Origin of the sequence: Sporosarcina sp. NCCP-2716 (assembly GCF_023707985.1) — a bacterium.
Taxonomy (GTDB): Bacteria; Bacillota; Bacilli; order Bacillales_A; family Planococcaceae; genus Sporosarcina.
Genome location: NZ_BRCF01000003.1, coordinates 1 through 114,574, shown reverse-complemented (window position 1 = coordinate 114,574; position 114,574 = coordinate 1). Strand labels below are relative to the sequence as shown.

Sequence of the window (114,574 nt, the reverse complement as noted above, 5' to 3'; positions counted from 1 at the left end):
CCGCTCAAGCAAAGCCAGAAAGCGCTCAAGTGGAGGAGGGAAACGCTCAAGCAAAGCATGGAACCGCTCAAGCGAATGCCGTGACGCTCAAGCAAAGCACGGAAGCGCTCAAGGGTGGACGGGAACCGCTCAAGCAATACTTAAAACCGCTCAAACCACGAAGAAAACTAGTCATTTATTTCAGCTGGAATCCTTTCGGAAACCGGCAAACCCCTGTATACTTATGTCAGAGGAAGTGAATACATTGATTAAATCCACCAAACAATGGAACATACATAGACCTGATGAAACAGCCGTCAGCTTGCTCATGGACGAGCTCGGTCTCCCGTCCATGCACGCGAAGATCCTCGCCGCCCGGGGGCTCACCGACCCGGCTGAAGCTCGGGCCTTCCTGCAGACCGACGCCCACACGCTGCACGACCCGTTCACTATGCATGACATGGACAAAGCGGTCTCCCGCATCCGGCAGGCGATCGAAACAGGTGAGCACATCGTCGTCTACGGCGACTACGACGCAGATGGCGTGACGAGCGTCTCTGTCCTGACAACAGCACTCGAACGGCTCGGTGCAGACGTGTCGTTCGCCATACCGAACCGCTTCGAACACGGATACGGCCCGAACAGCACGCTGTTCCAGGAAATCGCCGATCTCGGTGCGTCGCTGATCATCACGGTCGACAACGGCGTCTCGGGCATCGAGCAGGCGGCTTTCGCCCAATCCATCGGTCTTGACCTCATCATCACCGATCACCACGAAATCGGAGACGAACTGCCGAAGGCGACTGCAGTCATCCACCCGCGTCATCCGGAAGGGAAGTATCCGTTCGGCGAACTTGCGGGTGTCGGCGTCGCGTTCAAACTGGCGACCGCCCTCCTCGGCGAGGCGCCGCTCGACCTGCTGGAATACGTCGCGATCGGCACTGTCGCCGATTTAGTGCCTCTGCTGGATGAAAACCGTTTCTTCGTTAAAGAGGGCATCCGCCGGCTCCGCATGTCGAGCCGGCCTGGAATCCAGGCCCTGGCGAAAGCGGGCGGCACGGAACTGCGCCAATTCACGGAAGAGACACTCGGCTTCATGGTCGGTCCGCGGCTGAACGCACCCGGCAGGCTCGGCGACGCCGATACGGCCGTCGACCTGCTGAAAGCGGACGATCCGTCGACCGCCGCAGGCATCGCAGCGGAACTCGACCGGCTCAACAAAGAACGCCAGGCGCTCGTCAACACGATCACCGAGGAAGCACTCACCATGATCGAAACCGACTATGGAAATGACGTTCCGTACGTGTTCGTCCTGGCGAAAGAAGGATGGAACCCCGGCGTCATCGGAATCGTTTCATCGCGGATCACCGAAAAATTCCACCGGCCGTCGATCATCCTGTCGATTGATCCCGCAGCCGGTACAGCGAAAGGGTCCGCCCGCAGTATCGACGGCTTCGACCTGTATAAAGAACTCGCCGAGAACCGGAAACTCCTTCCGCACTTCGGCGGCCACCAGATGGCCGCAGGCATGACGCTCGCTCTGTCCGACGTCGATGAGCTGCGGGACCGGCTGAACCGTCAGGCCGCTGCTGTACTGTCCGATGAGCAGCTCATCGCCTCAGTCGATATCGATGTGCCGCTGTCGATCGGGGAGATCGACGTGGACGTGCTGGAATCCCTCGAACAGCTCCGTCCGTTCGGCATGGCGTTCCCGAAACCGGTCTACCTGATCGAAAATACGACAGTCGGCTCAATCCGTAAAATCGGCGCCGCGAAGAACCATCTGAAACTGGATCTCGAGGACGGCGGTCATAAGCTCGATGCGATCGGCTTCAGCCAGGGATTCCTCGCGGATGAAATGACGCACGGCATGTCGCTTTCCGTCACCGGCGATCTTCAGGTCAACGAGTGGAACAACTTCAAGAAACCGCAGATCTTACTGGATGACATAAAGTCCGATGAGCGCCAGGTGTTCGACTTGCGCGGAATACGGGATCCGAAACGCTGGATCGGGACGATACCGAAGGAGAGGGTCCTGTTTGTCGCGTTTCAACCGGCTTCAAGGACGTATTTCAATCCATTCCTTCCAGGAGTGGACATCCGCATGGCGGACAGTTGTTCAGCGGATCCGGACATAGAGCACCTCGTCCTGCTCGATATCCCGGAACAGGAGAAACAGCTGCAGGAGCTCATTACGCTGTACCAGCCAGGCCGCATCTATGCACATTTCCATGCAACGGAATCCCGTTATTTCGACGGAATCCCGAGCCGTCAGGAATTCGGCTGGTATTTCACATTCCTGAAAAAACGAGGAACCTTCCAACTGGAACAGCAGGCTGAGCAGCTCGCAAAACACAAAGGTTGGAAAATAGACACGATTTATTTCATGTCAAAAGTGTTTTTTGAATTGGGATTTGTTAAGATAGAGAATGGTGCTGTGATCGCTGAACCGGCAGCAGGCAAACGCGACCTTACAGAAGCGCCCAGCTATCAGGAACGGCAGCAGCAGATCGAAATGGAAGAACGGCTTCTCTACGCTCCCTATCAGGAGCTGAAACAGTGGTTTCAACAGGTGCCGCGTGCGCAGGCCGTCGAGGAGGAAACAGTATGGACTTGAAACAGTATGTAACCGTAGTTCCCGATTATCCGAAAAAAGGGATCAGCTTCAAAGACATCACAACAATCATGGATAACGGGGAAGCTTATAAATATGCGACCGATCAGATTGTCGAATACGCAAAAGAAGTAGGCGCAGAGCTGATTGTCGGACCGGAAGCCCGGGGGTTCATCATCGGATGCCCGGTCGCCTATGCGCTCGAAATCGGCTTTGCCCCTGTCCGGAAACCCGGCAAACTGCCGCGTGAAACGATCGCCGTCGATTATGATCTCGAATACGGGGTCGACCAGCTGACGATCCACAAGGACGCCATCAAGCCCGGACAGCGTGTACTCATCGTCGACGACCTGCTTGCGACAGGCGGTACGGTCGGGGCGACTGTCGAACTCGTCGAAAAACTCGGCGGAGTCGTTGCAGGCTGTGCGTTCCTGATCGAGCTGTCGTATTTGGACGGACGCCGGAAACTGGATAATTATAAAATCCGTGCTCTCATGACATACTGAGCGCCTTCCTCCGCATGGACTGTGCGGAGGGTTTTTTCATATGGACGTGCAGTCAGCTGTCTTCAGCAGTGTGAAGAAGGCTGGATGAATTCATTTCTTTACAAAAGTTCCGTATTCGCCATACAATAGAGATATGATTCTTTTTTCAAGAATGCTCGAAAGGGGTGGGAGAATGGCCACTAGTCAAGATTTGACCGAACAGGATATATTCAGGCTTGTCGGGTTGTATATGAATGAAGAGCACGTCGCTTTTGTCATAAGAGCCTACGAAGCTGCGAAACGGGCCCATGAAGGCCAGTTCCGGAGTTCCGGGGAACCATATATTCTCCATCCCGTGCAAGTTGCCGGGATCCTCGCCGAGCTGCAGATGGATCCATCGACCGTAGCGGCAGGGTTCCTGCATGATGTCGTGGAAGACACCGAGATCGGCCGGCAGGATATCGTCCGGGATTTCGGCGAGGAAGTCGCGATGCTGGTCGACGGTGTCACGAAACTGGAGAAACTGAAGTTCAAGACGAACGAAGAGAAACAGGCGGAGAACCACCGGAAGATGTTCATCGCGATGGCGCAGGATATCCGTGTCATCCTCATCAAACTGGCGGACCGTCTGCACAATATGAGGACACTGAAGTATGTACGGGAAGAGAAACAGCGGCGTATTTCCGCTGAGACGCTTGAGATCTTCGCCCCGCTTGCACACCGGCTCGGCATTTCAGCGATCAAGTGGGAGCTGGAAGACATTGCCCTCCGCTACTTAAATCCTCAGCAATATTACCGCATTGTGAACCTCATGAAGCAGAAGCGCATCGAACGGGAAAACTATTTGGCGAACGTCATGGAACAGATCCACACGGAGATCGGCAAGATGGATATCCACGCTGAACTGTCCGGCCGGCCGAAGCATCTCTATTCCATTTACCGGAAGATGATCTTGCAGAAGAAGGAATTCAATGAGATCTACGACTTACTCGCAGTCCGGATCGTCGTCAGCAGTATCAAGGACTGTTACGCAGTGCTCGGCATCATCCACACGCTGTGGAAACCGATGCCCGGCCGCTTCAAGGACTACATCGCGATGCCGAAGCAGAACTTGTACCAGTCGCTGCATACGACGGTCGTCGGTCCTGCCGGTGATCCGCTCGAAGTGCAGATCCGTACGGAGGAAATGCACAAGATCGCGGAATTCGGCGTTGCGGCCCACTGGGCGTATAAAGAGGGGACAACCGCCGAACATCCCGACACGATCGATTCGAAACTGACATGGTTCCGCGAAATCCTCGAGATGCAGAACGAGTCGTCAAATGCCGAGGAATTCATGGAATCGCTGAAATTCGACCTGTTTTCCGACATGGTCTATGTCTTTACTCCTGAAGGGGACGTCATCGAGCTGCCGAAAGGCTCGGTGCCGATCGACTTCGCCTATCGTGTCCACTCCGAGGTCGGCAACCGGACGATCGGGGCGAAAGTGAACGGTAAGATGGTGCCGCTCGATACGGAACTGTTCACCGGGGACATCGTCGAAGTTCTGACGTCCAAACAGTCATTCGGCCCAAGCCGGGACTGGCTGAAGATCGCAAACACGTCTCAGGCACGGAACAAGATCCGCCAGTACTTCAAGAAACAGCTGCGCGAAGAGAACATCTTCAAAGGCAAAGAGCTCCTGGAAAAAGAAGTGAAGCATCAGGAGTACATCATGCGCGACGTCGTGACGCCTGAAAGCCTGAAGCGGGTCATCGAGAAATTCAGCTTCACGTCGGAAGAGGATATGCTGGCAGCGATCGGCTCCGGCGGCATCACGGCCCAGCAGGTCGTCAACCGGATGACCGACAAGATCCGCAAAGAACGTGAGAAACAGGAAGCGATCGAAAAAATCGTCGCTGACCTGAAGACGCAGCCGGCACCTGTGATGACCGAATCGGGCGTTATCGTGAAAGGACTCGACAATCTGCTCATCCGGCTGTCGAAATGCTGCAACCCGGTCCCGGGCGATGAAATCGTCGGGTTCATCACAAAAGGGCGTGGCGTCTCCGTCCACCGGGTCGACTGTCCGAATATCCATACAGGCGAAGAGGACGATGACCGGCTGATCGATGTCAACTGGGCGGTGGCTCCGACTGACAGCCAGAAGAAGGAGTTCCAGGTCGACATCGAAATCACCGGCTACGATCGTGCCGGCCTGCTGAACGAAGTGATGATGGCAGTTGTTGACACGAAAACGCCGATCATCGCCGTGTCCGGCAAGGCGGACCGTGTCAAGATCGCACACATCAGCATGTCCATCAAAATCACCGATCTGCAGCATCTGCAGCGCATCGTCGATAAAATCAAGCAAGTGCGTGACATCTACTCGGTCCAGCGGGTGATCAACTGACGAAACGGGGGAATCAGCATGAGAGTCGTCCTGCAGCGGTCGAAAGAGGCCTCTGTCACAATCGGGGGTTCCGTGTGCGGAGCGATCGAGCACGGCTTCGTCCTGCTCGTCGGTCTGACGCATGATGATACGGACGCGGATGCGGAATATGCCGCAAAGAAAATCGCGGGTCTCCGCCTGTTCGAAGATGAAGAGGGGAAGATGAACCGGTCTATCGGTGAAACCGGCGGCCAGGTGCTGTCCATTTCCCAATTCACCTTGTATGGTGACAGCCGGAAAGGGAGACGTCCGAGTTTCATCGAGGCGGCACGCCCTGAGCACGCCGAACCGCTCTACGATCATTTCAATGAGCAGCTGCGCAGCCACGGGCTGACGGTCGAGACCGGCCGTTTCGGCGCCATGATGGACGTCGCGCTCGTCAACGACGGGCCGGTCACCCTGATCATCGAATCCAAATGAAAAAGTCCGCTAAGCTGGATCATCGCTTAGCGGACTTTTTTCATTGGCCGTCAAAGTACTGCAGAAGTCCTTTGTAGATACCCTGTGCCGCCTGTTCGCGGAAATACGGGCTCGTCAGGACGCGCTCCTCTGACGAATTGGAGAGGAAGCCGAGTTCGATCAGCACAGCAGGAAGACGGTTCTCCCGGAGCACCAAATAATTGGCGGACTGTGTGCCGCGGTTGTTCAGATCGAGCGTCCCGGCGAGACCGTCATTGAGCGCCGCAGCGAATGGCTGCTGGCCGGGTTGGGTATAATAGGTTGTAAATCCCGAGATGGAACGGTCCGGGTTGGCATCATAATGGAGGCTGACGAACACATCCGCCCCTTCATGCAGCCCGATTTCCGTCCGTTTCTGCAGCGATACATACGTATCGGAGTCCCGTGTCAGAACGACCTGCGCGCCGGCATCTTTCAGTTTGCCGGACAGCAGTTCAGCGGTCAGCAGGGTGAGATCCTTTTCGTCTGTGCCTCGCGTTCCGGTTGTGCCGCGGTCATTGCCGCCGTGCCCCGGATCGATGGCTACTGTGATACCTTTCAGCGTGCCTTTTTCCCGTTTCTTCTTCTTTTTCGCTGCGGACGGTTTCGATGCAGGTTCATCTGCCTGGCTCACGACCCATTCGGCGATGAAAGCCGTCCGACCGTCCGCCAGTCCGATCTCATACCAGCCGTCCTGCTTGCTGCGTACGCTGAAGGTTTCTCCGGCATCCGCCCTCATGGCGACATCAGCCGTTGTCGAAGGGGACGTCCGGATGTTCGTCCCATTGGTTACGACGGAGACGGCTGTTCCGGAACCGGACGGGGACTGTTTCGGGCTCGCAGACAGCTCGCCGTGGAACGCGTAAACCCAACCGGATTTCTTGCCTGGCAGACTCAGTTTCACCCAGTTTCCGTCAATCCGTTCGACCGGATAGGATTCACCCTTCCGGATGGTGCCGATCCGTTTCGACGTCTGTGTCGCTTTTTTGCGGACGTTCAGCTTGTCGACGATGACCGTATATGTATCCATGGCAGCCGCCGCTTCAGACTTCTCTGATGTCCCGCCTGAGGGCGCTGACGTACTGATTTCGCTTATGTATGTCGTGTGGACCCATCCTTCAGTCCCGTTCGTGATGATCGATGCCCATTCGCCTTCATAATCGAGAAGTTTTGCGGGCTCACCCGTCCGGAGTTTTCCGATCACCGCGGAGCTTGTCGACGGAGCGGAACGGATATTGAGCGAATCGACACGCGACACGACTGTTTTCCCATTACTTTCAGTGTCCTGTGGGCCGGATGTGAGCCAGGACGCAATCCATCCTGTTTTGCCCTCATGCGAAATTTCAAGCCATTCGCCGGAACGGTCGATCACTTGGACTTCCGTCTTGTCCGTTAAAGTTCCCGTCACAGAATAGGTGAGACCGGGGCCAGACCGGATATTCAAGGTCGGGGAATGGACGATGACTTTTTTTCCCGCACCGTCCGAAGCGGCCATGCTGAGGCCGCCTGACATGCCCACGGCAAGCAGGGCAAAGCATGCAGTGAGCATCCATCTTACAAGTTTCGGCATTTCACCACACTCCTTTGTCCATATTGTAAAAGATATTGCGATAAAAAACTAGGACAAACGAAAAAGGTTGACACCTTCACAGCAGATGGTACTATTATTGATAACTGTATGATGAACACAGTGTCGACGACTTGGAAAGTATTCAAGCAACTGGCTGAACAGAGAAGGGCGGACCCAGGCTGAAATCCCCCTCAGACAACCTTGAAGAAAAACACCAGCGAGACGCCGTGCTGAACCGCGCACACGCGCGCAGTAGGCAAGGACGGAACCGGCCGTTATCCGGATACGAGTGGGTGTCGAATGACGCCAATTTGGGTGGAACCGCGGAAGCTGATGTTACAGGCTCTCGTCCCTTGCATACGCAGGGGATGGGGGCTTTTTTTGTATTCATCCGGCTTATCCTGTTTACCCGCACGCTTAGAGAGAGGGGAATACCGATGAAATTCAAAGTGCCAAGAGGAACACAGGACATCCTGCCGTCCGAGTCATGGAAATGGCAAAGAATCGAGCAGATGATCCACGACGTGTGCGATCTGTACCGTTACGAAGAGATCCGCACGCCGATGTTCGAACAGACGGAACTGTTCCAGCGGACGGTCGGAGACACGACAGATATCGTCACGAAAGAGATGTACACATTCACCGACCGCGGCGACCGCTCGATGACGCTGCGCCCGGAAGGAACCGCACCTGTCGTCCGGTCATTCGTCGAAAACAAGATGTTCGGCTGGGCGGATCAGCCCGTCAAACTGTACTATATCGAGCCGATGTTCCGCTATGAGCGCCAGCAGGCCGGCCGCTACCGCCAGTTCGTCCAGTTCGGCACCGAAGCGATCGGCAGTGCCGACCCGGCCATCGACGCTGAAGTGATCGCACTCGCACTGGATGTGTACAAGCGGGCGGGACTGAAGGATATCAAACTCGTCCTGAATTCACTTGGAGATAAAGAATCACGTATGGCCCACCGGAATGCGCTCGTCGCGCACTTCAAACCGGCTATCGATGAATTCTGCGCCGACTGCCAGAACCGTCTGGAGAAAAACCCGCTCCGCATCCTCGACTGCAAAGTGGACCGCGACCACCCGCTCATGAAGACGGCTCCGTCGCTGACCGACTATCTGAACGAAGAGTCGAGCGCCTATTTCGAGAAGTTGAAAAGCCTGTTGACAGCTGCGGGCATCGCCTACGAACTGGATCCGAATCTCGTGCGCGGCCTTGATTACTACAACCATACCGCGTTCGAAATCATGAGCACGGCGGAAGGGTTCGGCGCAATCACGACATTGTGCGGCGGCGGCCGCTACAACGGTCTGGCTGAAGAGATCGGCGGACCGCCAGCACCCGGTATCGGATTCGGCATGAGCATCGAACGTCTGCTGCTTGCGCTGGAAGCGGAATCGGCATCGCTCGACAACAGCGATGCACTCGATGTGTACGTCGTTTCACTCGGGGATGCAGCGAAGGACCGGGCATTCGAAGTACTCCAGCAGCTCCGGTCAGCCGGTGTGAAATCCGACATGGACTACATGGACCGTAAGATGAAGGCGCAGATGAAGTCAGCAGACCGCCTGCACGCAAAATGGGTGGCGGTGATCGGCGAGGACGAAGTCGAGAAAAATGTCGTCCAGCTGAAGAACATGGCGGAAGGCTCCCAGCAGTCGGCATCCGTCGAAGAGATGATCGGTTTCATCCAAAACGAACGTATCTGAAGAGAGGCAGTGGTGAATGATGCAGCGAACACAATATTGTGGTGAATTGAACGAACAGCATATCGGGGAAGAGGTGACATTGAAGGGCTGGGTGCAGAAACGACGTGACCTCGGCGGCCTGATCTTCGTCGACATGCGCGACCGTACCGGCATTGTGCAGGCGGTCTTCAACCCGGCGATTTCCGAAGAATCTCTCGCGACAGCGGAAAAGCTGCGCAGCGAATTCGTCATCTCGATCACCGGCAAAGTCGTCGAACGCGAAGAACGGACGAAAAACCCGAACTTGAAGACCGGCGGTATCGAAGTGCACGTCGGACAGATCGAGATCATCAACGAAGCGAAAAACCCGCCGTTCCTCATCGAGGACGACACGGACGTGAGCGAGGAACTGCGCCTTAAATACCGCTACCTCGACTTGCGCCGTCCGCAGCTCGCCAAGACGTTCAAAATGCGATCGGACATCACGAAGACGATCCGCAACTTCCTCGACAGCGAAGGTTTCCTCGAAGTCGAGACACCGATCCTGACGAAGTCGACACCGGAAGGAGCGCGTGACTACCTCGTGCCGAGCCGTGTGCATGAAGGCGAATTCTACGCGCTTCCGCAGTCGCCTCAGCTGTTCAAGCAGATGCTCATGGTGTCCGGTTTCGACCGGTACTTCCAGATCGCCCGCTGCTTCCGCGACGAAGACTTGCGTGCCGACCGCCAGCCGGAGTTCACACAAGTCGACATGGAAATGAGCTTCATGTCGATCGAGGAGATCATCGAGCTGAACGAACGTATGATGCAGAAAGTGATGAAAGATGTCAAAGGTGTCGAGATCGGCACGCCGTTCCCGCGGATAACTTATGCGGACGCGATGGCACGCTATGGTTCCGATAAACCGGACACACGCTTCGGACTCAAGCTCACCGACGTGTCTGATATCGTAAAGGACACGGCGTTCAAAGTTTTCACAGGAGCACTTGAAGCGGGCGGTCAGGTGAAACTGATCAACGTCAAAGGGGCGGCTGCCGATTATTCACGCAAAGACATCGACGTTTTCGGTGAATTCGCGGCTGTCTACGGCGCGAAAGGCCTTGCCTGGCTGAAGGTGGAGGAAGACGGCTTGAAAGGCCCGATTGCGAAATTCTTCGAAGGCAGCACTGCGGAAGCACTGCAGGCAGCTGCGGATGCGGAAGCCGGCGACTTGCTGCTGTTCGCGGCTGATAAAAAATCGGTCGTCGCAGATACACTCGGTGCGCTGCGCATGAAGTTCGGAAAAGAACGCGGGCTGATCGACGAATCGCTCTATAATTTCCTATGGGTGACCGACTGGCCGCTCTTCGAATACGACGAGGAAGACGGGCGCTTCTATGCGGCCCATCATCCGTTCACAATGCCTGCTGACGTGAAGGAACTTGTGGAAAGCCCTGAAACAGTGAAGGCGTTGGCTTACGATATCGTGCTGAACGGCTACGAACTCGGCGGCGGTTCGCTGCGGATCTACGAACGGGACATCCAGGAAAAAATGTTCAAAGCACTCGGCTTCTCGGACGAACAGGCGCGCGAACAGTTCGGCTTCCTGCTTGACGCTTTCGAATACGGCACACCTCCGCACGGCGGAATCGCGTTCGGACTCGACAGGCTCGTCATGCTGCTCTCAGGCTCGACCAACCTGCGGGATACGATCGCCTTCCCGAAAACAGCAAGTGCAACAGACCTGCTGACCGAAGCACCGGACACAGTTGACACAAAACAGCTGACGGAACTGCATATTCAATTAGCCCCAGAACAAAAATAGGAAATTAGCACTTTTCTGACTTTAAGGGCTGAAATTGCGAGCAAATGATTGAAACGCTTACATGCGTGTGCTATGATACATGTAATAACAAATCCTGAAGTGTTCGTTATTTGCCAGACAGTTTTGACCGAACACTAAAATCGTCGGGAGCCTTGGTTCTTGTCATGATGACACGCCTGTCATGGGACCTCAGAAGTGAGAAGACCGGGCACCCACCTGCAATGTGCGGGTTCAAAACGATATACCAAAGACGGCACATTCGGGATTTGTTTCAACGTTTGACGATCCACCCCTTGGCATCCGTGCTGAGGGGTTTTTACTTTTGACAAGGAAAGGTTGTTGCATGATGCTGAATCAATTCTCACGAAACGAATTATCGATCGGTAAAGAAGGGATCGGCCGTATGGCGGACACGACCGTCGCCATCCTCGGCGTCGGTGGCGTCGGCTCATTCGCGGCGGAAGCATGCGCGCGCAGCGGCGTCGGCAGGATTATCCTTGTCGACAAGGACGATGTCGATATTACGAACGTCAACCGTCAGCTGGTCGCCTATCTGTCGACCGTCGGACGCCTGAAAGTCGATGTCATGGCGGAACGGATCCGCGACATCAACGAAAACTGCGAAATCATCCCGCTCCACATGTTCTACACTGAAGAGACGGCGGAACAGTTTTTCGATCAGAAGCCCGATTACGTCATCGATGCATCCGATACGATCAGTTACAAAATCGACCTGATCGAACAGTGCCTGGAACGCGGCATCAAGATCATTTCCAGCATGGGGGCCGCCAACAAAATCGATCCGACCCGTTTCCAAATCGCCGACATTTCAAAGACGCACACCGACCCGATCGCAAAAGTAATCCGCACTCGGCTGCGCAAGGCGGGTATTTATAAAGGAGTGCCTGTCGTCTTTTCGGATGAAAGCCCGATCATCGTCCGCGAAGATGTCGTCGAAACAGTCGGCAAGCCGGACGCCGCCATCCGCAAAGCGAAGATGCCGCCCGCCTCAAATGCCTACTGCCCATCCGTCGCCGGCCTCATCGCCGCGAGCTGGGTGCTCAACGATATCACGGCCGATATCCCGCTCCAGCGGGTGAATGATAAGAAATGATTGGTGGGTTGGTGGGGGAGTGTGCTCATAAAATGCTGGAAGCGCTCATAAATCTGGGAAAACGCTCATAAAATGCTGGAAACGCTCATAAATCTTGAATAGCGCTCATAAATCTCAAAAAGCGCTCATAAACCCGGGAAAACGCTCATAAATCCCAAAAAGCGCTCATAAACCCAGCACCCAACCCATCCCGCCAAACAAAAAAAGCATGACCGGAGATCACACCCCGGCCATGCTTTTTCATTTCCGTTTCCGATACTCCGCAGTCCACGCGAGCACTTTCTCAAATGCTTCGTCAACCGTCGCAGCGTCGATCACAGTCTTCAGCTCGTCCTCCACTTTACCCGTCGAATAGCGGTACCGCGGATCGTAGTAATGCTCGAGCAGCAGAAGTGTTGCGGTCTCGTAATCTCGATCTTCAAGCGCGGTCCCGATCTCTTTTGCAATCGGCACGTGTATGCGCCGCCGGATCTGTTCGAATGCATGCGTGAACTGCCCCGGCTGCTCCCACGGTTTGTAGTCGTCGAGCGTCAGCCGCACCCGTTCTTCGATCGGCAGTCGGATGATCAGCTGGCGGCTCGACTCCTTCTTGTCATACAGGAAGCCGGGCATCGTCACTTTGCCGATCCGTTTGCTCTCGCCTTCGATGAACACATACGGCTCTGCAGCCGTCCGTTTCAGCTCATGCAGAAGCAAAGACTCGAAGTTCTTCTGGTTGTTCGCTTTCAGGCCGATCTGGCCGAATATCGAACCCCGGTGTCCGGCGAGCCGTTCCAGGTCGACAGTCGGCTGTCCGGCCGCCGCCAGCTTATGCAGGATGACCGTCTTGCCCGAACCGGTATAGCCGTTCAGCACGATCAGTTCCGGTTTGTAATCCATCTGCTCGAGCTGTTCGACGACCCACTGCCGGTACGTCCGGATGCCGCCTGTCAGCCGGTTCGCATGGATGCCCATCAGGTCGAGCACAGTGGCCGCCGTCTTGCTGCGCATGCCGCCGCGCCAGCAGAAGACCGTCATAGGTGTCTCGATCGCCTGGAACTGGCCGATGAAATCAGGAAGCTTGGCCGAAAAGATTTCGAGCCCCCGTTTCTTCGCTTCCGCCTGACCTACCTTTTTATAGATCGTACCGACCTCCGCCCGTTCGTCATCGTCGAACACGGGAATGTTCAGGCTGCCGGGGATGCTCGCTTCCGAAAACTCCTTCGGTGAACGGACATCGATCAGCGTATGGGCGCCGGCGCTGTGTACTTCCATCAGATCGCGTAAACTAATATCTCGAAACATGCTTGCACCTTCTTATCGGACTGTAATATGTCCAGGATGGTCGGACGTCACGCCGCCGATACGTTTTGCATCGACGCCGTTGTTCTGCAGGGCTATGAGCAGGGCGTTCGCGTCTTCTGCGGACACCGAGATCAGCAGACCGCCTGACGTCACGGCGTCACAGAGAACCCATTGGTCGATCTGGCCAAGCCGGGGATCGAACGTCACATCGCCTTCCAAGTGGGCGAAGTTATTTTTCGTGCCGCCTGGGACATGGCCTTCTTGCGCCAATTCTTTCGCGCGCGGCAGGACCGGTACTTCATCGGCTTCGATGACGATACCGGCATCGCTGCCTTTCGCCATTTCGGATGTGTGGCCGAGCAGACCGAACCCTGTCACGTCAGTCACAGCATGTACATCGAAGTCAGCCATCGTTTCAGCTGCCGTTTTGTTCAGCGTCGTCATGACTGCCGTCACATCGCGGATCTCGTCATCGGACAATTTGCCGTGTTTCAATGAAGTGGTATAGATGCCCACTCCGATCGGCTTCGTTAGTAGCAGGACATCGCCAGGTTTCGCGCCTGCGTTGGCCCGGACCTTATCAGGATGCACCGTACCGGTCACCGCCAGTCCGAATTTCGGCTCCTGGTCGTCGATCGAGTGGCCGCCGACGAGCGCAACTCCCGCTTCTTTCAGCTTATCACCGGCTCCGCGGAGGATCTCCGTCAAAATGGTTTTGTCGAGTGCCGCAATAGGGAATGCTACGATATTAAGGGCAGTGATCGGTGTGCCGCCCATCGCATATACGTCGCTGATCGCATTGGTGGCTGCGATCTGACCGAAATCATACGGGTCATCGACGATCGGAGTGAAGAAATCGAGCGTCTGGACGATGGCCAGGTCGTCGGTCAGCTTGTATACGCCAGCGTCATCGCTCGTATCGAGCCCGACGAGCAAGTTCGGATTCGGCGCAGCAGGGGGCAGTGTGCGGAGCACGTCAGCCAGATCGGCAGGGCCGATCTTACAGCCGCAGCCGCCTTTTTTCGTCAGGGTCGTCAGTCTTACAGAAGGTTTCATTGATACTCGCCTCACAGTTCATATAGTTTGTTCAGTAAGCCGAATGCCATTTCGGACAGCTTGCTACTCTTCAGTTTATCATAAAAGGGAAGGTCTTCTCCTGTCTGACCTACTGAGGGGCAGGAGCAACAGGGAAGTGGAGCTGTGAAATACTGGTTCAAGTAACCTTACAGGAGGGAATCAACATGGAAAAATATGAAATGATCATCGGACAGGCCGACTTCGGTGAGGGACTGGCGACGATACCGGTCGTCAATCCGTTCACGCTGGAGCCGATATTCGAAGTGCCGAACGGCGGTGCTGATGAAGCGGTGCGCGCAGTGGACGCGGCGCAAGGAGCGTTCCCTGCATGGGCGGCGCTGTCAGCGTATGAGCGGAGTGCCCTGATCATGAAGTGGCACGCACTGATCGAGCGCGACTGTGAGGAGCTCGGCAGGACGATGACGGAGGAACAGGGCAAACCGCTCGCTGAAGCGATCGGTGAAATCGACTATGCAAATGGCTTCAACGCTTGGTATGCCGAAGAAGGCAAGCGGCTGTACGGCGAAACGATCCCGGCAACCCAGCAGAATAAGCGGCTGTTCGTCCACAGACAGCCCGTCGGTGTCGTTGCTGCGATCACGCCGTGGAACTTCCCGGCAGCGATGATCACCCGCAAAGTGGCACCGGCGCTTGCTGTCGGCTGCACAGTGGTGATCAAACCATCACGCCAGACACCTGTCACTGCCATCAAACTCGTCCGGCTGGCGCTGGAAGCGGGGATCCCGGAAGGCGTCGTCAACGTCGTCACCGGCGACTCGGGCGCCATCTCGGATGCATGGCTGGAAGACGACCGGGTAAAGAAGATCACATTCACAGGATCCACGGAAGTCGGCCGGGAGCTCATGGCGAAAGCCGCGGCCACCGTCAAGAAACTATCGCTAGAGCTCGGCGGCCTGGCGCCTGCGATCGTCATGGAAGACAGCGACCTCGACAAGGCGGCGGACGGCGTGATCGCGACGAAATTCAGGAATGCCGGCCAGACGTGCGTCTGCGCGAACAGGGTCTACGTCCAGGAGTCGGTTGCCAAGGAGTTCACTGAGAAGCTGAATGAGCGGGTTAGAAGTTTGAAAACCGGCAGCGGACTTGCGGAAGGGACGAAGATCGGTCCGCTCATCGACGAACGGGCGGTCGCCAAAGTGGAGCGGCATGTCGCCGATGCCGTCGGAAAAGGAGCGATCGCTGTCATGGGAGGACGGCGTGAGGGAGGGCTGATCTTTGAACCTACCGTTCTGACAGGTGTGACGGACGACATGATCTCTATGCATGAGGAGACATTCGGCCCCGTCGTCCCGCTTGCGACGTTCAAGACGGAAGAAGAGGCGATCCGCCGGGCGAACGACACGATTTACGGACTTGCCGCCTATGTCTTCACAGAAAACTTGAGCCGCGGCATCCGGATGAGCGAGCAGCTCGAATATGGGATCGTCGGGTTGAACGACGGCGCTCCGTCCACGCCGCAGGCTCCGTTCGGCGGCTTCAAACAGAGTGGTCTCGGGCGGGAAGGCGGCCGCCAGGGCATCGAGGAGTTCGTCGAAGTGAAATACATCTCCGTCGGACTATAACGAAAAAAGCAAGCGCAGCAGAATAGGCTGCGCTTGCTTTTTCAATTCATCAGATGAGCAGATCGAACAGCATACTGTCATGCTTCACTTCCGTGAACGGGAAACCGTTCTCGTGCATCCTCTCAACGAGTCCGCCGAAATCCTCGGGGCTCTTCAACTCAATGCCGACGAGCGCCGGACCGTTCTCCTTGTTATTCTTCTTCGTATATTCGAACGTCGTGATATCATCATCCGGACCGAGCACGTTATCAAGGAACTGACGCAGAGCGCCTGCACGCTGCGGGAAGTTGACGATGAAATAATAGAGCAGCCCCTGATGAATGAGTGATTTTTCCTTGATCTCCTGCATGCGGCCGATGTCATTGTTGCCGCCGCTTATTACGACAACGACTGTTTTCCCGCGGATCTCTTCCCGGTACAGATCGAGTGCAGCAACAGGAAGGGCGCCAGCAGGTTCAGCGATGATCGCATGCTTGTTATATAGGTCGAGGATGGCCGTACACACTTTGCCTTCAGGGACAGGGACGACTTCATCGACCAGCTCAAAGCAGATATCGAATGTCTTCTGACCCGGACATTTGACTGCCGCGCCATCCACGAACTTATCGATCTCCGGCAGGGCGGTGCGTGTACAGTTATCGAACGACGCCCGCATGCTCGCAGCTCCTGCCGGCTCCACGCCGATCATCCGCGTCATCGGGGACAGATTTTTCACGTATGTACTCATGCCCGCCATGAGACCGCCGCCGCCGATACTCGCGAAGACGTAGTCGACTGTCTCTTCGATGTCGTTCATAATTTCAACCGCAACGGTCGCCTGACCCGCAATAATATCGAAATCGTCGAATGGATGTATGAAGATACGGCCTTCTTCCTCTGTGCAGCGGGTCGCTTCTTCGAACGAATCGTCGAACGTATCACCGGTCAGTACGATCTCGACGGACCCTTTCCCAAACATCTCCACTTGGTCCACTTTCTGTTTTGGTGTGGGGAGCGGCATGAAGATCTTGGCGTCGATGCCGAGCTCGGCGCAGGCATAGGCAACTCCTTGCGCATGGTTGCCGGCGCTCGCACAGACGACGCCTTTCTGACGAGCCTGTTCCTCGATGCTTTTCACCTTGTAATAGGCGCCGCGCAGCTTGAACGAACGGATGACCTGCAGATCCTCCCGCTTGATGTAGACCGTGCACCCATACTCATTCGACAGGCGGTCGTTTTTCTGGAGCGGCGTATGGACGACCACTTCCTTCAGCACTTGATTGGCAATCAGGATATCCTCGATCCCCAAATGCTTTTTCGCTTTTTCCTGAACGTTTGTCACGCTGTTCGTCCTCCTCGGCTACTGGCATTTTTAAATGGTACCACGTCAATAGCCGGGAAACAACCGTTAAATCTAAATTATTAGAACATTTAAACGGGGACGAATATGTAAGCGTTTTCTTAATGAAAACCGACGGACGGAAAAAGCGGCCACCTGTAGAAGGGTGCCGCTTTCCGGTTCAGTCATCCTGATTTGACAATGCCGCATCCAGCTTCTTGTAAATCCGGAGCAATGCCTCCTGTTCATCAGCCGAAATGTGTGAAAACACTTCACGGCGGACTTCGATTCCGTCGTTATACGCTTTGCCGACGACAGACCGTCCTTTGTCGGTGATGGACAGATATTTCGTCCGTTTGTCGTTTTCTGCTTGTCGGCGTTCGATGAGCTGCTGTTTCGTCAGTTTGGTCGACAGGTGTGTCAGCGAAGCAGGCGTATAGTTCAACTTTTTTGCAATATCGGAAGGCCGGCTTTCTCCTTCGTTGATCAATTCCTGCAGGACGAGGATATGGGAAATGCCTAAGTCGTTATCTGATCGCTGCTGCCATCGCACCACCAATTGATAGGATACTTTCTCGATTGTGTGCAGTAACTCGAATATGTTCTTTTCATTCATAAGGAAACCTCCAGTTTTTACGATGAACATACACTATTTAAATCTTAAAACTAATTTAGATGACCAGTGTACCATATTTCATCCATTTACAGAAATAACATGCGGACTCTTCGAAAGTCGTCGCGTCTGCCGATACAAAAGGGGGCAATCTTGAAGGTTGTGTGACATCTATATAGGGATATAGTATTCACCCACTAAGTGTAGTACAGTAACAAGTAGGAAAGTCACATTATAGGTTTCATTGAAAGAGGTATTATGGATCATGAAAATGACACGGTCACTAACATTCCAGCTCGGCAGTCTGATCATCGGCATTCTGGTCGTCATGCTTGCGATCACGTCAGTCGCAACGTACAAAACAGCCTATGACAAACTGTTCGACGCAGCAGGCATCGAAGCATATGGCTGTGCCAATATCACGACGGGGCTCATCCTGCCGGAAGATATGGACAAAGTCCTCGCGGATGATGCGGACGCACAAGAGAAAGTCGGAAAGCAGCTCAACTGGACGACAGAACATAAGAAAATCTTTGAGACTCAGTACATCGTCAAGCTCGACGGCACGATTGCTGCGCTCGATGACAACTTGAAAGCGAGAGGATTCAAACCTGGAGACGAGTTCCATATCGACAAAGAAGCGATCGCCATGCTTCAGGAGATGAAGCACCCGACGTATTCGAAAGCGTACACATTCGCTGGCATGAAACGGCTGTCGGGCTACGCACCGATCTTCAAGGATCAGGATCCGAACAAGGAAGTCATCGCCGTCAGCGTCATCGACTTCGATGCCTCCATCGTTTCAGGCCGGACGTGGGATGTCGTCAGGAACGGCATCCTCGTCAGCATCATTCCGCTGCTGATCGCCGCGCTGCTAACACTGTTCCTTGTACGGAAGAAAACGAAACCGATCTCTTCTCTGATCGAGCATTCGAAACAGCTTGCGTCCGGGAACTTGGCGATTCCTGACGTACAGGTCACGAGCCGTGACGAAGTCGGGGATCTCGGCCTGACACTGAACACACTTGCCGGTAACTTACGCAAAGTGATCGGCACGGTCAAATCGACCTCCTCGAAACTGTCGCTCAGCACCGCACAGACGTCCGATTCACTGAACGAGATGCAGGGTGCCGCCCACATGGTGTCCGAAAACATCAACGAAACGGCCAGTTCAGTAGCGGACGGGACGGAAAGCGCAGAGCAAGTGGCGAAACTGATCCAGAACCTGGCGGCCGATCTCCGCGTGGCTGACCAACGGGCGGAAAAAGCGACGGAGATCTCGAATAATACGATGATCCTCTCAGAAGAAGGCAGGGAGCGCGCAGTCCTGCTTGACGAAGACATGAAAAAGATCCAGCAGTCCGCCCACTCGACCCAAACAGCGATCGAAGGGCTCGTCGGCTCGGCGAAGAAGATCCAGCTCATCACCGAGTCGATCTCCGATATCGCAGCGCAGACGAACCTGCTTGCGCTCAACGCATCCATCGAAGCGGCGCGAGCAGGTGAGCACGGCAAAGGGTTCGCTGTCGTAGCGGACGAAGTGAGACGCCTCGCAGAGCAGTCGAACGAGGACGTCCAGCAAGTCGGACAGCTCATCAAGGACATTTCAGCGAGTATCGAAGACGTCGTCCGTTCCACAACGGAAAGCGGGGGCCTCATCGAAACAGGATCCGCGACCGTCCGCCAGACAGCGGACACGCTCGGCGGTATTTCGTCAGCGGTCGAAGACACGGTGGCCGAAGTGGCTGCGATCTCCGGCAGCCTGATGCGGGAATCCAAGCTGTCCGAGGAAGCCGAAGCGCATATCCGCCTGCTGGCCGACGCCATCCGGGCCATCGAGGATATGGCCGCTAACATTTCGGCATCCGGGGAAGAGACGTCCGCGTCGATCTCAGAAGTCGCACAGCAGTCCGACGAAATGAAACGGCTTGCCGAAGAACTTGACGCCAGCATCCGTATCTTCCGGATGGACTTACAGGCACCGGAAAAAGACTGAATCGGGAAAGCAGCCGTCGATGGCTGCTTTTTTTGCCGGATCGGTTTTTTGTAAAATCAGAACACAGCCGAATTAGGTGATATGTGATATAATAGAGCAGTATAAAATTCTTGTTCTGAGGAGTTATCGACATGCTAAAAGACTTTTTTATCGGCCTTTCTCAAAACCAAATGCTGAACAGCGCAGCAAAAAAGTACGGGTTGAAAATGGGTGCCCAAAACGTAGTGGCAGGCACCAATATTCCTGAAACGATCGAAAGCATCCGCGAATTGAATGCTCACGGGATTTCGTGCACCGTCGATAATCTCGGCGAGTTCGTCTACAGCCGTGAAGAAGCGACAGCTGCGAAAGAGCAGATCCTCGATGTCATCGAAGCGATCCACGAAAACGGCGTTGACGCTACCATCTCGCTGAAGCCTTCCCAGCTCGGTCTCGACATCGACCAGGACTTCTGCGAAGAGAATTTGCGGGAAATCGTGAAAAAAGCGAACGAATATGATATTTTCGTCAACTTCGATATGGAAGACTATGCCCGCCTGAAGCCGTCATTCGACTTGCTGGATGACCTGGCGAAAGAATACAAAAACGTCGGCACTGTCATCCAGGCGTATTTCTTCGAAGCGGAAGACTACATGAAAACCCACAAGGATTTCCGTCTCCGTATCGTCAAAGGCGCCTACAAGGAATCGCCGGCTGTTGCCTACCAGGACAAGGCCGATATCGATGAAAACTTCGTCAAACTGATCGAATGGCACTTGCTGAACGGGAAGTTTACATCGATCGCAACTCACGACCACCACGTGATCAATCACGTCAAACAGTTCGTCAAAGACAACGACATCTCGTTCGACAAATTCGAATTCCAGATGCTGTACGGCTTCCGCCGCGAACTTCAATTGGAACTCGCGAAAGAAGGCTATAACTTCACGACGTACGTACCGTTCGGCCAGGACTGGTACGGGTACTTCATGCGCCGCCTTGCGGAACGCCCGCAAAACTTGAACCTCGTCGTCAAACAAGTGTTCAACAAGAAGACGAACACGATGATCGGACTGGCAGCAGGTGCATTCGCACTCGGCCGTCTGACGAAAAAAGGCAAGTGATCTAAACTGCATACAAAAAGCTGCATCCCTGTCAGTGGTTACTGGACTGACAGGGATGCAGCTTTTTTCACTGGACAAAAAGAAGGAAGTAGAGGAGCATACCGGCCAGGCCTACCGGAACACCGAACACCGCCCATTCCCTGCTCGTGATGGACAATTTGCCGGCCGCGATAATATTCGGGATGTTCCCCGGAATCAGCATGCCGCCGCTGATGATCAGTCCCATGAGGATGGCGCGCACTGTTGCCGCCTCCATCGACGGGTTCAATTCGATCGATGCCAATGTGGCATTGTCTAGAACGGCTGAAATCATATTCGCCCAATACAGGAATGCCGGGCTCCTTCCGTCGAGCAGATGCCCGAGGAGAGGGGCGAATCCTGCCCCTAAAAAGCCGAGTGCCATGACGAACACATAGACTTGGCCGCTCCGCGCGGCGATGGCGTGCCATGTCTCTTTTACCGGCAGCGTCCGGGAAATGTGACGTGGCGGTCGTACAAGTACGGCGGCCGCCGCGGCGATGACGGCGAGTGCCAGGAGGACGTCCTCCCCGAGGAGACGGAACAGGAAGAAGAACGATTCGCCGAGGCGGCTCGTTGCTATTGTCGAAAGCGGTTCGCCGAGCGGAGTCAGAACTGCCCCGAGTCCGATGGAATAGCACGAAAGGATCACCAGGCGTATTTGGGAGCGCCGGTCATAGTCCAGCAGGCTGACGACCGATACGAGCAGGACAGCGGCGATGATCGCTGTGATGACGCTCGAAGCCAGTCCGATGCTGAACACGAAAAGGGCGGTGAACAGACGGGAAGGGAGGTGCTGTTCCGTGAAACGCACCGCCCGTCCGAACGGTGCCTGGCCAATCCGGAACAGGACGCCTGCTGCGAAGACGGCAACCGTGATTGCGACCGGTTCCTTTGCTGAGGAAACCAGCAATTCCGCACTCCACGAGCCCGAGACGAGGACAGCGGCCAGTCCGAGCCAGAACAGATAGAACTCCAAATACCGTTCCGCGAATTTGGACAGGAACGGTCCCGCAAGCACCGCAGCCAGTAACACGACGAGCACCATAGTCATCCGCACACCCCCTCGTTCCGCCGATAGATTGTCATTCAGCTTATGCCGGCACTGCGGGATTCATCACCAAAAGAAAACGGCCCCCCATATCGGGAGACCGTTTGCAGTGAAATGGATCAGTGAACGCCTTTCATGTAACGCGAAATGATCGGGGAGACGAAGAAGACGATGATCGACAGGACAATCGCAACGCCTCCGATGATACCGAAGTACAGCATTTCGGTATCAGGCGAATAGAGCTTGACGAGCTGTGCGTTCAACGCCTGCGCCGCAGCGTTCGACAGGAACCAGAGGCTCATCGTCTGTGCAGTGAAAGCGGATGGCGCAAGTTTCGTCGTAGCCGACAGGCCGACCGGTGAAATACACAGCTCCCCGAGAACAAGCGTGAAGATACTGAGTGCGAGCCAGATCGGGCTGACCAGCGAATCCGTACCGCTCATTACGCCCGGCAGCAGAATGACGATAAACGAAATCCCCGCGAACAGCAGGCCGAGCGAGAACTTATGCGGGATGGACGGCTGGCGGTCGCCGAGCTTCACCCACAGCCACGCAAAGACTGGCGCAAAGATGATGATGAACAGCGGGTTCAGTGACTGGAACCATGCCGGGGACAAGTGGATTCCGAGGAAGTCCAGGTTTGTCCGTGTATCCGCGTACAGTGCCAGGATCGTCGAGCCCTGCTCAGCGATCGACCAGAACATGACCGCTGTCAGGAACAGCGGGATGTACGCAAGTACGCGTGATTTTTCATCCGCATTCGTTTTCGGGCTGCGGTACATGATGATGAAGTACGCCGCCGGGATGGCGAAGCCGAGAATCCCGACAAGTGCTGTGAACGAATTCAGCGTCAAGTAGCCGGTAGGAATGGCAATGGCAACAAGTATTGCCAATACAATCACAGCAATTCCGACAATTTTGATCGTAGTCTTTTTCTCTTGCGGTGACAGCGGGTTGGCGACATACGTTCCGGCAAGTCCGAGGTTCTTTTTCTTTGTCAGGACAAACATGACAAGACCGAAGAACATCCCGACAGCCGCAAGTGCGAACCCTAAGTGGAAGTTATACTCCGTACCAATCGTCCCTGCAGTGAGCGGGGCGATGAAACTACCGAGGTTGATACCCATATAGAAGATGCTGAATCCGGCATCCTGGCGGTTGTCGCCTTCCGGGTAGATATCGCCGACCATACTTGAAACGTTCGGTTTCAGAAGTCCGGTACCGATGACGATGAGCGCCATGGAGATGAACAGCATCCCGAGGTTGCCCGGCAGTGACAGGACAATGTGGCCGAGCATTATGAAAATTCCGCCTATGAAGACAGAACGTGACGTGCCGAGTACACGGTCCGCCAGCCAGCCGCCGATGATCCCCGACATGTAGACGAGTGATCCATACAGCGAGACGACGGCAAGTGCTGTGCCTTTGTCGATGCCGAGGCCGCCTTTAGAAACTTCATAGTACATATAGAATACAAGGATAGCCCGCATTCCGTAGTAAGAAAAGCGCTCCCAGAATTCAGTGAAGAACAACGAAAACAATCCTTTAGGATGACCGAAGAAGCCTTTTTGCGGAACGCTTTCCACGATCTCCTTTTTTGACAGCTGTGACATTCTAAATCCTCCTTTTACGTATGAAGAATATAGTACCACTTCTAGAGCTAGTCTGAAAATAATTTATTCGAAAATAAATTAAGTCTTACTTTGCTGACTTGGTAGAGTTTTACGGTAATTTGAATAGATAGAATTGGCGGATTTAGTTATCCTTGAATAGTAAAAGTGTTAGACCTGTCAAAACCGTTCTATTTCTGTAAAAGTGCTTTCAAATGAGTTATCATAAAGGGAGCAGGTTATAGAATGGAAGTGTTTGCATGAGTCAGATGATCATAGAGAACCTCACCAAAACGGTGGGCGATAAAACGCTCTTCCGTTCAGTGAACATGACAATAGGAACTGGAGAGAAGGCAGGTCTGGTCGGTATCAATGGTACAGGGAAATCGACACTGCTGTCCATCATCGCAGGTCAGGAGGACGCGGATACCTTTTCTTTCGATCACCCGAACCAATACCGGATCGCTTATTTGCCGCAGTCCCCTGAATCGGATCCCGGCCTGACCGTCATGGAAGCCGTCTTCCAAAGCGATGCACCGATCATCCAGCTCAATCTGAATTACGAGCACGCCCTGCAGGCGCTGACAGCACATCCGGACTCGGAAGATCTGCAAAACCGGTTCGCAGCACTGCAGCTGGAGATGGACCGGCAGAATGCGTGGGACCTGAATGCGCAAGCACGTACGATCCTCTCGAAACTTGGCATCCAGACATACGACAAACGGATGGGCGAGTTGTCCGGGGGGCAGCAGAAGCGCGTCATGCTCGCGAAAACGCTGATCGAACCGGCGGATCTGCTGCTGCTGGATGAGCCGACGAACCATCTCGACGTGGCATCGATCACCTGGCTGCAGGATTTCCTGCGGACCGCACCCGGCGCTGTGCTGTTCGTGACGCACGACCGGTATTTCCTGGACGCCGTCGCAAGCTCGATCTTCGAACTGGCGGATAAGCGGCTCTACGCCCACAACGGGAACTACGGCGACTTCCTGGAAGCGAAGGCGCTGCGGGAAGAGATGGATGAAGCGACGGCGGATAAACTGAAAAACCGCTACCGCACGGAACTCAAGTGGATCCGGCGGGGAGCGAAGGCGCGTTCCACGAAACAGAAAGCGCGGATCGGCCGCTTTGGGGAACTGGAACAACAAGTGAAAAGCGGTACGTCGAAAGAGGAACTGGAAGTCGCACTCAAGACGACGCGTCTCGGAAAGAAAGTACTCGAAGCGAAGTCCGTATCGAAATCATTCGGCGGCCGACAGATCATCGACGGATTTTCGGCATTGCTGCAATCAGGTGACCGCATTGCAATCGTCGGTCCGAATGGCGCTGGCAAGACGACGCTGCTCAACCTGTTCGCCGGTGTCCTGGAACCTGATTCAGGCGAGATCGACCGCGGAACGACTGTCAGGATCGCCTATTTTCAGCAGCACTTGCCCGAAATGCAGGCAAATCAGCGCATCATCGAGTACATCCGCGAGACGTCGAATGACATCGAAGACGGGGAAGGGAACCGGATTTCGGCGTCCCAGATGCTCGAACGTTTCCTTTTTCCGGCGTCCGTTCACGGCACGCCGGTCGGCAAATTATCGGGAGGCGAGAGGAAGCGTCTTTATCTTCTCAAACTGCTGATGGAACAGCCGAATGTCCTGCTGCTGGACGAACCGACCAATGATCTGGACCTGGAAACGCTGTCTGTCCTCGAGTCATTCATCGATATGTTCCCGGGAGTCGTCCTCACCATCTCCCACGACCGGTTCTTCCTGGACCGGACTGCGGTGAAGTTATGGGTGCTGGACGGCGAAGGCGCTATCGAGACCCTGATCATGCCTTATACCGACTATCTCGCTTCCCGTCCTGCGAAAGAGCCGTCTAAACCGGCCGCCCGCCCGGCTGCTGAAGCAGTCCAGCCGGAGCCGGCAGCTTCCGCAAAGAAGAAAGTGACGTACAAGGATAAGCGTGACTGGGAAACGATCGAGCAAGACATTGAACGCACCGAACAGGCGATCACGGATACGGAACAGGAGATGGCAGCCTGCGGAGCGGATTACGAACGGCTCGCTGCACTGACCGAAACGCTTGCCGAATTGAACGGGACCTACGAACAGCTGATCGAACGCTGGAGTGAACTGGAAGAACTGATGAAGAACTGAGGGAGGGACCGACTGATGAATATTGTCGCCATCGAACCGACACCAAGTCCGAATTCGATGAAAATCGTGGTCGATACTGAACTGCCGATGCTGGAAAGCCATAATTATAAAAAAGAGGATGCCGCCACGGCACCTGAGCCGATCGGCCGGCTGCTGAATGTCAAAGGGGTCAAAGGCATCTATCATGTCATGGACTTCCTGGCAGTCGAACGGGCCGGTAACGTCGCCTGGGAGAATATCCTCGCCGACATCCGGAACGTCTTCAGCGAAGGGACGTCCGGTGAGCTGCTGGAAACCCCGGAAAGTGATGATCATTACGGGGAAGTATATGTGCACGTCCAGACATACAAAGGGATTCCGCTGCAAGTGAAAGTGTTCGACAGTGAGAGTGAAAGCCGCTTTGCGCTGAGCGACCGGTTCGTGCAGGCGATGGAGCGCGTCCACAGCGCGGAAGTCGAGAATTATATCCTGCTGAGGAAATGGGCCGATTACGGCATCCGCTACGGTGAAAAGGGAGAGATCGGTGAGACTGTCGTCAACGAAGTGGAAGCGGCTTACCCGGATGACCGGCTTGCAGCCATCGTCGAAAGTCAGCTCGAGGGGGATACCCATGCGTCACCTGAGAAGAAACCGGTGTCGCTCGATGAGTTCGAAACAGCGGACTGGGAAACCCGGTTCCGCCTGCTCGATCAGATGCCGGACCCGACGACGGCCGATCTGCCGCTGCTCGGACGGGCGCTGGAAGACGAAAAGATGTCCATCCGCCGTCTATCCGCCGTCTATCTCGGCATGGTCGAATCGATTGAGACCGTTCCTTATATCGAAAAGGCGCTGCAGGATAAAAGCTGGGCGGTCCGCCGAACGGCAGGGGACTGCATGAGCGACCTCGGCTTCCCGGAATTCGAAGACGCGGCCATCCGCCTGCTGCAGGACAAGAACAAGCTCGTCCGCTGGCGTGCCGCAATGTTCCTCTATGAAACGGGAACCGATAAAGCACTGCCGGCGCTGCACGCGGCCGAAGAGGATCCGGAATTCGAAGTCAAACTGCAAGTGAGGATGGCCATCGCGCGGATCGAAGAAGGCGAAGACGCCAAAGGTTCGATCTGGAAACAGATGACCGAATTGCGCAGCTCGGAAACCTGATGAACACAAAAAAAGCAGCCAGTCAATTGGCTGCTTTTTGTATGCGCTGCGGCAGGCGGTCCGCCGCGTGCCTGTCATGCTTCCGGGAATGTGATAAGAAGTTTGCCGTCATGGCGGATGACTTCGGCTGCGGAATCCTCGAACAGATATGGGGAATCTGCGGCATCCTGCCTTTTCACAGGCTCGTACTCATTTTTCACGGCAATCACCGGGAATGTGACCGGGATGGAACGCCCGTTGACGATCGTTTTCACAGAACAGAGCAGCAGCAGCTCCTTCTCGGAAGCCCCGAAAAACAGGGAGCCTGCGATACGGCGGTTCTTCCCCTGCCGGAACGGGACATGCTGCAGCAGTGAAATGACGAGCAGCAGGAAATCGCTGACCGGTTCAGCGGACAGCTTGCCGCAGCCGGCCTCCGTGAAATACTGATTGAGGGCATTCCGTACATCCTTGAACGTGAAAAGGAGCTCGATTTTCTCTTTTGGGCCGCCAGAGCCGAGCCGGCTGACAATATCAGCTGCATTCTTGAAATAGTCTGCAACAGTTCCGGACTGCGTATCCCGCCCTGCAGTCAGTTCATGCAGCGCACAGAGCACGGGGCTGCCGCTTTGACCGGCTGCCAGTGACAGGAAGCCGAGTACGTCGGTCTCCACGAGCGTCCTGCCGGTAAACTGCTCGAAATATCGTGTATTCATCTGTTGTAATTTACGGTCCATATCGATTCTCCTTGTATCCAATGTTCTTGGAGAATTGTACCACAGACGCCGGTCATCCGGCTCCCGGGCCGGTTCGTTTTCTTTCGGCTCTGTAACATGTACAATAAGCGTAAGAGATGTGCACTGATGCATATCGGAAATGAAAGGGGAAATCGAACATGAATGCTTACGAAGAATATATGCGCGGAATCGTCCAGCCGATGCGCCAGGAACTGACGGCGAGCGGGTTCACGGAATTGATGACAGCAGAGGACGTGGAGCAGGCAATGGTCAGTCATAAAGGCACAGCGCTCGTCGTCGTCAACTCCGTCTGCGGCTGTGCGGCTGGCCTTGCCCGCCCGGCAGTCCGGGAAGCTGTGGAAATGACTGAACAGAAACCCGATCAGCTGTACACCGTGTTTGCGGGACAGGACAAGGATGCGACAGCAAAAATGCGCACCTATTTCGATGAAGTGCCGCCGAGCTCACCATCGATCGCCGTGATAAAAGACGGCGAACTTGCGTATTTCATCCCCCGGGAACAGATCGAAGGGTACGATATGGAACAGGTCCGTGACCATCTGGCGGGTGCTCTCCGGCAAGTCGCCGTGTCGTGAGCCTCAGGAAAGTCATCACGACAGCCGGCCGTCCTGACAGCACGACCGAATCTCGTGCGCTCGCTGCGCAGCAGGAACTCGGTTATCCCGTCATACGCAGGAACAAGCGGTCCGTCAGTCGTCTCATGGACGAATACGGAGCGGATATCCTGGTCGCCGGGAAGGAACGGTATGAACTGTTCCGTACCGGCCATGCAGACGACCCGTTCTTCTTCCATCCGGATACGGCGGTTTTCCGTCTGAAACGGCTGCTGCACGGGGAGACCGATCCCCTTGTCGAAGCAGCCGGTCTGACGGCTGGATCCCGTTTTCTCGACTGCACGCTCGGTCTCGCGACGGACAGCATTGTGGCTTCGTTCGCAGTCGGACCTTCCGGGCGTGCAGCCGGCACGGAAGCGGACCCGGATGTCGCGTTCATCACCCGGCAGGGGCTGCGTCAGTTTCCGGCTTCCTTCAATGAATTGAAACTCGCCATGGAGCGGATCGAAGTGGTCCAGCAGGAATCGCTCGGCTATTTACGCACATTGGACACAGCTTCGTTCGACGTCGTCTATCTCGACCCGATGTTTTCTGCGGCGATCGAAGAATCTTCGAATTTCGCGCCGCTCCGTCACGCGGGAGCAGGGGGCGGGCTGACGGGGGAGTGGGTGGCTGAAGCCGCACGGGTGGCAGCATCGCGTGTGGTCCTGAAGGGGCATTACACCGATCCGTCTTTTGAGGAATACGGCTTCACCCGCATCCGCCGGCCAAACACAAAGTTCCATTTCGGCTATATCGAAACATGAAAACGCCCGCCGGATTCAAGCGAATCCGGCGGGCGTCCTTGCGTATTAGTGCGTGAAGTTAAGTGAACTTAAGTACAAAACGAAAATCAGCATGCCGATGCCGGCGAGCAGTTGAACATCCATCTGAGCAACCTCCTTAAAAAAACATACACGTTCCCTGTTAGTTATTGTACAATGAAAGCAGAAAAGAAGGAACCTTTTCGTTCCTTATTCGTACTGTTCAGAAAGCAATCGTTTTAAAATACATAAGTGCAGGTGATGGATGATGAAAAAATGGCTGCAGCAGCTGATGGTCATTTCAGTTGCCTTCGTAACGTTCGGAGTTATTTCACCGTCCCATGAAATATGGGCGGCCTTACAGCAGAAAGAGGATATCAAGGAAGCCGGGGAGGCGCAGCATGACACCCGGTATGGTGTGCAGTTCGACAGCCCGTTCCTGAGTGACCGTGCGGAACAGCCGCGGATTGCGACGGAGGAGGACCTGATCAGCGGGGCGCGCGATCTCGCATTCGTGAAATTCGGTTCCAAGATCGGGCCGGCAATCGGCAATGAGTTCGACGAAGTCATCTTCCCGCAGATCGAACAGGTCATCCGGGAGACGTACGGCGAACAGTTCCAGATGGACCGCAAGCTTGCGATCTCGGAACAGCCGTCCGGCGGCCATGCGGAAAAGATCTTCAACATCAAGGATGCCGAGACCGACAAGAATCTGCTCCTGTTCCACGTCCGTACGGAGAAACGTCCGCAAGACGGCTATTATTTCAATTTCCATTATCACGAGGCTGCAGACGATTACGAGACGCACTACGCACTCGGCGATGTCTACTGGTCCAAGAACACTCCGCCGAAGTGGCTGTCCTGAACAGCCGCCCCCGGCGGTTTTTTTAGTGGGCCTGCGAATTGTGGCAGCATCCTTGTTTTGTTATAGTTGTACTAGAGAGTTACAGGAGGGCTGCACATGAAACAATACTTGGATCTTTGCCGGCACGTTTTGGAAACCGGCACTCAAAAAGGGGACCGGACGGGGACCGGGACGCTCAGCGTCTTCGGTTATCAGATGCGGTACAATCTCCAGCAGGGCTTCCCGCTCCTGACTACGAAAAAGACGGCATTCCGGCTGATTGTCTCCGAACTGCTCTGGTTCCTGAAAGGCGATACGAACGTCAGGACACTTGTCGAAGAGAGAAACCCGATCTGGGATGAATGGGCATTCGAACAATGGGTGACGAGTACGGAATACAGCGGTCCAAATATGACGGATTTCGGCAGACGGGCCCCTGTCGACCCGGAATTCCGAACGGTCTATGAGCAGGAGATGGCAGCGTTCAAGGAACGGCTGCTTGCCGACGAGGAATTTGCTGAACGCTACGGAGATCTCGGTCCTGTGTATGGGCGGCAGTGGCGGAGCTTCGGCGCCTCTTCCGGACAGCAGCCGGTCGATCAGATCAAACAGCTCATCGACGGACTGAAGTCGAATCCCGATTCGAGACGCCATATCGTGACGGCATGGAACCCGGGCGAACTTGACGACATGGCGCTTCCGCCGTGTCACGTGCTGTTCCAGTTCTATGTCGCGGACGGAAAACTGTCCTGCCAGCTCTATCAGCGCAGTGCCGACATCTTCATCGGGGTGCCGTTCAACATCGCTTCGTATGCGCTCCTTGTCCATCTGATCGCACTGGAGACGGGACTGGAACCGGGCGAGTTTATCCATACGCTCGGCGATGCCCACATCTATTCCAATCATCTGGACCAAGTGAACGAGCAGCTGACCCGTGAACCGCGGCCGCTGCCGACAATGACAGTCGACATGGAGGGCAAATCCATTTTCGACCTTACCACTGCGGACATCCAGCTCGACAATTACAACCCGCATCCGAAAATAACAGCGCCGGTCGCTGTCTGAACAGGAGGGATCCATATGATTTCACTGCTGGTAGCACACGATGAAAACCGTGTCATCGGGGCGCATAACGCCATGCCATGGCACATACCGGAAGAGTTGAAATACTTTAAAGAGAAGACGATGGGCAAAGGGATCATCATGGGCCGGAAAACGTTCGAATCGATCGGCCGTCCGCTGAAAGGCAGGCTCAATATCATCCTGACCCGCAACCCGGAATACTCCGCTGAAGGGACGGTCGCTGTCAGTACGCTCGAAGAGGCGATCGCCCGCGCGGAAAGCTATGCGGATGAAGTGATGATCATCGGTGGTGCTCAAATTTTCGACATGGTGATGGCTTTCGCCGACCGTCTGTATGTAACGGTCATCCAGCACAGCTATGAAGGCGATACATTCTTCCCGGACTATTCGACAGGCTGGAAACTCCTTTCCGAATCGGCTGCCCATTATACCGAAGACGGCATTCCCTATGTTTACTGTATCTACGAACGGGAAACTGCAGCATAAGCAGCCAGTCTGCCTGGCTGCCTGAGTGAATAGAAAGAGACCGATTCGAAAGTCACTCGGACGTTCTGAATCAGTCTCTTTTCTTTCATAACATACTTACAGCATATTGTTCATAAATAGAACAAGACGCTGAAATACATCGAAGCGCTGCCTGCCAGCACGAACAGATGCCAGATCGCATGGTTGAACGGCAGTGAGCGCCAGGCGTAGACGAATGCTCCTGCCGTATAAAGAACTCCGCCTGTCACGAGCAGTGCCAGTCCCGGGGCGGAAAGGGCTCCGTACAGAGGTCTGATGCCGACGATGATGAGCCATCCCATGACGATGTACAAAATGAGGGACACGACTTCAAAGCGGTGGATGAACAAGATCTTGAACACGGTGCCGAAAACGGTGAGCCCCCACACGATGCCGAACAGCGTCCAGCCGAGTGCGCCTCCGATGCCGATCAGGACGAACGGCGTGTAGGTGCCGGCGATAAGGAAATAGATCGCTGAATGGTCGAAGATCGAAAAGAGCCGTTTATGCCGTTCAGACGAACTGTGAAGCAGGGTGCTCATGACGTAAAGCAGAAGCATCGAGCAGCCGAAGATGACATAGCTGACGAGTGCAAGCGGACTCTCCTGGCGAATCCCTTTCAGTACCAGCAGCACGAGCGCTGGTATGGAAAGGACAATACCAATAGCGTGCGTGATGGCATTCCACCGTTCTTCAGCAGTCGTTTTGTAATCGACAGCGCTGGGCATGTGCAGTAAGCCTCCTTTTCGTTTATTATACTAAAATAGAAACTTAGTTTCCACTGACAGAGGAGAGATTGGCAATGAGCAAAATCAAAATCGTGACGGATTCGACCTCCGATTTGACTGAAGAAGAAATCGCGGAGTACGGCATCCGGGTCGTTCCGTTATCAATCCATATCGACGGTAACATATACCTCGACAAAGTGGATATCGGGCCGGAGGAGTTCATCGGCAAGATGGAAGCGGCCGGGGAGCTCCCGAAAAGTTCCCAGCCTTCTGCCGGCGTCCTGGCACAAGTGTACGATGAACTTGGGGCGGATGGCAGTGAAGTGCTGTCGATCCATATGACAGGCGGGATGAGCGGTACGGTCAAATCTGCTGAGGCGGCCGCCGAAATGACTACCACACAGGTGACGGTGGTGGATTCCCGTTATATCTCCCACGCCCTCGCTTTCCAGGTAATCGAAGCGGCCAAGATGGCGCAGCTCGGAAAGACGATGCAGGAGATCGTTCAGCATTTGAATGAGGTGCGTAAGAAGACGATGCTATACGTCGTCGTCGACAAACTGGATAACCTGGTCAAAGGCGGGCGGATCGGGAAAGGGAAAGCGATCATCGGTTCACTGCTCAACATAAAACCGATCGCTTCGCTGCAGGACGGTGTGTATACGCCGGTAGGGAAGGCGCGAAGCCATAAGCAGGTCGCCATGCAGCTGTTCGCTTCCTTCAAGGAAGATACTGCGGGCAAGCTCGTGAAAGGCGTCGGCATTTCGCATGCCAACGGGCTTGCGATGGCTGAACCGCTGAAACGGCTCATCGAAGATAGCGGTATCACCGATATCCGTTTCTCATTCACTTCACCGGTCATCAGTACGCATACCGGCAACGGGGCGATCGGATTCATGTACTATACCGAGTGACAGATAAAAATGATGACGGCCGAAAAGTCCGCATAATTCATATGAAATGGGGAAAAGGAGAATGAGAAGAAGAGCGTGGATCATTTTTCTCGCCTTCTCATTGGTGCTGACGGGGTGTGATCAAGTGTTCAGGAATAACGCAGAGCCGTTTGCCGATAGACGGGACGCCGAATATACGGAATGGTCCGTACCGAGCGACTTCCTGCCGAAGTCACTGCATGTCGTCGGACTCGGCGATTCCCTGACACAGGGAGTGGGGGACGAACTCAAAAAGGGCGGTTACTTCGAGCGGGTGGCGTCAGACCTGACCGAGTGGGAAGGCGTTTCGTTCGTGGAAACGGAGAACCTTGCAAAACGGGGCCGCCGCAGTGACCAGCTCTTGAAGCAGCTGGAGGAGAAACCGGTCCAGGCATCCGTCAAAGACGCCGATGTCATCTTCATGACAATCGGCGGCAATGACATCATGAAAATTGTGAAGGCCAATCTGTTTAAATTGAAGAAAAAACCGTTCTATACGGAACTCGATGGATACGGCGAACGGCTCGGCGTGATTTTCGGCACGATCCGTGCGCTCAATCCGGACGCCCCCATCATCATGTCGGGCCTCTATAATCCGATGCTTCTCGTCACCGATGAAGTCAAGGAGTTCGGGGACATTATCGATGATTGGAACGAAGTGATCGAATCGAGAGTCGAGATCGACGGCAACAGCTGTTTCGTTCCGGTGGCGGACCTGTTCGAAGAGAATGCGAACCTCGTGTATCATACGGATTTTTTCCATCCGAATGCTGCCGGCTATTCGCTGATGGAAGACAGGTACATGAGCGTACTGCAAGATTGGGGTTTGCCAAAACGTGTCCAGGGGGAAATGGACAGGTAGGAGATGATCGCTTGAATGGTTGGAAAATTGCATTCTTCACACTGTCAGGTGCTGTCGCAGCCGGTGTGGCCGGCGTGCTGTTCCTTGTAGGGTCTGCAGGGGAGTCGCAGCCGATCCCGGCAGCCGATCTGATCGGTCCGGGCGAAGCGAACGTCCTGACAGTGCGGACGACGAAAAAAGATTTTGAAGGAATCGCGAATACATATATCCGCGAAGCGATGAAAGGGGAAAAACTCCCCGTCCAGATGAAAGTCAAGGATGATGTGATCCTATACTCGGAACTGACAGTCTTTTCGTTCAGGCTGCCGGTCGTCATGCACTTCGACCCGATTGTCAGGAAAGATGGGAACCTGATCCTGAAACAGTCCTCTATGGAACTCGGCCAGCTGAATATCCCGCCGTCCACCGTCCTGAAAGTGCTGAGGGATTCGGTGAAGCTTCCGAGCTGGATGATCGTGAGGCCGAAAGAAGAGGAACTGTTCATCGACCTGTCGAAGGTTCCTGTTGCGAAAGACGTCTCCGTTCGTGCCAAGACGTTCAATCTGGAGAAAGACGAGATTTTGCTCGAAGTGTCCATTCTGAAAAAATGAGGAGAGGGTTCCGATGATCCAATACGCAACGTTTGCAGGAGGCTGTTTCTGGTGCATGGTGAAACCGTTCCACAAATATGACGGCGTCCATTCCGTCGTATCCGGCTATACAGGAGGCGACATCCCGAATCCGACCTATGAGATGGTCTGTTCCGAAACGACCGGGCACAGGGAAGCCGTGCAGATCGAATTCGACGATGAGGTCATCTCCTACCCGGAGCTTCTTGCCATCTTCTGGCGCCAGATCGATCCGACGGACAGCGGCGGCCAGTTCTTCGACAGAGGGGAATCCTACAAGACTGCGATCTACTATCATACCCCTGACCAGCACGTAGATGCTGAACAGTCCAAGCGCGAGCTGGAATCGTCGGGCAAATTCGGGAAGCCGATCGCGACGGAAATCCTTCCGGCGAAACCGTTTTATTTGGCAGAAGAGGGCCATCAGGATTACTATAAGAAAAACCCGGGACATTACAAACGCTATTCAGTCGGCTCCGGCCGCGAGCGTTTCAAATCAGAGAATTGGAGTGAGCAGTCATGAAAGAGGACTTGAAGAACCGGCTGACAGAGATTCAGTATCATGTGACGCAGGAACAGGGTACGGAACCCCCATTCCGGAACGAGTTCGACAGCCATTTCGAAGACGGCATCTATGTAGATGTCGTATCAGGCGAGCCGCTGTTCAGTTCACAGGACAAGTATGACGCAGGCTGCGGCTGGCCGAGCTTCACGAAGCCGCTCGAAAAAGAAGAAGTGACAGAGCACTTCGACACAACGCACGGCATGCGCAGAACCGAAGTGCGGAGCAAGACAGCGGATTCCCATCTCGGCCATGTCTTCCCGGACGGACCCGGGGAAGCGGGGACACGGTACTGCATCAACTCCGCAGCACTCCGTTTCGTCCCGCTTGCCAAGTTCGATGAGGAAGGCCTCGGCGCCTACAAATCCCGCTTCAACCAAAACTAACGGAAGGGGGTCCGCGGATGGACCGCTCTTTTTATCAGTTCGCACTCTCATTCAGGGGTGGAGATAAGCATGACCTCAATTCCGTATTTGCTGAAAGTATGTTCCGCGACCACAGCTTCCCGAAGAGTGAACGCTCTTTCGACGCGCTGTCGCGGTATATCGAAGAAAAAGCGGATCCGGAAATGCCGTCCGCCCTCTTTGACGAGCTATATCGGCAATACGAAGAACGATTCTTCTAAGGACGCGGCGCACCGTTGCAAAGCGTCCTGTTTAATTGTATGATGGGGAAAGAAAATTAAAAAGAGGTGCATGGACAAATGAGTATACATATCAATGCAAAAAAAGGCGATGTCGCCGACACGATCCTTCTTCCGGGAGACCCGCTCCGCGCGAAGTACATTGCTGAGACATTCCTGGAAGACGTCGTTCAATATAACGAAGTCCGCAACATGTTCGGCTACACAGGGACTTACAAAGGAAAACGCATCTCCGTCCAGGGGACAGGCATGGGCGTCCCTTCCATTTCGATTTACACAACTGAACTTATGCAGGAATTCGGAGTGAAGAAATTGATCCGTGTCGGTACGTGCGGTGCTATCCAGAAGGACGTCAAAGTCCGGGATGTCATCCTGGCTCAGAGTGCGACAACCAACTCGCCGATCAACCGCACCTTCTTCAACGGAGTCGACTACGCGCCGACTGCCAACTTCGATCTGCTGCTGAAAGCGTACAATGCCGGGAAGGAAAAAGGACTCCACTTGCAAGTGGGGAACGTCTTCACGGAAGACTTCTTCTACAACGAGCACGCAGAGCACGAAAAGCTTGCATCGTACGGTGTGCTTGCCGTCGAAATGGAAACGGCAGCCCTCTACACGCTGGCAGCCAAGTTCGGCTGTGAGGCACTTTCCATCTTGACCGTGAGCGACCACATCCTCACAGGTGAAGCGACTACTTCCGAAGAACGCCAGACGACATTCAACGAGATGATCGAAGTGGCATTGGAAGCCGCTATCCAGGAGTAATAACAGGTAAGGGCCGCAAGCCAGTCAGCGGCCCTTTTTCGGCTATCCGGGCAATATGAAGAAGAAAGTGGGATCGCACATGGACGAAAACGAACAGCAGGGACAGAACCGCGAGCCTGAACCGGAACGCGCGCCTTCCCATACCCGATACTTCAAGATCAAACCGTTTTCCTTCGTCATGCTGATTTTCACGTTAGTCATTTTAACAGCGGGTATCACGTTTTTTGCGCTGACATTCGGTGACGACAAAGTAGTGGAAGTGGTCAGTCCTCAGAAGACGGATCGGGCCGAATTCCAGAAACTTTACGATGCATACGACGAAATCAAGAAAAACTACTATGAAGATATCGATGACAAGAAAGTTCTCGACGGCGCCATCAACGGGATGGTTGATGCACTCGATGATCCATATTCGGATTATCTGAACAAGGAAGAAACCGATCACCTGATGGAAAACATCTCTTCCAGTTTCCAGGGGATCGGTGCAGAAATCCAGGAAGCGGACGGCTACATCAAAATCGTCTCGCCGATCAAGAACTCACCTGCTGAGAAGGAAGGCCTCCTGCCGAATGACCTGATCACGGCAGTCGACGGAAAAAGCATTCAGGGGATGTCTTCATCGGAAGCAGTCCTGCTGATCCGCGGGGAAAAAGGCACAACTGTCACCCTGACCATCAAGCGCGGGGAAAAAGCGGAGCCGTTCGAAGTGAAAGTGACCCGTGACGATATTCCGATCGAAACGGTCTACGCAGAGATGCTGGACGGCAACATCGCCCATATCCGCCTCACCACTTTCTCTGAGCATACGTACGACGAATTGCTGACGGCGATCGATGATATGGAAGCGAAGGGCATGAAAGGACTCGTCCTAGATGTCCGTCAAGATCCAGGCGGTGTCCTGGACGGTGCGCTCAAAATTTCCGATCTGTTCGTCGACAAAGGCAAAACGATCGTGCAGACACAGGAACGCGGCAAGAAGGCGGTTCTCTACCCTGCATCCGATGGGCGGAAAGTGAAGGTTCCGACAGTCCTGCTCATCGATGACGGCAGTGCCTCGGCTTCTGAAATCCTCGCCGGAGCATTGAAGGAATCGGCCGGTATCCCTCTCGTCGGGACAAAATCATTCGGTAAGGGGACCGTCCAGTCTCCGACCGACATGAGAGACGGCTCGAACTTGAAAATCACGACAGCGAAGTGGCTGACACCTGATGGCAATTGGATCCACAAAAAAGGGATCGAACCGGATGTGAAAGTCGACTATCCGTCATACGCCATGCTGCCGTTCCTGGATCCTTCCGAGGAACTGAAAGCGGGCAGCACCTCCGCGAATACGGAGCCTGCCAAAGAGATGCTGAAAGCGGTCGGCTATGACCCGGGCAAAATCGATGGTACGTATGATGATCAGACAGCTGACGCAGTGAAGAAGCTGCAGGCGGACTTGAAGCTCGAAGAAACCGGTGTGCTCACTGGGGACACGGCAATCGGGCTCATGAACAAACTGAAAGATAAGATCGAGAAGGAAGATCCTCAGCTGCTGAAAGCGAAAGAAACAGTTGAACAGAAAATCAGCAAATAATACCAGGAAGCGTCCGATCCGTCTGGATTGGGCGCTTTCTTGTCTGGAAAGGAACGATGACGATGATCGACGTCTATTTATACAGCGGCTTTTTAGGGAGCGGGAAAACGTCCCTGCTTCTGCATTCATTGAAACAGCTGAAGGAATCAGGCAGGAGACCGGCAGTACTCATGAACGAATTCGGGGAGGTGCCAGTCGATTCCGATTCAGTCGCGCAATCAGGCGATGTCCCGCTGAAGGAATTGCTGAATGGCTGCATCTGCTGTACGGGTTCCGAGAATACCGAAGCACAGCTGCAGGCACTTCTGGAAGACTACGAGGACATCGATGTGCTGCTGATCGAAACGACAGGGGCTGCGCATCCTGTCGAAGCACTCGACGCCGTCCACTCCCCGCTGTTCGCAGACCGGCTCAGGGTCCGGGGAATCGTCACTGTCGCTGATGCGCTTCGTTGGAAACACCGTCACGAGCTATCTCCGCGCATGCTCGCACTGTACATGGAACAGATACGGCACGCGCATCTGATTGCGCTCAACAAGACAGACCTCGTGAGCGAATCGGAGCTTGCGGTCATTTCGATGGAAATGGCATCTTTCAATCCCGGCGCACCAATCGTCCAGACGGTCCAGGGGAAACTCGATTTTCCGTTCATTGAAAAAGTGCTGTCTCAGGAGAGAACCAGCCGCCAGCCGGTCATTTCGGGCAGACACCTGCCGATTTCAACGAAAGTCATTACGTTCGCTGAACCGGTCACGCAAGTACAAGTGGAGCAGTGGGTGAAGAGGATGCCCGATACGGTCTACCGCATGAAAGGATATATCCCGATCGAAGGGGTCAGACACCCGATGCTCTTCCAATATGCGTACGGGATGGTGAACTGGATGCCGGAATATATAGCTATGCCGGCACGGATTGTCATAATCGGCGAGGGTATCGATGCGATCTCGTTCGGCGGTGGGTAAATCGCTCTCAAACGGATGTCAACAGAAGATGCATGCCAATAATTCAGCAACCTGCCAAAGATATCCTTTGTTTTCCCGCCTCAGCCCCTCACCCGGAACCATGTTCTCTACAACTGGCGGGCGCGCCAATAATTTCCGGTTTTCGCGGAAACTCCTTCGTATATGATAGGTTCGAAGGGAGGCGTACAAGATGAAAAAATCGATTGCAGTCATCTTGCTCGGTTCGGCAGCAGTATTGCCGCACACCAGCCATGCAGAAGCAGCAACACTGAATTCCGTCCAGGTGAAAACGGACGTCCACGTCATTACAGCGGAGGCGGGATTCCAGCAGGCCGCCACACAGACACTGTTCAGCAAAGACTCAAACAAACTGGATCCATATGCGCTGTATCAGCAGCTCTGGAGTCACTATAAGAAGCACTACGAGCAGCATGCAGGGGAGAATCCGACTGTGAAGCCGGAACAGCCGTCCGTACCAGCTCCACAGCCGCAACAGCCATCGGCACCTGAAGCTGCACCGCAGCAGCCGGCTCCGGCTCCTCAGCCAGAGAAACCACAAGAGAAGCCACAAGAGAAACCTCAGCAGAAACCGGACACCAACCGTCCGTCAGCTCCTCAGGAAAAACCGGATCAGCAGGCCGATGCAGGACAAGTTTCCGCCAGCCAGATCGAAAAGGCAGTACTTGACCTGACTAATGCGGAACGGCAGAAAGCAGGATTGAAACCGCTCCAGATGGATGAGAAACTCATGGCGACTGCCCGTCAGAAATCAGCTGACATGGCATCGAAAAACTACTTCTCCCATACGAGTCCGACATACGGGTCACCGTTCGATCAGATGAAAGCGAACGGAATCACGTACAAGGCAGCAGCGGAAAACATTGCAATGGGACAGCGAAGTGCACAGGAAGTCGTCCAGGGATGGATGGATTCTCCGGGACACCGCCAGAATATCTTGACGCCTGGCTTTACCCATATCGGCATCGGTTATGATGCGAACGGCAACTACTGGACACAGCAGTTCATCCAGAAATAATCATAATAAATGAAACGTAAAAAAACCGCTCCGCCGCAAAAAATACTTTGCGGCGAAGCGGTTTTTTACGTCGTCTGGATTTCCTGCTTTCGCTGGATGTACCGGAGACGGAAGCTGAGCACGATAGCACCGGCAGTCAAGCCGGTGATCAGTCCGACCCAGTAGCCATAAGGACCGAGCGCGGTATAGGAAGACACTGCGTAACCGACGGGCAGGCCGATCACCCAGAGGGAGACGAAGCCCATCAGCAGCGTCACGTTGACGTCCTTGTAGCCGCGCAGAGCTCCTTGTATCGGCGCCTGGACGGCGTCCGACAGCTGGAAAAACGCCCCGTACAGGAAGAACTGTGCGGCCAGTGCCATGATTGCCGGGTCTGCAGTATACAGGGATGCAATCGATTCGCGTGCGATCAGCAGGATTGCGATGGAGATCAGGCTGAAGGACACCGCGAAGCCGATCCCCATGTAGCTGTACCGTTTCGCATCTGCAAGCCGGCCGGCCCCGACCGACTGTCCGACGAGTATGGTCGCCCCCATAGAGATACTGAGCGGCACCATATACAGCAGTGATGTGAAATTGAGCGCGACCTGGTGAGCTGAAATGACGGTTGTCGAGTAGGCGCTCATCAGCAGCGTCACAACGGAAAAGATACTCGTTTCCACGAAAATCGACAGCCCGATCGGCACCCCGATTACGAGAATCTCCTTCCAATAAAGGAAGCGGGGCGGCTGCCATTCAGTGAGCAGCCGAAATCTACGGAACGGCTTCCCGCCGGCCGCAATACCGAGCGCGATTGCAAAGACGATCCAGTATGTGAGTCCAGATGCGTATCCCGCGCCCGCGCCGCCGAGTTCGGGAAAGCCGAAATTCCCATAGATGAGCAGGTAATTGAGCAGTACGTTGATCGGCGCCGAAATGAGGATGATGAACATCGACACCCGTGTCGAGCCGAGCCCGTCATAGAACGAACGCAGCACCGTGTAAGCGAAAAGCGGCAGCAGCCCGACCGTCATCCCCTTCAAGTAGCGGATGGCGATCTCGCCGACTGGAGATTCGAGCGACATGGAACGGATCACCGGGAAAAAGGCGAGAACGATCAGTGCAAACACGACTGCGGCAAGTGCAATCGAGACATACAGCCCCTGCTGAACAGCCGGACGGACATTCTCCTCTTTGCGGGCGCCGGCATGCTGGGCGACAATCGGGGTCAGCGACATGAGGATTCCGGCAAGCCCTGTGTAGACAGGCACCCAGAACGATGAACCGACTGTGACGCCGGCCAAATGGTATGTATCATAGCGGCCAGTCATAAGAATATCGAAGAACGTCACCATGTAGAGTGCGATCTGGGTGACGAGGATCGGCGCAACGATTTTCGCGAAACGGACCGGCTTTTTTTCTGTCAGAAGAGAAGACTCCACTGAATTCCCCCCTTTTTTCAATTCAGCTCTTATTGTAGCATGCTTCTTTTGGTATACTATCAAAAGGTTAAATGAAAAAGACGTTAACTTTTTAACGGATAGAAGAGGTGAACGGCCACATGAAACGGCCAGTAATCGTATTGACAGGCGGAGGGACAGCAGGTCACGTCTCCGTCAACGAAGCGATCATCCCTGCATTTCTAAAGCGGGGCTATGAAATCCATTATATCGGTTCCCACGAGGGTATCGAACGGGACCTGATAGGCAAAGGGCACCCTGAAGTCGTCTATCATGCTATCGACAGCGGGAAATTGCGCCGGTACTTTTCCATGAAGAACTTCACCGATCCATTCCGCGTCGGGGCAGGCGTGCTGCAGGCCTATGCCATCCTCCGCAAATTGAAACCGGATATCATCTTCTCGAAAGGCGGTTTTGTATCGGTGCCCGTCGTGCTGGCTGCAAAACTTGCCCGCATACCGGTCGTCGCCCATGAGTCTGACGTCTCGCCGGGCCTTGCCAACAAACTTGCGCTGCCGTTCGTCAAGCACATCTTCACCGTGTTCGAAGAGACGCTTGCGTACGTGCCGGCTGACAAGTCATCCTGCATCGGTGCAATCATCCGTCCGGAACTGATGGACGGCGACCGCAAGACAGGGCTCCGCATGGCCGGGCTGCAGGAAGGCAAACCAGTCCTGATCGCCATGGGGGGGAGCCAGGGCTCCGCAGTCCTGAACAGTGCAATCCGCGGAAGCCTGACTGACCTGCTCGAGCGTTTCCAGCTCATCCATCTGTGCGGGAAAGGGAATCTCGATGAGTCACTCGACAGGACAGCAGGGTATGTCCAATTCGAGTATGTCACGGAAGGACTGCCCCATCTGCTGGCGGCCTCGGACTTCGCTCTGTCACGCGCCGGATCGAACGCTATTTTCGAACTGCTGGCCGTCCGTATCCCGATGCTGCTCGTTCCGCTATCTGCGGAAAAGAGCCGCGGCGACCAGATTCTGAATGCCCGTCATTTTAAGAAACTCGGATTCGCCCTCGTACTGGAAGAGGAAGAGATTTCCGAAGCGTCGCTGACAGAGAGCCTCCGGCAATTGGAAGAAGCGACACCAGGGATGGTCCGTACGATGGAGAGAACCGATGCAACCAAAACACCGGGCGAGATGGCGGATCTAATCCTCAGCTGCCGGCTGAACTCCTGACTAAGTCACAGGCACGCCTGCGATTTCTCTTTATCTAGTCCCTTGCAACGAGCATGTGCAAGGTGTAAACTAGTTCGCGGATAAAACATGCTGCTACTGGAACGTAACCCTTTCAGTTCATAAGTTTGCATGGTAACATGGAAGAGGATATAAAAAATTGCGCAACATGCCGAAAGGCAAATGTGGAGGTAATAATTCATGTCGAACAGTGTTGGTTCCGAGCGTTCACCGTATGCAGCCTTTTCAGGTCCGAACCTTGGCTATGTAATGGAAATGTACGAACGGTACAAAGATTCACCCGAGTCCGTCGATCCGGAGCTTGCGGAATTCTTCAAACGGAATGGCGCACCTGCGGCCGGAGACAGCAGCAGCCTCACGAGCTCTGTTCCTGCTGGAGGAGGCAGCCCGGCCGATTACCGGAATGTCCTTTCCGCTTACAGACTGATGGATGCCATCCGGGCATACGGACACCTGGCTGCGGATATCTACCCGCTGAACGACCGTCCGAAAGACGCAACACGCATAGAACTGTCTGCCTATGATCTCTCTGAGAGAGACTTGGAGGCAATGCCGGCATCGCTGTTCCTGAACGATGCGCCATCCCATGTGGAGAACGCACTCGATGCCGTCAACTACCTGAATTCCCTCTATACGGGTAAAATCGCTTACGAATTCGCTCACTTGATCGACGAGGACGAGAAGCAATGGATCCAGCAGAGCATCGAATCAGGGAAACTTTCCATCTCGCTCAATGCGGAAGAGAAAAAGCAGCTCCTCGACCGCCTGACCAGAATCGAAGGTTTCGAGAAATTCATCCACCGCACATTCGTCGGAGCGAAACGTTTCTCCATCGAAGGACTCGACACGCTTGTCGTCTTCCTTGACGAACTCGTCCGCCGTTCCGAAGAGGCCGAGACGAAAAAGATGCTGATCGGCATGGCTCACCGCGGGCGTCTGAACGTTCTGACACATATTCTGAACAAACCGTACGAGATGATGTTCGCTGAATTCGCAGGCGTACCGTCGTCACCTTTCTTACCGGAAGACGGTTCAGTGGAAGTGACACGCGGCTGGTTCGGAGATGTGAAATATCACTTGGGCGCACTGTACAAAGGGAAGAACGGCATGGACCGGTTCCTCGCCTACAACCCATCGCATCTGGAAGTCGTCAATCCGGTGATCGCAGGACAGACACGCGCGGCACAGGAGAACACGGACGCACCGGGAATTCCGGTGCAGGACACGAATGCTGCCTATGCAGTAATGGTTCACGGTGACGCAGCGTTCCCGGGTGAAGGGATTGTCCAGGAGACATTCAACTTCAGCCGTGTGCGCGGGTTCCAGACAGGCGGCTCGATCCATGTCATCGCGAATAACATGATCGGCTTCACAACGGAATACTATGATTCCCGTTCGACGCATTATTCGTCGGACATGGCAAAAGGCTTCGAAGTGCCGATCGTCCATGTCAACGCGGACAGCCCGGAAGAAGTTCTCGCAGCAGCCTTGTTCGCGTTCAACTACCGGCAGAAATTCGGCAAGGACATCCTCATCGACCTGATCGGCTACCGCCGTTACGGTCATAACGAGATGGACGAACCGATGGTGACGAACCCTGTCATGTACAATGGGGTGCACAGCCATAAGACGGTCCGCCAGCTTTACGGGGAATCACTCGTCAGCGCGGGCATCCTGTCGGCAGAGGACGTGGAGAAACTCGACGCGGACGTGTTCGCGGAAATGCAGCGTGCATACGACAAAGTGAAGGAAACGTCCGCTGACAGCAATCCGGCTTCCAACGCGACACCGGAGGCAGTCCTTGCAGGGTATGCACGGGATCTTCAGACAGGCGTGGAAGAAAACCGTCTCCGTCAGATGAACGAAGAGCTCCTGACCTATCCGGAGAACTTCCATGTGTTCAGCAAACTGGACCGGATCCTGAAACGCCGCCAGGATCCTTTCAATGGAAAAGGGAAAATCGACTGGGCCCATGCGGAACAGCTTGCATTCGGTGCAATCCTGCAGGACGGCAAACCGATCCGCATGAGCGGACAGGACGTCCAGCGCGGAACGTTCGCACACCGCCACCTCGTGCTGCATGACGAAGAGACCGGTGAAGAATTCGTTCCGCTGCACCACATCAGCGGCTCGAATGCCTCATTCGTCGCGTACAACAGCCCGCTGACCGAAGCGGGTGTCGTCGGTTACGAATTCGGCTATAACCTGGAAGAGGAAAAGACAGTGACGATCTGGGAAGCACAGTACGGCGACTTCTCCAATATGGCTCAAGTGATGTACGATCAGTTCATCTCCTCGAGCAACGCGAAGTGGGGCCAGCAGTCCGGTCTGATAATGCTTCTGCCTCATGGTTATGAAGGTCAGGGGCCGGAACACTCGAGCACCCGTATCGAACGGTACTTGCAGCTCTGTGCAGAGAACAACTGGACTGTCGCCAACATCTCGAGCGCGGCGAACTACTTCCACGTACTGCGCAGACAGGCAGCGATCCTCGGTGACGAAGCCGAGCGTCCGCTCGTCATTGCAACGCCGAAATCACTGCTCCGCCATCCGCTTGTCGGGGCGGACGTCACAGATCTGACGGAGGGGCATTTCGAGACTGTACTGGAAGAGCCGAATACCGGCAGCCAGACAAACCAAGTCAAGAAACTTATCCTGACGAGCGGAAAAATGGCGATCGACCTGGCCGAGAAGGTGAAAGGATCAGAAGGGTTCGAACACCTGCATATCGCTCGTATCGAACAGCTTTATCCATTCCCATCTGACAAGGTGAGTGCCATCATCCAGCGGTTCCCGAACTTGGAAGAGATCGTCTGGGTGCAGGAAGAACCGAAGAATATGGGTGCCTGGTCATTCGCACGTCCATATTTGCAGGAGGTCGCGGGCGGCCTGCCTGTGAACTATACAGGACGCATCCACCGCGCAAGTCCGTCTGAAGGCAACGGAACGATGCACAAAACGGAACAGCAGCGCATCATAGAAGAAGCATTGAAAAATTGAACTACTGAACCGGCACGATTTTTGGAACGATATTAGAGGAGGAAATTATTGTGGCAGAGATCCGAGTACCTGAACTGGCAGAATCGATTACCGAAGGAACAATCGCAAAATGGCTGAAGCAGCCGGGCGACACCGTTGACAAAGGTGAGTTCATCGTCGAATTGGAAACTGACAAAGTCAACGTCGAAGTCATTTCCGAAGAAGCAGGGACAGTGCAGCAGCTGATGGCTGAAGAAGGCGATACTGTCGAAGTCGGCCAAGTCATCGCAGTCGTCGGGGCTGGATCTGGTGCACCGGCGCAACAGCCATCCGCATCAGCGGAACCGGCACCGCAGCAGCCGGCACAAGCAAGCGAACCGGCAGCTGCAGAGCCCGCTACTGCTGAAGAGGCATCATCCGGGGACCGTACAATCGCAAGCCCGGCAGCTCGCAAGCTTGCACGCGAAAAAGGCATCAACCTTGCTGACGTTTCACCTATCGATCCGATGGGCCGCGTCCGCGTCCAGGACGTTGAAGCACACGGTTCAGCACCGAAAGCGCAGCCAGCAGCCGCTGCTCCTGTAAAACAGCAGGACAAACCTGCTGACGACGGCCGTGTCGAGCGCGTCAAGATGAGCCGCCGCCGTCAGACGATCGCAAAACGTCTGCTGGAAGTGAAACAGAATACAGCGATGCTGACAACGTTCAACGAAATCGACATGACGAACGTCATGGAACTCCGGAAGCGCAAGAAGGATGAGTTCTTCGACAAGAACGATGTCCGTCTCGGTTTCATGTCCTTCTTCACGAAAGCAGTCGTCGCTGCCCTGAAGAAATACCCGAATGTCAACTCAGAGCTCGATGGCGATGAGCTGCTCATGAAAAACTACTATGATATCGGCATTGCCGTTTCCACAGAAGGCGGACTCGTCGTGCCGAACGTCGTCGATGCAGACCGCAAGAATTTTGCGGAGATCGAAGCATCGATCGGGGAACTCGCAAAGAAAGCGCGCGACAATAAGCTGACGCTCGCCGACATGTCAGGCGGTTCGTTTACGATCACGAACGGCGGAGTGTTCGGTTCACTCCTTTCGACACCGATCCTGAACGGCACGCAAGTCGGAATCCTCGGCATGCACACAATCCAGAAACGTCCGATCGCTGTCGGAAACAACGTTGAAATCCGTCCTATGATGTACGTTGCGCTGTCGTATGACCACCGTGTCATCGACGGAAAAGACTCCGTCGGATTCCTCAAGATGGTGAAGGAATTGATCGAAAATCCGGAAGATCTTCTTCTCGGATCCTGATGACTGACTGCTCCGCCTTTTCCATCCAGGATGGCGGAGCCTCTTCTTCTATCCGTTAATCCAGAAAGGGCGGGGAACGCAATGTCAACGTTCAAAGAGTGGCTGGAAGCTCCGGCGATCCGGCAGGTCGTCTGCAAACATGCAGATGCTGACAAGTACTTGGTCACCAACGTGCTGACGCCCGGCAAGACATACGATGTGAAAAACGAGACGGAGGAGTTCCTCTTCGTCGTCGATAACACGGGGAAAGTCGGAGGCTACTACAAAACCTATTTCGAATGAACCAGCAGGCGGCCTGATGCTCTCAATGCATCAGGCCGTTTTGTATGACAGGAGGTAAACAAATGGATCCATTAGTCAAGAGAACCATTGAAGAACGGCAGGCAAGGACGTACCGTAAAGAAGACGGCCAGCTCATCCAGACGGGCGGTTATATGAGCCCGGAGCCGTATCTGTTCGATGACGTGACAGCCGCCGCGGCGCTGAAAAAGCCGGTTCTGCTGAAGGGGCCGTCCGGCAGCGGGAAGACACGACTCGCACAGAGCTTGTCCGCGCTGTTCGGACAGCCGATGCAGAGCGTCAACTGTTCCGTCGACCTCGACGCGGAAGCATTGATCGGCTTCAAGACCATCATCGTCCGGGAGGGCGTAAGTGTCATTGAATTTGTCGACGGTCCAGTCGTCACTGCCATGAAAGAGGGACACATCCTTTATATCGATGAAATCAACATGGCGAAACCGGAGACGCTGCCGATCCTTCACAGTGTCCTCGATCATCGCAGGATGCTGACGAACCCCTTCACAGGGGAAGTGATCACCGCGCACGAAGACTTCACGGTCGTCGCGGCGATCAACGAAGGCTATATCGGCACTTCGCCCATGAACGAAGCGCTGAAAAACCGGTTCGTCTCGTTCGCGGTCCCTTATTTAAAAGCAGGCCAGCTGCGCAGCGTGCTTGAAATGGCTGTGCCTGATGCTCCTGCAAGTACCGTCGATCTGATGATGAACGTCTCCGCAGATCTGACCAAACAAGTGCAGAACGGGCTGCTGGCGGATGAAGCCGCTTCCGTGCGGAGCCTGCTGAACGCGTTGGAGCTCGCTGTCCATATGCCTGCCGACCGTGCAGTTCGCTATGCGATTGCTGAGCTTCTGGAAGATAAGATGGAGCGCGATCTCGTCAGCGAATTGACAGCCACTTGGGTGAAATGAGGGGTGCTGAATGGGAAAACTGAATCGGTTCATCCAGTTCAATGATGAATCTGTCGACACGCACGGCCTGATGCTCTATGAAAAGATCGCACAATCGCTCGCGGACGCACCATTCCTGCACCTGACCGAACGTCAGCTGATCGAATACCAGCCGCAGGAATCCGTGCTTGCAATGAGTGTGTTCTGGCGGCATCGCCCGGACACGATCATGCATCTCGGACGATTGTCGGATCTCTATCTGCTTGCGGCAGGTTTCTACCGCCATTTCGATCTGGCCGCCTGGCGGACGTTTGCTGCACAGTTCCGCACTTCGCGGCTTCCTGTTTTCGCCAATCAGCTCGTCATGCTGTTCGAAGAATTCCGGCTGACCGAGCAGACGATCCGGCAGCGGCCCGGCACTGCGCGGGCCTTCACTGTCAGGCAAGACGTCTATACCGCATTCCATAACGACAGGCTCGTCTCGAATGCTGCGCGCGGGTTCACAGCGGACGCCCTGCTGAGCCAGCTGTTCCTCGATATCCATCTCGGTACGCTGCAGGCCCCGCATGCGTCATTGGGCAGTCTGCCGATGAGCCGTATCCGGCAGCTGACGGAGCGGATCTATGAGAGCGGGTCGACATCGGACAGTATTTCATTAGCCCGGCAGATCACGGACCTGGCAGACGAGCATTTGGCAGAGGATGTCATCCTGCCGCTATATACGATCGGCGACTATTTCGAAGACGGCGCCCGGATGGAGACCCCATCGGAAAATCCGGAGTTATCAGGGACAGGCGACCCGGCAGAGAAGGAGACGATCGAGGAAGAGTTCCGTGCGTGGCACCGCGAGTCGGAAGACGATAAAGGCAGTCATTTGACGTTCGATATCCAGCATGGCACATCCGGTATGTCTGCATCCGATGATTCGAAACCGGGGGATGACCCTTCCGCTGTGCAGCAGATCGGCAAAGGGGTATCCGAAGGGAACGAAGAGGAACAGGCAGATGCCGAAGAAGCCGGTAAGACTGCAAATCGGACTGGCGGGGAAGCCGCGGCAGCAGGTGAGCGTTTCGGTGCGGCCAACCGTCATGTGACATATGAAGTGATCCGGCTGGAGAAAAAGGAAGACGGCATCACCCGCCGGCAGCTGGAGCTCATGAGGGACAGTCAGCAGCCATTTGTAAAAGCGGTGACGTCTGAGATGAGGAAACGGCTGGAACTCAAAAGAACCGACAGACGGGAGCATGTGTCGGCGGGCAGACTGTCCTCTAAGCTGCCGCAGCTGCTGACAGACGACCGTCCGAAACCGTTCTACCGGAAATCATCTCCTTCGCGTCAGCTCGATGCTGTGTTCGGACTGCTTGTCGACGGATCCGCTTCCATGATCGATAAGCTGGAGGAGACGAAGGAGGCCGTCCTGCTGTTCCACGACATATTGCGCTCCCTCGCCGTCCCGTTCGAAATCGCGGCGTACTACGAAGACGCCTTTGAAGCGTCCAAGGAACAGCAGCCGAACTATTTCGAAGTCATGCATTCATTCGAAGACAGACAGACGGACAGCGGATCCGCCATCATGGATTTCACTGCCCATGAAGACAACCGTGACGGGTTTGCGATCCGCTGGATGGCTGACCGTCTTACGGTGCGTAGGGAGCATCACAAGTTCCTCCTTGTTTTTTCCGATGGGGAACCGGCCGCCTTCGGCTATGCGCGGAACGGTATACTTGATACCGCGGAAGCCGTATGGGAAACGGAAAAGAAAGGAATCTCCGTTATCCACTTGTATTTATCGGCTGAAGAGGCGACAGAGGACCAGAAGGCACTGTTTTCGACCATGTTCGGCAGCAAGACGGCAACCGCCGATTCCGTTGGGCAGTTCACCGATCAGACTCTGCGGATCCTCCGGAAACTGCTGACGATCGTGACACGCTAGTCAAAAACGATAAAAAAACGCAGAACCGTCTCAGAGAGGGCGGTTCTGCGTTTTTTCGTGGATATTCAGCAGGCGCTGTTTCAGTTCTTCTTCCATCCTGCCGATTTCCCGTTCCGCTTCTTTCCGTTTCACACGGCCGTCAGCCTGGATGGCAAGCGTTTCTTCGATCGTAGTGATCAGGTTTTCCTGCGTTTTCTTCAGTGTATCGATTTCGATGATGCCGCGCTCGTTCTCTTTGGCGGTTTCGATGGAATTCATCTTCAGCATTTCGGAGTTGCGGAGAAGCAGGTCATTCGTCGTTTTCGTCACGAGGCGCTGTGACTCGACCGCTTTCTTCTGCCGGTTGAGCGTCAGGGCGATCGCGATCTGGTTTTTCCAGAGCGGGATGGACGTCATAATCGACGACTGGATCTTTTCCGCAAGGGTCTGGTTCGTCTGCTGGATCATCCGGATCTGCGGTGCACTCTGGATGGTCAGCTGGCGGGACAGCTGCAGATCATACAGCCGTTTTTCCAGCCGGTCCACGAACTGCATCATATCATTCACTTCCTGGATCGCCATCTGGTCATTCGACTGCTTGGCCTCTGTCTGCATTTGGGGGATGACCTGCTGCACCAGTTCGTCGCGCTTGAGTTCCGCTGCGGCGATGTAGACATTGAGTGCCTGGAAATAGACTTTGTTCTGCTCATACAGGTTGTCGAGCATATGGACGTCTTCCAGCAGACCCCGCTTCGAGTGTTCAAGCTGGACACCGATCCGGTCGATCTGGGTGCTCAGTTTCTGGTATTTCGTCATCATTTCCTGGATGGAGCGGGACGCCTTATTGAACAGTCGGCTGAGCCCGGTTTTCTTCTTCTCCGACAGATCGTCGGGATCGATCTCTGAAAGCTTGCCCATCAGATCATTCAACACATCGCCGACCGGTCCGATATCCTTGCTCTGGACATGGTCGAGCATCTTATGCGAGAAGCTGGACAGCTGGTTCTGGGCACTGGCGCCGTACGTAAGGATCGCTTCGTAATCGCCGACAGGTATCTGCGCTGCCAGTTCCCGCGCTTTCTGCTGTTCCTCTTCCGTCAGCCGCTCCATGAGCTGCACCGGTTTCGCGGCGTCAGGCTGTTTCGTCTGCATCTCTTCCGGAAGCAGCGGCTCGCTGCGGTCGAACGGGGTGCTCAGTAAGTCGTCGAATGACATCACATCATCGGTCGTTGGCTTGTTTTCGGTCATCGAGTAGTTCCTCCTCTGTAGTCGGCAGCTGTTTCCTGCGCTGCATCGTCACATCCACATAATCCAATTCGAGCTGCAGCGCAGCAAGATCCGTTGCCAATGCGTCCTGCAGATCACTTTCGAGCTGCTGGGTCACATCTGTGAGCGTCTCTCTCGTCGTCTGCAGAGCGATCCTCACGTCTTTGTCCTTCAGCTGCTGGTTGGCTAGCAGTGCGTATTTCGACGTCAATTCGACGGCGGAGTCCAGGTGAGCATAGAAGAACTGCTCGGTCTGATAAAATTTCTTCGGATCGTTCCTGACGATATTGACGACTTTGCGCGCCAGGCTGCTCAGCTCATATACTTGGCGGAAAGCCTGGACCGACCGGGCTTGTCCGTAGAGGCTGCCGAGTCGTTTGACTTTCCGTTTCGCTTCTTCGATCTGGTATTGGATATGCTGGTATTCGGAACGCGTCATTCCGAGCTCCTTCACGGTTGAACCGATCTGGAACTGCTTGATACCGAACGTGCCGCCGAGATACAGTGCGATGAGGATGCCGGTGGCGGCGAAGAAGTTCATCCCTATACCAAGCAGGAGAAAGAAGTACGTTCCGAAACTGATGGGCGCCGTGATGAAGTGCCGAACAAAGAACTGTTTCACTTTATTCATCGGAAAACCGCCCTCCTTCGTTATTAGGATAGTTATCTTTACTACGAACGCGATGGCCGAAAGGTTTCACGGTTCGTGTTTCTTTCCCAATTATACCGCACTCTTGCGGAGGAAACGAATTTTTGACATGGCTTCAAAACGGATTGCTTGGAAAAAAAGCAGGTGCTTTGTATAATTGTGCTCGAAAGAGGAAAAGAGGTTTCACTATGTACGAAGTCATCTATATGAAAGCCGATTATGAACCTTGGTGGATGTTCGAAGGGTGGGAGGAGATGGTGCGCTGCCGCAAACAATTTACCGATTACGGGGAAGCGGCTGCTTATGCAGTATCCCTGATCGCCGGTATGCGGGAACAGTTTGCAAAAGAGAGAACGCGCAAACAGACCTTCATCGCTTTCTGGAATCCCGGGGAACGGACCTATTGTGACGGATGTGACGAGGACTTGCAGCTGTACCACGGCGTATTTGTAATGTCCGGTGAAAAACCGGTTCCTTTTCTGGATGAATAATAATGTGAATATTTCATTAGGTTCCGTTGACAAATACTAGCGGTATGGTATAGTGTAGGTAAGGTTAATAGCAAGTGCTCACCACGGAAAACGATTCACGTATTACAGAGAGTGATCGGCTGCGTCGGTACTTTTTGTAATACGTGAATTTTTCTCATTTGAGGGGAGTTCATGTATTAGCAATTATTATTTGGGGGTTTTTGTCCATGAAACAAGGTACAGTAAAATGGTTCAACGCAGAAAAAGGGTTCGGTTTCATCGAGGTTGACGGAGAAGACGACGTATTCGTACACTTCTCAGCTATCCAAGGCGAAGGTTTCAAGTCTTTGGACGAAGGACAGCAGGTTGAATTCGAAATCGTAGAAGGCAACCGCGGTCTCCAGGCTGCTAACGTTATTAAACTCTGATAACTGAATGACGAGGCCCCGCTTATGCGGGGCCTCGTTTTTTTCAATCCGGTTTTGTAACGGACTCCATGGATGAGCTGATTACGTGTTCCTCCATCTCTTTCGTCCTCATGACAGATTCCCGTTTCACCTCGCCGTATTCTTCCACGAAATATCGCCTGTTGACGAAGTCTTCGTCCTTTTCTTCCAGTACGACCGCATGTTCAAAGGTCCTATACGGGGTTTCGACAGTTGCGTCCGTGTCGGTGACCGTCCACCGTTCAAAGGAGGCCCCTTTCTCGAATGGCAGCTGCAGATAGATGCCTGTCGGTTCCATTTTCTTAATGTCGTCAAGCGGAGGGGCATTCGATTCGGTGTCTACAGGGGACTCGTCCAGCCGGAGGATCTTGTCTTTTTCAACTTTATACAGTTTGCGAATCAGGGCTCCGCCATTGTTTTCATACACCATGACGATATCCTTATATGGATGGTAGATCTGCATGTCCATCTCTGCGTATTCGTTTCCCTTGCCTTCGTAGTGGACTTTCGATCCGTGCGGCAGGAAGTACGCCATCATTTCGGGGTTCTGCACGCGATTGTCTGAACCGGCTTCATCCTTTTTTTCATCAGTGCCTGTTCCATTATCTGCCTGGTTTTCCTTCCCGCCGGTGTCCTTGCCATTGTCAATCGGGGTCCGTTCTCCGCTGTTGCCTGAATTGTCGGGCGTCGTGACATCCTGGCCATTCAGCTTGGAACACGCCGGCATAAGAAGAAGGGGAATGAGCAGCAGCAGCTTTCCGGTGATTCGTTTCATCGTGATCCGCTCCTTTCTTACCAGTATTTCCGATTCTCCGATAACTATGTGCATGACAGAAAAAAAGACACGGATCCGGCCAGGAAATCTGGCGGATCCGTGTCTTTTGGCAGTGTACCGGTCAATTGCCGGCAGGCTGTGCTTCTTTCCATTCCAAGTACTCGTCATAGCCCATCATCTTGTCGAAGATCGTGCCGTCCTCATTGATCTCAATGACACGGTTCGCAATCGTCTGGATGAATTGATGGTCATGCGAAGTGAAGAGCATGGCGCCTTTGTAGGCGATAAGCCCGTTGTTCAGCGCCTGGATCGATTCCAGGTCCAAGTGGTTCGTCGGCTCATCCAGCAGCAGGACGTTGGCGTTGTTCAGCATCATTTTTGAAAGCATGCAGCGCACCTTTTCGCCGCCTGAAAGGACAGATGGCTTCTTGTTCACTTCTTCGCCCGAGAACAGCATTCTTCCGAGGAAACCGCGGAGGAATGTCTCGGTCTCATCTTCAGGAGAATACGGACGGAGCCAATCGACGAGTGTCTTTTCATCGCCTTCGAAGAACTCGGAGTTGTCAATCGGGAAGTACGAGCGTGTTGTCGTCACACCCCATTTGACAGTTCCTGCATCCGGTTCCGTCTCCTCAGCGAGAATATCGAGGAGGGCGGTCTTCGCGAGCGGATTGCCGATCAGAATGACCTTGTCTTCTTTGTTCAATGTGAACGTCGCATCTTTCAGCAACTGGACACCATCCTGCTTTTTGGACAAATCGCGCACCATAAGGACATCGTTCCCGATTTCCCGGCCGATCTGGAAATTGACATACGGATAGCGGCGGGAAGACGGTTTGATGTCGTCCAGCTCGATTTTATCGAGCGTCTTCTTCCGTGATGTCGCCTGCTTCGACTTCGAGGCATTCGCACTGAAACGCGCGATGAACGCCTGGAGTTCCTTCACTTTCTCTTCCTTCTTCTTGTTCTGTTCCTGGGACAGCTTCAAGGCAAGCTGGCTCGATTCATACCAGAAGTCATAGTTCCCTGCGTAGATCTGGATCTTGCTGAAGTCCAGGTCGGCGATATGGGTACATACCTTATTCAGGAAGTGACGGTCATGGGATACGACAATGACGGTGTTCTCGAAACCGATCAGGAATTCCTCCAGCCATTGGATCGCTTTCAAGTCAAGGTGGTTGGTCGGCTCATCCAGCAGAAGGACGTCCGGTTTGCCGAACAGTGCCTGTGCCAGGAGCACTTTAACTTTGTCTGACCCTGACAGTTCCGCCATCTTCATGCTGTGCATGCTTTCCGGAATACCGAGCCCCTGCAGGAGGATGGCCGCTTCTGACTCAGCTTCCCAGCCGTTCAGTTCGCCGAATTCACCTTCCAGCTCAGCGGCACGCATGCCGTCCTCGTCAGAGAAGTCTTCCTTCATGTAAATTGCATTTTTCTCGGTCATAATATCATGCAGGCGCTTGTGCCCCATGATCACCGTGTCCATCACGATTTCGTCTTCAAACTGGAAGTGGTCCTGCTTCAGGACGGCAAGACGGTCATCGTTGTTCAGGATGACGTTGCCTGTCTGCGGTTCGAGTTCGCCGGACAGGATCTTCAGGAAAGTGGATTTGCCGGCGCCGTTTGCACCGATGAGTCCGTAACAGTTCCCCGGGTTGAATTGTATATTAACATCTTCAAAAAGTTTGCGATCTCCGAAACGAAGACTTACATTACTCACTGCTAACATGATTGACCTCCTAAAATTCACACTTTGCCCATTATAGCATGGAATGCGTCCTATTTGGAACAGTTCCCGGTGGCATAATTCACCCGGCAGGCTTACAATACAGCTAAGTACTTTAGTATATGTGAAACTCAGGAACTCTCCCGGCTATGGAGCGCTTTTCGGCTCTTATAAGCGGGGAGTGTGCCGAGTTCTTTATTAATGCAATATTCCATCTGTACATAATGTCTGCGTTCGGGTAAAGCGACAGGATCCAGACCTTTCATGGTCCGGATGAAATAATATCCATTGATCTGCCGGAAGATTACGACGGTGTCAGGAAAAAGATCGAATACGGTTTTCACTTGGTATTTCCGCGTATACGACCAGTGGAGTATTCTCATGAGCGTCATCCTTTCATGGAAAATTATACCCGGCGCAAAACGCAAACGCAAGTTCGATGACCCCTAGTCAGAAAGGACATTCTATGGATTCCAACTCACTTTCGACCAAACAAATGTATATGCTGATCCTCGCGATCTTTGCTGTGTCGCTCAACATGCGGCCGGCAGTGACGTCGATCGGTCCGCTGCTCGATACGATACGGACCGACCTGGAACTCTCGAACGCACAAGTGAGCCTGCTGACAGCACTGCCGATCGTCTGTATGGGCGTATTTGCATCACTTGCTCCCGTGTTGAACAGGCGTCTCGGCCTGAACGCAACGATGGTCGCCATGATCCTAATGATTGGTGTCATGACGGCGGTGCGCGAGTTCCTCCCGACGTACAAGGTGCTCCTCGCGTCGTCGATCGGCGTTGGAATCGCTATCGCAATAGCAGGCCCGCTGCTGTCCGCGATGATCAAACAGAACTTCCCGACGCGCGCAGGTGCGGTGATCGGTATCTATTCATTCGGTCTCGGGACAGGGGCGACGCTCAGCACCGGCCTGTCCGCCTACTTTTATGAAAAGACGGCATCCTATCCGTTTGCGCTGAGTATATGGGCTGTCCTCGCATTCATCGGTCTCGCAGCCTGGCTCGTCTCAGCAAACGACATGCTGCTCGTGCGCCAATCTGTACGGCAGCCGGTGGAACAGACCTCAGCCGCCGACGCCGGACGTTCACCGTGGCGGACGGGCAAAGCTTGGCTGTTCCTGCTGTTCTTCGGCCTGCAGTCGGCGGCCTTCTTCTCGATCGTCATCTGGCTTGCGCCCATTGCGGTTTCAAAAGGAATGTCGATCGTGCAGGCAGGAACTCTCGTCAGTCTCATGACAGCGGTGCAGATCGTCCTGAACATCGCCATACCGCTCATGATGGAGAAGTACCCCGGCCGGAGGATGTGGCTGCTATTCATCCTGTCGATCGGCCTGGTCGCCGTTGGTCTTTTCTACACAGGCAATATCCCGCTTCTCTGGGTCGGTGCCCTGCTGATGGGGCTGCCGCTCGGCGGGATGTTCCCGATTGCTCTCGTGCTGCCGCTCGACGAAACGAAGAACGCAGCGGAAACGAATACGTGGACTGCGATGATGCAGACGGGCGGATTCATTATCGGCGGGACGCTGCCTCTGCTTATTGGTGTCCTGTATGACCGGACGGGCAGACACCAGGTGACGATCACCCTGTTCGCCCTGCTGTTCATAGGAATGATCGTACTGGCGCTGCTGATAGGGGACAAGGAAAGCGAATGAATGCATTGGAAAAGGGACACCCGGTTATGGGTGTCCCTTTGTTAGGTTGTCTCGCCGATTATCGAATAGTCAATGATGAAAGATTGGTTTCGAATTTGTGATCTGTCACAACGATCATTTGCCGCGGTCGTTGTCCAGCAGGTGTTTCCTAACATAAGCAACGCAAACCCTACCTACTTTTGCGTCCTTGCGGCCCTGTAGCCGCGCCAGTGTGAATACGTATTATCGGTAAACATTCCGCAGAATGCCAGTATTCAACAATCAGCAAAACGTGTGTTAACTTATTTATTATAACCGGGTATTGGTTCTTTGTCAATAGAGATTGAGAAACTGTTCTATTTTCCTCTAGTCGTTCTTACAGTGAGTAGGAGAGGGGAGAGGAATACTGCGATGGAAATTGACGGCGTTTTTTCCGGAGGAGGCCTGAAGGGTCTCGCGCTTGTCGGCGCATGCAAAGTGTTTGAAGAAAGAGGGTATACGTTCAAAAATACGATCGGTACGAGTGCCGGTGCGATTGTCGCCGCCCTGCTCGCGTCCGGTTATACCGCTGGTGAAATGGAGGATATCCTGTTCGAGCAGGACTTTCCGAGCCTTCTCGATGCCAGGAAAACATGGATGCCGGTGCCTTTCATGAAATGGCTGCAGCTTTATTGGAAAATGGGCCTTTACAAGGGAGTAGCGCTTGAGAACTGGTTCAGCAGCGTGCTGGCCGACAGAGGAGTGTACACATTCGCCGATCTGCCGGACGGCTCCCTGAAAATCATCGTTTCCGACCTGACGAACGGCAAGCTCGTCATTCTGCCGGATGACCTGGAGGAATACGGACTGCGGCCGGAATTTTTCCCGGTCGCCCGAGCGCTGCGGATGAGCACAAGCATTCCTTTCTTTTTCGAGCCGGTCGTCCTGCATTCCCTCGCCGGCAACTCAGTCACGGTCGACGGCGGCGTCCTCAGCAATTTCCCGCTGTGGGTATTCGGTGAATCCACGGAAAGAACTCGACGCCCTGTCATCGGCATGAAGCTGAGCCATGACCCTATCCAGAAAAAGAAAACAGTTATCCGGAACGGGCTCAACCTGTACGAAGCCCTCTTTACAACGATGAAAGATGCACACGACGAAAAACATATCCCGAAACAGCTGGAAAAGGACATTCTTTTCATTCCTACAGAAGGAATCTCTGCAGTTCAGTTCGATCTGAGTGAAGAGGACAAAGAAACACTCGTCCAAAGCGGCAAACGGGCGGCAGGGCTGTTTCTGGCGGAACGGAGCATGCCCGCTCTCTGTTATCCCACCATCCGTCAAAAGGCGTAGCAGTCAGACAATTTTTTTAGTTATCCGGCAAATCAGACAGCGAGCGTGGTATAATAGTCATATAGAGGATGAAACATGACAGGGCGGTGTTCAGTGATGAAGATGTCGATAAAACAATTGCTGCTGCTGATAGCACTGTTATCCATAACACTCACGCTTGCAAGCAGTCTCTATGCTGGATACCGCGCCGATCAGGAAGCATTGAAGAATATCACGCTTGAGACAAATTCCGCCTATGCGCAAAAACTGGCGAAAGTGACTGAGGAGTACCTGCTCCGTACGGAAAGGACGCTTGCCTATTCCGCCGATACCCTGAAAGATACGCTGGATACCCAATCTACCGAATTACTGAACCGGGAAGCGGAACGGCTTGCCATCCAGTCCGAATCGCTCAGTTCCGTAGTGATCACGGACCAGCGGGGGATCATCCGGGGCTCATCTAAAAGGGTGGAAGGGCTGATCGGGCAGCCGCTCCAAGGTCTGGAAACGACGAAATCGCTGCATACGGGCATGCCGGAGATCAGTGAACCGTTCGTTTCGCAGACCGGCCGGCTCATCGTGTTCATCAGCACGCCGATAGTGAACAGCGACGGAAGGACTGCCGGGCTGATCGGCGGGAGTATCTACCTGTCTGAGGAGAATGTGCTGTATAACATACTCGGTCAGCATTTCTACGAAGACGGATCCTATGTGTATGTAGTCAGCCGGTTCGGGATGCTCATGTACCACATCCAGCCGGAGCGTGTCGGTGAGCATACAGCCGGCAACCCGGTCATCGAACAGCTGAAGAAGGGCAACAGCGGCAGCATGCAGCTATTGAACAGCACCGGCCGCGATATGCTTGCGGGCTATGCTGTCATCCCGCTCACCGGCTGGGGAGTCGTGTCGCAGCGGCCGACGGAAAAGGCGCTCGCGCCATCGGGACAGATGGTGTTTGAAATGGTCCTCAAATCATTGCCGTTCCTGATCGCTTCTGCACTGCTGGTACTCTTTCTGGCATCGCAAATCGCCAAGCCGCTCGTCCGTCTCGCCAGCTTCGCAGATGGCCAGATGAACGGCGGCGACCATACAGCACTGAAAAGCGGCGCCTGGTACCGGGAAGCGATCCAGCTCGACCGGGCGCTTACCGACAGTTTCAGTAAATACAAGGAAAAAGTTGAGCACTTCATCGAGGAGTCTTCGACCGATGCGCTGACGGGCCTGCTGAACCGGCGGGCTCTGTCAGAACAGGTACGAGTATTCACGGAACAGGAAGTCGGATTTTCGCTGATCATCCTCGACATCGACCGTTTCAAGCTGGTCAACGACACGTTCGGCCATACAGCGGGCGATGAAGTGCTGAAGTTCCTTGCTGACAAGATGAAAGCACAGACAGGCAGTGACGGTTCCTGCTATCGCTATGGGGGCGAGGAGTTTGTCATTGTACTGCCGCAAATGGAGAGTCTGGCTGCCGCACGATTTGCCGACAGATTAAGAATTGATATTTCATCTTCAGTGAGCCCGGTAGGCCGGCCGGTAACATTTTCAGCAGGCGTGGCCGAGTTCCCTGTCCACGCCGACCATATTGTCAAGCTGATCGAACTGGCGGATGAGTGCCTGTACGAGGCGAAAGAAACCGGACGCAACCGGGTGGTCAGCGCCAGCGACAGGACCGCTTCCGTCTGACGGCTCTTTCCGATTCGGCGAAACAATGGTAAACTGTACAACAGCTTATAGAGAAACAGGTGTTGACAGATGATAGGAAGAAACGACCCATGCCCATGCGGCAGCGGTAAGAAGTATAAGAAGTGCTGTGCAAAAAAAGAGGAAGTGACCGTGGAAGCCGTCCAGTCGGAAGAAATCGAACGGATTCTGCAGTCGTTCTACGACGAGTATCCGAAGCGGAAGGATTTCGATGATTACCGGGAATTTGCAGCAGAGTGGAAAACCCCGCTCGGCAGTTCGTACAACGTGGAGATGATCGAAGCTATCGCGCTCGATGAATTCTTTTTTCATCACCGCCCGGATATTTGGGAAGGTTTCGTGAAAAAGCAATTGCGCAAGACGATCCGGCCGGCAGTCATCCAGCTGCTTGAAAGCTGGGCGGTGCCGGAGACGCTGCTCGGACAGGTGACAGGCACTGACGAACACGCCATCACTGTATTGGACCGGCTGCGCAACAAGGAAGTACGCCTCCGACGGGAATCCGAGAAGCCGATTCCGGACGGTGTCCATCTCTGGTGCTTCACGCTGCCGGAAGGAACAGAGGCCGGCGGGGTCCTCGCAGTGTCGACCCTCATCTTCTTCCCGGTCGATCAGCAGTCCGTTTTCGATGAATTCATCGGATTGTTCACGGGATCGGCCGCGGACGCTGAGCCTTTCATGCAGCAGCATGCAGTGCAAATGTGGCAGTCGCTCGCTGCAAACGGCTATGAAGGGGAGGAGTTCACCCATTTCGAGCAGGGGGTCCTTGCCCGGGTTGCCGCGTTTCTCGAAGAGCACGGCCAAACGAGCGGCCGTCTGCTCGAACTGGTGGAGGACTATCTGGTCGAAGAGCAGCCGAACGCGCGGAAAGACGTGGCGATCGCGGCAGGCGCTATCCGGTATGGCCAGGAGAATGGACTGTTCGAACCACTCGGCTTGACGGTCAAGGCGATCGCCGAGCAGTTCGGGGTCTCACCGTCTTCTCTGAACCGCTACTATGCGGGGCTCGCCGAATATGCAGAACGCATGCACGAACACAAATGAAAAAGCAGTCCTGCAGTGTTTTCTTACACACTGCAGGACTGCTTTTTTTATCAACTCCGGAGACCGGCGGCTGATTTCCCGAACGTGAACTCGTTCCAAGAAGCGATTTCATAAGTCGGCACGGCATCCGTTTCGTTTTCCAGCCCATTTGGATTGTACCAGCACGTGTCGATTCCGAACCGGTTCCCGCCGCGGATATCGGAAGTGAGCGAATCACCCGTCATCAGAACACGGGATTTGTCGGTCACACCGAGACGATCGAGCGCCGCATGGAAGATTTCCGGACGCGGTTTCTGATAGCCCGCCTCTTCGGAAGAGAGGATCACTTCGAAGCGTCTGTTCAGCGGAGAACAGGCGATCCGGGCGATCTGGGCCTTGACGAAGCCATTCGTCACAATCGCAAGCCGGGCATCCCCGAGCGAGTCCAGCATGTCGATGACGCCGTCGATCAGATGGGCTTCTTTGCCGAGCTGTTCCAGGTAAGCTTCGGAGAACTCATCTGCATCCAAGCTGATGCCGAATTTCGCGAACAGCTGACGGAACCGGTTCACTTTCAGTTCGGCCATCGTCGCTTTCCCTTCTTCCAGCTCTCTCCACAGTACATTGCTGATCGCTCGGTACTCCGACCGGTAGGCGTCAAGCCCTTCCGCGAGTCCGGCTTCCGTGAATGCCCGCTTGAAAGCATTCCGCTCACCCGTTTCGAATTCAAGCAGCGTATCATCCAGATCGAAAAGGAACACATCATACTTCATAACAACCATCACCTGTCCATTGTAGTTTGTCCTGAGTATAGCACTCTGAAAAATTCTGAACAACAGATGACAGCGCAACAGCAGACGATTGAAAGTTACGTATATTTCGACATTTTGACGGTTTTTCCGTTTACTTTCTCCGGTCGGGGGTAATCAGATAAGTGAAGCAAATCATGAGGAGGTCGAAGCGAATATGTCAGTAGGCGAAGAACTTCAAACTCTGAAAGACTTTCATTGCGACAAGCGCTGTGTACTCAGCGTGTACTTGAACACGAACCCGGCAGATCCCGATCAGCAGAAAGGGGCCTGGAAGATCCAATTGAAATCAGGCTTCAAGAGGCTCGAAGAATATTTGCAGGCATCGAACGACAAAGAGGAGATGGCATCCTTCAAAAAAGCGAAAGAGCTTGTCGTACGAGAAATTGAAAACAACCAAAACGACTTGAAAAAAGGAGTCGTTATTTTTGCTTCATCCAATCCTGAACTTTTCTCTGTCCATTATGTAAAGATTGCAATTGAAACGGACTTCTACTGGGAGGACCATCCGGTGATCGACAAACTGGAGAACATGCTGAAAGCGTATCCGAATTCAGGGATCATCATGCCGAGTTTCGGAAATGTGCGCTTCCTCGATACGGCGATGGGCTATGTAGCCGACGATTTCACGTATACGTTCGACTCGGGGCTCGACGTCTGGCGCGAACAAAAAGGGCTGAACCCTTCCGGCAACCGTGGGACCGGAGGAAGCCATGTCGATGATCTGGACGACCGCCTGAAAGAGAACTTGGAGCGGTTCTACAAATCACTTGCCAATGATATCGGTAAGATGAAGAAAGAGCGCCACTGGGACGAGATCCATGTTGTCGGAGAAGCCGAATACTCCCAATCGTTCGCTTCGGCACTGCCGAACAAACCGGACAGCCTCATCCATAAGAATCTGAACAACTCGAGTGCCGATAAAGTGCTCCATGAAGTTTTCGGCAGCTGATCGGCTGCGCACGAGCCGTCTCTGACAGAAGAGGCGGCTTTTTGACGTCGCAAAGTAATGACAAATCGCATTCTCGGGAAATGTGTGGTAGGATTACTAACAAAATGAGATAGGACGTGACTGTATTGATCACTATTACAATTCCTGAAGTAGACGTAAAAATTGAACAGCGGCTGCAGAAGCAGTCTGCAACCGAAGCACCGATCATCCCGGTGAACGGGTTTGTCGACCTGCACGAAATCCCGCGCGACAAAGGCGGCATCATCTTGTTCTACAACAAACAGGACGAGCTGCTGTTCGTCGGAAAAGCACGTAAGCTGCGACCGCGCGTCAAAAAGCACTTGGAAGACAACGTGTCTCCTTTGAAAGCGCACCGCGACGAAGTGAACAAGATCGGTGTCATCCTCGTCGAAGATGCGATGGAACGTGAAATTTACGAAACATACATTATCAACACGCAGCGCGCAAAATACAATACGGACAAAGTATTTTTCGAATAAGCAGCGGGGAGGTTTTCGGTTTGGATCCACGAACTAAAGCGATACTGGAACAGGTGTCATCTGCTGCAGGCCTGCAACGATGCCGCCTGCACACATATGACTTTTTCGAAAGACCGTCCGCTTTCGGCGGATCGGACATCATTTTGTCCGCAGTCTGGCTGCCGGAAGGGGCTGCATCCCCGGGTGAAGAGGAACTTATGCCGGTAGGTGCCGTATCCGTCGATTATTCGATTCGGTTCAGGCAGCTCATTCTCGCAGTGACTACCGGTGGTGTATCCGGCGCGGTGCCGCTGACGGAGGATACCGATAAAGCTGTGTTCTTCCGGAAATGGGCAGAAATGCAGACCGGGCTGACGTTCGGTGAGACGCTCACGGTGACGAACCGGACGGAAACGGGCTTCGAAGCCGTGCTGTCTTATGGCGGATTTCCTGTCAGCACGGAATCCCAGCTGCAGGTCGAGTGGGATGCAGACGGCCGTCTGCTGACAGCTATGCTGCCGCTCAGAGGTTCTGACGAGTTCGAGTCTTCACAGTTCGACCTGTCGCTGGAAGCGGTCGAGCCGCTCGTCCGTCAGCAGCTGACGCTCATCCGCCTGCCGATCGAGGAAGAGGAGCGGTTCGCCGATTACTATGCGATCGACGAAGTGCACATCGCACAGGACGGAACCGTACTGCCTTATTTCACGGAGGAACAGGGCGCACAATTTCCCGGCACGCTATTGTCCTGGGAAGCTCCTTCCGACGAACGATTCGAACGGCAGCCGGTGGAGCCCTTCCGCGCCCATGTGAGTGCGGACGAAGCGTTCAGCATCGCTGCGCAGGCGCCGTCCGTGTTGGATGAAACGACCTTGCGGCATGTGACCGAGTCGTCCATCCGGTTCCTGTCCGCCGAGGCGGCAAATGAATCCGGCGATTGGGAGCTGTATCGTGTCTTCCGCCAGCCAGGCATCATCGAAGCAGTCTGCCGCAAGATCGGGGAGATTCCCGGTCCGCTGCGCCGCAAGCTGGTCCTGCTGCTTGAACCGGAGACATTCGAAGTACTCAACTATATGGATTCCAACGAAATGGCCCAGCTTTTCGAAGGCTTCACACAGCCGCGTATCGCGACAGTGACGCAGGAAGAAGCCTTCGACGAAATGGTGTCGTTCATCACAATGGATCCAGTGTATGTATACGATCAGGGAGACCGCCGGTATAAGCTGTGCGGCCTGCTCGATTCCGACCAATGTGTCGACGCGGTGACAGGCGTACTGAAAAATCTAAATGACTTGTAGACTGCCGGTTTGCTTGAAGCGAGGGTGAAAGATGAACGAACGGGAACAATGGACTTCGAAGATAGGATTCATTTTGGCGGCGGCGGGCAGTGCGATCGGCCTCGGCGCCATCTGGAAATTTCCATACATGGCAGGGATGAATGGCGGCAGCGTATTCGTGCTGCTGTTCATACTGAGCACACTGGCGATCGGCCTGCCGATCCTCCTTGCTGAATTTGTCATCGGCAGGAGGGGCGGAGCGGATGCCGTAACTTCGTTCGAACGCTTGTCCGCGGGCAGACGGTGGAACTGGGTGGGATGGATCGGCCTTGCTGCGTCCTTCATCATCCTGTCATTCTACAGTGTGGTCGGCGGCTGGATTCTGTCGTATCTGATTCGATCGCTGACAGGCGGCCTGACCCGGAACGATTACGGTGCGCTGTTCGAGGGGATCATCGCGGATCCGTTCGAGGTGCTGGTTGCACAGGCGGCGTTCCTCGCGCTGACAATCTGGATCGTCCAAAGCGGGATCCGCGGCGGTGTGGAACGGGCAAGCCGGTGGATGATGCCGCTGCTGTTCGTCTTCTTTATCGTCCTTGCAATCCGCTCCCTGACATTGGACGGCGCGATGGAAGGTATCCGATTCCTGTTCGTCCCGGACTGGTCCTATTTGACTTGGAAAACGGGACTGCTGGCGCTTGGCCAGGCGTTCTTCTCCCTCAGTGTCGGGGTGACGGCGATGATGACCTACGCGTCATATTTACAGAAGGATGAACGGCTCGGCCAATCTGCGCTGAACGTCTCTTTACTGAACATCATCATCTCCTTGCTGGCGGGGATTGTGATCTTTCCGGCGGTATTTGCGCTCGGCCAGTCCCCGGCAGAAGGCCCCGGCCTCATATTTGTCGTGCTGCCGGCCATCTTCAACGAAATTCCGTTCGGCTCGTTCTTCCTCATCGTGTTCTTCATTCTCATGCTGTTCGCCACACTGACGTCAGCGATTGCGATGCTCGAAATCGTCGTCTCGACGGGCATCCGCAGCAGGCACGACCGGAGGAGAAGGGCCGCCTGGATGTTCGGCGGACTTATCTTCGTCGTCGGCATTCCGAGTGCCTTGTCATTCGGGAAGTTGAGCGGCATCCAGCTGTTCGGCGGATCGATATTCGATTTCGCCGACCTGCTGACGAGCCGGATCGCAATGCCGATCGGTGCGCTTGCGGTATCGCTGTTCGCAGGTTATGTACTCAGCAGCCGCGACACCGCTGAAGAATTGCAGATGAACCCGCTGCTCCATAAAATCTGGAAAGCATTGATCCGCTATATCGTCCCGGCGGCCATCGTCATCATTTTCCTGGCGTGGGCGATCGACCTATAAACCACGCAGCCCGGTGTCTACGGACGTCGGGTTTTTTTTGTCTGCAAATGACGAAATATTGAAACCTTTCCACCTGGCAAAGCGTGTTCCTGATGGATGCTTCATCAGAGGGAGAGCGAATAGGAAGGAGGTATTGCTATGCCAGGGTTTGTGTGTAAAGGGTTTATGCTGGCCGGTATGCTGAGCATCTGTTTAGCGGCAGTGGGCTGTTCACCTGCGGAAGAGGAACGCGGGGAAGAGACGATAGAAAAGAAGGTCGATGAGAAGGTCGATGAGAAGCCGGAAGTGAAAGCGCCGGAAAAGACGGAAGTCAGCTTCACCAGGGAGACTGCCGTCCAGCATATCGAACAAGTCACAAGACTCGAGCTGACTGGCCCCGATAAGAAGTATCAGGAGCTGATGCAGGCGGTCATGGAAGGGGTAGATAACACGGCTGTTGAACAGCAGGAGAACATAATGATCTACAAAGCCTATGTGAAACAGGTATACGGTCCTTTTTTTACGGAAGATGCACTCAACCAGTTCATCTCAGCAGGAGCTTTCCAATATGATTTTTTCAACGATGCAGTTTTTGAGATGAAACCGGTAAAGCTGGAGGTCACTCAAAGTGATATACAAACAGCTGATAACCAATTTACAATCGATGCCGTCGTCGAAGTGTCGGCACCCGGGCTGGAAACGGAACAGTTTCCGGTCGAGGGCAGAGCGTTCATAAGCAAGAAGGATGGAAGGATCGGCGTCTATCAGCTCGGCCATATCGATTCCGAACTGAGAGCACACTTGCTCATGCTCGAAAACCGATGAACGATATACGACCGGCAGGCGTTTGCGAATTTCAGTGGACAATTCAGCGGTCACCCGCTACAGTGGAATGGAACAGACGGGATTTATCGCACACCTAACACTGAAGGAGCGGATCGTTATGAAGAAAGTCCTCATTGTTGAAGACGAACCATCGATTGCCACACTGCTGCAGTACAATCTGGAACAGGCCGGCTACGCCGTCATTGTCGCCCATGACGGCAAGACAGCGCTCCGGATGACGAACGAAGAGCAGCCGGATCTACTCGTCCTCGATCTTATGCTTCCAGGGATGGACGGCATGGACGTTTGCAAAACGCTGCGCCAGGAAAAAATCCATACACCGATTCTCATGCTGACCGCGAAAACCGACGAATTCGACAAGATCCTCGGACTGGAACTCGGCGCAGACGATTATTTGACGAAGCCGTTCAGCCCCCGGGAAGTCGTCGCGCGTGTCAAAGCGATCCTGCGCCGTTCCGAACTCGTGAAGGGTGCCCAGCCGCAGGGACAGGACGCACCGTTCGTCATCGGGCAGCTCATGATCTACCCGGAACGGATAGAAGCCAAAATGGCAGGTCAGCCGATCGACCTGACCCCGAAGGAATTCGAACTGCTGCTGTATCTCGCCCGCCACAGCGGAAAAGTGCTGAACCGGGAACAGCTGCTCGATGCCGTCTGGAACTACGAATATACGGGCGATTCCCGGATCGTCGACGTCCATATCAGTCATTTACGCGAAAAGATCGAGCCGGATACGAAGCAGCCGATGTACATCAAGACCATACGGGGGTTCGGCTATAAAATGGAACAGGTCAAGAGCTGACCTATTCATCTGTACATACATATTCTTTCAAAACCGCCTGCCACGGCGGTTTTTTCTATGTAAACTCTCGTAAACTGAATCTTTACATAGTCTTTACAGAGCCTCCACTTGTCCTTAACGTTCAGCCGTTACAGTAAAGGTACAGCAGATCGGACAGCTGTAAAAAAACTTTCGAGGTGGGATTCAGATTGAAGAAAAGAAATCGTCTATCATTTGCAGCAAGCATTCTATTGTGTGCCGGACTGGCATCAGCCTGCAGTTCGACAAAAGCGGACGAAGCCGATAACACAGCGGATGCGAACAAACCTGCAGAACAGACAGGCACGATTACAGCAGTCGGCTCAAGCGCCCTTCAGCCTCTGGTCGAAGCAGCTGCCCAACAGTACGCGGCTGACCACCCCGGAGCTGTCATTAACGTACAAGGCGGAGGGAGCGGGACCGGACTCAGCAAGATCAGTGAAGGCGCTGTCGATATCGGGAACTCTGACATCTTCGCTGAAGAAAAAGACGGAATCGATGCAAGTAAAATTGTTGACCATAAAGTAGCGGTCGTCGGAATGGGCCCAGTCGTCCATCCGGAGACAGGTGTTGAAGATGTCACTACGGAAGAATTGATTGACATCTTCACCGGCAAGATCACGAACTGGAAAGAGCTCGGCGGGAAAGACCAGGATATCTCCGTGATCAACCGCGCACAGGGTTCAGGAACACGGGCAACCTTCGAAACATTCGGACTGCAGGGGAAAGAGCCGATCGAAGCACAGGAGCAGGACTCTTCCGGAACTGTGAAGAAGATTGTAAGTGAAACACCAGGCGCCATCAGCTACCTCGCATTCTCGTATTTCGATGACTCGGTCACCGCTTTGAAAGTGAATGGCGTCTCCCCGACACAGGAAGAAGTCGAAACGAACAATTGGGAAATCTGGGCATACCAGCATATGTATACGAACGGTGAAGCGGATGGACTCGCGAAAGAGCTGATCGATTACATCCTCTCGAAAGACGTGCAAGATGAACTGCTTCCTGAAATGGGCTATCTGCCAGTGACAGGTATGAAAGTCGAACGGGATGCAGAAGGTAAAATCGACAAAAAATAATTACATGAAGACGTATACGCACTACAGAAAGGAGAACGGATGATGGCCAAGCTGGTAAAGGAAACGGAACATCCGTTATTCAAGAAAAGCAGCAAACTGCGGACAGAACGGTTCGGCAAAGGGCTCACCTTTGCCGCCGTTCTGCTGACCGCACTTCTGACCGCAGCAATCTTCTTCCTCGTCATCTCGAAAGGGCTCTCGACGTTCTTCGTGAACGGCGGGAGTGTCAAGGAATTCTTCACGGGAAGCACGTGGAACCCGGGTCAGAAACACGAAGGAGGCAGCCCGATCATCGGAGCACTGCCATTCCTCACCGGCTCCCTTGCCGTAACAGGTCTGTCTGCACTGATCTGTACGCCGCTTGCGATCGGGGCAGCGCTCTTCATGAGTGAAATCTCACCGAAAGCCGGCAGGAAAGTGATGCAGCCGGTCATCGAACTGCTCGTCGGCATCCCTTCCGTCGTCTATGGATTCATCGGTCTCAGTGTTGTCGTCCCGCTTCTGCGGGATCATGTAACGGGAAGCGGATTCGGGATCGCGGCGGGTACGATCGTCCTGTCCGTCATGATCCTGCCGACGGTCACGAGCCTCGCACTCGATGCCATCCAGGCAGTCCCGCGCTCGTTGCGTGAAGCATCGCTTGCACTCGGTTCGACGCGCTGGCAGATGATCTATAAAGTGATCCTGAAAACAGCGAAACCCGGACTTCTGATGGCGGTCATCTTCGGGATGGCGCGCGCGTTCGGTGAAGCACTTGCCGTCCAGATGGTCATCGGGAATGCTTCGGTGATCCCTCACTCGCTGTTCGAGCCGGCGTCAACGCTGACGAGCATCCTGACGATGGGTATGGGCTATACCGTGCTTGGTACCGCTGAGAACAATGCACTCTGGACACTGGCACTAATCCTGCTCCTCATGTCACTCGCATTCACGATCGCTGTCCGATGGATCGGAAGGGGGAAACCGCAATGATGTCTGCAAAACAGGCCGACCGGCTCGCGACTGCCGGATTATACGCTGTAGCCGGGGTGATCCTCGCGCTGCTCGCCGGACTTCTCGGCTATGTGTTCGTCAAGGGGTTCCCGATGCTCAGCTGGCAATTCATCACCTCACCGCCGCAGATCTTCAAAGGGGGCGGAGGAGTCGGGCCGCAGCTGTTCAACTCGTTCTACCTGCTTGTACTGACGCTCGTCTTTTCGCTGCCTGTCGCACTCGGGGCAGGGATCTATCTGGCGGAATATGCGAAGGACAACTGGTTGACGCGCAGCATCCGGATTTCAGTTGAAGTGCTGTCATCGCTGCCGTCCATTGTCGTCGGACTGTTCGGATTCCTGTTCTTCGTCATCTACATGGGATGGGGGTTCTCAATCATTTCCGGGGCACTCGCATTGTCCGTGTTCAACTTGCCGCTGCTCGTACGGGTCGTTGAACAATCGATCCAGAGCGTGCCGCGCACTCAGCGGGAAGCAGGATGGGCGCTCGGTTTCTCGAAGTGGGAAACGATCACAAACATCGTCCTGCCTGCAGCACTTCCCGGCCTCATAACAGGGATCATCCTGGCGGCAGGCCGCGTATTCGGAGAAGCAGCTGCACTGATCTATACGGCAGGCATGAGTACGCCGGCGCTCGACTTCACGGATTGGAATCCTCTTTCGCCCGTGTCACCGCTCAACCCGTTCCGCCCTGCCGAAACGATGGCCGTACATATTTGGAAGATCAACGGGGAAGGCATCATGCCGGACGCATCCGCCATCTCGGACGGTGCCGCCGCGCTGCTGATCCTGTCGATCCTGCTGTTCAACCTGTCGGCACGGTTCGTCGGCCGGTTCGTCTTCAAGAAAATGAGTGCAAGCTAGAGAGGAGAATCATTATGCAGACAGTTGCAGTCCCAAGCCGCGTACTAAGTTCACAGACACACGTCACAGCACTGACCGGACCGGAACTGACACGCCCCAAACTGGAAACTGACCGGCTTTCCGTCTTCTACGGAGACCATCAGGCGGTCAGTGACGTCTGCCTGACGTTCAAGAAGAACACAGTTACAGCACTCATCGGACCTTCAGGATGCGGCAAGTCGACCTTCCTGCGTGCACTCAACCGGATGAACGACAGTATCGAAGGCTGCCGGATGGCAGGGGAGATCCGCTACGACGGCATCGAGCTGCAAAGCCGGCAGGTGAATGTGCTCGAAGTCCGCAAACAGATCGGCATGGTGTTCCAGCGTCCCGTGCCCTTCGCGAAGTCGATCTACAAGAATGTCGCCTATGGACCGATACGCCATGGCGTGAAAAAGAAGAAAGAACTCGACCGGATCGTCGAAGACAGCTTGCGGAAAGCAGCCTTATGGGATGAAGTCAAAGATTTTCTGCACCAGTCTGCACTCCGGCTCTCCGGCGGTCAGCAGCAGCGTCTCTGCATCGCCCGCGCACTCGCCATGCAGCCCGACGTCCTGCTTCTGGACGAACCGGCATCCGCCCTCGACCCCGTGTCGACAGCGAAGATAGAGGAATTGATCGGACAGCTGAAAAAGGAGATCACCATCATCATCGTCACCCATAACATGCAGCAGGCGAGACGGATCTCGGACGAGACGGCATATTTCTATATGGGCCGGATGGTCGAACACGGACCGACCGAACAAATCTTCAGCAATCCCCGGAGCGAACAGACCCGGCAATACATCTCCGGACAGATCGGATAGGAGGAAGCGTTATGAGACAAGCAGCCGCTGAGCATATCTTGACACCCGCTATACGGACGGAAGACTTTCGGTTCTATTACGGCAGCCATGAAGCGCTGAAAGGCATCACGCTTTCCGTCGAACAGAACGAGATCACCGCACTGATCGGTCCTTCCGGTTGTGGGAAATCGACGTTCCTGCGGTCGCTGAACCGCATGAACGACCTCATCCCGGACACACGAACCGCCGGCGAAATCTGGATCGGCGGGAAAGATATCACGAAACCTGCAGAGGATACGGTTGCCTTGCGGAAACAGGTCGGCATGGTGTTCCAGCACGCAAGCCCATTTCCTTTCTCGATCTACGACAACGTCGCCTACGGTCCGCGCATCCACGGAAAAGTGCGAAAAGCTGAACTGGATGAACTCGTCGAGTCGTGCCTCCAGTCTGCCGCGCTGTGGGATGAAGTGAAAGACACCTTGAACAAACCGGCCGGCAGCCTGTCCGGCGGTCAGCAGCAGCGGCTTATGATCGCCCGCGCGCTCGCAACAAAACCGGACATCCTGCTCATGGACGAACCGACATCCGCCCTTGACCCGATATCAGGTGCGAAGATCGAACGGCTCATCCAGTCACTGAAAACCCAGTTCACGATCGTCCTCGTCACTCATAATATGCAGCAGGCAGCCCGTATCTCGGACCGCACCGCCTTTTTCCTGAATGGCGAAGTGAAGGAGACCGGAAGGACAGAGATGATCTTCAACAGCCCGGTATACGAGGAAACGAAAGATTACATATCCGGAAAATTCGGCTGAGCCAGCTTCACAGTCGAGAGAACAGAAAAAGCCGCCCTGTCAGGACGGCTTTTTCTGTTCCTTATGGGTGAACGGGCACTTTCCAACAATCGGTTCGCTGTCGTCCCCGATGAAAAACTGTTTCCATTCGTTATGATCGGGATCACCGAAATGGCTGATGTCCGGATGCTTCGGCAGGTGATCCCATTCCTCGACACGCTCCCGCACCTTTTCCCGTGACATGATCCCGCCTTTTTCGGTCCCTTTCAGGCCTTCGAAGATCTTCCGCGGCTGGAACCCTATGACCATCGCGTTGCCGAGATCACGCGTCTTCCGCTGTTTGTAAGCAGGCGTATTGCCGAACGCGAAGATCGGCTCCCCGTGGAAACGGAAGTCCCACAGATGATGATCGGGATCCCGCGGACTCTCTTCCGGCCACTCGACTTCGTCGACGTCATGCAAATACTGCAGAATGTCCCAGAACTGCTCGCGGTATTCATCCAGCGTGCCTTCCGTTTCGAAAGGTTCAACGAACACGAACAGCCCGTGCCGCTTATGCTTTGGATTGTCGAACAGGGCCAGGAACTCCGTCAACGCCTGTGGCAGCCGGCTCCAGTCGTCCTTAGTTACATAGGCATAGCGCAGCTCGCCTTTCAGCTCACCGCCCATGCCGAAATAACACGGAAACGTCTTATCGGTCACCGTGTCATGGAATGTCTGATATTCTTTCAGCAGCCAGCCGGGCAGGTCGTCCCTTTCGGCAAAATCCTCTTTTGTCAGTAGCGCGCGCTTCGTTTCAATCACACTATGTCATCCTCTCGTCTGCTTCCTCTATTCTATTGCCTAATTCCCTGATCGGGGAAAGTGAAACAAATTGTGTTCGTCTGGGGTGGCGGTGCAGCGGCGCTGAATCGGATAAATGGGACGCGTTATCGGACGAATGACGTATGGAATCGGCCGAATGGTAGGAGATATCGGCCTAATGAAGCGCTGAATCGGCCAGATGCACTAATTTATCGGCAAACAGACACAATTCGCCGCTTCGATCGGCTCGGGACTTTCACGCAAACGGACGGGGGTCTGCCGGTATCTATCTTTCTTTGCTACGACATGTATAAACAGGCACCACCTTGCATATACTAGTACACACAGAGCCGCGGCACGACTCTGTCCCGCCTGCAGGGGGCACTTTCGCCGGAAAGTGGAAAAGAATACCCGGCCTGATCCGACTGGGGACTGCCCAGCAGTGCCGCATACATACTTGTACAACCGGATTTGTTGCCAATTCAGCATATGCTGTATAATGGAAGAAATGACTGCACAGACAGTAGGGGATTACATGAAGTGGATCAAACGGAACTGGAAGAAGACAGCGCTGGCTGCGGCCGGTGTCTTTGTCGTTGTCCAATTGCTCGGCGGTATTTTCTTCTATGAGCTGGCCATCAAACGGGGACCGAAGGAATTCCTCCAAAACAACGCCGATCTGGAAGTGTCAGACGAAACGATGGACCTGTACGTACACGGGGATTGGACAGAATGGGTCAGTGAACAGCCATTCGAACAGCTGACGATGACCTCCCGCGACGGGCTCCAGCTAAACGGCTATTATCTCTCAGCCGAAAAGCCGACGGACAAACTGGTCATCCTGACGCACGGCTACTTAGGGAACGCCAAGCAGATGGGACTCTTCGGCATCTTTTATTACCAAGAGCTCGGCTATGACATCTTCTTGCCGGATGCACGGGGTCACGGCAAAAGCGGGGGAACCTATTATGGATTCGGCTGGCCCGACCGCCTGGACCTTATCGACTGGACGACCCTCTTACTGGACAAACTCGGCAGCGAAACGAAAATTGCCTATCATGGCCTGTCGATGGGCGCGGCGACTGTCCTAATGGCGAGCGGGGAAGAGGAGCTGCCCGATCAGGTAAATGCCATCATCGCTGACAGCCCGTACGGCTCGGTTTACCAGCTGTTCGCCTATCAGATGAAGCGGATGTTCCACCTGCCGGCATTCCCGCTGCTCGACAGCACGAGTATCATCACCCGACTGCGGGCCGGCTACTTTTTCCGTGAAGCCAATTCATTGAAGGAAGTGGAGCACACGGACGTGCCGATCCTGTACATCCACGGAAAGGCGGACACGTTCGTCCCGGTCAAAAATGCGATCGAACTGTACGAGAACACGTCGAGCAGTACGGAACTGCTACTCTTCGCCGGTGCGAACCACGGCGAATCATACGCGAAAGAGCCGGACGTCTACAAAGCGAAAGTGAAGCAGTTTCTAGAAAACACGATGGACTGAGAACGCCCCCTCCTTCTGTTGAAGAGGGGGTGTTTTCATGAGCAAATAGTGCCTTGCCATCACGCTGCTTCAATATTCGACTTGCAGCCCGAGTAACGGAACGGAAACTTCCTGCTGCTGAAGATACAGGCGGATCGTTTTCAAATCCCCGGCGATTTCTTTCTTCACCGAAATGACAAGGGTCCGAGGAGCCAAATCAGCGGTGCAGACGTCGGGAAGCGGCTCAAAGTGCACCCCGAGCTCCCCGGATTCCGCTGTCGTATCGAATGATTCCGGTCTGTTCGGACAGCTGCTGGACTCCTGAAGACTGATGAAGATGGCGGCCTCTTCCTTGAAGTCAAGCTCCGGCCGTCCATCCTCCATGCCATAATCAGTCCACGCTGTCTCGAACGCGTCCTGCTCATTCACCGACACCGCAAGGAACCCGCGTGTTTTCTGCGCGACGCTCATCTGTTCGAAGTCGGATGGCAGCGTCGGTTCGGAAGCGACAAGGCGCACCGTTTCATCCGGTTCAGACGCACCGCTCTTGTCCGTCCCGCATCCGGCAGCCAGGACGGCCACCATGGCGATGAAAAGAACTGTGATTTTCTTCATGGAATCCCTCCTGCTTCATCAGACGGGGAGGACGGCGGAAAGTTACAGGGTGAACCGGATCCTGATCACTCTCACGTGGTATATTGATAGTGAAACGGAGAATCGAGAAGGGGGAGAGAATTTACATGGAATATCAAACAAAGGAAATTAAGAAAACAATTTTATTGAGCGCGCCTGTCCAAAAAGTCTGGAAGGCGATATCCACTTCAGAGGGGCTTTCAGCCTGGTGGATGGCCAATACATTCGAGCCGGTCCTCGGTAAACAATTTGTCTTGCGTGCAGAACCTTTCGGCGATTCACCATGTACCGTAACTGAGCTGGAGACGCAGCGGGTTGTCGGCTTTGACTGGGACAAACATTGGCACTTGCTGATCGAGTTGGAAGAAGTCGGTGCCAGCGAAACCCGCTTCAGCGTGACCCATTCGGGTTGGACTCCTGATCAGGAAAGGTTTTTTACAACGATGGAAGGCGGCTGGGACGTCATCGTGAATGAAAAGCTGCCGGCATATCTTGGGGAATGATGGTGTGTGAGTGTAGAGTCGCGGGATTATGAGCGGTTTTTGTGATTTATGAGCGTTTTCACCCGTTTATGAGCGGTTTTTGGAATTTATGAGCGGTTTCGCCGGTTTATGAGCGCTTTTGGGAATTTATGAGCGGTTTCACCAGTTTATGAGCGCTTTTGAGGATTTATGAGCGTTTTCCCAAGTTTATGAGCAATTCCACCATAAATCCGACTAAAACAAAACCCCCTCTGCAACAAATTACGTTGCAAGGGGGTTTTCTGACGTCCCAGGCAGGAATCGAACCTGCGACCTACAGCTTAGGAGGCTGTTGCTCTATCCCCTGAGCTACTGAGACATGAGATCGAACTCTATTAGTATACGGCATGTCTGCAGCGAGGGCAACTCTTTCGGACAGTGTTGACACCTGGGGAGGCGATACCGTGCAACTGGGCAGGGCCGGACAGCTTTTTACGATTACAGCCCTTTACAGCAGAACTTGATCGGCGTATACTGTAATAGTTAATTAGGTTAATTAATCATTTAAACTCATTCAAATGGAGGTGGAGACGTGCATTTGGAACTTGAGTTCGTCCGGAGTTTCGTGAAACTGCACCGGCCGCTTGTGAATCAGCTCAATAAGCAGCTGCAACATTATGATTTGTACAATGCGCAATGGACGGTGCTGAGCCTGCTGTCGCGATGCGGGGAAATGACCTCCGCGGAAATTGCTGAGGAGCAGATGGTGGAGAAGCCGTCGATCACGAAGATTGTCAAGCGGCTGCATGAGATGGGTTATATAGAGGTGACACAAGGGCAGGATAAGCGGGAGAAACTGCTGCGTTTGTCCGAAGAAGGACGCCGCACGACGGAGGCCATCCAGGAAAAACTGCTTCCGCTGTATGAGCGGATCCTTGAAGGGATCCCGAGGGAAGAGATCGAGTCTGCGAAACGGCTGCTGGATCAGGCGTATCAAAATCTTATGAACTGATGGAGAGGGTCATATATGGAAGAAAACCAGAACTTATGGACAAAGGACTTCATTTTCATTTCAATCATCAATTTCTTTCTGATGATCGTCATGTACATGCTGATGGTGACGATCGCGCCATTTGCGGTTGAGGAATACGGCACCTCTGCAAGTATGGCGGGACTCGTGTCAGGGATCTTTATCATCGGGACATTATCCGCACGTTTGGCGACGGGGCGGGTTATTGAAAGTATCGGAAGCCGGAAGATCCTGCTGATCGGTCTCGTGCTGTCCGTAATCGCGGTGGCACTTTACTTTGCGGCTGGATCACTTCCGCTTCTGCTGATCGTTCGTTTCATTCACGGAATCGGCCTTGGTATTGCGTCCACTGCGACCGGTACGATGATTGCACAGATCATTCCGCCGTCGCGGCGCGGGGAAGGGATCGGTTATTTCAGTTTGAGCACAGTGCTGGCGACGGCAATCGGTCCGTTTTTCGGCATCTACTTGAGCCAGCACGTCACGTTCACGTGGCTGTTCGTGTTCAGTCTCGTACTTGGGATCATCGGTCTTGCGATGTTCTTCTTCGTGGAGAAACGTCCCGAAGAAGAAGGGCACGAGGTCAGCGAGCCGGCGGACGCACCGAAAGGACTTGCGAATTACATTGAGAAATCCGCGCTGCCGATTGCAGTGATCACCCTTCTCGCAGGCGTCGGCTATTCGGGCGTGCTGTCGTTCCTGTCGTTCTTCGCGAAAGAGGAAGGACTGGTCGGCGCGGCAAGTTTCTTCTTCCTCGTCTACGCTGCGGCCATCCTCGTTTCCCGGCCGTTTTCAGGGAAACTGCTCGACCGGAAAGGCGGCCCGTTCGTCATTATTCCGTCGCTCATTCTGTTCGCCGGCGGTCTGCTGCTGCTGAGCAATACGGCTACCGGTCTTATGCTGCTCGTTGCAGGTGCGGTGATCGGGTTTGGATTCGGGAACTTCCAATCATGCGCCCAGGCGATCGCCCTGTTCGGCGTACCGATCAAACGGATCGGCATCGCGACGTCGACATTCTATATTTTCCTCGATTTCGGATTCGGTTTCGGTCCGTATGTGCTTGGCGGTGTCGCAACAGCGTACGGATACAGAGAGCTGTATCTGATTTTATCCGGTCTCATTGTAGCAGCGCTTGTGCTCTACTTGCTGATCGCGCGGAACAAAAAACCTGTATCGGCATGAAAAAAACGGTTCTCCAGCGGATGGAGAACCGTTTTTTTTCATGCGGCAGACCGCTCGAAGTCAAGGTAGCGGGTGCCCTGGAACCTCAGTATCCCGTAATCGCCTTCCGCCAGCATGCCGAACTGCCGGCCGTTCACGCCGAATTCCTGGCGATCGCCGCTCTCGTATTCAAATGTTACGTAGTACCATGTGGACGCGGAGGAGTCGCCGCTTCCTCCTGTCGTTTCGGTGCGTTTCGTTTTCACGTGAGCGGCTACAGTAAGCTGAGGGGAATGGTTGTTTTTGTTCCACTCGGTGATCCCTTTGACAATTACAAATAGGAATGTGCCGGCGACCAGCAGGAAGATGATGGTGAACACAATTGAGAAACCGCCGAAAAAGAACGGGGAAAAAGGATCCATAGGAGTACCGCCTCTCTGTTTTCCCAAGTATACGTCATTCGGCCGGGTTTGGTTTCACAAGTTTTTTCACATTCTTGTAGTAAATGCTTTGCAATGTGAATAGGATGTGTTAATCTATTATTACTTTAACAGACTAAAGCGATGAAGTGGAGGAGAAGCGGATGAAACTCAAGAAGATGAAAGTTGCATTGGCAGGAATCGGAGTGATGGCACTGCTCGCAGGATGCGGGACGCCAAAGGAAGCAGCAGGAAGTGATGACGAATTGGTGATCGGGGTCGATGATAAATTCGCACCGATGGGTTTCCGGGATGAGTCGAACGAACTGACCGGATTCGATATCGACTATGCGAAGGCAGCTGCAGAGCACATGGGCATGAAAGCGAAGTTCCAGCCGATCGACTGGAAAGCGAAAGAGACCGAGCTGAGCAGCGGACGCATCGATCTCATCTGGAATGGGTATACGATTACTGACGAACGGAAGAAGAAAGTGCTGTTCACGAAACCATATTTGAGCAACGCGCAAGTTGTCGCGGTGCTGGACGGTTCGGATGTCAAGTCGCTGTCCGATCTGGAAGGCAAGACGGTCGGCCTGCAGGCGCTGTCGTCTGCGGCAGATGCGTTAGAAGCCAATCCGATTGCGGACAAAGTGAAAAACAAGACCGAGTTCGCGGATAACGTACTTGCACTTTCCGACTTGAAGAGCAAACGGGTCGACGCTGTCATCATCGACGAAGTCGTCATCGACTACTACATGTCAAAAGAAGAGGGCACCTTCAAAGTGCTCGACGAAACGCTTGCCCCTGAAGAATACGGAGTCGGCGTGAAGAAAGGCAACGAAGAATTGCTGCAGAAACTGCAAAAAGCCCTCGATACGATGAATGAAGACGGCACAGCCGCTCAGATTTCGAAAACATGGTTCGGGGAGAACAAAGTATTGAACTAAGTCGCGGGTCTACGTCCGGTTGGAGGGAACATCATGTCACCAGATTATTTACTATCCATATTGAAACCGATGCTGCAGGGAGCACAGGCAACAATCCTGCTGTTCGTCATCGCCATTGTCCTCTCGATTCCGCTCGGATTTCTGCTGACGCTCGCTGTCGGCAGTAAGTTCAAGCCGCTGTCTTGGCTAGCGAATGCTTACATCTATTTGATGCGCGGGACACCGCTGCTCCTGCAGCTGCTATTCTTCGTGTTCGGACTGCCGCTCATCCCGGTGATTGGTGAATACCTCGTCATCGACCGGTTCGCGGCTGCGGCACTTGCTTTCATCCTGAACTACGCGGCGTATTTCGCGGAGATTTTCCGCGGTGGCCTGCTGTCGATCGACAAGGGGCAGTACGAAGCGGCGCAAGTGCTAGGCCTGAACAAGTGGCAGACGACGACACGCATCGTCATACCGCAGATGATCCGCATTGCGCTGCCGGCGCTCGCCAACGAGTCCGTCACCTTAGTGAAAGACACAGCGCTGCTGTATGCGGTCGCGGTGCCGGAACTGCTCCACTTTGCACAGACGGCGGTCAACCGGGACTTCACGATCGTCCCGTTCGTGCTTGCAGGCATCATCTATTTGCTGATTACGGCGGTTTTAACACTCGTGTTCAAGTGGCTGGAACGGCGCTTCCATTATGTATGAGGACGGTGAAGGACCATGGCGTTGATAGAAGTAGTGAATATGGAGAAATCATTCGGTGATATCGAAGTGTTGAAGCAGATTACGTTCGGCGTTGAGAGGAACGAGGTGATCGCGGTGATCGGGCCTTCAGGTTCCGGAAAAAGCACGATGCTGCGGAGCCTTGCCCAGCTCGAGGAGATTGAAGGGGGCACTATCCGGATTGATGGGGAAGCACTCGTGAAGGATGGAGCCTATGCTGGTCCTGCGGAGTGCCGATCGATCGGCCGGCGGATCGGCATGGTGTTCCAGCACTTCAATCTGTTCCCGCATTTGACGGTGAGCCAGAACTTGGCACTTGCTCCGCGGCTCGTCAAAGGGGAGCCGAAAGAGAAACTGAAAAGCCGCATCGCAGAACTGCTCGCAAAAGTCGGACTTTCCGACAAGACGGACGCCTATCCGGCCAATCTGTCGGGCGGCCAGAAACAGCGTGTCGCCATCGCCCGAGCCCTCATGATGGAGCCCGAAATCCTTCTGTTCGACGAGCCGACGTCAGCGCTAGACCCCGAGCTGACAGGGGAAGTCCTCGATGTCATGAAAAAATTGGCGGAAGAGGACATGACGATGATTGTCGTCACGCACGAAATGTCGTTTGCGAAAGATGTCGCAACAAAAGCGCTGTTCATGGCGGACGGTCTCATTGTCGAAGAAGGAATTCCTGCAGAGATGTTAACAAATCCGACACAAGATCGCACAAAAGCCTTCTTGGCGCGCACACTCGGCTAGCGTTCAATGGTCGTTGTTTTCCGGATATGGTAAACTGGAAAGGCACGACAAATTGCTAGCAATGGAGTGAACGGAGTGAAACAGTCAATCTCTTCAATGGAACGGCCTATCAAGAAACGAAATTATAAGCCGTTCATCATAACGGTTTCCATCATCCTGATCGGGGCGATCGGTGTGCTGTCCGGTATGCCGGGCGTCGAGAACTTCGATGCGTTCGATATTACGATCCTGCCTTTAATGAATGCGATTTTCAATACCTTCACATTCCTGTTCCTTGTCGGGGCGCTGGTCGCCATCAAGAAGCGGAACGTGACGGTACATAAACGGTTCATCTACGCTGCATTCGTGACAACATTCTTCTTCCTCATCACGTATGTCATGTACCATTTTCTGTCGGAATCGACACCATTCGGCGGAAGCGGCTTTTTAGCAGGATTCTACTATTTCATCCTGTTTTCGCACATCTTGCTGGCGGCAGCCATCGTGCCGCTCGCATTGACGAGTGTCGCACGTGCATGGAACGGCGAAATCGAACGCCACCGCAAGATCGTTCGCTGGACGATGCCGATCTGGCTGTACGTCAGCTTCACCGGTGTCCTTGTCTATGTCCTGATTTCTCCCTATTATTGAAACACCCGGCCGGCGCGGCTTCATGCGCCGGTTTTTTTGTGGGGCAGGGGAGGGTGCGTATGGCGACGCGGGCAATTGAGGGCGGCTTTATTGCCCGGGAAGAGTGGCGATTGCTTGGACGGTCACTAGGGGCGAGTCTAAATGACCGATAGAGGCGTAAAGGCATTGAAACGGTCACTAAGGGGGATTCTTACTACCCGGCAGAGTCGAAAAAGCGGTGAATCGGTCACTAAAGAACACTCTTACTGCCCGGAATCCCATCCAGCGCACTCATTCGGTCACTAGGGACGCTCCTTACTGCCCGGCAGAGTCTAAAAAGCGGTGCATCGGTCACTAAGAGAGGCTCTTACTGCCCGGAAGCCAACCCCAGCGAACTCACTCGGTCACTAGAGACACTCCTTACTGCCCCCGCATTATTCCCAAACAAAAAAACAGGCAGAAGACCCGCAATCCGCGCGGTCTCCTGCCTGTTTTTGTCAGCTTCTTGCTTAATCCATTTCCTGATACGGCTTCATGAAACGGCCGCTCTCTTTCACTTCTGCATGATAGAGCGCCTTTAACGCATAGGGGCGTTCCAAGTCGTGCTCCTTCATGATGTCTTTCAGACGCTTCGTCAGTTCGGGTTCCTGCTTGACGAGCTGCGCCATCTTCTGCTGGTTGTATTGCATCGTTATGATTCCTCCGTTCGTCATGTGCCGTTCCGTTAGTATAGCACGGATTCCTGACTTTTTCGATCACGGGGAAAACTCCCTTCCATTTCAGGAAGGGAGCCGGTTGCGTATCATTGACCGCTTATAGAAGCGTGCGGTTGTATTCGTCCAAGCCACCGCCTTCACGCGGGTAGTCGCCGTCCACAAGAACGAGGATCTTACCTTCGTCGAAACGGTCATTATAATGGCGGGCATCTTCTTCTGGGATTCCCATGCCGATCAATGCGCCGGCCAATCCGCCGACACCTGCTCCTGCTGCTGCACCGGTAATTCCGGCAACGATCGGTCCAGCTGCGATGATCGGTCCGATTCCCGGAATGGCAAGTGCGCCTAGACCTGCAAGGACGCCGCCGAGCCCGCCGAGCACACCGCCAGTTGCTGCGCCGGTCGCTGCGCCGTCAGTTGCGTGTGTTCCTGTTTCTTCGACGACTGCTTCCGTCTGTTCGCGTTCTTTACTGATCACTGAGATTTCTTCCGATGAATACCCTTGGCGCTTCAGTTCCTCGATTGCACGGATTGCCTCATTTTCATTGTTATAATACCCGACTACTTGTCTTTTTACCATTTTCAAAACGCCTCCTGGTTTGTAAGTGTAAGTGAATACGGTGCTAGTCAGAGAATACCCGTGTCGTCTATTCTGAAACCTTTCACTCGGGGTTATGGCAGAAGGCGGCCGCTGCTTAATTAGGAAGAGAGATTTTCGTTTTTTTGTTTGGCGCATGATAGGTTTCATCTATCCTGTGGAGGGAATACGGGTAAAAAGAATTATAGGGGGAAAACAATATGGATCATGTTAAAGCAGGCCAGAAACGGAGGCAGCTCACCAAAACTTTGAAGCCATCGTGGGTGTTCGCGATTGCGCTCGGTTCGTCAGTCGGATGGGGGGCGTTCATCCTGCCGGGAGACTGGATCGGTGAATCCGGGCCGCTCGGGGCGATGATTGGTTTGCTGATAGGAGCGCTCGTAATGATGGTGATTGCGTCGAGCTACGGCGTGATGATCAAGAAATTCCCGGTATCTGGCGGCGGGTTCACGTATGCCTTCATAGCAAGCGGAAAAATATGGGCATTTATCTGCGGATGGTTCCTATCCCTCGGATACATATCGATCGTGGCGCTTAACGCCTCGGCATTCTCATTGCTCCTGAAGTTCTTGGCACCGGGCTTCATGAAGCAGATGTACTTATATTCTATCGCAGGATGGGACGTCTATTTACCGGAAGTCATCATCTCTTCACTGATCATCCTGCTGTTTGCTGTCGTCAACTCGACCGGCACGGACATTTCGGGCAGGATCCAGTTCTATTTCAGCGTATTCCTCGTCGCCGGTGTCGTCATTTTGGGAGCGTTTACATTCGGCACTTCAGAATCACCGCTCGAAAACATGAAGCCGCTGTTCAGCGGAGGCCAGTCGGTCCTGACTTCCATCCTCGTCATCTTGGCGATTGCCCCGTGGGCGTATGTAGGGTTCGATAACGTGCCGCAAGCTGCGGAGGAATTCAATTTCTCGCCCCGGAAAGCGACCATGCTAATCGTCGCCTCGCTGTTCACATCGTTTTTGATCTACGCGATCATGATCGGTCTGACTGCCTGGACATTCCCGGCGGGCGCCGCACTCAACGGAAATCTCTGGCTGACCGGGGAAGTCGTGAATACAGCGCTCGGCTTCGGCGGGCTCGTCGTCATGGCGGTCGCCATCATGATGGGGATCTTCACCGGATTGAATGGTTTCTATATGTCGTCGAGCCGGCTGCTGTTCTCGATGGCGCGTGCCCGTGCGCTGCCGGATATGTTCCGTAAGATTTCGAAGAAAAACCAGACGCCGGTCTGGGGGATCTGGTTCGTGACATTGATCACCCTGCCGACGCCTTGGTTCGGACGGCAGGCGCTTTCGTGGATCGTCGATATGTCGTCGACGGGTGTATCGGTCGCGTACCTGTTCACGTGCGTCGCTGCCTACAAAGTGCTCGCATGGGGGAAAGAGGAGGCGAACCGGGAAATCGCTCCTGTGAAGAAAGGGCTCGCATTGACCGGGATGGCCGCAAGCACCGCATTTCTGCTGCTGCTGCTGCTTCCGTTCTCACCGGCAGCCCTGACGACACCGTCATACGTTCTCCTCATCGGCTGGGCAGTACTCGGCGGTGTGTTCTACGCAGCCATCCGCAATAAGTACAACAGCCTTTCACAGGAAGAGACCGAGTATTATATTCTCGGGAAGTCGATTGAATCCGAAGTGGATACGTCCGTTGGAGTGGAAACGGCTCCGCCGGTACCGAATAAGACGCCGTCTCCAAATACAGGAATCCCTACATGACCTTTGCACCTTACGATTAGGACAGCATGCCCCAGTAGTAAAATAGGGCATGCTGTCCTTTTTACTCATGCTAGGCATTTAGTTGTCTGACACTTGCATTGCATGGGAGTAATCGATTACAATTGGTGATAAACCTGATATATTCGGAATACGAAATAGGACGGAGGCTGGACAATGGGGTGCCGAGCTGCATGCATTGTAACCGATTTAACTTTTGAAGTGAACGTCCCGGATCCCGGGGAACGTAAGCTGATCAAACACCATATGGGACGGCTCACTTCCCTCAGCTCAATAGTGGAGGAAGCAGAGTACATCACCCTTTCAGAAGCAGGTTTGCACGATCTGGCAGATTTCGCCGCAGATTATTTACAGGAAAGTGAACTGGCCTTCCGGATTGCCGGGGAAGAGGCATGGCGTCCTTTTTCGGAACTGGACACCGTTTTTTCATCCTTTTGGATCGATGATCTGATTCAGCAGGAGCGTCTTATCTCCTATTACCAGCCGATCGTGGACAGGGAACGTACGGTCTACGGCTACGAACTTCTGGCGCGTTTTTTGTCAGCTGAAGGAGAGATGATCTATCCGAATGAAGCATTCAGCGCGGCTCGCAACCGGGGCAGGCTCTATGCGCTGGACCGTCTCTGCCGAATTACAGCAGTCCGCCACGCCGCACCGCTTATCAATATGAAGGCGTTCATCAATTTCGTGCCGACTTCGATCTATTCACCTGAATTCTGCCTGCAATCGACAGTGGCTGTCGCCGAGCAGTTCAACATCGATCCGTATCAGTTAGTATTCGAAGTTGTCGAAACCGATAAAGTCGAGGATGTCGAGCACTTGAAATCGATCCTGCAGTATTACCGGGAAAAAGGATTCCACTACGCTCTCGATGACGTCGGCGAAGGGTACAGTACTGTTGAGCTGCTCGGGGATCTTCAGCCCCATTACATGAAACTCGACCGCACTTACGTGGACGGGGTGGCGAACGACGCGGACAAACAGGCGAGTGCACAACTTTTCCTTCGGAAGGCGAAGGAGATCGGTTCGGTGCCGCTCGCTGAAGGGATTGAAGCAGAAGAGGACTTCCTCTGGCTGAAAGAACAGGGTTACGAACTGTTCCAAGGGTATTACTTTGGTAAGCCCGCTCCATCCCCGCTATAATGGAACCATCATCAAGGGCCGCATCCGATGCGGTCCTTTTTTCAGGAGGGAAGACATGATGAAAACGATTGTCTGGTTCCGGAACGGTCTGAGGATCCACGACCACCCGGCGCTGGCCGCCGCGGCAGCATCAGGTACCGTGCTGCCGGTGGCTGTGCTGCCGGATCGTCCGCCGACCGCCTCGGACTGGTGGATTTCAAAGTCACTAGAGCCCCTGTCCAAGCGGCTCGCTGCGCTCGGCAGTCCGCTCGTCATCCAAAAAGGCAGCCCGCCGGAGGTGCTCGCGCGACTTGCTGCAGATACCGGTGCGGATGCGCTGTTTTTCAACGGGCAGATCGATCCCGCGGCGCGGAAGGAAGAAACGGAGCTGCTTGGACTCGGCGGACTGGACAACGTCAAAATCAGTCGGTTTGAACCCGATATGATGCTTGATCCTGACGTTTTGCTGACCAAGTCAGGTACTCCATTTAAAGTGTTCGGTTCTTTCTGGAAAGCACTCCAGCAGGAGAAGATTCCTTGGCCGGTTCCTGCGCCTGATACGCTGTCTTCCTGGCGGGAAGCCGATTTTTTGCAGTCATCCAGCCTCAGCAGCATCCTGAACGATGGGCAGAGCTGGAGCGCGAAGTTCGGGCAGTATTGGACGCCCGGTGAGGAGGGCTCTTTCGAACGGTGGGAGATGTTCCGGGACAATGGCATCCAGGACTATGAGACGAAACGGGATTATCCGGCCATCGACGGTACGTCCCGGCTCTCCGGTTTCCTCGCATCCGGAAATATGAGCATCCGTGCGCTCTGGCACGCGGTGAAGCGCGCCGAAGAAGAGGGGGATGTGCAGCAGCCGGAACCGTTCCTGCGGCAGCTCGCGTGGCGGGAATTCGCCTACTACCAACTCCATCATTTCCCGCACATCACAGACCAACCTCTAAGGACCGAATTCCAGCACTTCCCGTGGATGAATGACGCTGCGGGACTCGCCGCTTGGAAAGCGGGGGAGACGGGCTACCCGCTCGTCGATGCGGGCATGCGGGAACTGTGGCAGACCGGCACGATGCACAACCGCGTCCGGATGGTCGCCGCCTCGTTCCTTGTCAAACATCTGCTTATCGACTGGCGGAACGGTGCAGAGTGGTTCCGGCAGACACTTGCCGATTACGACGTTGCGAACAATACGCTCGGCTGGCAGTGGATCGCCGGTTCCGGATTTGACGCCGCGCCGTATTTCCGCATCTTCAATCCGACCGTCCAGGGAGAGAAGTTCGACCCCGACGGCCTGTACATCAGGAGATGGGTCCCTGAACTGGCACAGCTGCCTTCTAAATTCATCCACGCGCCTGCCGACTCACCGGGTGACGTGCTTGCCGAATGCGGAGTCGTCATCGGGGAGACGTATCCGGCTCCGATCGTCGATCACAAGACCGCACGAAGCCGCGCATTGGCTGCCTATGACAGCGTCAAGGGGCACAAGGAGCGGAACCGGTGACCGCCAACCGGAAAAATGTAACTGCAGCTGCAGTTATAGGCCTGTTGAGCGGCCTCGTCCTGACGTTCCTCTTCAAATGGACGGAAGCTGTCACTGGAGAGAAAATCTATACGCTCCTGCTCAACGTCGACTACATACCGATCTTCGGGGAAGTGAGTTACCCGGAATGGCTGGAAGTCGCCTTCCACTTGATCGTCTCTGTAGCCGTCGCATTCGGCTTCCTTCTCATGTACAGGCTGCGGCCGCAATGGCATCGGCACGCCGTACCGATCTGCACAGCGGTAAGCGTCCTTATCGGCATCCTGCTGTTTCCGACGACCGCCTTATCGGACAGGACGCCTGCCATCACGGATGGAACCGCCTTGCTGTACTGGCTGATCGGCCACGCTATTTTCGGCGCATTACTCGGCATCGGTTTCCGCCGTCTTGGATCCAAATGAAAAAGCACTTCAGCCGTTTTCTAAACGGACCTGAAGTGCTTGTGCTGTTTCAGTGGAAGATGCCGGCTTCCTTCGATTTCTTCAGCAGTTTGTTCGTGCCGCGGTTCACTTTCTCTTTCAGCAAAGCGCCGAAGAGGATGAACGCGGCACCGCAGACAGCAAGGAACGATAAGTCCTTCGCCACCCGCGCCCAGACGATGCCGCCGACTGCTTCGCGCATGGCGTCGATCGCATAGGTGAACGGCAGCAATGGGTTGATGTAGCCGAAGAAGTCGGGGAGCAGGACGACAGGATAGGTCCCGCCCGAGCCTGCGATCTGGAGGACGAGCATGACGATCGCCAGTGCTTTCCCGACGTCACCGAACACGGAAACGAGTGTATAGACGATGGACATGAACACGACGCTGATCACCACCCCGAAGAGGATGAACCAGAACGGCTCGCGTATGCGCACATCGAGAAGCAGCAGATCTCCGCTGACGACGATAAGTGTCTGCAGCAGACCGATCACCCCGAATGTCAGCAGGCGGCCGAAGTAGACTTGACGGGCGGTATAGCCGTCGCCATGGACGTCGGTTGACAGCAGGGAGATGAGCAGCAGGCAGCCGACCCATAATGACAGTACCGTATAGAATGGCGTCATGCCGGTCCCATAGTTCTCGATGGAGAATAACCGGTTTTCCTTCAGCTGGATCGGCTCCTCGAAGAAGCTTTTTTCAGCCCCGGGATCGTTCTGCAGCAGCTTGATGATTTCATTTATGTCCGTTTCTCCTTGGATATTACGGATACGTTCCGCCAGCTGGTTCACTTTCCCGGAGATCACCGGATACTCGGCGACCGCCTTTTCGATCGTCGCTTTCCCTTCGCTCAAGTCGCGGTCCGAGTTGCCGAGAATCGTCTGCACTTTCGGCAAAGCCCCCTGGATATCTGTCAGCAGGCCTTTCGCCTGGCCGAGCGTCTGTTTCGCTTCGGCGATCTCCTTCAGCACCGTCGGCTCGATGGTATTCACATATTCCTTCATGAAGGCATCAATCTCAACGGACGTATTGGCAGCAATCTTCTGCAGGTCGTCGACTGCCTGGTCCAGTTCCTGCGCTTTCCCTTTGACGACGGAGTCGACCGTGCGCGCATTCGCCTGCGCTTCCTCCAGCACACCTCTCAGTTCACCCGTTTTCACAATGGCATCATCGAGCTTGCCCGACAGATCGGGTGCCGGCAGGGTGGGGGTCGGCAGAGGCTGGTCAACTTCCGGACCGGTATCCGTTCCAGGTGATGCGTCCGGATCGGGCACTTGTGCAGGCAGCCGTCCGGCCAGTTCCTGCAGGCGTGTCAAATCCTGCTGGATGCCGTCGACCCGGCTGATACTTTCCGTCATCCGCGTATCCAGTGCATTTTTCGCGTTGTCGAGTGCCGTAAAATCGAGCTGGATGCCCTGCAGCTTCTTCAGGAAATCGTTCGCATCATGAGATATCTTCGACACTTTCTGCAGGTCGGCCTTCACTTTCGGCGACAGTTCGTTGAGCCGCTTCTCCGCATCGGTCAAGTAACCGAGCGTGCGGTCGATCTGCCCGAGTCCGCTTTTTGTCACTTCTTCAGCGGCCGGCAGTTTGCCCTGCGCTTCGTGGATCACTGCCTGCGCGTCCGTCGCGTCGGTCAGTCCGCGGTTCAGCAGGCTGTAGATTTCCGGCAGGCTCTTTTCCGCGTCGAAGACGTAGTTCTCGAACCGTTCGATATCCGGCAGATCCTCCTGCAGTTCAATGCCGAGAGAATTCATCGTATCGAAGATGACACCGTTCACCGTCGAGACGAACTGGCTGCTCACTTTCTCGACGATGACGCTGGCGCCTTTCTCCGTGATTTTCGGTGCAATCGAGTTCAGTTTCTCATTCACATAGTAATCGATTTCGGCCTTTTTCGGATTACCCGATGCGACGGAAGCGAGCTGGGCGGAGAGATCCTCCGGCAGCACCATGACGGCAAAATAGTCACCGTATTCCACGCCGTCCATCGCTTCTTCCTTCGGCACGAAATGCCATTCCATCGATGGATTCGCTTTCAGCGTAGAAACGATCTCTTTTCCCACTTCGATATGTTTGTCCTGCACATCGGCCCCTTTGTCTTCGTTCACGACCGCCACTGGCAGTTTGTCCGTCCTGCCATACGGGTCGCTGGATGCGTAAATGTTGAGCCACGCATATAACGAAGGCAGGACGATCAAGCCGCCGATCAGCACGGCGGCGACCCAGTTCCTCGTGATGTTGCGCACATCCTGCTTGAAAATCGAAAAAATTGCATGCATTGGTCGGCCTCCTTCCAGACAGTATTCCATTGGTTCTCCGCAAACGTTCGGAAAAACATACAGTTACTGTCTAGAATACCCAAAAAACCTCCGTCCCGAACGTCGGGAGCGGAGGTTTCGTGTTCAGGCGAGCAGCCCGTCTTTCATTGTCACGATCCGGTCGGCATACGGCAGCATTTCCTCGTCGTGCGTCACCATGAGTGTCGTGATTTTCAAGGTTTTCGTCAGGTTGCGGATGATTTCCATCACTTCTTTGGACCGTTTCGAGTCGAGGCTCGCAGTCGGTTCATCGGCGAACAGCATTTTCGGCTGATGGATGATCGCCCGGGCAATCGCCACCCGCTGGCGCTCCCCGCCGGAAAGGGAAGAAGGGTACGCGTCTTTCCGGTGGCTCATGCCGACGAGGTCGAGCACTTTCGCCACTTCCTGTTTCTGCTGTTTCTTGTTCATCTTTGTCTCCGCGACGTCCAGCATGAGCAGCAGCTGGTCTTCGACAGTGAGGAAGGGGACGAGGTGAGCCGACTGGAATACGAAGCCGAATTCGCTCGAACGGATTTTGCGGATCTGTTCCTGGTTCATCTGTGTCATGTCTTTTCCGTCGAACATCACATGACCGCCGGAAGCTCTCTGAAGTCCGGCTGCAATGGTGAGCATCGTCGACTTCCCGGAACCGGAAGGCCCGACGAGCGCTGTGATTTCACCTTGCTTCAACTCCAGATCGACACCTTTCAGGATCTGCTCTGTAACGTCACCTGTCTTGAAGGACTTCTTCACTTCATCGATTTCAAAAATCGCCATGTTACATCTCTCCTTGCTGGATCGCCTGAAGCGGCTCCACTTTTTTGATCTGGAATCCGGAAATCGTTGCGCCGATGAACCCGATCACGAGGAACACGGCGGATAATGTCAAGGTTGTCTGCATCGTCAGGCTGAACGGCATGCCGCTAGGTGCGACCATACTGAACACTTGGCTCAAGCCGACTGACAGCAGCAGGGAAATGACCGTGATCAGCAGCATCTGGTACCACATCATGCTGAACAGTTTGCTCGTCTTCACACCGATCGCTTTCAGGATGCCGTACAGGCCGATCTTCTGGACGTTCATCATATAGAAGAAGATCGCGAACAGCATCCCGCTGATGACGACGAGGAACCAGATGATCATGTTGAGCGACATCTGTTCCGCACCGTAGCTCGGAATCGTGTTCAAGAATTCTTTGTTGCTGAACGATTCGAGTCCTTTAATGGAATCGGGTGCGTCCGAACCTGGGATGAACACTGTCTGCATCTCCATCACCCGGTAGATTTCCTGGTAGTTTTTCATGTTGATGAACGCGACAGGCGCATGGCTGTAAGTCTGCTTTTCGGTAAAGCCTTTCACTTTGAACTCACCGCTGAACTGGTTGTTCTTCAGGATGTCCCCGACTTTGATGCCGTCATCCTTCAATGAGGAATCGAGCACGATTTCGTTCTCTTTGACATTCGGGAACAACTTGCTGTCCGTCGCAGTGACGAACGCGACGCTGAACTGTTTGTCGTCTGCATCATTCACGAAGCCCATCTGGATGGATATTGCTGTCGCATCTGTATATTTCTTCAGCAGGTCTTCCTGCTGTTTCTCATCGATTTTCGATAAGTTGTACGTCTGGTCTGCGTCTTCGTTCAGGTAGAACTGGCCGTTCGGCAGGTTCTTGATGAGCGCTGCATTATCTTCTGAAAGACCGTTAGCGAGACCTGAGATGATGAACGTCAGGAAGCTGACCAAAAAGATGATCGAGCCGAGAATCAGGAATTTCATTTTACTTTTCTTTACTTCTTTCCACGCCATTTGCATGGCAAACACCTCCGTTAGTCGATACATTCAGTGTACCCCCGCAACATGAACGGCACATAAACACAGCATTACAATTGACTATCCCTTTCCGCCCGTCCCATTGCTATATTGCAAGCGTCCCGAAATCCAGTTATGGTATAATGACAACTGTGAAAAGAAACAACATTCTAAACTGCGGAACGACGATTATCTGAGAGCCCGCGTTACAAGAAAGAGGCGATACCTATGAATGGCATGGTAGCCATCCTCCCGCTGTTGTCCCTTCTGATCTATTTGCTGCCGCTCGTCCTCCTGATCTGGTTTGCGGTAACCTTCCTGAAACAGCAGAAAGAGCGGAACGAATTGCTTCGGGAAATCTCAAGGAAGATCGACATAGGAGAAGGTCGATGAAACCGTTACGACGAGGCGATACAATTGGTATTTTCTCACCTTCCTCTCCAGCATCGGTAGATTCCAAACCGCGGTATTTGCGGGCTAAAGCGTTTTTGGAGTCAAAAGGCTTCAACGTGAAAGAGGGCAGACTGACAGGAAAGTCAGAGGGGTATCGGTCCGGTTCACCGAAAGAGCGGGCCGAAGAACTCAATGAACTTATCCGTGATCCGGAAGTTACCATGATCATGTCCGTCATTGGCGGGACGAATTCGAACAGTATGCTGCCGTATATTGACTATGAAGCCTTTGAAAAACAGCCGAAACTGATAACCGGATACTCGGATGCCACTGCTGTGTTGCTTGCCCTTTACGCTAAAACGGGAGTGACTACCTATTACGGGCCGGCGCTTGTTCCTTCATTCGGCGAATTTGAACCCCTCGTCAATATGACCTTCCGTTATTTCGAAGACTATTTCATGCAAGAACCGTCTGTACCATACGTAGTTCCCATGCCGGATGTCTGGTCGGACGAACCGGTCAATTGGCTGGAGAAGACGACAGAAAAGACGCTGTACGCCAACGAATGGGTGACAGGACACGGGGGAAAAGCGGAAGGCCGACTCATTGGAGGGAATTTGAATACGATGTATGGCTTTATCGGCTCTCCTTACTTTCCCGACATCCAACACGGCGATATCCTGCTGCTCGAGGACTGCATGAAAACCGCATCGGTGATGGAAAAGAATTTTGCAATGCTCAAAACTCACGGGATTTACGAAAAAGCCGGCGGTATCATTCTTGGAAAGCATGAGCAGTTCGACGACCAAGGTACCGGCAAACTGCCTCTTGACCTGCTGATGGAACAGCTTGACGGGCTAACGATTCCTATTTTGGCTGAATTTGACACGTGTCACACCCATCCGATGCATCCGCTTGCCATTGGCAAGAAGGTTCATCTCGATGCAGATGCTAAAACGGTTTTGTGCACGGAAACTTGGCTGTAACTTTCTGCAATGCCCACCGTGCAGCTGAAAGGAGTAACAGATGGGACCTACTCAACTAGCTCACTCATTTATGCGTTTTGCCGAAATGGAGTGCAGGGAGTCCAGTGCTCTGTATGAACTGTTATCGACACGCATTGCTGAGGACGAGGAACTGCTCAATCTGTGCCGAGTGATCCCACGAGGCCAGCCAGTGCCGAATCTGCTGTTTGCCGGTGTACAGTACCTTTTGATGAAAGGGACCGAACACCCGCTGAAAGACTACTATGCCAGTTTGACGGTGTCTCCGAAACAGCCGGATGCTGAGGCATTCATCTTATTCAAAAACTTTTGCCTGACGTATCGCGATCAGCTGGAACCGCTTCTCATGCACCGGCTTGTCCAGACGAATGAAGTCCGCCGGTGTGCGTATTTGTATCCCGCATTTTCGTGGATTCATTCTCAAACAGAACGGCCGCTGGCATTGATCGAAATCGGCACGAGCGCCGGGCTGCAGCTGCTGTGGGACCAGTACCGCTATGATTACGGGACAGGAGAGACTTTCGGCAGCCGGGATGCGTGCCTGACAATCCGTTCGGAAGTGAAAGCGGACCGGCTCCCGTTTCTGCTGCCGAAAAGTCCGCCAGTCGCTTCCCGCATCGGATTTGATCTGCACCCGAGCGATTTGTCCGACCCCGATGACTATATATGGATGAAAGCGCTCATCTGGCCGGAGCACAGTGAACGGCGGGAATTGTTCGATCAAGCTGCGGCCTGCTTGAAAACAAATCCGGTTCAGCTCATCCAGGGAGACGGCATCGAGCTGCTGAAGACGCATGCAGACAGAATACCGGATGGAGCTGCACTCTGCGTCTTCCATACGCATGTCGCGAATCAGCTGCCTGACGACACGAAGCAGGCGCTGGAAGACACACTGGCCGCAATCGGTGAACAACGCGAACTTTTCCATATTTACAACAATATGCACGATACGCAGCTGCATCTGGATCATTATGAAAACGGTACGCTGCACCCGCAGACGATCGGCAGTACAGATGGCCATGGCCGCTGGTTCGAGTGGCGCCTGGCGAAAACCCAATAACTTGAGGAGAGTGACATGAGGATGAAATACAACGACACGTGGGATTTGGAAATCATATTTGAAGGCGGCACCAATTCAGAAGAAGTCCAGGCGAAACTGGCAACGGTGAAAGAGGAGATTGCAAAGTACGCAGATCAGCTGCAGGCATGGCACAGCAATTCACCGGATGACGCCGCCGCACTGCAAGGGATCTTGAAACAGCAGGAAACGATCGGCAAAGGACTCGGCCAGGTCAGAACGTTCGTCAGTATGTGGCACGATGCGTTTACAAATGACGAGCATGCGAGCGTCGTAAAAGGTCAGGTCATGGAGCTTGCCGGTGAACTCCAGCAGCTGTCAACAATCTTCACGAAAAAACTGGTCGCCATTCCGGATGAACAGTGGAACAGTCTTTTGCAGGTAGAACCACTGAATGAGATCGGCTTCGTGCTGAATGAAACACGCGACGAAGGCAAACGCCTCCTATCCGAAGACGAGGAGAAACTGATCGCCAAGTTGAATAAGGACGGCCTCGCCGCATGGAGCGATCTGTACAGCACAACGGTTTCCATCATGACGATCCCATACACTGAAAAAGACGGTACGGTCACAGATCTTTCTGTCGGGCAGGCGATGAACCGGATGTATGCAGATCCTGATGCAGACGTACGCGCGTCACTCTTCGAAAGCTGGGAAAAAGCATGGACCGATTTCGGCCCGGTGTTCGCCGATATTCTGAATCACTTAGCAGGATACCGTCTGACCCTGCAGGAAGTCCACGGACGACAAGGGCATATGGAAGAGCCGCTCGAGTACAACCGGATGTCCGAAGACACGCTCACGGCGATGTGGTCAGCGGTCGATTCACACAAACAGACGTTCATCGATTATCTGGATCAGAAAGCACGACTGCTTGGGATGGAACAACTCGGATGGCAGGACGTCGATGCCCCCGTCTCTGTTGGGGAATCAAAACCGACACGCTACACATATGATGAAGCATGTGACTTCATCATCGAACATTTCGAATCATTTGGACCGAAGCTGACGGCATTCACCAAGCATGCGCTTGAAAACCGCTGGGTCGAAGCCGAAGATCGCCCGAACAAACGGCCGGGCGGCTATTGCACAAGCCTGCCGGAGTTCGAGGAATCCCGCATCTTCATGACATTCACAGGCTCCCCGAGTGATACGAGTACGCTTGCGCACGAATTGGGCCACTCGTTCCACAGCCATGTCATGAAGGATGTGCCGCGTCAAAATCGGGGCTATGCGATGAATGTCGCGGAAACGGCAAGTACGTTTGCCGAAACGATTATCGCGGATGCCACGGTGAAAAACGCTGCATCAGATGAAGAAAAAATCGCACTGCTTGCGACGAAATTGGAAGGCGCAACGGCGATGTTCCTGAATATCCGAGCCCGCTTCCTGTTCGAAGACAGCTTCTATAACGAACGTGCAAAAGGATTCGTGTCAGAAAAAAGGCTGAATGAACTCATGACCGAAGCACAGAAAGAAGCATTCGGAAACAGTCTGTCATCGTATCATCCGCACTTCTGGGCAGCGAAGCTCCATTTCTTCATTGACCGCGTGCCATTCTACAACTTCCCGTATACATTCGGCTACTTATTCAGCCTCGGCATCTACGCGGAATACTTGAAGCACCCGGAAGGTTTCGAAGAAAAGTATATCGCACTGCTGCAAGACACTGGATCGATGAAAGTCGAGGACCTTGCACAGAAACATCTTGGCGTCGATATTACTAAACAAGACTTCTGGTCAGCCGGGATTGAGCTTGTCGGTAAAGACGCAGAAGAATTCATCGAACTGACAACGGAACGAGTTAGATAATCAGGGAACGGCACTTATCTTCGTTTGGAGAGATAAGTGCCGTTTTCACTAGGCAGAGGTGCCGCATAGCTTGTGCACGAAATGAGAGCGGGAAAGGAGAACAAGCCGTTGTATGTTCGTCATACTTATGTGTACCGGACAATTGCATGCGTCGTTCTTTGTTTTTCACTTGGACTTCCGCTGTCTGCTGCAGACGCAGCTGAGGAACCGGAGTTGCTGGAAAGTCAGCTGGATGCCTATCTCAAGCAGCAACAGGACGAGATGGCCGGCCTGGCAGCGATCATCCTGCAAAAGGACCGTGTTATCGTCAGGCTGGAAGGATTTGCGGATATCGAAAGACAGATCCCTGTGGATGCTGACACGATTTTTGAATGGGGCTCAGTTTCGAAATTACTCGTATGGATCAGCACCCTCCAGTTAGCCGAGTCAGGAAAAGTGGATGTCGAGGAAGACATCCTGTCCTATTTGCCGTCCGATTTCCGCACCAAGTCGTCATTTGCGAAACCTGTCACGCTGTCAAACCTCATGCACCACAACGCTGGATATGATGACAGTTTCACCGATCTTTTCCTGAATCAGCAGGCTGATGTCCTCTCGTTGCGTCAAGTTTTAGAGCAAGCGGATGTCCGACAAGTGTTCCCTCCCGGGGAAGTCGTTTCGTATTCCAATTACGGGAGTGCTCTCGCTGCGTATGTGGTGGAAGAAGTGAGCGGAATGGACTACCGGGATTATGTCCGAAAACACATCTTCGACCCGCTGAACATGACGAAAACCGCAATCGATCCTGCGCTAAACGACAATCACTGGGTGAAGGAACAGCGGAGACGTGTGCAAGGGTATACCTCATCCCGGCAGCTGATCAAGCCGAATCAGCTATTCATCCCTCTTTACCCAGCGGGAAGCACGATGGGGACAGCCGGTGACCTGCAGATATTGCTGGAGTCATTGTTAGCCAAAGGCGGCGGGCCGCTGTTCACAAACAAAAGAACAGTCGATCAGCTGGTGACCCCAAGTCTGATGTATCCGGGTACCGAGATACCGCGCATTGCCAGTGGCTTATTTTATCTGCCTTCCGAAAGCCAGCACGTCTTTGGGCATGGCGGCAATACCAAGGCGTTCAGTTCCGCCGTTTATATTGACCGGAACGACCAGATCGGTGTGCTCGTTCTGACAAACAGCCAATACGATAGCGTGTATACCGCCGGAATCCCTGAAATCGTCTTTGGGAAATACGTCCATTCGGATATTGCAACGGACCTGGAGGACGCTTCCCGCTGGACAGGGATGTATGAACCGGCTCGAGTGCCCGACACGGTTTCAGTAAAGTGTACGGACTGCTTGTCAGAAGCCGTACGGAACAGAGCGGACTGAATGACTTGGCAGTAGGCGGATACCGATATGCACAGCTTGGCCCCAGCGTCTACTTGAACCCAGACACGAAGAGTCTTTACAGTCTGGACGTCTACTCGGACCATCCGCAATTTACTAACATGTTGTCGAATACGTATTCGGACCTGTTACGAGTCTCGTTCATCCGCCATTTTCTGGAGTGGGGAGGACTCATTTTGGCTGCCCTGGCCACCCTGTACTCTTTCATCTATGTTATCTTTGCACTTATACAGAAGCTGCGTCGCCAAAAATGTCTGCATCGCCTCATCTTTGCACTGCACACTGCCAATCTGGTGTTGGTGCTGAATGTGGCCTGGCTCTTCTATAGGACGTCTGCCATGACCAGTTATTCGTCTCTCCGGCCATTTCTTACGGCAAATCTGCTTTGCCTCGGTTTCAGTCTCGTCATCGGCTCGTTGCTTCTTGCGGGTCTGAACAGCAAAAAGTTGTCCGCTCGCAGCAAATGGAGTCACTTAGGCAGTATCCTCGCCGCATCAATTCTATGCGCAAATGCCCTTTATTGGGAAATTTACTTTTGATCATTCAAAATCGCTATGAAGGCAGGTGAAATGATGACTGCACAACACACCGTGCTCGTTGCCAGCGTGTCTATTCTCGAGAGAGGAAGTGTACTCCTCATCAGGGAAGACAGACCGGGTATCCGAAACAAGTGGAATTTGCCGAGTGGGAGGATTGAATATGGGGAAGACATCCTTCTGGCCGCCAAACGGGAGGTGAAGGAAGAGACCGGGTTGGACATAGAACTGACTTACACCACAGGTGTTTATAATTTCATAAGTGACACACAAGACCAAGTCATCCTTTTCCATTTTATCGGCCGAATCACGGAAGGTGCTGTACAGCCCCAAGAAGCTGAAATCACGGAGTGGACTTGGATTCAACCGACCGACCTGGACATTATCGACAGCCGGGAGATGCGCAACCCGCTAGTGATGAAACAACTGGCAAATCGTTTGATCAAAGAAGAATTCTGGCCGGTTGCTATCTTCCAGGAACAGCTTCTATGAGGATGCGAAATTGAACGGTTCAACTGTAATAAAACCGCCGTTTAATAGTAAGGAAGGGAAAATGGTCAATGAAAATCAGACAATTGGAACTCGAAGATGCAGAAGCATATCTAGCGTTACGACTTGAAGCTCTCCAAAACGATCCTGACAGTTTTGCAGCTAGTTTTGAGGAAGAAAAAGATCAAACGGCTGAAAAATACAGAAACAGGTTCGCGGCACCTGATCATACAGTTACGTATGGGGCGTTCGACGATGATAGCCATCAGCTCATCGGTGTTGTCACTTTGTTCCGTGAGCAACGGTTGAAATTACGCCATCGTGCGAACGTGACGGCTATGTATACGAAGCCGGATAACCGTGGTTGCGGCATCGGAAAAGCACTGCTTACACAAATCATTGAAACTGCACGCGGGCTGGAGGATATCGAGCAAGTATACTTAGCCGTCGTTTCACAAAACGGTCCAGCTAAAAAATTGTATGCCTCCCTCGGCTTTGAAACATTCGGGATAGAGAAAAATGCTTTAAAAATCAACGACATGTATTTCGATGAAGAACTTATGGTTTTATTTTTATATTCAGATTTATAAGTTGTTTACATGTGAAGGACAGAATTTACTTCATAAAACAGTAGGATGTGTAAACGATGATCATTATCCTAAGCGCTGTCGGAAGTACGGGCAAAACCGTAATGGCGCAGCGGCTGCTTGAAACTTATAAAATCCCTTACTTGTCTCTCGATCATTTGAAAATGGGGCTGTACAGGGGTGAGGAAAATTGCGGTTTTACTCCTTTAGACAGCACAGAACATATCGGCGATCGGCTTTGGCCTATCGTAAAAGGAATAACGATGACGGCTATCGAGAACAGGCAGCATCTGATCATTGAAGGCTGCTATTTCCTTCCGCACTACTTACACGACTTGGACCCCTTCTATTTAAACGAAATCATTCCTGTATTCATGGGGTTTTCGGAAAAATATATTCGAGAAAATTATGAGGGAGACATTGTTACTTTCAGAAATGCCATTGAGCAGCGCATCACTCCAGAAGAAAGAACACTCGAAGAGATGATAGAAGAACACGGGGCATTCAAAACGAGGTGCGTACAGGCCGGCGTTCCCTATTTTGAAATCAGCATTAATTATGAGACGGAAACAGCTGAGATTGATCACTATATTAATACAGAGAAACAGAAAATCGAATCGAGAGAGTAGGAGGCAATCATATGCTGAACAAACCAAACAAGTTACAGCGAGGAGACCGCATAGCAACCGTCAGCCCTTCGTGGGGCGGCGCCGGAGATCCACAGCTGCGCTGGCGGTATGAGCAGGGAGTACAGCGTCTGGAGGAAGTGTTCGGCTTGGAAGTGGTACCGATGCCCAACAGTTTGAAGGGTGGGGACTATCTATACGACCACCCGGAAGCACGTGCGGAAGACATTATGACTGCATTCCGGGATGACACTATCAAAGGAATCATTGCGAATATAGGCGGGGAGGACAGCATCCGACTTCTGCCGTACATGAATTTTGACGTCATCCGCGACAATCCCAAAGTTTTCATGGGCTACTCGGATGTTACGGTTTCACATATGTTCTGTCACAAAGCCGGGTTGTCTTCGATGTACGGACCTGCCATCCTGACCGACTTTGCGGAAAACGTGGAGATGGACCCCTACACTGTGGAAATGGTAAACCGGACGCTGTTTTCGGATGAGCCGGTCGGCGTGATCCAAGCAGCGGATCAGTGGACGAGTGAGCGATTGGAATGGATCGAAGAGAACAAAGCTAAACGACGAAACATGCAGGAAAACAGCGGGGTTGAGCTGCTGCAGGGCTCCGGCACGGTGCAGGGCCGGCTGATCGGCGGCTGCATGGAGGTGCTCGAATTTGTAAAAGGAACCGAACTGTGGCCGGACATGGACTACTGGAAAAACAGCATTTTGTTCTTCGAAACATCCGAAGAGAAGCCGAAACCTGACCTCATCCGCTATTGGCTGAGGAATTATGCAGCCCAGGAAATCTTACAGCAAGCGAACGGGATAATTTTCGGCAAGCCGCAAGACGAGAAGTATTATGAGGAGTACAAAGAGGAAATCAGCAAAGTTATGAAAGAATACAACTTGGAAGAGCTGCCGATCCTCTATAATTTGAATTTTGGCCACACCGAACCAAAATTCATCCTGCCGTATGGAGCACTAACGGAAATCGACTGTGATCAAACGTCCTTTACCATCCTAGAAAGCGCAGTGAAGTAAACATCCGGGAGGAAAATATGATTAGAAAAGCAACCTTACAAGACGCAAATGAAGTAGCAGAGCTTGCGCTGCTGCTTTGGCCGGATCATACGGGGGAGGAACTTCGCGAAGAAATGGAGCAGATACTCACGCAATCCGATGCGGCAATTTTTCTCGCTCTTCATGATGGACAGCCTGTCGGTTTTGCTCAATGCCAGTTGCGCCATGACTACGTGGAAGGCACTAGTTCCAGCCCGGTCGGCTATTTGGAAGGACTGTTCGTGAAAGAAAAATTCCGCGAACAGGGGATTGCGAAAAAGCTGATAACTATGTGTGAGAAGTGGGCCAAGCATAAAGGCTGCCAAGAATTCGCCAGCGACTGTGAACTGGACAACGAAGGAAGTCTTGCGATGCATCTGAAGTTAGGATTCCAGGAAGCTAACCGGATTGTTTGTTTCACGAAAAGCTTGGGGGATTCCGGCGTACTCTCCCCATAGAAGGGCGCTTAATTTCTCAGGTGTTGATTGCAAACAAGGAGGAAATCCGTTGAAGAGAATATATATGGTTCGTCATTGCCAAGCGGAGGGACAGTCACCAGAGGCGCCGCTGACAAAAGAGGGGGTACAAGCTGAGGATCTGGCTGATTTCTTCGGGAACCTTCAAGTGGACCGCATTATTTCCAGTCCGTTCAAGCGAGCTATCCAAACGGTCCAGCCTTTCGCCGATCGAAAGCAACTTGTCATTGAAACGGATGCCCGATTGGAAGAGCGACGACTCAGCGGTGTCCCACTTCACGATTGGCTGGATAAATTAAAGAAAACGTTCGATAATCCCGATTTGAAGTTTGACGGCGGCGAGTCCAGTGCAGAAGCGGCGGTCAGGATTGTCTCAGTTGTCGATGAGGCTTTTAGGAATCATTTGGCCACCACCTTGATTGTTACTCACGGGAATCTGCTGGCGTTGCTCCTCAATCGATTAGATAACCAATTTGGGTTTGAGGACTGGGCTGACCTTACTAATCCTGACATTTCGTGCTGGAATCAGCTGGAGATGACGTGCGGTTCAAAAGGCTGAGTTTTTAAGGAGAGGAGGGTTTTCGATCACAACATTTTATTGTGCATCGAGCTTGACGAATATCGATGCAGTTCGCCATGTAAGTAGGCGATTAACAGACAATGGGTTTGTTCATACCTATGATTGGACAACAAATGACCGGGCTGTAACCATCGAGGATTTGCGAGAAATAGGAATCAAGGAAAAACAGGCAGTAATCAATGCTGATTTTCTTGTCGTATTGTTGCCCGCCGGCAAAGGGAGCCATATTGAGTTTGGCCTTGCACTCGGTCAAGGTAAAACGATTTATCTTTACTCACCTGATGACCTTATCGATAATTTTGAAACAACAAGTACCTTTTATCACTTATCAAACGTAGAGAAATGTACGGGTTCTATTGATGAGCTGATCGATACTATTACAGTGAAACAACTATTGGTTACCTGAACGTTTTGTCGCCAACACTGGATGATCTTGCGGATACAGGTATCAAAGGAGATGGGAAGTGTATGAAAGAAGGGAGTATTCGGCCGCTCGTTATTTGTATATTCCGTCAGGGTGATACCATTCTTGTCGCAGAAGGGTATGATCCGGTGAAAAAGGAACATTTTTATCGTCCGATCGGAGGCGGCATTGAATTTGGCGAGAGCAGCGAAGAAGCACTTATCCGGGAGATGAAAGAAGAACTAGGCGCAGATGTCACCGAACTTACTTATTTAGGGACACTGGAAAACATATTTACATTCAACGGAAGGACAGGTCACGAGATTGTTCGCGTCTATGATGCTTCCTTTATCGATGACTTATTCAACACGAAGGAATCGTTTGAAGGAATAGAGGATAACGGTCATGTTTTTAAAGTGCTACGACTTCCCATTCAGACGTTTCGGACAGGAAGAAAACGCCTTGTGCCGGAAAACCTATTGGACTTGCTTTCAGCCAATAGAAACGACCGCTAGCTATCCACCGATGAAGCGAATCTTCCGCAAAACCTGTACACAAACAGTGGCGGCCATTCAGCATTCCACTTCACCTCTATAGCCGCTGATCGACAAATCCGTACGACTGAAATTGAAGAATACAAGAAAAGAAGGTGAGCACGTGATTCCGATTGTTTATGACCAAGTCAACAGGTGGGCGAGAGACGATGAATTTTTCTTGGATCTGTTGCGGAAAGTGAACCCCGACCAGATTGCTGACCTAGGGTGCGGAACAGGAAGACTGACGACCCATTTTTCTAAAGCAGGCTATACGATCACTGCGATCGATCCTAACGAAGAGGCTCTTGAATACGCGAAGAAAAAAACGTATGCAAATGACGTGACTTGGATTGTCGGTGACAGCAGGCAACTGGAAGCAAGTGCGTATGATGCGGTAGTTATGACTGCGAATGTAGCGCAAGTATTCCTGACAGATGAAAGTTGGAGGCAAGTCGTTTCGGATGTTTATCGATCACTGAACCCCGGCGGACATTTTATTTTCGACACTCGCAATCCATTGGCAAAAGCGTGGGAACAGTGGGAAAAGGACTTAACGCCTGATGTTGCGAATGACATGACAACTGGAGATCCCCTTGAGATTTGGACAGATTACGAAGGCTTCGAAGGAGACGTCTTCACGTTCTACGAAACTGTAAAAACTGTTCATACTGGGGAAACACTAATACGGGAAAGGATGCAGCTGCGGTTCCGTACACTGGAAGAAATTCGCGAGTCCTTGCAAATGTCCGGCTTTTCTTCTATTGAAATATACTCGGACTGGCAGTTTGAACCAGCTACTGCAAAATCGCAATCTTTTATATTCCATGCAGTAAAATGATTCAAGAAACTACCGATTTTTAATCCTTTAAAGAAAGAAAGGAAGATGCGGCAATGAAGAAAGTCACTCCGTTTTTGATGTTCCAAGGAGGACAGGCAGAGGAAGCGATGAATTTTTATGTTTCCCTTATCGAAGAGTCAGGCATTACGAACATTGTGCGTTATGGAGCAGGCGAAGCGGGAGATGAAGGGACTGTCATGCGGGCGCTATTCCACCTGAAAGGTCAGGAGTTCATGTGCATTGACAGTAACGTGAGCCATGCGTTCGACTTTACGCCGTCCTTTTCCATTTTCCTAACGTGTGAGTCCGAGGCGGAGATCGACACGCTTTACGAAAAGTTGTTGGAGGGCGGGCAGGCGCTCATGCCGTTAGGTGATTACGGGTTCAGCCGGAAGTTTGGCTGGCTGAATGACCGATTTGGCGTTTCCTGGCAGCTGGATCTTCCTTTCGTCTAAATTGAATGAATACTTAAAACAGAATCAGACAGAGGAGGCCGTCCTATGGCAGACGTTTTACTTTTTCACCATGTACTTGGGCGTACAGCCGGGATTCTGCACTTGGCAGAAGTACTGGAACAAGCAGGACACACGCTTCACACCCCGGACCTGTTCGAGGGCAGAATATTTGAAACGATTGAGGAAGGCTTCGCTTTCGTGAAAGAGATAGGATTTGAGACTCTGATGGAGCGCGTTCGGCAGGCAGCGGAAGATGTGCAGCCGTCTGTCGTCTATGCCGGATACTCCCTCGGCGTGATGGCCGCTCAGCAGCTTGCCCAGACAAGAGCGGGCGCAGCAGGTGCCCTTTTTATCGCTTCGTGCGCACCTGCCGAGGAGTTTGGCGGTCCATGGCCTGCGAAACTTCCCTTGCAAGTCCATGGAATGAAGGAGGATCCGTTTTTCGCAGACGAAGGAGATCTGGAAGCGGCCCGGGAGATAACCGAGACATCGGACAGTGGTGAACTGTTCCTCTATACCGGGAACCAGCATTTTTTCGCAGATAACAGTCAGCCAGGCTACGACTCTGCTGCGACTGCACAGATGATCGAGCGGGTACTTTTGTTTTTGGAGCGATTGGACGACAAATAAGAGGAAGTCCGGGATACTCCTCTTCATTTCTTTACTTTTAAATAGGAAGGAGATTTGCCCAGTATGATCATACGAAGTTTTAGCTCCCAAGATAAAGCGCAAGCAGCACGGTTGTTTCATTTGTCTTTTGAAGAGGAGACTTTGCTTGAGTTGCTACAGGATAACAAGTGTGAGTTTGCGTTTTCAGCCGAGGTGCAGGGAAAGCTTGCAGCTGTCCTGTTCGGCTGGAAAAGCCGCTTTCATCCCCATTGCACGTATATCAAAACCGTGAGTGATCCTGAACTGGCAGATGATGAGTCGCTTAGCAGCCTTCTTGCGGAAGCGGACCGTTACGAGGCTCTTTCCTACCCATTGCAGACGTCCATCTGGGAAACAGCGCCCGGATTGAAATCTGTCTATACCGGAAATGGATTTACTGAAATCAGACGGACGTATATGCCGGAACTTCTCTTATCCCATGTGCCGTTGGAGGAACCGCCTGAAAAGCGACTTGACGGCCAGGCTGTACAATCGATTGCTGAACTGTCGGAAGACGCACGCATGCAAGTTGTTTCCTTAGCAAAGCGGATTTATGAAGAAACACATCAGGTGAATCCACCTGCCGACAGATCGGTTTCCGAATGGGAACAAGTCGTGTTTGCGGAAGACACCATTGAAGATGGAAGTTTCGTATGGATGGATACGAAAGCTGATGAAATCATCGCGTATTCGTTTCTTCACACCTCTGAAAAGGTTGGCGCTTATGAACTTGGCTGGTGTGGCTATATCAAGGAGGCGGATCCCTCCATCCTTTCTGAACTGGTGAGGCACCAACTTTATTACGCAGCGATACATCATATTCACACACTTATAGGAGAATTCGATACAACGGATCCGTATGCGACGGAAGTGCTGAAGCGGTTTCCATTCGCGCCTTGCGCGACGTTGATTACATACCAGAAAAAAGTTGTACCGTTAAAAGTTTTTGAGTGAACTTATTGAAAGCTATCGGGTTCTTGAAATGTAAATGAGAGGGCAGGACAAGCGACAACAACTAGCGGGAGGTGACTGCAATGAAACATGCATTAGTCGTCGGCGGAACCGGCATGTTATCAGGTGTATCCCAATGGCTGGTATCTGCCGGTTACCATGTCTCCATCATTGCTCGCAGCGCCGAACGAATGAATGAGCTGGTGAAAAGGGTAAGTAATTCAGAACGGGTTACCCCTTTGCTCGTCGATTACAAAGACGATCTTCTGTTACGCATGAAGATAAAGGAAGCCATTCACCAAAACGGCCCCATTGGGACTGTCGTTGCTTGGATTCACTCTGACGCTGTATCTGCTCTTCCGCTGCTTCTGCAGGAAGTTTCAATGGATTATGACAATTGGGAGTTATACCACGTTCTTGGCAGCCAGGCGAATGCGGAGGAGGTCAAACGAAGCTTGATTGTGCCTGCTAACTGTTTGTATTCGCAAGTGCAACTGGGCTTTGTGCTCGACAATGGCCATCCTCGCTGGTTGACTAACCAGGAGATTTCCGATGGTGTGCTGGATGCGATCCGGCAGCGGACGGAACGGATGACTGTGGGACAAGTCGAACCGCATACTGATTGGCAATGAGCGGTTCATTTTCTGTATATATGAAAGGAGTGTTCAGCCAATGAAAACACGTGTGACAGAAATTCTGGGCATCAAGTATCCCATCGTCCAGGGAGGGCTTGCGTATTTGGCCTATGCGGAACTTGCGGCAGCAGTATCGAACGCAGGCGGTCTCGGACAGATTACGGCGGCTACATTGAGGACGCCTGAAAGGCTGCGGGAGGAGATCCGGAAAGTCCGCACGCTGACCGATAAACCGTTTGCGGTCAATTTCGCGATTGCCAGGCATGACGGTAAGTACGAAGAGCTGCTGGAAGTGGCGATCGAGGAGAAGGTGCCCGCCATATCGATCACAGGCGGCAATCCGAAGCCTGTTTTTGAGCGGCTCCGCGACGTGGACATGAAAACGCTCGTGCTTGTTGCAGGCGTCCGGCAGGCGCAGAAAGCCGAGGAGCTGGGGGCGGACATCGTCATGGCGGTCGGCCAGGAAGGCGGCGGGCATCTGGGACGCGAAGATATCGGTACCGTCGTGCTAACACCTCGTGTCGCTGACGCGGTTTCCATTCCCGTCCTGGCAAGCGGCGGCATCGGTGACGGACGCGGCCTGCTCGCTGCATTTGCGTTAGGCGCGGAAGGAATTGAAATGGGCACGCGGTTCATCGCGACTCAGGAATGCGTCCATGCGCACGATGTCTACAAGCAGGCGATTGTCGAGGGGACCGAGACGGATACGGTCATTATCAAGAGGACTCTTGGCGCGCCGGGACGCGTGCTGAAGTCCGAGTTTACGGAAGGCATCATCGAAAAAGAGAAACAAGGTGCCGGCTACGAAGAACTGAAAGAATCGATCAGCGGAAAAGCAAACTGCCACTACATCCATGAAGGCGATGAGACAGCCGGTTTCGGGTGGGGCGGCCAGGTGATCGGACTGATCGATGACATTCCGACGGTTCAGGAACTCTTTGACAACATGATTCAGACGGCGGAAACCGGACTGGCAAGGCTGACGGGTATTGTCGGGAAGCCCAATTGATCGGAACAGATAGGAGGCAGCTGTTGTGAAGCCATTCATTCACGTGCGTCAAGACAGTCCATTATTGGACACGCCTGTGTGGCTGCGTGCAGGTAATCTTACACCGGGCGGAGTTTTCACGATTCATGCCGCCATGTATGACAACCTCGGCACGAAATGGGAATCATCTGCGAAGTACAGAGCAGATGGCAACGGGGAAATCGACTTGGCAGCTGCAGAACCGCTGGCCGGCTCGTATTCGTCTGCCGATGCGGCCGGTCTGTTTTGGTCTATGACACCTGTGCCGAATGCCGAGCGTCGGGAAAGAACACCTTTAAAGGCGCTCGTAACGGAATTCACTTTGATGAATGAGGGAAAAGTTCTGGCTTCTGAACCGGTCAGCCGTCAGCTGGTTGCTCCGGGAATTGAGCGGCTTCCTGTCCGCGAAGATGATCTTATCGGCACGTTCTTTCGGCACGCTGCAGGCGATCTGCGTCCGACAATCGTTGTCCTCGGCGGTTCCGAAGGCGGCTTGAGGGAAAGTACAGCCGCCCTGTTAGCTTCCCATGGATTTAATGCATTGGCGCTCGCTTATTTCGGTCTGGAGGGACTGCCGGAAGAACTCGTCAACGTTCCGATCGAGACTGTCGGCAGAGCGATCGAATGGCTGCGCGGTCAGCCCGATGTCCAAATGGGGAAGCTCGGAGTTGTCGGTACGTCAAAAGGTGGAGAACTGGCCCTGTTGAGTGCTTCTTTTTTCCCGGCAATCAAAGCCGTTGCTGCCTTCGTGCCGAGCGGCGTGGTCTACCCGGGCCTTGGACGGACACCGGGATCATCTTGGCAAGTGAACGGGGAGCCCCTTCCTTTTGCATATGGAAAGGTGCCGGATGAAGTCACTGCAGACGTACAGCGGGCGAAACGGCAGAATACTCCGATTTCCTGGCGGGATACATACAAGTACTGGGAAACGGGAGAGACTTCCGCTGAAATTCCAGTGGAACGAATCAAAGGCCCGGTCCTTTTACTATCCGGCGGGGATGACCGATTATGGCCGGCAGATTGGCTGTCTGAACGAGTGATTGACCGGTTGAAAAGATACCATCATCCTTTCGATGCCGTGCATAACTGCTATCCGGATGCAGGCCACTCGCTCGGGGTACCGGGTATGCCGACGAGTCAATCTGCCGTTTCTTCCTATGGAAACGGGATGACGCTTTCGCTTGGAGGCACACCGGCAGCGAATGCCGCCGCACAATACCGGGCATGGCACGAATTGGTCCATTTTCTTCAAACACATCTGGCGGGGAATCCGGCTGCCATGAGCAACTCACAAAGGTTAGGAGGAGGCACACATGCCATTGCAGATCCGCAAATGTAAGGAACACGAAACGCCGCCGATGGAGCTGCTGCTGCTGGCAGACCCTTCACTGGATATCGTTGAAGAGTACGTCGGCAGGGGGAGCAGCTACATTGCTGAACTCGACCAGCAGCCAATCGGCGTCTATGTGCTGCTGCCGACACGGCCCGGAACTGTAGAGCTTGTGAATGTGGCTGTGGCCGAAGAGCATCACGGCAAAGGGTTCGGTAAACAGCTCGTGCTGGATGCTGTGCAGGAAGCGGCGAAAAGAGGCTGTCAAACACTTGAAGTCGGGACAGGCAATTCAAGCGTCAGCCAGTTGGCCCTCTATCAAAAATGCGGGTTTCGGATAGTGGGAGTGGATCAGGATTTCTTCATCAGGCATTATTCGGAGAAAATCATGGAAAACGGCATTCACTGCCGTGATATGATCCGGTTGTCGCAGGATTTGTAGTTTCATATAATTTCATATTAGGAGGAGTTCCATGAAATTTATTCTTATTTTTGGTCCTCAAGCTGTCGGCAAAATGACAGTCGGCCAAGAGTTGGCTAAGAAAACTAATCTAAAGCTCTTCCATAATCATATGACCATCGAGCTGCTTGAACCTATTTTCGGTTTCAGTCCAAGTCTTTGGAAGTTATCTACCCTTTTCAGAAAAGAAATTTTCAAAACAGCTGCTGCTAGTAATATTTATGGCTTGATTTTCACGTATGTCTGGGCTTTTGACCAGCAGGAGGATTGGGATTTTGTAAATGAAATATGTGATATTTTTGAATCTCAAAAAGCTTCTCTTTATTTTGTAGAGCTAGAAGCCGGGACAGACACACGCCTGGAGCGTAATAAGTCATACAACCGGCTTGAACATAAGCCTTCGAAAAGAAATGTTGAATGGTCCGAGAAAGAATTACAAGCATCGATGGCTCAATACAGGTTGAATTCTCATGAAAACGAGATAGAAAAAGAGAACTACTTGCGAATCGATAATACAGATACAAGTGCAGAGCAGGTAGCCGCATTCATTAAGGATAATTTCCGACTATAGAATGAATTAGCGGTGTATAGGCTTAATTAAATATCAGGGGGACAACATGACCATACCTATCATTTTCGACATAGACGGAACGCTATTTCAAACCGATACGATTTTGGAAAATGCTCTGGAAGACACGTTCCAGCATTTGCGTTCCTTACAAAAATGGCAGGGGGAAACGCCTCTTGCTCAATATCGGGACATTATGGGTGTGCCGCTTCCGCAAGTTTGGCAAACACTGCTGCCTGATCATTCCCTTGAAGAACGATCATATACGGATGCTTATTTTCTTGAGCGGCTGATCGATAATATACGCTGCGGGGAGGGGGCACTGTATCCGAATGCTCTGGAGGCTCTCCGCTTTTTGAAAGAACAAGGATGTTCGATCTTCATTGCGAGCAATGGATTGGTTGAGTATTTGAGTGCAATTGTGCACTATTATGCGCTCGATACGTGGGTGACGGAGACGTTCAGCATTCAACAAATCGACTCATCCAGTAAATCGGATCTTGTCCGGGCAATCATCGAGAAATACAGCTTGGCTGATGCCGCCGTTGTCGGGGATCGTCTGTCGGATATTAACGCAGCCAAGGACAATGGACTGACGGCGATCGGATGCCGGTTTGACTTCGCGCAAGAAGATGAACTGGTCCATGCCGATATCGTCATCCGTGATCTGCTCGAGTTGAAAGGCATTATCCCTCAACTGAGCCAAACCGTTTCATTGGAAACCAAGGGATGAAAGCCTATGCTTCCAACAAGGATAGCGGACACGACGGCTGAATCCTCAATTCCATCTAAGGGAGGAAATACATATGTTTACTACCATTGTTTTTGACGTTGACGGAACACTGATCGACTCGGAAGAAGCTATTTTGAATTCACTTCAGAAAGTACTGCAGGAAGAAGGACATGCGTACTCACAGGACGATTTACGGTTTGCCCTCGGAATTCCGGGCATGGACACACTGAAACAGCTGGAGATTGCCAATCCTGAACGCGTCCTCGCGACGTGGTCGGAGACAGTGCTGGAGTTCTCGGACAGCGTGCGGCTGTTTGAAGGAGCGGCGGAAGTGGTCGCACAGCTGGCGGAGAGTCCGCTGCGCTTAGGGATTGTCACCTCGAAAACGGCACAGGAAGTCCGCCATGAATTCGACCCGTTCGGACTGAGCCCTCACTTCGATTGTATCGTTTCGGCGAGTGACACGGAAAAGCATAAGCCTCATCCGGACCCGCTGCTGCGGTGCCTGGAAACACTCGGTGCTGAGAAGGAAGGGGCGCTTTACATCGGCGACTCGATCTATGACATGCAGTGCGCACACAGCGCCGGCGTCCCCTTCGCGCTTGCGTTATGGGGATCCAAAACGACGGAACGGTTCGAAGCGGCAGATTACATTTTAAAGCAGCCGGTGGATGTGCTGGAGCTGCTGAAATTACACGAGGAGGAATAAAGATGATTGAATTACACAGCAGTGTCGCAAAAGTGCAGGAAACCCTGCGTCAGTCGGGGTTTGACAACCAAGTCGAGCAGCTGCCTGACAGTACACGGACGGCGCAGGAAGCAGCCGATACAATCGGCTGTGAAGTCGCACAGATCGCCAAGTCGATCATCTTCCGGCTGAAACCGTCTGACCGCCCGGTACTGGCGGTCGCAAGCGGCGTCAACCGCGTCAGCGAGCAACTGGTGGAAGCCCATGTAGATGGCAAGCTGGGTAAAGCGGATGCAGCGTTCGTGAACGAGCATACCGGATATGTCATCGGCGGCGTTCCTCCGATTGGCCACAGCGAGCCGATCGTGACGTTCATCGATGAAGACCTCTTCCGGTTCCACTGCATCTGGGCAGCGGCCGGCCATCCGAAAGCCGTGTTCCAGCTGACACCTGACGAATTGGCGGGTATGACGAAAGGGAAGGTTATCCGGGTTGTTGCAGAATAATGACAGGGGAGGCAGCGTATGGAGTATACGAATAGTTACACGTATTTCGGTATCGACAGCAGGGGAGTGATTGATCACCGGGGACTTGTCGCAACGGCGAAAGGCCGGTTCGATCCGCAGGCAATCACCAGTCTGCTCAGGCTGCAGCCCTTCCGCTCACATGCGTACGGAGAGCAGCGCAAGAACGGCTCAATCTTCTTGTTCTCAAGCTGGTCCGCAGTGCGGTCATCTGCCGGAAGGCTGGACGCCGAGGCGCAATGCCTGGAAATAGTCCGAATCCTGGAAGATAAGATTGCAATGCTTCGGAAGATCAAAAAACAATACGAGGTTTCGTTTTCACTGGTGATTGTGCCAAGTATACACGGAGAGGAACCACCGCTGCTGCGGTTTCCTGAAGAAGTGATCCGGTTCTGTTACGAGACGGGGACTGAAATAGAAGTGGATATGTATATCTATCCGGTAGACAGCCCGGTTGCAATGCAGGGAAGGGGAGACACTGATGGAATGGACGGTATATGAAAACACTGATGATTTCGCAGAGATAGGCATGCCGTTCCTGCGGCAGCATGAAGACAGTCTGAGCCTGATGCAAGGAGTGTCAGAAGCGATCCAAGCGGGGAAGTATCCGGAATACTTTCAGGCTACAGTGGAAGAGGACGGCCGTTTGACGGCATTGCTGCAGATGACGCCGCCGCATCCACTTCAAGTCGTCCTGACCAGGGAAACCCGGACAGAGGATGTTATCGATACAATCGTGAGCGGTTTGACAGATAACGGTGTCCATCCGTCAGGTATGATCGGTATGAACACTTACGTTCGTCCCCTGGCAGAAAAATGGGCGGGGACGACCGGTCAATCCATCCGAGTCGCGATGGATCAGGGGATTTACCGGCTCGACGAAGTGACGACTGGGCTTGTCCCCAGTCCAGGCCGGTTCCGCTATGCAGAGGAGCCGGATCTTCCGCTCGTCGAAAAATGGTTCACGGAATTCGAGCAGGATTGCGGCCTGCCCATGTCATTGAAGGAAGTCGCCCGGGACAAAGCCGCTCAATTCGTCGGAAACCGGGAAGTCTTTCTATGGGTAGACGGCGGAAGAATCGTGTCCATGATGAAAAAAGCGAGGCCGACAGCGCACGGCGTCACGGTCTCACTCGTATACACGCCGAAAGAGGAACGCCGGAAAGGCTACGGCCGCACGATGGTCGCCGCCTGTTCTGCGGAACTGCTGAAGGAATATGACTTCTGCGTCCTGTACACTGACCTCGCCAATCCGACATCCAACAAAATCTACCAGGAGATCGGCTACCGCCGGATCGCGGATTCTGTCCACTTGGTGTTTGAATAAGATTTATAGAACCCTGTAGAACTCTCTTCACTTTGCAATGACTTCCAATACAACGGGTAACAATAAAAGGAATGGCGGAGTGCATGCCGAGAAGCAGCTTCAGAGGGGGCTTACTTTGCAATCGGGCCATTCAGTCCGATAAAGACAAAACTAGTGGAGGTAAGGAGTATGAATCAAGCTGCACAGACATACTGGAATGAATATTGGGGGAATCAAGAGAAACCGCAATCTGTTAGTGCATGGCATTTCGGGGCTTCCCCTGATTACCTTGCAGGCTTAGTAGCAGAAGGCATTAAGACTGCAACATGTTCAGGCCACATTTTCTATGAACTCGAAAACGAACCACTCCCAACAACGGAAGATTACAATATTATTTTAAATAGTGAGGATAAGCCCGTAGTAATCACTAAGACTGTAGAGGTTATGATAACTCCAATGAATAAGGTTAGTGAGGAGTTTGCTATTGCGGAGGGCGAAGGTGATAGGACTTACCGATATTGGTGGGAAGCACATGAGGAATTTTTTAGAAATGAACTAATTTCAATTGAACGTGAATTTTCGGAGGATATGCTTCTTGTTTGTGAACGCTTTGAAGTAATTCATGTAAATGATGAACAGCCGGTCGAGTCTTAAGCAAGAGAGGGGCGCAATTGCTGCCAAACAAATCACGCCAATATCGCACACGGGCCAGTTGGAGCAGCAACTAATAAAAAACTTGGAGGTATAGAATGAAACAATTGGGGATGTTATACTTTTTCTGCGGGAAAATGGGCGCAGGAAAATCAACTAAATCAAAACAAATGGCAGTAGATAAACATGCAGTATTATTATCTGAGGATGAGTGGCTTTCATCTCTTTATCCCAATCAAATCGAATCATTTGAGGATTATCTAAAGTTTTCGGCGCAGATTAAACCGTTGGTGAGAGACCATGTCCAAAATATGTTAAGCGTCGGTACAAATGTAGTCATGGATTTTCCAGCTAACACTCAAAAGCAGCGAAAATGGTTTTTAGATATGGTGTTAGATGTCAATTCTGGCCATCAACTAGTCTACCTTAATCTAAATACCGAGCAATGTTTACGCCAAATTGCACGAAGACGTAACGAACAACCTGAAAGAGCTGACTTTGACACGGAAGCGGTGTTTACTCATGTTACTAATTTTTTTGAAGCACCAGAAGCGTCTGAGGGTTTAAATATTTTAGAGTTTAGAGAAGAAGAATAATCAGGATTTCAATACAATATTGTGGTACATTTCAACAAAAGAGAGCAATTGTTTAGAAGCAAATGCCCCAATATCGCAATCGGGCCATATCGTGGGATAAGAGAGGGGCAACCTTGTGTTGCACCTTGATGCACCCATAACTATCTTTACTTTAACATCTTGCTCCAATAATACTGGGAGAAGGAAAGGAGATGAACACTATGATTTTCGGCGAACGATTGAAAAGGGAAAGAGAAAAAAGAAATTGGTCACAAGTTGATCTCGCTGAAAAAATATATGTTAGTCGTCAGTCAGTTTCAAAATGGGAAACTGGTAAAAATTATCCCAGCATCGAAGTGATAATTGAATTAAGTAATCTGTTTGATATCACTATCGATGAATTATTAAGGAGTGATGAGGATTTGACGGAAAAGATAATTCAAGATAGTAAGCAATTGAAGTTTGTGGATTTGAAAGCTTATTTTATGTATTTGGCAAGTAGAAAATGTATGTTTCGGCAATTAAAAATGTAGGTCCTTGCCAATCATCTTGTTTT

The 114,574-nt window shown here is 53.3% G+C and carries 116 protein-coding genes, 1 tRNA gene, 1 other RNA gene, 1 pseudogene and 1 other annotated feature; of the genes and pseudogenes, 94 read left to right on the top strand and 25 right to left on the bottom strand.

All coding sequences use genetic code 11. From position 1 onward, the window contains the following. Positions 1–244: 244 nt before the first annotated feature. From recJ to dtd, 4 genes are all read left to right on the top strand, one after another. Positions 245–2,596 carry a single-stranded-DNA-specific exonuclease RecJ gene (gene recJ / locus NFU03_RS06295; protein ID WP_251637105.1) on the top strand — a complete coding sequence of 784 codons (2,352 nt, stop codon included), beginning with the start codon at positions 245–247 and terminating at the stop codon, positions 2,594–2,596. Next, positions 2,587–3,099, top strand: a complete 513-nt coding sequence (locus NFU03_RS06290) for an adenine phosphoribosyltransferase (RefSeq protein ID WP_251637103.1) — start codon at positions 2,587–2,589, stop codon at positions 3,097–3,099. Before recJ ends, NFU03_RS06290 begins: the two co-directional genes overlap by 10 nt. Positions 3,100–3,271: 172 nt before the next feature. Continuing rightward, on the top strand, positions 3,272–5,470 hold the full coding sequence (locus tag NFU03_RS06285; RefSeq protein ID WP_251637101.1) for a RelA/SpoT family protein: 2,199 nt from the start codon (positions 3,272–3,274) through the stop codon (positions 5,468–5,470). Between the two features lie 18 nt (positions 5,471–5,488). Further along, on the top strand, positions 5,489–5,929 hold the full coding sequence (gene dtd, locus NFU03_RS06280) for a D-aminoacyl-tRNA deacylase (RefSeq protein WP_251637099.1): 441 nt from the start codon (positions 5,489–5,491) through the stop codon (positions 5,927–5,929). Between the two features lie 40 nt (positions 5,930–5,969). Here the strand turns inward: dtd and NFU03_RS06275 are convergent, their stop codons facing one another. After that, positions 5,970–7,517: an N-acetylmuramoyl-L-alanine amidase family protein gene (locus NFU03_RS06275; RefSeq protein ID WP_251637097.1), complete on the bottom strand. Its 1,548-nt coding sequence runs from the start codon at positions 7,515–7,517 to the stop codon at positions 5,970–5,972. A 117-nt stretch (positions 7,518–7,634) separates the two neighbouring features. Beyond that, positions 7,635–7,874, top strand: a binding site (T-box leader). Positions 7,875–7,954: 80 nt separating this feature from the next. Between NFU03_RS06275 and hisS the strand changes: the two genes are divergently transcribed. The 4 genes from hisS (at position 7,955) to NFU03_RS06255 (ending at position 12,123) form a co-directional block, all read left to right on the top strand. Next, positions 7,955–9,226 carry a histidine--tRNA ligase gene (gene hisS, locus NFU03_RS06270; protein WP_251637095.1) on the top strand — a complete coding sequence of 424 codons (1,272 nt, stop codon included), beginning with the start codon at positions 7,955–7,957 and terminating at the stop codon, positions 9,224–9,226. A 16-nt stretch (positions 9,227–9,242) separates the two neighbouring features. Then, the gene (gene aspS, locus NFU03_RS06265) at positions 9,243–11,009 is read left to right on the top strand and encodes an aspartate--tRNA ligase (RefSeq protein WP_251637093.1); all 1,767 of its coding nucleotides are present in this window, start codon (positions 9,243–9,245) and stop codon (positions 11,007–11,009) included. Positions 11,010–11,097: 88 nt separating this feature from the next. Continuing rightward, a non-coding RNA gene (gene ssrS, locus NFU03_RS06260) (6S RNA) lies at positions 11,098–11,279 on the top strand. Positions 11,280–11,355: 76 nt separating this feature from the next. Beyond that, complete coding sequence (locus NFU03_RS06255; RefSeq protein WP_251637092.1) at positions 11,356–12,123, top strand: tRNA threonylcarbamoyladenosine dehydratase; 768 nt, start codon at positions 11,356–11,358, stop codon at positions 12,121–12,123. A 240-nt stretch (positions 12,124–12,363) separates the two neighbouring features. On the opposite strand, the gene mnmH is transcribed toward NFU03_RS06255, so the two are convergent. Next, positions 12,364–13,407, bottom strand: a complete 1,044-nt coding sequence (mnmH, locus tag NFU03_RS06250) for a tRNA 2-selenouridine(34) synthase MnmH (protein WP_251637090.1) — start codon at positions 13,405–13,407, stop codon at positions 12,364–12,366. Positions 13,408–13,419: 12 nt separating this feature from the next. Beyond that, the gene (gene selD / locus NFU03_RS06245; protein WP_251637088.1) at positions 13,420–14,463 is read right to left on the bottom strand and encodes a selenide, water dikinase SelD; all 1,044 of its coding nucleotides are present in this window, start codon (positions 14,461–14,463) and stop codon (positions 13,420–13,422) included. A 185-nt stretch (positions 14,464–14,648) separates the two neighbouring features. Between selD and NFU03_RS06240 the strand changes: the two genes are divergently transcribed. Then, positions 14,649–16,067: an NAD-dependent succinate-semialdehyde dehydrogenase gene (locus NFU03_RS06240; protein WP_285835420.1), complete on the top strand. Its 1,419-nt coding sequence runs from the start codon at positions 14,649–14,651 to the stop codon at positions 16,065–16,067. Positions 16,068–16,116: 49 nt separating this feature from the next. Here the strand turns inward: NFU03_RS06240 and ilvA are convergent, their stop codons facing one another. Together ilvA and NFU03_RS06230 are read right to left on the bottom strand one after the other, a co-directional pair. Beyond that, on the bottom strand, positions 16,117–17,388 hold the full coding sequence (gene ilvA, locus NFU03_RS06235) for a threonine ammonia-lyase IlvA (RefSeq protein ID WP_251637086.1): 1,272 nt from the start codon (positions 17,386–17,388) through the stop codon (positions 16,117–16,119). 178 nt (positions 17,389–17,566) lie between these two features. Then, positions 17,567–18,001 carry a MarR family winged helix-turn-helix transcriptional regulator gene (locus NFU03_RS06230; RefSeq protein ID WP_251637084.1) on the bottom strand — a complete coding sequence of 145 codons (435 nt, stop codon included), beginning with the start codon at positions 17,999–18,001 and terminating at the stop codon, positions 17,567–17,569. 262 nt (positions 18,002–18,263) lie between these two features. On the opposite strand from NFU03_RS06230, the gene NFU03_RS06225 reads away from it, so the two are divergent. Both NFU03_RS06225 and NFU03_RS06220 read left to right on the top strand, forming a co-directional pair. Continuing rightward, positions 18,264–19,994, top strand: a complete 1,731-nt coding sequence (locus tag NFU03_RS06225; RefSeq protein WP_251637082.1) for a methyl-accepting chemotaxis protein — start codon at positions 18,264–18,266, stop codon at positions 19,992–19,994. 131 nt (positions 19,995–20,125) lie between these two features. Then, positions 20,126–21,097 carry a proline dehydrogenase family protein gene (locus tag NFU03_RS06220; RefSeq protein ID WP_251637080.1) on the top strand — a complete coding sequence of 324 codons (972 nt, stop codon included), beginning with the start codon at positions 20,126–20,128 and terminating at the stop codon, positions 21,095–21,097. Positions 21,098–21,164: 67 nt separating this feature from the next. Here the strand turns inward: NFU03_RS06220 and NFU03_RS06215 are convergent, their stop codons facing one another. After that, positions 21,165–22,169, bottom strand: a complete 1,005-nt coding sequence (locus tag NFU03_RS06215) for a DUF1646 family protein (RefSeq protein WP_251637078.1) — start codon at positions 22,167–22,169, stop codon at positions 21,165–21,167. 116 nt (positions 22,170–22,285) lie between these two features. Further along, the gene (locus NFU03_RS06210; RefSeq protein ID WP_251637076.1) at positions 22,286–23,779 is read right to left on the bottom strand and encodes a peptide MFS transporter; all 1,494 of its coding nucleotides are present in this window, start codon (positions 23,777–23,779) and stop codon (positions 22,286–22,288) included. A gap of 257 nt (positions 23,780–24,036) precedes the next feature. Here NFU03_RS06210 and NFU03_RS06205 point away from each other — a divergent pair, with 257 nt between their 5' ends. Together NFU03_RS06205 and NFU03_RS06200 are read left to right on the top strand one after the other, a co-directional pair. After that, on the top strand, positions 24,037–25,926 hold the full coding sequence (locus tag NFU03_RS06205; protein WP_251637074.1) for an ABC-F family ATP-binding cassette domain-containing protein: 1,890 nt from the start codon (positions 24,037–24,039) through the stop codon (positions 25,924–25,926). 15 nt (positions 25,927–25,941) lie between these two features. Continuing rightward, a complete protein-coding gene (locus NFU03_RS06200) occupies positions 25,942–27,069 on the top strand; it encodes a virulence factor (protein WP_251637073.1) in 1,128 nt (375 codons plus the stop codon). 74 nt (positions 27,070–27,143) lie between these two features. Here NFU03_RS06200 and NFU03_RS06195 read toward each other — a convergent pair whose 3' ends face one another. Next, the gene (locus NFU03_RS06195) at positions 27,144–27,785 is read right to left on the bottom strand and encodes a hypothetical protein (protein ID WP_251637071.1); all 642 of its coding nucleotides are present in this window, start codon (positions 27,783–27,785) and stop codon (positions 27,144–27,146) included. 158 nt (positions 27,786–27,943) lie between these two features. On the opposite strand from NFU03_RS06195, the gene NFU03_RS06190 reads away from it, so the two are divergent. The 5 genes from NFU03_RS06190 to NFU03_RS06170 all read left to right on the top strand — a co-directional run bounded on the left by NFU03_RS06190 (position 27,944) and on the right by NFU03_RS06170 (position 31,576). Then, the gene (locus NFU03_RS06190) at positions 27,944–28,381 is read left to right on the top strand and encodes a BrxA/BrxB family bacilliredoxin (RefSeq protein WP_251637069.1); all 438 of its coding nucleotides are present in this window, start codon (positions 27,944–27,946) and stop codon (positions 28,379–28,381) included. Beyond that, on the top strand, positions 28,378–29,166 hold the full coding sequence (locus NFU03_RS06185) for a class I SAM-dependent methyltransferase (protein WP_251637067.1): 789 nt from the start codon (positions 28,378–28,380) through the stop codon (positions 29,164–29,166). Before NFU03_RS06190 ends, NFU03_RS06185 begins: the two co-directional genes overlap by 4 nt. 265 nt (positions 29,167–29,431) lie before the next feature. Further along, complete coding sequence (locus NFU03_RS06180; protein WP_251637065.1) at positions 29,432–30,028, top strand: YpjP family protein; 597 nt, start codon at positions 29,432–29,434, stop codon at positions 30,026–30,028. A gap of 96 nt (positions 30,029–30,124) precedes the next feature. After that, positions 30,125–31,072: a thymidylate synthase gene (locus NFU03_RS06175; RefSeq protein WP_251637063.1), complete on the top strand. Its 948-nt coding sequence runs from the start codon at positions 30,125–30,127 to the stop codon at positions 31,070–31,072. A gap of 15 nt (positions 31,073–31,087) precedes the next feature. Next, positions 31,088–31,576 (top strand): dihydrofolate reductase, encoded by a 489-nt coding sequence (locus NFU03_RS06170; RefSeq protein WP_251637061.1) that lies wholly within the window; start codon positions 31,088–31,090, stop codon positions 31,574–31,576. Between the two features lie 110 nt (positions 31,577–31,686). On the opposite strand, the gene trhA is transcribed toward NFU03_RS06170, so the two are convergent. Continuing rightward, positions 31,687–32,322: a PAQR family membrane homeostasis protein TrhA gene (gene trhA / locus NFU03_RS06165; protein WP_251637059.1), complete on the bottom strand. Its 636-nt coding sequence runs from the start codon at positions 32,320–32,322 to the stop codon at positions 31,687–31,689. A gap of 74 nt (positions 32,323–32,396) precedes the next feature. On the opposite strand from trhA, the gene NFU03_RS06160 reads away from it, so the two are divergent. The 10 genes from NFU03_RS06160 to NFU03_RS06115 all read left to right on the top strand — a co-directional run bounded on the left by NFU03_RS06160 (position 32,397) and on the right by NFU03_RS06115 (position 40,268). Then, positions 32,397–33,236, top strand: a complete 840-nt coding sequence (locus NFU03_RS06160) for a DegV family protein (RefSeq protein ID WP_251637058.1) — start codon at positions 32,397–32,399, stop codon at positions 33,234–33,236. Positions 33,237–33,297: 61 nt separating this feature from the next. Continuing rightward, entirely contained in the window at positions 33,298–34,116 is an 819-nt protein-coding gene (locus NFU03_RS06155; RefSeq protein WP_251637056.1) for an SGNH/GDSL hydrolase family protein, read from the top strand. Between the two features lie 11 nt (positions 34,117–34,127). Next, complete coding sequence (locus NFU03_RS06150; RefSeq protein ID WP_251637053.1) at positions 34,128–34,706, top strand: YpmS family protein; 579 nt, start codon at positions 34,128–34,130, stop codon at positions 34,704–34,706. Between the two features lie 13 nt (positions 34,707–34,719). Further along, positions 34,720–35,247, top strand: a complete 528-nt coding sequence (gene msrA, locus NFU03_RS06145) for a peptide-methionine (S)-S-oxide reductase MsrA (RefSeq protein ID WP_251637051.1) — start codon at positions 34,720–34,722, stop codon at positions 35,245–35,247. Further along, positions 35,244–35,672, top strand: coding sequence for a peptide-methionine (R)-S-oxide reductase MsrB (gene msrB / locus NFU03_RS06140; RefSeq protein WP_251637049.1), 429 nt, complete (start codon positions 35,244–35,246; stop codon positions 35,670–35,672). Before msrA ends, msrB begins: the two co-directional genes overlap by 4 nt. Before the next feature lie 17 nt (positions 35,673–35,689). Continuing rightward, positions 35,690–35,911, top strand: a complete 222-nt coding sequence (locus NFU03_RS06135) for a YozE family protein (RefSeq protein WP_251637047.1) — start codon at positions 35,690–35,692, stop codon at positions 35,909–35,911. Positions 35,912–35,989: 78 nt separating this feature from the next. Beyond that, complete coding sequence (deoD, locus tag NFU03_RS06130; protein WP_251637045.1) at positions 35,990–36,694, top strand: purine-nucleoside phosphorylase; 705 nt, start codon at positions 35,990–35,992, stop codon at positions 36,692–36,694. Positions 36,695–36,773: 79 nt separating this feature from the next. After that, on the top strand, positions 36,774–38,270 hold the full coding sequence (locus NFU03_RS06125; RefSeq protein WP_251637043.1) for a lmo1851 family serine protease: 1,497 nt from the start codon (positions 36,774–36,776) through the stop codon (positions 38,268–38,270). 62 nt (positions 38,271–38,332) lie between these two features. After that, positions 38,333–39,232: a CobW family GTP-binding protein gene (locus tag NFU03_RS06120; RefSeq protein ID WP_251637456.1), complete on the top strand. Its 900-nt coding sequence runs from the start codon at positions 38,333–38,335 to the stop codon at positions 39,230–39,232. Between the two features lie 190 nt (positions 39,233–39,422). Beyond that, a complete protein-coding gene (locus tag NFU03_RS06115; RefSeq protein WP_251637040.1) occupies positions 39,423–40,268 on the top strand; it encodes a CAP domain-containing protein in 846 nt (281 codons plus the stop codon). 65 nt (positions 40,269–40,333) lie between these two features. Here NFU03_RS06115 and NFU03_RS06110 read toward each other — a convergent pair whose 3' ends face one another. Continuing rightward, positions 40,334–41,689 carry an MATE family efflux transporter gene (locus tag NFU03_RS06110; RefSeq protein WP_251637038.1) on the bottom strand — a complete coding sequence of 452 codons (1,356 nt, stop codon included), beginning with the start codon at positions 41,687–41,689 and terminating at the stop codon, positions 40,334–40,336. A 119-nt stretch (positions 41,690–41,808) separates the two neighbouring features. Between NFU03_RS06110 and NFU03_RS06105 the strand changes: the two genes are divergently transcribed. The 6 genes from NFU03_RS06105 (at position 41,809) to NFU03_RS06080 (ending at position 50,318) form a co-directional block, all read left to right on the top strand. Continuing rightward, entirely contained in the window at positions 41,809–42,891 is a 1,083-nt protein-coding gene (locus NFU03_RS06105; protein ID WP_251637036.1) for an undecaprenyldiphospho-muramoylpentapeptide beta-N-acetylglucosaminyltransferase, read from the top strand. Positions 42,892–43,089: 198 nt separating this feature from the next. Then, positions 43,090–45,909, top strand: coding sequence for a 2-oxoglutarate dehydrogenase E1 component (locus NFU03_RS06100; protein WP_251637034.1), 2,820 nt, complete (start codon positions 43,090–43,092; stop codon positions 45,907–45,909). Positions 45,910–45,959: 50 nt separating this feature from the next. Beyond that, positions 45,960–47,198 carry a 2-oxoglutarate dehydrogenase complex dihydrolipoyllysine-residue succinyltransferase gene (odhB, locus tag NFU03_RS06095; RefSeq protein WP_251637032.1) on the top strand — a complete coding sequence of 413 codons (1,239 nt, stop codon included), beginning with the start codon at positions 45,960–45,962 and terminating at the stop codon, positions 47,196–47,198. A gap of 81 nt (positions 47,199–47,279) precedes the next feature. Beyond that, entirely contained in the window at positions 47,280–47,480 is a 201-nt protein-coding gene (locus tag NFU03_RS06090; RefSeq protein ID WP_251637030.1) for a DUF6501 family protein, read from the top strand. A 62-nt stretch (positions 47,481–47,542) separates the two neighbouring features. After that, positions 47,543–48,406, top strand: coding sequence for an ATP-binding protein (locus tag NFU03_RS06085; RefSeq protein WP_251637028.1), 864 nt, complete (start codon positions 47,543–47,545; stop codon positions 48,404–48,406). A 10-nt stretch (positions 48,407–48,416) separates the two neighbouring features. Continuing rightward, positions 48,417–50,318, top strand: coding sequence for a vWA domain-containing protein (locus tag NFU03_RS06080; RefSeq protein WP_251637026.1), 1,902 nt, complete (start codon positions 48,417–48,419; stop codon positions 50,316–50,318). Between the two features lie 30 nt (positions 50,319–50,348). Here NFU03_RS06080 and NFU03_RS06075 read toward each other — a convergent pair whose 3' ends face one another. Further along, on the bottom strand, positions 50,349–51,545 hold the full coding sequence (locus NFU03_RS06075) for a toxic anion resistance protein (RefSeq protein WP_251637025.1): 1,197 nt from the start codon (positions 51,543–51,545) through the stop codon (positions 50,349–50,351). Next, positions 51,517–52,194: a 5-bromo-4-chloroindolyl phosphate hydrolysis family protein gene (locus NFU03_RS06070; protein WP_251637022.1), complete on the bottom strand. Its 678-nt coding sequence runs from the start codon at positions 52,192–52,194 to the stop codon at positions 51,517–51,519. The genes NFU03_RS06075 and NFU03_RS06070 overlap by 29 nt, the downstream gene beginning before the upstream one ends. A gap of 206 nt (positions 52,195–52,400) precedes the next feature. Between NFU03_RS06070 and NFU03_RS06065 the strand changes: the two genes are divergently transcribed. Both NFU03_RS06065 and NFU03_RS06060 read left to right on the top strand, forming a co-directional pair. Next, positions 52,401–52,703: a DUF1033 family protein gene (locus tag NFU03_RS06065; RefSeq protein ID WP_251637020.1), complete on the top strand. Its 303-nt coding sequence runs from the start codon at positions 52,401–52,403 to the stop codon at positions 52,701–52,703. A gap of 206 nt (positions 52,704–52,909) precedes the next feature. Continuing rightward, positions 52,910–53,110 carry a cold-shock protein gene (locus NFU03_RS06060; protein WP_040286426.1) on the top strand — a complete coding sequence of 67 codons (201 nt, stop codon included), beginning with the start codon at positions 52,910–52,912 and terminating at the stop codon, positions 53,108–53,110. 43 nt (positions 53,111–53,153) lie between these two features. On the opposite strand, the gene NFU03_RS06055 is transcribed toward NFU03_RS06060, so the two are convergent. The 3 genes from NFU03_RS06055 to NFU03_RS06045 form a co-directional block, all read right to left on the bottom strand. Beyond that, the gene (locus NFU03_RS06055) at positions 53,154–53,903 is read right to left on the bottom strand and encodes a hypothetical protein (RefSeq protein WP_251637019.1); all 750 of its coding nucleotides are present in this window, start codon (positions 53,901–53,903) and stop codon (positions 53,154–53,156) included. Between the two features lie 121 nt (positions 53,904–54,024). Continuing rightward, positions 54,025–55,632 carry an ABC-F family ATP-binding cassette domain-containing protein gene (locus NFU03_RS06050; RefSeq protein ID WP_251637018.1) on the bottom strand — a complete coding sequence of 536 codons (1,608 nt, stop codon included), beginning with the start codon at positions 55,630–55,632 and terminating at the stop codon, positions 54,025–54,027. 128 nt (positions 55,633–55,760) lie between these two features. Continuing rightward, on the bottom strand, positions 55,761–56,012 hold the full coding sequence (locus NFU03_RS06045; RefSeq protein ID WP_251637017.1) for a hypothetical protein: 252 nt from the start codon (positions 56,010–56,012) through the stop codon (positions 55,761–55,763). Between the two features lie 83 nt (positions 56,013–56,095). Here NFU03_RS06045 and NFU03_RS06040 point away from each other — a divergent pair, with 83 nt between their 5' ends. The 4 genes from NFU03_RS06040 (at position 56,096) to NFU03_RS15715 (ending at position 61,336) form a co-directional block, all read left to right on the top strand. Further along, complete coding sequence (locus NFU03_RS06040; protein WP_251637016.1) at positions 56,096–57,298, top strand: MFS transporter; 1,203 nt, start codon at positions 56,096–56,098, stop codon at positions 57,296–57,298. Positions 57,299–57,688: 390 nt separating this feature from the next. After that, on the top strand, positions 57,689–58,609 hold the full coding sequence (locus NFU03_RS06035) for a patatin-like phospholipase family protein (RefSeq protein WP_251637015.1): 921 nt from the start codon (positions 57,689–57,691) through the stop codon (positions 58,607–58,609). A gap of 96 nt (positions 58,610–58,705) precedes the next feature. Beyond that, the gene (locus NFU03_RS06030; protein ID WP_251637014.1) at positions 58,706–60,274 is read left to right on the top strand and encodes a sensor domain-containing diguanylate cyclase; all 1,569 of its coding nucleotides are present in this window, start codon (positions 58,706–58,708) and stop codon (positions 60,272–60,274) included. A gap of 69 nt (positions 60,275–60,343) precedes the next feature. Further along, entirely contained in the window at positions 60,344–61,336 is a 993-nt protein-coding gene (locus NFU03_RS15715; protein WP_285835419.1) for an SEC-C metal-binding domain-containing protein, read from the top strand. A 50-nt stretch (positions 61,337–61,386) separates the two neighbouring features. On the opposite strand, the gene NFU03_RS06020 is transcribed toward NFU03_RS15715, so the two are convergent. Beyond that, positions 61,387–62,088: a YjjG family noncanonical pyrimidine nucleotidase gene (locus tag NFU03_RS06020; RefSeq protein WP_251637012.1), complete on the bottom strand. Its 702-nt coding sequence runs from the start codon at positions 62,086–62,088 to the stop codon at positions 61,387–61,389. A 193-nt stretch (positions 62,089–62,281) separates the two neighbouring features. On the opposite strand from NFU03_RS06020, the gene NFU03_RS06015 reads away from it, so the two are divergent. The 11 genes from NFU03_RS06015 (at position 62,282) to pstB (NFU03_RS05965) (ending at position 72,423) form a co-directional block, all read left to right on the top strand. Next, the gene (locus NFU03_RS06015; protein ID WP_251637010.1) at positions 62,282–63,076 is read left to right on the top strand and encodes a VLRF1 family aeRF1-type release factor; all 795 of its coding nucleotides are present in this window, start codon (positions 62,282–62,284) and stop codon (positions 63,074–63,076) included. A 125-nt stretch (positions 63,077–63,201) separates the two neighbouring features. After that, positions 63,202–63,576, top strand: a complete 375-nt coding sequence (locus NFU03_RS06010) for a nucleotide excision repair endonuclease (protein WP_251637009.1) — start codon at positions 63,202–63,204, stop codon at positions 63,574–63,576. Between the two features lie 20 nt (positions 63,577–63,596). Beyond that, positions 63,597–64,850: a hypothetical protein gene (locus tag NFU03_RS06005; protein WP_251637007.1), complete on the top strand. Its 1,254-nt coding sequence runs from the start codon at positions 63,597–63,599 to the stop codon at positions 64,848–64,850. 31 nt (positions 64,851–64,881) lie between these two features. Then, positions 64,882–66,204 (top strand): sodium-dependent transporter, encoded by a 1,323-nt coding sequence (locus NFU03_RS06000; RefSeq protein ID WP_251637005.1) that lies wholly within the window; start codon positions 64,882–64,884, stop codon positions 66,202–66,204. A 138-nt stretch (positions 66,205–66,342) separates the two neighbouring features. Further along, positions 66,343–67,008 (top strand): hypothetical protein, encoded by a 666-nt coding sequence (locus NFU03_RS05995; protein WP_251637003.1) that lies wholly within the window; start codon positions 66,343–66,345, stop codon positions 67,006–67,008. A 118-nt stretch (positions 67,009–67,126) separates the two neighbouring features. Then, positions 67,127–67,831: a response regulator transcription factor gene (locus NFU03_RS05990; RefSeq protein WP_251637001.1), complete on the top strand. Its 705-nt coding sequence runs from the start codon at positions 67,127–67,129 to the stop codon at positions 67,829–67,831. Positions 67,832–68,019: 188 nt separating this feature from the next. Further along, positions 68,020–68,928, top strand: coding sequence for a phosphate ABC transporter substrate-binding protein PstS family protein (locus NFU03_RS05985; protein WP_285835418.1), 909 nt, complete (start codon positions 68,020–68,022; stop codon positions 68,926–68,928). A 39-nt stretch (positions 68,929–68,967) separates the two neighbouring features. After that, positions 68,968–69,900, top strand: a complete 933-nt coding sequence (gene pstC / locus NFU03_RS05980) for a phosphate ABC transporter permease subunit PstC (RefSeq protein WP_398289881.1) — start codon at positions 68,968–68,970, stop codon at positions 69,898–69,900. Beyond that, positions 69,900–70,784: a phosphate ABC transporter permease PstA gene (gene pstA / locus NFU03_RS05975; RefSeq protein ID WP_251637452.1), complete on the top strand. Its 885-nt coding sequence runs from the start codon at positions 69,900–69,902 to the stop codon at positions 70,782–70,784. The genes pstC and pstA overlap by 1 nt, the downstream gene beginning before the upstream one ends. 14 nt (positions 70,785–70,798) lie before the next feature. Further along, entirely contained in the window at positions 70,799–71,629 is an 831-nt protein-coding gene (gene pstB / locus NFU03_RS05970) for a phosphate ABC transporter ATP-binding protein PstB (protein WP_251636997.1), read from the top strand. A gap of 11 nt (positions 71,630–71,640) precedes the next feature. After that, positions 71,641–72,423, top strand: a complete 783-nt coding sequence (gene pstB / locus NFU03_RS05965) for a phosphate ABC transporter ATP-binding protein PstB (protein ID WP_251636995.1) — start codon at positions 71,641–71,643, stop codon at positions 72,421–72,423. 39 nt (positions 72,424–72,462) lie between these two features. Here pstB (NFU03_RS05965) and NFU03_RS05960 read toward each other — a convergent pair whose 3' ends face one another. After that, on the bottom strand, positions 72,463–73,206 hold the full coding sequence (locus NFU03_RS05960; RefSeq protein WP_251636993.1) for a YqcI/YcgG family protein: 744 nt from the start codon (positions 73,204–73,206) through the stop codon (positions 72,463–72,465). Positions 73,207–73,741: 535 nt separating this feature from the next. On the opposite strand from NFU03_RS05960, the gene NFU03_RS05955 reads away from it, so the two are divergent. Continuing rightward, a complete protein-coding gene (locus NFU03_RS05955) occupies positions 73,742–74,707 on the top strand; it encodes an alpha/beta hydrolase (protein WP_251636992.1) in 966 nt (321 codons plus the stop codon). A gap of 69 nt (positions 74,708–74,776) precedes the next feature. On the opposite strand, the gene NFU03_RS05950 is transcribed toward NFU03_RS05955, so the two are convergent. After that, the gene (locus NFU03_RS05950; RefSeq protein WP_251636990.1) at positions 74,777–75,301 is read right to left on the bottom strand and encodes a hypothetical protein; all 525 of its coding nucleotides are present in this window, start codon (positions 75,299–75,301) and stop codon (positions 74,777–74,779) included. A 125-nt stretch (positions 75,302–75,426) separates the two neighbouring features. Between NFU03_RS05950 and NFU03_RS05945 the strand changes: the two genes are divergently transcribed. After that, positions 75,427–75,822: an SRPBCC family protein gene (locus NFU03_RS05945; protein ID WP_251636988.1), complete on the top strand. Its 396-nt coding sequence runs from the start codon at positions 75,427–75,429 to the stop codon at positions 75,820–75,822. 264 nt (positions 75,823–76,086) lie between these two features. Here the strand turns inward: NFU03_RS05945 and NFU03_RS05940 are convergent. After that, positions 76,087–76,159, bottom strand: a tRNA-Arg gene (locus NFU03_RS05940). Between the two features lie 213 nt (positions 76,160–76,372). Between NFU03_RS05940 and NFU03_RS05935 the strand changes: the two genes are divergently transcribed. Both NFU03_RS05935 and NFU03_RS05930 read left to right on the top strand, forming a co-directional pair. Next, positions 76,373–76,792, top strand: coding sequence for a MarR family winged helix-turn-helix transcriptional regulator (locus NFU03_RS05935; RefSeq protein WP_251636986.1), 420 nt, complete (start codon positions 76,373–76,375; stop codon positions 76,790–76,792). Positions 76,793–76,807: 15 nt separating this feature from the next. Then, positions 76,808–77,992 carry an MFS transporter gene (locus tag NFU03_RS05930; protein ID WP_251636983.1) on the top strand — a complete coding sequence of 395 codons (1,185 nt, stop codon included), beginning with the start codon at positions 76,808–76,810 and terminating at the stop codon, positions 77,990–77,992. A gap of 38 nt (positions 77,993–78,030) precedes the next feature. Here NFU03_RS05930 and NFU03_RS05925 read toward each other — a convergent pair whose 3' ends face one another. After that, a complete protein-coding gene (locus NFU03_RS05925) occupies positions 78,031–78,393 on the bottom strand; it encodes a DUF2500 domain-containing protein (protein ID WP_251636982.1) in 363 nt (120 codons plus the stop codon). Between the two features lie 161 nt (positions 78,394–78,554). Between NFU03_RS05925 and NFU03_RS05920 the strand changes: the two genes are divergently transcribed. From NFU03_RS05920 to NFU03_RS05905, 4 genes are all read left to right on the top strand, one after another. Further along, positions 78,555–79,337 (top strand): amino acid ABC transporter substrate-binding protein, encoded by a 783-nt coding sequence (locus NFU03_RS05920; RefSeq protein WP_251636980.1) that lies wholly within the window; start codon positions 78,555–78,557, stop codon positions 79,335–79,337. Between the two features lie 33 nt (positions 79,338–79,370). After that, positions 79,371–80,030, top strand: coding sequence for an amino acid ABC transporter permease (locus NFU03_RS05915; RefSeq protein ID WP_251636978.1), 660 nt, complete (start codon positions 79,371–79,373; stop codon positions 80,028–80,030). Positions 80,031–80,045: 15 nt separating this feature from the next. Beyond that, positions 80,046–80,792 carry an amino acid ABC transporter ATP-binding protein gene (locus tag NFU03_RS05910; protein ID WP_285835417.1) on the top strand — a complete coding sequence of 249 codons (747 nt, stop codon included), beginning with the start codon at positions 80,046–80,048 and terminating at the stop codon, positions 80,790–80,792. Between the two features lie 96 nt (positions 80,793–80,888). After that, positions 80,889–81,422 (top strand): DUF420 domain-containing protein, encoded by a 534-nt coding sequence (locus tag NFU03_RS05905; RefSeq protein ID WP_251637448.1) that lies wholly within the window; start codon positions 80,889–80,891, stop codon positions 81,420–81,422. A 488-nt stretch (positions 81,423–81,910) separates the two neighbouring features. Here NFU03_RS05905 and NFU03_RS05900 read toward each other — a convergent pair whose 3' ends face one another. Both NFU03_RS05900 and NFU03_RS05895 read right to left on the bottom strand, forming a co-directional pair. Then, positions 81,911–82,090: a hypothetical protein gene (locus tag NFU03_RS05900; protein WP_251636976.1), complete on the bottom strand. Its 180-nt coding sequence runs from the start codon at positions 82,088–82,090 to the stop codon at positions 81,911–81,913. Positions 82,091–82,214: 124 nt separating this feature from the next. Beyond that, the gene (locus tag NFU03_RS05895) at positions 82,215–82,697 is read right to left on the bottom strand and encodes a general stress protein (RefSeq protein ID WP_251636974.1); all 483 of its coding nucleotides are present in this window, start codon (positions 82,695–82,697) and stop codon (positions 82,215–82,217) included. Between the two features lie 218 nt (positions 82,698–82,915). Here NFU03_RS05895 and NFU03_RS05890 point away from each other — a divergent pair, with 218 nt between their 5' ends. The 4 genes from NFU03_RS05890 (at position 82,916) to NFU03_RS05875 (ending at position 87,526) form a co-directional block, all read left to right on the top strand. Then, positions 82,916–84,445, top strand: coding sequence for an APC family permease (locus tag NFU03_RS05890; protein ID WP_251636972.1), 1,530 nt, complete (start codon positions 82,916–82,918; stop codon positions 84,443–84,445). Between the two features lie 174 nt (positions 84,446–84,619). Beyond that, positions 84,620–85,606 (top strand): EAL domain-containing protein, encoded by a 987-nt coding sequence (locus NFU03_RS05885; RefSeq protein ID WP_251636970.1) that lies wholly within the window; start codon positions 84,620–84,622, stop codon positions 85,604–85,606. A 55-nt stretch (positions 85,607–85,661) separates the two neighbouring features. Further along, complete coding sequence (locus tag NFU03_RS05880) at positions 85,662–87,086, top strand: cryptochrome/photolyase family protein (RefSeq protein ID WP_251636968.1); 1,425 nt, start codon at positions 85,662–85,664, stop codon at positions 87,084–87,086. Next, positions 87,083–87,526 (top strand): hypothetical protein, encoded by a 444-nt coding sequence (locus NFU03_RS05875; protein WP_251636966.1) that lies wholly within the window; start codon positions 87,083–87,085, stop codon positions 87,524–87,526. Before NFU03_RS05880 ends, NFU03_RS05875 begins: the two co-directional genes overlap by 4 nt. Before the next feature lie 49 nt (positions 87,527–87,575). Here the strand turns inward: NFU03_RS05875 and NFU03_RS05870 are convergent, their stop codons facing one another. From NFU03_RS05870 to NFU03_RS05860, 3 genes are all read right to left on the bottom strand, one after another. After that, complete coding sequence (locus tag NFU03_RS05870; RefSeq protein ID WP_251636964.1) at positions 87,576–89,825, bottom strand: YhgE/Pip domain-containing protein; 2,250 nt, start codon at positions 89,823–89,825, stop codon at positions 87,576–87,578. 123 nt (positions 89,826–89,948) lie between these two features. Then, positions 89,949–90,623 (bottom strand): ABC transporter ATP-binding protein, encoded by a 675-nt coding sequence (locus NFU03_RS05865; protein ID WP_251636962.1) that lies wholly within the window; start codon positions 90,621–90,623, stop codon positions 89,949–89,951. A 1-nt stretch (position 90,624) separates the two neighbouring features. Next, positions 90,625–91,659, bottom strand: coding sequence for an ABC transporter permease (locus NFU03_RS05860; protein ID WP_251637446.1), 1,035 nt, complete (start codon positions 91,657–91,659; stop codon positions 90,625–90,627). Positions 91,660–91,884: 225 nt separating this feature from the next. Here NFU03_RS05860 and NFU03_RS05855 point away from each other — a divergent pair, with 225 nt between their 5' ends. From NFU03_RS05855 to NFU03_RS05705, 31 genes and pseudogenes are all read left to right on the top strand, one after another. Further along, positions 91,885–92,049 (top strand): hypothetical protein, encoded by a 165-nt coding sequence (locus tag NFU03_RS05855; protein WP_251636961.1) that lies wholly within the window; start codon positions 91,885–91,887, stop codon positions 92,047–92,049. Then, positions 92,046–93,035, top strand: a complete 990-nt coding sequence (locus NFU03_RS05850) for a S66 family peptidase (RefSeq protein WP_251636959.1) — start codon at positions 92,046–92,048, stop codon at positions 93,033–93,035. The genes NFU03_RS05855 and NFU03_RS05850 overlap by 4 nt, the downstream gene beginning before the upstream one ends. Before the next feature lie 40 nt (positions 93,036–93,075). After that, the gene (locus NFU03_RS05845; protein WP_251636957.1) at positions 93,076–94,113 is read left to right on the top strand and encodes a DUF2332 domain-containing protein; all 1,038 of its coding nucleotides are present in this window, start codon (positions 93,076–93,078) and stop codon (positions 94,111–94,113) included. Between the two features lie 21 nt (positions 94,114–94,134). Beyond that, positions 94,135–95,943, top strand: coding sequence for a M3 family oligoendopeptidase (locus tag NFU03_RS05840; RefSeq protein WP_251636955.1), 1,809 nt, complete (start codon positions 94,135–94,137; stop codon positions 95,941–95,943). Between the two features lie 108 nt (positions 95,944–96,051). Beyond that, positions 96,052–97,314, top strand: a complete 1,263-nt coding sequence (locus tag NFU03_RS05835; RefSeq protein ID WP_251636953.1) for a serine hydrolase domain-containing protein — start codon at positions 96,052–96,054, stop codon at positions 97,312–97,314. A 194-nt stretch (positions 97,315–97,508) separates the two neighbouring features. Beyond that, positions 97,509–97,871, top strand: coding sequence for a hypothetical protein (locus NFU03_RS05830; protein ID WP_251636952.1), 363 nt, complete (start codon positions 97,509–97,511; stop codon positions 97,869–97,871). Positions 97,872–97,901: 30 nt separating this feature from the next. Further along, complete coding sequence (locus NFU03_RS05825; protein WP_251636950.1) at positions 97,902–98,360, top strand: NUDIX hydrolase; 459 nt, start codon at positions 97,902–97,904, stop codon at positions 98,358–98,360. 68 nt (positions 98,361–98,428) lie between these two features. After that, entirely contained in the window at positions 98,429–98,947 is a 519-nt protein-coding gene (locus NFU03_RS05820; RefSeq protein WP_251636948.1) for a GNAT family N-acetyltransferase, read from the top strand. Positions 98,948–99,003: 56 nt separating this feature from the next. Continuing rightward, positions 99,004–99,573, top strand: a complete 570-nt coding sequence (locus NFU03_RS05815; protein WP_251636946.1) for a 2-phosphoglycerate kinase — start codon at positions 99,004–99,006, stop codon at positions 99,571–99,573. An 11-nt stretch (positions 99,574–99,584) separates the two neighbouring features. Then, positions 99,585–100,616 carry a S66 family peptidase gene (locus NFU03_RS05810; RefSeq protein ID WP_251636943.1) on the top strand — a complete coding sequence of 344 codons (1,032 nt, stop codon included), beginning with the start codon at positions 99,585–99,587 and terminating at the stop codon, positions 100,614–100,616. 17 nt (positions 100,617–100,633) lie between these two features. After that, a complete protein-coding gene (gene aac(6'), locus NFU03_RS05805) occupies positions 100,634–101,092 on the top strand; it encodes an aminoglycoside 6'-N-acetyltransferase (RefSeq protein ID WP_251636941.1) in 459 nt (152 codons plus the stop codon). Positions 101,093–101,141: 49 nt separating this feature from the next. Then, entirely contained in the window at positions 101,142–101,669 is a 528-nt protein-coding gene (locus NFU03_RS05800; protein ID WP_251636938.1) for a histidine phosphatase family protein, read from the top strand. A gap of 52 nt (positions 101,670–101,721) precedes the next feature. Next, complete coding sequence (locus NFU03_RS05795) at positions 101,722–102,096, top strand: group-specific protein (protein ID WP_309296254.1); 375 nt, start codon at positions 101,722–101,724, stop codon at positions 102,094–102,096. 62 nt (positions 102,097–102,158) lie between these two features. Then, a complete protein-coding gene (locus NFU03_RS05790; protein ID WP_251636937.1) occupies positions 102,159–102,608 on the top strand; it encodes an NUDIX hydrolase in 450 nt (149 codons plus the stop codon). Positions 102,609–102,750: 142 nt separating this feature from the next. Further along, positions 102,751–103,467 (top strand): class I SAM-dependent methyltransferase, encoded by a 717-nt coding sequence (locus NFU03_RS05785; RefSeq protein WP_251636935.1) that lies wholly within the window; start codon positions 102,751–102,753, stop codon positions 103,465–103,467. A gap of 53 nt (positions 103,468–103,520) precedes the next feature. Continuing rightward, positions 103,521–103,922, top strand: a complete 402-nt coding sequence (locus NFU03_RS05780; protein ID WP_251636933.1) for a VOC family protein — start codon at positions 103,521–103,523, stop codon at positions 103,920–103,922. 45 nt (positions 103,923–103,967) lie between these two features. Further along, positions 103,968–104,552, top strand: coding sequence for a dienelactone hydrolase family protein (locus tag NFU03_RS05775; protein ID WP_251636931.1), 585 nt, complete (start codon positions 103,968–103,970; stop codon positions 104,550–104,552). A gap of 63 nt (positions 104,553–104,615) precedes the next feature. Then, positions 104,616–105,524 (top strand): hypothetical protein, encoded by a 909-nt coding sequence (locus NFU03_RS05770; RefSeq protein WP_251636930.1) that lies wholly within the window; start codon positions 104,616–104,618, stop codon positions 105,522–105,524. A gap of 80 nt (positions 105,525–105,604) precedes the next feature. After that, positions 105,605–106,153: a short-chain dehydrogenase gene (locus NFU03_RS05765; protein WP_251636929.1), complete on the top strand. Its 549-nt coding sequence runs from the start codon at positions 105,605–105,607 to the stop codon at positions 106,151–106,153. 40 nt (positions 106,154–106,193) lie between these two features. After that, the gene (locus tag NFU03_RS05760; protein WP_251636928.1) at positions 106,194–107,165 is read left to right on the top strand and encodes an NAD(P)H-dependent flavin oxidoreductase; all 972 of its coding nucleotides are present in this window, start codon (positions 106,194–106,196) and stop codon (positions 107,163–107,165) included. Between the two features lie 25 nt (positions 107,166–107,190). Continuing rightward, positions 107,191–108,522 carry an acyl-CoA thioesterase/bile acid-CoA:amino acid N-acyltransferase family protein gene (locus NFU03_RS05755; protein WP_251636927.1) on the top strand — a complete coding sequence of 444 codons (1,332 nt, stop codon included), beginning with the start codon at positions 107,191–107,193 and terminating at the stop codon, positions 108,520–108,522. Then, complete coding sequence (locus NFU03_RS05750) at positions 108,497–108,955, top strand: GNAT family N-acetyltransferase (RefSeq protein WP_251636926.1); 459 nt, start codon at positions 108,497–108,499, stop codon at positions 108,953–108,955. The genes NFU03_RS05755 and NFU03_RS05750 overlap by 26 nt, the downstream gene beginning before the upstream one ends. Positions 108,956–108,986: 31 nt before the next feature. Continuing rightward, entirely contained in the window at positions 108,987–109,544 is a 558-nt protein-coding gene (locus tag NFU03_RS05745; protein ID WP_251636925.1) for an AAA family ATPase, read from the top strand. Positions 109,545–109,590: 46 nt separating this feature from the next. Then, a complete protein-coding gene (locus tag NFU03_RS05740; protein WP_251636924.1) occupies positions 109,591–110,274 on the top strand; it encodes an HAD family hydrolase in 684 nt (227 codons plus the stop codon). 73 nt (positions 110,275–110,347) lie between these two features. Next, positions 110,348–110,983 (top strand): HAD family hydrolase, encoded by a 636-nt coding sequence (locus NFU03_RS05735; RefSeq protein WP_251636922.1) that lies wholly within the window; start codon positions 110,348–110,350, stop codon positions 110,981–110,983. A 2-nt stretch (positions 110,984–110,985) separates the two neighbouring features. Continuing rightward, positions 110,986–111,468, top strand: a complete 483-nt coding sequence (locus NFU03_RS05730) for a YbaK/EbsC family protein (RefSeq protein ID WP_251636920.1) — start codon at positions 110,986–110,988, stop codon at positions 111,466–111,468. Between the two features lie 18 nt (positions 111,469–111,486). Beyond that, positions 111,487–111,987: a DUF4279 domain-containing protein gene (locus tag NFU03_RS05725; protein WP_251636918.1), complete on the top strand. Its 501-nt coding sequence runs from the start codon at positions 111,487–111,489 to the stop codon at positions 111,985–111,987. After that, positions 111,968–112,813, top strand: a complete 846-nt coding sequence (locus NFU03_RS05720) for a GNAT family N-acetyltransferase (RefSeq protein WP_251636916.1) — start codon at positions 111,968–111,970, stop codon at positions 112,811–112,813. The genes NFU03_RS05725 and NFU03_RS05720 overlap by 20 nt, the downstream gene beginning before the upstream one ends. A 168-nt stretch (positions 112,814–112,981) precedes the next feature. Further along, on the top strand, positions 112,982–113,446 hold the full coding sequence (locus NFU03_RS05715) for an ASCH domain-containing protein (RefSeq protein ID WP_251636913.1): 465 nt from the start codon (positions 112,982–112,984) through the stop codon (positions 113,444–113,446). A 95-nt stretch (positions 113,447–113,541) separates the two neighbouring features. After that, entirely contained in the window at positions 113,542–114,039 is a 498-nt protein-coding gene (locus NFU03_RS05710; protein ID WP_251636909.1) for a P-loop nucleotide/nucleoside kinase family protein, read from the top strand. 200 nt (positions 114,040–114,239) lie between these two features. Beyond that, positions 114,240–114,503 (top strand): annotated as a pseudogene (locus NFU03_RS05705) (helix-turn-helix domain-containing protein); the annotation flags it as partial. Positions 114,504–114,574: the final 71 nt, after the last annotated feature.

What these genes read in the sequence shown, in the direction of transcription:
- NFU03_RS05740 (WP_251636924.1), top strand. Translation starts at nt 109,591, where the DNA reads ATGACCATACCTATCATTTTCGACATAGACGGAACGCTATTTCAAACC.
- NFU03_RS05775 (WP_251636931.1), top strand. Translation starts at nt 103,968, where the DNA reads ATGGCAGACGTTTTACTTTTTCACCATGTACTTGGGCGTACAGCCGGG.
- NFU03_RS05845 (WP_251636957.1), top strand. Translation starts at nt 93,076, where the DNA reads ATGGGACCTACTCAACTAGCTCACTCATTTATGCGTTTTGCCGAAATG.
- NFU03_RS05945 (WP_251636988.1), top strand. Translation starts at nt 75,427, where the DNA reads ATGGAATATCAAACAAAGGAAATTAAGAAAACAATTTTATTGAGCGCG.
- NFU03_RS05990 (WP_251637001.1), top strand. Translation starts at nt 67,127, where the DNA reads ATGAAGAAAGTCCTCATTGTTGAAGACGAACCATCGATTGCCACACTG.
- NFU03_RS05920 (WP_251636980.1), top strand. Translation starts at nt 78,555, where the DNA reads ATGAAACTCAAGAAGATGAAAGTTGCATTGGCAGGAATCGGAGTGATG.
- NFU03_RS06135 (WP_251637047.1), top strand. Translation starts at nt 35,690, where the DNA reads ATGGACCGCTCTTTTTATCAGTTCGCACTCTCATTCAGGGGTGGAGAT.
- NFU03_RS05790 (WP_251636937.1), top strand. Translation starts at nt 102,159, where the DNA reads ATGAAAGAAGGGAGTATTCGGCCGCTCGTTATTTGTATATTCCGTCAG.
- NFU03_RS06175 (WP_251637063.1), top strand. Translation starts at nt 30,125, where the DNA reads ATGAAACAATACTTGGATCTTTGCCGGCACGTTTTGGAAACCGGCACT.
- NFU03_RS05910 (WP_285835417.1), top strand. Translation starts at nt 80,046, where the DNA reads ATGGCGTTGATAGAAGTAGTGAATATGGAGAAATCATTCGGTGATATC.
- msrA (WP_251637051.1), top strand. Translation starts at nt 34,720, where the DNA reads ATGATCCAATACGCAACGTTTGCAGGAGGCTGTTTCTGGTGCATGGTG.
- NFU03_RS05915 (WP_251636978.1), top strand. Translation starts at nt 79,371, where the DNA reads ATGTCACCAGATTATTTACTATCCATATTGAAACCGATGCTGCAGGGA.
- NFU03_RS05815 (WP_251636946.1), top strand. Translation starts at nt 99,004, where the DNA reads ATGATCATTATCCTAAGCGCTGTCGGAAGTACGGGCAAAACCGTAATG.
- NFU03_RS05925 (WP_251636982.1), bottom strand. Translation starts at nt 78,393, where the DNA reads ATGGATCCTTTTTCCCCGTTCTTTTTCGGCGGTTTCTCAATTGTGTTC.
- NFU03_RS06180 (WP_251637065.1), top strand. Translation starts at nt 29,432, where the DNA reads ATGAAAAAATGGCTGCAGCAGCTGATGGTCATTTCAGTTGCCTTCGTA.
- NFU03_RS06050 (WP_251637018.1), bottom strand. Translation starts at nt 55,632, where the DNA reads ATGTTAGCAGTGAGTAATGTAAGTCTTCGTTTCGGAGATCGCAAACTT.
- NFU03_RS06080 (WP_251637026.1), top strand. Translation starts at nt 48,417, where the DNA reads ATGGGAAAACTGAATCGGTTCATCCAGTTCAATGATGAATCTGTCGAC.
- NFU03_RS06155 (WP_251637056.1), top strand. Translation starts at nt 33,298, where the DNA reads ATGAGAAGAAGAGCGTGGATCATTTTTCTCGCCTTCTCATTGGTGCTG.
- trhA (WP_251637059.1), bottom strand. Translation starts at nt 32,322, where the DNA reads ATGCCCAGCGCTGTCGATTACAAAACGACTGCTGAAGAACGGTGGAAT.
- NFU03_RS06210 (WP_251637076.1), bottom strand. Translation starts at nt 23,779, where the DNA reads ATGTCACAGCTGTCAAAAAAGGAGATCGTGGAAAGCGTTCCGCAAAAA.
- NFU03_RS06125 (WP_251637043.1), top strand. Translation starts at nt 36,774, where the DNA reads ATGGACGAAAACGAACAGCAGGGACAGAACCGCGAGCCTGAACCGGAA.
- NFU03_RS06255 (WP_251637092.1), top strand. Translation starts at nt 11,356, where the DNA reads ATGCTGAATCAATTCTCACGAAACGAATTATCGATCGGTAAAGAAGGG.
- NFU03_RS05900 (WP_251636976.1), bottom strand. Translation starts at nt 82,090, where the DNA reads ATGCAATACAACCAGCAGAAGATGGCGCAGCTCGTCAAGCAGGAACCC.
- msrB (WP_251637049.1), top strand. Translation starts at nt 35,244, where the DNA reads ATGAAAGAGGACTTGAAGAACCGGCTGACAGAGATTCAGTATCATGTG.
- NFU03_RS05930 (WP_251636983.1), top strand. Translation starts at nt 76,808, where the DNA reads ATGGAAGAAAACCAGAACTTATGGACAAAGGACTTCATTTTCATTTCA.
- NFU03_RS05760 (WP_251636928.1), top strand. Translation starts at nt 106,194, where the DNA reads ATGAAAACACGTGTGACAGAAATTCTGGGCATCAAGTATCCCATCGTC.
- NFU03_RS06065 (WP_251637020.1), top strand. Translation starts at nt 52,401, where the DNA reads ATGTACGAAGTCATCTATATGAAAGCCGATTATGAACCTTGGTGGATG.
- NFU03_RS05895 (WP_251636974.1), bottom strand. Translation starts at nt 82,697, where the DNA reads ATGGTAAAAAGACAAGTAGTCGGGTATTATAACAATGAAAATGAGGCA.
- NFU03_RS06275 (WP_251637097.1), bottom strand. Translation starts at nt 7,517, where the DNA reads ATGCCGAAACTTGTAAGATGGATGCTCACTGCATGCTTTGCCCTGCTT.
- NFU03_RS06105 (WP_251637036.1), top strand. Translation starts at nt 41,809, where the DNA reads ATGAAACGGCCAGTAATCGTATTGACAGGCGGAGGGACAGCAGGTCAC.
- NFU03_RS05885 (WP_251636970.1), top strand. Translation starts at nt 84,620, where the DNA reads ATGGGGTGCCGAGCTGCATGCATTGTAACCGATTTAACTTTTGAAGTG.
- NFU03_RS05725 (WP_251636918.1), top strand. Translation starts at nt 111,487, where the DNA reads ATGGAGTATACGAATAGTTACACGTATTTCGGTATCGACAGCAGGGGA.
- NFU03_RS05735 (WP_251636922.1), top strand. Translation starts at nt 110,348, where the DNA reads ATGTTTACTACCATTGTTTTTGACGTTGACGGAACACTGATCGACTCG.
- NFU03_RS06085 (WP_251637028.1), top strand. Translation starts at nt 47,543, where the DNA reads ATGGATCCATTAGTCAAGAGAACCATTGAAGAACGGCAGGCAAGGACG.
- NFU03_RS06020 (WP_251637012.1), bottom strand. Translation starts at nt 62,088, where the DNA reads ATGAAGTATGATGTGTTCCTTTTCGATCTGGATGATACGCTGCTTGAA.
- NFU03_RS05865 (WP_251636962.1), bottom strand. Translation starts at nt 90,623, where the DNA reads ATGGCGATTTTTGAAATCGATGAAGTGAAGAAGTCCTTCAAGACAGGT.
- NFU03_RS06225 (WP_251637082.1), top strand. Translation starts at nt 18,264, where the DNA reads ATGAAAATGACACGGTCACTAACATTCCAGCTCGGCAGTCTGATCATC.
- NFU03_RS06045 (WP_251637017.1), bottom strand. Translation starts at nt 56,012, where the DNA reads ATGAGAATACTCCACTGGTCGTATACGCGGAAATACCAAGTGAAAACC.
- NFU03_RS05770 (WP_251636930.1), top strand. Translation starts at nt 104,616, where the DNA reads ATGATCATACGAAGTTTTAGCTCCCAAGATAAAGCGCAAGCAGCACGG.
- NFU03_RS06160 (WP_251637058.1), top strand. Translation starts at nt 32,397, where the DNA reads ATGAGCAAAATCAAAATCGTGACGGATTCGACCTCCGATTTGACTGAA.
- NFU03_RS05850 (WP_251636959.1), top strand. Translation starts at nt 92,046, where the DNA reads ATGAAACCGTTACGACGAGGCGATACAATTGGTATTTTCTCACCTTCC.
- NFU03_RS06200 (WP_251637073.1), top strand. Translation starts at nt 25,942, where the DNA reads ATGAATATTGTCGCCATCGAACCGACACCAAGTCCGAATTCGATGAAA.
- NFU03_RS06100 (WP_251637034.1), top strand. Translation starts at nt 43,090, where the DNA reads ATGTCGAACAGTGTTGGTTCCGAGCGTTCACCGTATGCAGCCTTTTCA.
- NFU03_RS05780 (WP_251636933.1), top strand. Translation starts at nt 103,521, where the DNA reads ATGAAGAAAGTCACTCCGTTTTTGATGTTCCAAGGAGGACAGGCAGAG.
- NFU03_RS06040 (WP_251637016.1), top strand. Translation starts at nt 56,096, where the DNA reads ATGGATTCCAACTCACTTTCGACCAAACAAATGTATATGCTGATCCTC.
- mnmH (WP_251637090.1), bottom strand. Translation starts at nt 13,407, where the DNA reads ATGTTTCGAGATATTAGTTTACGCGATCTGATGGAAGTACACAGCGCC.
- NFU03_RS05750 (WP_251636926.1), top strand. Translation starts at nt 108,497, where the DNA reads ATGCCATTGCAGATCCGCAAATGTAAGGAACACGAAACGCCGCCGATG.
- NFU03_RS05855 (WP_251636961.1), top strand. Translation starts at nt 91,885, where the DNA reads ATGAATGGCATGGTAGCCATCCTCCCGCTGTTGTCCCTTCTGATCTAT.
- pstB (WP_251636997.1), top strand. Translation starts at nt 70,799, where the DNA reads ATGCAGACAGTTGCAGTCCCAAGCCGCGTACTAAGTTCACAGACACAC.
- NFU03_RS05730 (WP_251636920.1), top strand. Translation starts at nt 110,986, where the DNA reads ATGATTGAATTACACAGCAGTGTCGCAAAAGTGCAGGAAACCCTGCGT.
- NFU03_RS06030 (WP_251637014.1), top strand. Translation starts at nt 58,706, where the DNA reads ATGAAGATGTCGATAAAACAATTGCTGCTGCTGATAGCACTGTTATCC.
- selD (WP_251637088.1), bottom strand. Translation starts at nt 14,463, where the DNA reads ATGAAACCTTCTGTAAGACTGACGACCCTGACGAAAAAAGGCGGCTGC.
- NFU03_RS05810 (WP_251636943.1), top strand. Translation starts at nt 99,585, where the DNA reads ATGCTGAACAAACCAAACAAGTTACAGCGAGGAGACCGCATAGCAACC.
- NFU03_RS05950 (WP_251636990.1), bottom strand. Translation starts at nt 75,301, where the DNA reads ATGAAGAAAATCACAGTTCTTTTCATCGCCATGGTGGCCGTCCTGGCT.
- NFU03_RS05825 (WP_251636950.1), top strand. Translation starts at nt 97,902, where the DNA reads ATGATGACTGCACAACACACCGTGCTCGTTGCCAGCGTGTCTATTCTC.
- deoD (WP_251637045.1), top strand. Translation starts at nt 35,990, where the DNA reads ATGAGTATACATATCAATGCAAAAAAAGGCGATGTCGCCGACACGATC.
- NFU03_RS06290 (WP_251637103.1), top strand. Translation starts at nt 2,587, where the DNA reads ATGGACTTGAAACAGTATGTAACCGTAGTTCCCGATTATCCGAAAAAA.
- NFU03_RS06035 (WP_251637015.1), top strand. Translation starts at nt 57,689, where the DNA reads ATGGAAATTGACGGCGTTTTTTCCGGAGGAGGCCTGAAGGGTCTCGCG.
- pstA (WP_251637452.1), top strand. Translation starts at nt 69,900, where the DNA reads ATGTCTGCAAAACAGGCCGACCGGCTCGCGACTGCCGGATTATACGCT.
- NFU03_RS05995 (WP_251637003.1), top strand. Translation starts at nt 66,343, where the DNA reads ATGCCAGGGTTTGTGTGTAAAGGGTTTATGCTGGCCGGTATGCTGAGC.
- NFU03_RS06240 (WP_285835420.1), top strand. Translation starts at nt 14,649, where the DNA reads ATGGAAAAATATGAAATGATCATCGGACAGGCCGACTTCGGTGAGGGA.
- NFU03_RS06090 (WP_251637030.1), top strand. Translation starts at nt 47,280, where the DNA reads ATGTCAACGTTCAAAGAGTGGCTGGAAGCTCCGGCGATCCGGCAGGTC.
- hisS (WP_251637095.1), top strand. Translation starts at nt 7,955, where the DNA reads ATGAAATTCAAAGTGCCAAGAGGAACACAGGACATCCTGCCGTCCGAG.
- pstC (WP_398289881.1), top strand. Translation starts at nt 68,968, where the DNA reads ATGATGGCCAAGCTGGTAAAGGAAACGGAACATCCGTTATTCAAGAAA.
- pstB (WP_251636995.1), top strand. Translation starts at nt 71,641, where the DNA reads ATGAGACAAGCAGCCGCTGAGCATATCTTGACACCCGCTATACGGACG.
- NFU03_RS06075 (WP_251637025.1), bottom strand. Translation starts at nt 51,545, where the DNA reads ATGACCGAAAACAAGCCAACGACCGATGATGTGATGTCATTCGACGAC.
- NFU03_RS05870 (WP_251636964.1), bottom strand. Translation starts at nt 89,825, where the DNA reads ATGCATGCAATTTTTTCGATTTTCAAGCAGGATGTGCGCAACATCACG.
- NFU03_RS06285 (WP_251637101.1), top strand. Translation starts at nt 3,272, where the DNA reads ATGGCCACTAGTCAAGATTTGACCGAACAGGATATATTCAGGCTTGTC.
- NFU03_RS05880 (WP_251636968.1), top strand. Translation starts at nt 85,662, where the DNA reads ATGATGAAAACGATTGTCTGGTTCCGGAACGGTCTGAGGATCCACGAC.
- NFU03_RS05765 (WP_251636929.1), top strand. Translation starts at nt 105,605, where the DNA reads ATGAAACATGCATTAGTCGTCGGCGGAACCGGCATGTTATCAGGTGTA.
- NFU03_RS05955 (WP_251636992.1), top strand. Translation starts at nt 73,742, where the DNA reads ATGAAGTGGATCAAACGGAACTGGAAGAAGACAGCGCTGGCTGCGGCC.
- NFU03_RS06115 (WP_251637040.1), top strand. Translation starts at nt 39,423, where the DNA reads ATGAAAAAATCGATTGCAGTCATCTTGCTCGGTTCGGCAGCAGTATTG.
- NFU03_RS06205 (WP_251637074.1), top strand. Translation starts at nt 24,037, where the DNA reads ATGAGTCAGATGATCATAGAGAACCTCACCAAAACGGTGGGCGATAAA.
- NFU03_RS06000 (WP_251637005.1), top strand. Translation starts at nt 64,882, where the DNA reads ATGAACGAACGGGAACAATGGACTTCGAAGATAGGATTCATTTTGGCG.
- NFU03_RS05820 (WP_251636948.1), top strand. Translation starts at nt 98,429, where the DNA reads ATGAAAATCAGACAATTGGAACTCGAAGATGCAGAAGCATATCTAGCG.
- NFU03_RS06120 (WP_251637456.1), top strand. Translation starts at nt 38,333, where the DNA reads ATGATCGACGTCTATTTATACAGCGGCTTTTTAGGGAGCGGGAAAACG.
- NFU03_RS05710 (WP_251636909.1), top strand. Translation starts at nt 113,542, where the DNA reads ATGAAACAATTGGGGATGTTATACTTTTTCTGCGGGAAAATGGGCGCA.
- NFU03_RS05720 (WP_251636916.1), top strand. Translation starts at nt 111,968, where the DNA reads ATGGAATGGACGGTATATGAAAACACTGATGATTTCGCAGAGATAGGC.
- NFU03_RS06055 (WP_251637019.1), bottom strand. Translation starts at nt 53,903, where the DNA reads ATGAAACGAATCACCGGAAAGCTGCTGCTGCTCATTCCCCTTCTTCTT.
- NFU03_RS05745 (WP_251636925.1), top strand. Translation starts at nt 108,987, where the DNA reads ATGAAATTTATTCTTATTTTTGGTCCTCAAGCTGTCGGCAAAATGACA.
- NFU03_RS06015 (WP_251637010.1), top strand. Translation starts at nt 62,282, where the DNA reads ATGTCAGTAGGCGAAGAACTTCAAACTCTGAAAGACTTTCATTGCGAC.
- NFU03_RS15715 (WP_285835419.1), top strand. Translation starts at nt 60,344, where the DNA reads ATGATAGGAAGAAACGACCCATGCCCATGCGGCAGCGGTAAGAAGTAT.
- dtd (WP_251637099.1), top strand. Translation starts at nt 5,489, where the DNA reads ATGAGAGTCGTCCTGCAGCGGTCGAAAGAGGCCTCTGTCACAATCGGG.
- NFU03_RS05840 (WP_251636955.1), top strand. Translation starts at nt 94,135, where the DNA reads ATGAAATACAACGACACGTGGGATTTGGAAATCATATTTGAAGGCGGC.
- NFU03_RS06215 (WP_251637078.1), bottom strand. Translation starts at nt 22,169, where the DNA reads ATGACTATGGTGCTCGTCGTGTTACTGGCTGCGGTGCTTGCGGGACCG.
- aspS (WP_251637093.1), top strand. Translation starts at nt 9,243, where the DNA reads ATGATGCAGCGAACACAATATTGTGGTGAATTGAACGAACAGCATATC.
- NFU03_RS06195 (WP_251637071.1), bottom strand. Translation starts at nt 27,785, where the DNA reads ATGGACCGTAAATTACAACAGATGAATACACGATATTTCGAGCAGTTT.
- NFU03_RS05715 (WP_251636913.1), top strand. Translation starts at nt 112,982, where the DNA reads ATGAATCAAGCTGCACAGACATACTGGAATGAATATTGGGGGAATCAA.
- NFU03_RS06170 (WP_251637061.1), top strand. Translation starts at nt 31,088, where the DNA reads ATGATTTCACTGCTGGTAGCACACGATGAAAACCGTGTCATCGGGGCG.
- NFU03_RS06220 (WP_251637080.1), top strand. Translation starts at nt 20,126, where the DNA reads ATGCTAAAAGACTTTTTTATCGGCCTTTCTCAAAACCAAATGCTGAAC.
- NFU03_RS05890 (WP_251636972.1), top strand. Translation starts at nt 82,916, where the DNA reads ATGGATCATGTTAAAGCAGGCCAGAAACGGAGGCAGCTCACCAAAACT.
- NFU03_RS06070 (WP_251637022.1), bottom strand. Translation starts at nt 52,194, where the DNA reads ATGAATAAAGTGAAACAGTTCTTTGTTCGGCACTTCATCACGGCGCCC.
- NFU03_RS06190 (WP_251637069.1), top strand. Translation starts at nt 27,944, where the DNA reads ATGAATGCTTACGAAGAATATATGCGCGGAATCGTCCAGCCGATGCGC.
- NFU03_RS06060 (WP_040286426.1), top strand. Translation starts at nt 52,910, where the DNA reads ATGAAACAAGGTACAGTAAAATGGTTCAACGCAGAAAAAGGGTTCGGT.
- NFU03_RS05860 (WP_251637446.1), bottom strand. Translation starts at nt 91,659, where the DNA reads ATGCAAATGGCGTGGAAAGAAGTAAAGAAAAGTAAAATGAAATTCCTG.
- NFU03_RS06230 (WP_251637084.1), bottom strand. Translation starts at nt 18,001, where the DNA reads ATGAATGAAAAGAACATATTCGAGTTACTGCACACAATCGAGAAAGTA.
- NFU03_RS05905 (WP_251637448.1), top strand. Translation starts at nt 80,889, where the DNA reads ATGGAACGGCCTATCAAGAAACGAAATTATAAGCCGTTCATCATAACG.